The organism is Amycolatopsis sp. NPDC001319, from assembly GCF_042896185.1.
GTDB lineage: Bacteria > Actinomycetota > Actinomycetes > Mycobacteriales > Pseudonocardiaceae > Amycolatopsis.
In genome coordinates, this window is sequence record NZ_JBIAWY010000002.1 from 956983 (window position 1) to 1069574 (window position 112592).

109 protein-coding genes and 1 pseudogene (2 of these 110 only partly in view) are annotated in these 112592 nt (G+C 72.1%); 44 read left to right on the plus strand and 66 right to left on the minus strand.

Annotated elements, in window-relative coordinates; genetic code table 11:
- Positions 1-409: the final stretch of a glycoside hydrolase family 3 protein gene (locus ACFY1H_RS09675; protein WP_386945761.1), read on the plus strand. Its footprint begins 1028 nt before the window's first position; the window shows 409 of its 1437 coding nt (coding positions 1029-1437); its start codon lies off the left edge, out of view; it ends in the stop codon at positions 407-409.
- Between the two features lie 48 nt (positions 410-457).
- On the opposite strand, the gene ACFY1H_RS09680 is transcribed toward ACFY1H_RS09675, so the two are convergent.
- The 11 genes from ACFY1H_RS09680 to glyA all read right to left on the minus strand — a co-directional run bounded on the left by ACFY1H_RS09680 (position 458) and on the right by glyA (position 12686).
- Positions 458-1462, minus strand: coding sequence for a zinc-binding dehydrogenase (locus tag ACFY1H_RS09680; RefSeq protein WP_386945763.1), 1005 nt, complete (start codon positions 1460-1462; stop codon positions 458-460).
- An 80-nt stretch (positions 1463-1542) separates the two neighbouring features.
- Positions 1543-1704, minus strand: coding sequence for a hypothetical protein (locus tag ACFY1H_RS09685; RefSeq protein WP_386945765.1), 162 nt, complete (start codon positions 1702-1704; stop codon positions 1543-1545).
- Positions 1705-1930: 226 nt separating this feature from the next.
- On the minus strand, positions 1931-2767 hold the full coding sequence (locus ACFY1H_RS09690) for an oxidoreductase (RefSeq protein WP_386945767.1): 837 nt from the start codon (positions 2765-2767) through the stop codon (positions 1931-1933).
- A gap of 58 nt (positions 2768-2825) precedes the next feature.
- On the minus strand, positions 2826-3305 hold the full coding sequence (locus tag ACFY1H_RS09695; RefSeq protein WP_386945768.1) for a hypothetical protein: 480 nt from the start codon (positions 3303-3305) through the stop codon (positions 2826-2828).
- Between the two features lie 27 nt (positions 3306-3332).
- Positions 3333-5777: an FAD-dependent oxidoreductase gene (locus ACFY1H_RS09700; RefSeq protein WP_386945769.1), complete on the minus strand. Its 2445-nt coding sequence runs from the start codon at positions 5775-5777 to the stop codon at positions 3333-3335.
- 11 nt (positions 5778-5788) lie between these two features.
- Positions 5789-6631 (minus strand): formyltetrahydrofolate deformylase, encoded by an 843-nt coding sequence (gene purU, locus ACFY1H_RS09705; RefSeq protein WP_386945771.1) that lies wholly within the window; start codon positions 6629-6631, stop codon positions 5789-5791.
- Positions 6616-7227: a sarcosine oxidase subunit gamma gene (locus tag ACFY1H_RS09710; protein ID WP_386945961.1), complete on the minus strand. Its 612-nt coding sequence runs from the start codon at positions 7225-7227 to the stop codon at positions 6616-6618. The genes purU and ACFY1H_RS09710 overlap by 16 nt, the downstream gene beginning before the upstream one ends.
- A 4-nt stretch (positions 7228-7231) precedes the next feature.
- Complete coding sequence (locus ACFY1H_RS09715) at positions 7232-9865, minus strand: 2Fe-2S iron-sulfur cluster-binding protein (protein ID WP_386945773.1); 2634 nt, start codon at positions 9863-9865, stop codon at positions 7232-7234.
- On the minus strand, positions 9862-10140 hold the full coding sequence (locus ACFY1H_RS09720; RefSeq protein WP_386945775.1) for a sarcosine oxidase subunit delta: 279 nt from the start codon (positions 10138-10140) through the stop codon (positions 9862-9864). Before ACFY1H_RS09720 ends, ACFY1H_RS09715 begins: the two co-directional genes overlap by 4 nt.
- Positions 10141-10149: 9 nt before the next feature.
- Positions 10150-11382 carry a sarcosine oxidase subunit beta family protein gene (locus ACFY1H_RS09725; protein WP_366581952.1) on the minus strand — a complete coding sequence of 411 codons (1233 nt, stop codon included), beginning with the start codon at positions 11380-11382 and terminating at the stop codon, positions 10150-10152.
- Positions 11379-12686: a serine hydroxymethyltransferase gene (glyA, locus tag ACFY1H_RS09730; RefSeq protein WP_386945777.1), complete on the minus strand. Its 1308-nt coding sequence runs from the start codon at positions 12684-12686 to the stop codon at positions 11379-11381. Before glyA ends, ACFY1H_RS09725 begins: the two co-directional genes overlap by 4 nt.
- Positions 12687-12766: 80 nt before the next feature.
- Between glyA and ACFY1H_RS09735 the strand changes: the two genes are divergently transcribed.
- A complete protein-coding gene (locus ACFY1H_RS09735; RefSeq protein WP_386945779.1) occupies positions 12767-13429 on the plus strand; it encodes a GntR family transcriptional regulator in 663 nt (220 codons plus the stop codon).
- Positions 13430-13450: 21 nt separating this feature from the next.
- On the opposite strand, the gene ACFY1H_RS09740 is transcribed toward ACFY1H_RS09735, so the two are convergent.
- The 4 genes from ACFY1H_RS09740 to ACFY1H_RS09755 form a co-directional block, all read right to left on the minus strand.
- Positions 13451-15076, minus strand: coding sequence for a flavin-containing monooxygenase (locus ACFY1H_RS09740; RefSeq protein WP_386945781.1), 1626 nt, complete (start codon positions 15074-15076; stop codon positions 13451-13453).
- Positions 15077-15149: 73 nt separating this feature from the next.
- Entirely contained in the window at positions 15150-15908 is a 759-nt protein-coding gene (locus ACFY1H_RS09745; protein ID WP_386945783.1) for an IclR family transcriptional regulator, read from the minus strand.
- A 31-nt stretch (positions 15909-15939) separates the two neighbouring features.
- The gene (locus tag ACFY1H_RS09750; protein ID WP_386945785.1) at positions 15940-17061 is read right to left on the minus strand and encodes an aromatic ring-hydroxylating dioxygenase subunit alpha; all 1122 of its coding nucleotides are present in this window, start codon (positions 17059-17061) and stop codon (positions 15940-15942) included.
- 253 nt (positions 17062-17314) lie between these two features.
- Positions 17315-17896, minus strand: coding sequence for a TetR family transcriptional regulator (locus ACFY1H_RS09755; RefSeq protein ID WP_366581946.1), 582 nt, complete (start codon positions 17894-17896; stop codon positions 17315-17317).
- A 197-nt stretch (positions 17897-18093) separates the two neighbouring features.
- Between ACFY1H_RS09755 and ACFY1H_RS09760 the strand changes: the two genes are divergently transcribed.
- From ACFY1H_RS09760 to ACFY1H_RS09800, 9 genes are all read left to right on the plus strand, one after another.
- Positions 18094-19560, plus strand: a complete 1467-nt coding sequence (locus tag ACFY1H_RS09760; protein ID WP_386945787.1) for an aldehyde dehydrogenase family protein — start codon at positions 18094-18096, stop codon at positions 19558-19560.
- A gap of 35 nt (positions 19561-19595) precedes the next feature.
- Positions 19596-21173, plus strand: coding sequence for an amino acid permease (locus tag ACFY1H_RS09765; RefSeq protein WP_366581944.1), 1578 nt, complete (start codon positions 19596-19598; stop codon positions 21171-21173).
- Between the two features lie 14 nt (positions 21174-21187).
- Positions 21188-22846, plus strand: coding sequence for a choline dehydrogenase (gene betA / locus ACFY1H_RS09770; protein WP_386945790.1), 1659 nt, complete (start codon positions 21188-21190; stop codon positions 22844-22846).
- Positions 22847-23051: 205 nt separating this feature from the next.
- Positions 23052-23369, plus strand: a complete 318-nt coding sequence (locus ACFY1H_RS09775) for a bifunctional 3-phenylpropionate/cinnamic acid dioxygenase ferredoxin subunit (RefSeq protein ID WP_386945792.1) — start codon at positions 23052-23054, stop codon at positions 23367-23369.
- Positions 23366-24538 (plus strand): FAD-dependent oxidoreductase, encoded by a 1173-nt coding sequence (locus ACFY1H_RS09780; protein WP_366581941.1) that lies wholly within the window; start codon positions 23366-23368, stop codon positions 24536-24538. Before ACFY1H_RS09775 ends, ACFY1H_RS09780 begins: the two co-directional genes overlap by 4 nt.
- A gap of 9 nt (positions 24539-24547) precedes the next feature.
- Entirely contained in the window at positions 24548-25414 is an 867-nt protein-coding gene (locus tag ACFY1H_RS09785) for a LysR family transcriptional regulator (protein WP_366581940.1), read from the plus strand.
- Positions 25415-25526: 112 nt separating this feature from the next.
- Positions 25527-27884, plus strand: coding sequence for an arylsulfatase (locus ACFY1H_RS09790; protein WP_386945794.1), 2358 nt, complete (start codon positions 25527-25529; stop codon positions 27882-27884).
- Positions 27885-27970: 86 nt separating this feature from the next.
- Positions 27971-28375 carry a GntR family transcriptional regulator gene (locus ACFY1H_RS09795; protein WP_386945796.1) on the plus strand — a complete coding sequence of 135 codons (405 nt, stop codon included), beginning with the start codon at positions 27971-27973 and terminating at the stop codon, positions 28373-28375.
- The gene (locus ACFY1H_RS09800) at positions 28372-29238 is read left to right on the plus strand and encodes an ABC transporter ATP-binding protein (RefSeq protein WP_386945798.1); all 867 of its coding nucleotides are present in this window, start codon (positions 28372-28374) and stop codon (positions 29236-29238) included. Before ACFY1H_RS09795 ends, ACFY1H_RS09800 begins: the two co-directional genes overlap by 4 nt.
- A gap of 786 nt (positions 29239-30024) precedes the next feature.
- On the opposite strand, the gene ACFY1H_RS09805 is transcribed toward ACFY1H_RS09800, so the two are convergent.
- From ACFY1H_RS09805 to ACFY1H_RS09890, 18 genes are all read right to left on the minus strand, one after another.
- Positions 30025-30672, minus strand: a complete 648-nt coding sequence (locus ACFY1H_RS09805) for an AAA family ATPase (RefSeq protein WP_366581937.1) — start codon at positions 30670-30672, stop codon at positions 30025-30027.
- A 16-nt stretch (positions 30673-30688) separates the two neighbouring features.
- Positions 30689-33460, minus strand: coding sequence for a cation-translocating P-type ATPase (locus tag ACFY1H_RS09810; RefSeq protein WP_386945801.1), 2772 nt, complete (start codon positions 33458-33460; stop codon positions 30689-30691).
- A 38-nt stretch (positions 33461-33498) separates the two neighbouring features.
- Positions 33499-34476, minus strand: a complete 978-nt coding sequence (locus tag ACFY1H_RS09815) for a polyphosphate kinase 2 family protein (RefSeq protein WP_366581935.1) — start codon at positions 34474-34476, stop codon at positions 33499-33501.
- A gap of 281 nt (positions 34477-34757) precedes the next feature.
- Positions 34758-35654, minus strand: coding sequence for a 3,4-dihydroxy-2-butanone-4-phosphate synthase (locus tag ACFY1H_RS09820; protein WP_386945803.1), 897 nt, complete (start codon positions 35652-35654; stop codon positions 34758-34760).
- Positions 35651-36241: an NADPH-dependent FMN reductase gene (locus ACFY1H_RS09825; RefSeq protein ID WP_386945805.1), complete on the minus strand. Its 591-nt coding sequence runs from the start codon at positions 36239-36241 to the stop codon at positions 35651-35653. The genes ACFY1H_RS09820 and ACFY1H_RS09825 overlap by 4 nt, the downstream gene beginning before the upstream one ends.
- A gap of 11 nt (positions 36242-36252) precedes the next feature.
- Entirely contained in the window at positions 36253-37581 is a 1329-nt protein-coding gene (locus ACFY1H_RS09830; protein ID WP_386945807.1) for an LLM class flavin-dependent oxidoreductase, read from the minus strand.
- A gap of 116 nt (positions 37582-37697) precedes the next feature.
- Positions 37698-38186 (minus strand): tRNA (N6-threonylcarbamoyladenosine(37)-N6)-methyltransferase TrmO, encoded by a 489-nt coding sequence (gene tsaA / locus ACFY1H_RS09835; protein WP_366581931.1) that lies wholly within the window; start codon positions 38184-38186, stop codon positions 37698-37700.
- 12 nt (positions 38187-38198) lie between these two features.
- A complete protein-coding gene (locus ACFY1H_RS09840; protein ID WP_366581930.1) occupies positions 38199-38924 on the minus strand; it encodes an alpha/beta hydrolase in 726 nt (241 codons plus the stop codon).
- 10 nt (positions 38925-38934) lie between these two features.
- A complete protein-coding gene (locus tag ACFY1H_RS09845) occupies positions 38935-39759 on the minus strand; it encodes an MFS transporter (protein WP_366582099.1) in 825 nt (274 codons plus the stop codon).
- A 435-nt stretch (positions 39760-40194) separates the two neighbouring features.
- Positions 40195-40629, minus strand: coding sequence for a L,D-transpeptidase (locus ACFY1H_RS09850; protein ID WP_366586917.1), 435 nt, complete (start codon positions 40627-40629; stop codon positions 40195-40197).
- Positions 40630-40693: 64 nt separating this feature from the next.
- Positions 40694-41254, minus strand: a complete 561-nt coding sequence (locus ACFY1H_RS09855) for an HD family hydrolase (protein WP_386945810.1) — start codon at positions 41252-41254, stop codon at positions 40694-40696.
- 15 nt (positions 41255-41269) lie between these two features.
- Positions 41270-41998 carry a FadR/GntR family transcriptional regulator gene (locus ACFY1H_RS09860; RefSeq protein WP_366586923.1) on the minus strand — a complete coding sequence of 243 codons (729 nt, stop codon included), beginning with the start codon at positions 41996-41998 and terminating at the stop codon, positions 41270-41272.
- Between the two features lie 340 nt (positions 41999-42338).
- Positions 42339-42767, minus strand: a complete 429-nt coding sequence (locus ACFY1H_RS09865) for a hypothetical protein (RefSeq protein ID WP_386945813.1) — start codon at positions 42765-42767, stop codon at positions 42339-42341.
- Positions 42764-44422 (minus strand): L-lactate permease, encoded by a 1659-nt coding sequence (locus tag ACFY1H_RS09870; protein ID WP_386945815.1) that lies wholly within the window; start codon positions 44420-44422, stop codon positions 42764-42766. The genes ACFY1H_RS09865 and ACFY1H_RS09870 overlap by 4 nt, the downstream gene beginning before the upstream one ends.
- Before the next feature lie 65 nt (positions 44423-44487).
- Complete coding sequence (locus ACFY1H_RS09875; protein WP_366586931.1) at positions 44488-46203, minus strand: methylmalonyl-CoA mutase family protein; 1716 nt, start codon at positions 46201-46203, stop codon at positions 44488-44490.
- A complete protein-coding gene (meaB, locus tag ACFY1H_RS09880; protein ID WP_366586934.1) occupies positions 46200-47168 on the minus strand; it encodes a methylmalonyl Co-A mutase-associated GTPase MeaB in 969 nt (322 codons plus the stop codon). Before meaB ends, ACFY1H_RS09875 begins: the two co-directional genes overlap by 4 nt.
- The gene (locus tag ACFY1H_RS09885; RefSeq protein ID WP_386945818.1) at positions 47165-48601 is read right to left on the minus strand and encodes a phenylacetate--CoA ligase family protein; all 1437 of its coding nucleotides are present in this window, start codon (positions 48599-48601) and stop codon (positions 47165-47167) included. The genes meaB and ACFY1H_RS09885 overlap by 4 nt, the downstream gene beginning before the upstream one ends.
- Positions 48601-49023: a cobalamin B12-binding domain-containing protein gene (locus ACFY1H_RS09890; RefSeq protein WP_366586938.1), complete on the minus strand. Its 423-nt coding sequence runs from the start codon at positions 49021-49023 to the stop codon at positions 48601-48603. Before ACFY1H_RS09890 ends, ACFY1H_RS09885 begins: the two co-directional genes overlap by 1 nt.
- A gap of 129 nt (positions 49024-49152) precedes the next feature.
- On the opposite strand from ACFY1H_RS09890, the gene ACFY1H_RS09895 reads away from it, so the two are divergent.
- From ACFY1H_RS09895 to ACFY1H_RS09910, 4 genes are all read left to right on the plus strand, one after another.
- A complete protein-coding gene (locus ACFY1H_RS09895) occupies positions 49153-50220 on the plus strand; it encodes a 3-hydroxyisobutyryl-CoA hydrolase (RefSeq protein ID WP_386945820.1) in 1068 nt (355 codons plus the stop codon).
- Between the two features lie 111 nt (positions 50221-50331).
- The gene (locus tag ACFY1H_RS09900) at positions 50332-51039 is read left to right on the plus strand and encodes an FCD domain-containing protein (RefSeq protein ID WP_366586942.1); all 708 of its coding nucleotides are present in this window, start codon (positions 50332-50334) and stop codon (positions 51037-51039) included.
- Between the two features lie 85 nt (positions 51040-51124).
- Positions 51125-51904, plus strand: coding sequence for a cyclase family protein (locus ACFY1H_RS09905; RefSeq protein WP_366586944.1), 780 nt, complete (start codon positions 51125-51127; stop codon positions 51902-51904).
- On the plus strand, positions 51901-53535 hold the full coding sequence (locus tag ACFY1H_RS09910) for a thiamine pyrophosphate-binding protein (RefSeq protein ID WP_386945823.1): 1635 nt from the start codon (positions 51901-51903) through the stop codon (positions 53533-53535). The genes ACFY1H_RS09905 and ACFY1H_RS09910 overlap by 4 nt, the downstream gene beginning before the upstream one ends.
- A gap of 46 nt (positions 53536-53581) precedes the next feature.
- Here the strand turns inward: ACFY1H_RS09910 and ACFY1H_RS09915 are convergent, their stop codons facing one another.
- Complete coding sequence (locus tag ACFY1H_RS09915; RefSeq protein ID WP_386945825.1) at positions 53582-54334, minus strand: SDR family NAD(P)-dependent oxidoreductase; 753 nt, start codon at positions 54332-54334, stop codon at positions 53582-53584.
- A 23-nt stretch (positions 54335-54357) separates the two neighbouring features.
- Positions 54358-55536, minus strand: coding sequence for a cytochrome P450 (locus ACFY1H_RS09920; RefSeq protein WP_386945827.1), 1179 nt, complete (start codon positions 55534-55536; stop codon positions 54358-54360).
- Between the two features lie 145 nt (positions 55537-55681).
- Between ACFY1H_RS09920 and lepB the strand changes: the two genes are divergently transcribed.
- Both lepB and ACFY1H_RS09930 read left to right on the plus strand, forming a co-directional pair.
- Entirely contained in the window at positions 55682-56599 is a 918-nt protein-coding gene (lepB, locus tag ACFY1H_RS09925; RefSeq protein ID WP_366586953.1) for a signal peptidase I, read from the plus strand.
- Between the two features lie 49 nt (positions 56600-56648).
- Entirely contained in the window at positions 56649-57827 is a 1179-nt protein-coding gene (locus ACFY1H_RS09930) for a hypothetical protein (RefSeq protein ID WP_386945829.1), read from the plus strand.
- Here the strand turns inward: ACFY1H_RS09930 and ACFY1H_RS09935 are convergent.
- Complete coding sequence (locus ACFY1H_RS09935; RefSeq protein WP_366586958.1) at positions 57797-58375, minus strand: helix-turn-helix domain-containing protein; 579 nt, start codon at positions 58373-58375, stop codon at positions 57797-57799. The two genes, ACFY1H_RS09930 and ACFY1H_RS09935, sit on opposite strands and share 31 nt — an antisense overlap.
- On the minus strand, positions 58372-58797 hold the full coding sequence (locus ACFY1H_RS09940; RefSeq protein WP_366586961.1) for a nuclear transport factor 2 family protein: 426 nt from the start codon (positions 58795-58797) through the stop codon (positions 58372-58374). The genes ACFY1H_RS09935 and ACFY1H_RS09940 overlap by 4 nt, the downstream gene beginning before the upstream one ends.
- A gap of 205 nt (positions 58798-59002) precedes the next feature.
- Between ACFY1H_RS09940 and ACFY1H_RS09945 the strand changes: the two genes are divergently transcribed.
- Complete coding sequence (locus ACFY1H_RS09945) at positions 59003-59500, plus strand: cupin domain-containing protein (protein ID WP_366586963.1); 498 nt, start codon at positions 59003-59005, stop codon at positions 59498-59500.
- 4 nt (positions 59501-59504) lie between these two features.
- Here the strand turns inward: ACFY1H_RS09945 and ACFY1H_RS09950 are convergent, their stop codons facing one another.
- Positions 59505-60176, minus strand: a complete 672-nt coding sequence (locus ACFY1H_RS09950; RefSeq protein WP_386945831.1) for a hypothetical protein — start codon at positions 60174-60176, stop codon at positions 59505-59507.
- The gene (locus tag ACFY1H_RS09955) at positions 60173-60682 is read right to left on the minus strand and encodes a SigE family RNA polymerase sigma factor (RefSeq protein WP_366586968.1); all 510 of its coding nucleotides are present in this window, start codon (positions 60680-60682) and stop codon (positions 60173-60175) included. The genes ACFY1H_RS09950 and ACFY1H_RS09955 overlap by 4 nt, the downstream gene beginning before the upstream one ends.
- A gap of 118 nt (positions 60683-60800) precedes the next feature.
- Here ACFY1H_RS09955 and ACFY1H_RS09960 point away from each other — a divergent pair, with 118 nt between their 5' ends.
- Together ACFY1H_RS09960 and ACFY1H_RS09965 are read left to right on the plus strand one after the other, a co-directional pair.
- Positions 60801-62177: a M20 family metallopeptidase gene (locus ACFY1H_RS09960; protein ID WP_386945833.1), complete on the plus strand. Its 1377-nt coding sequence runs from the start codon at positions 60801-60803 to the stop codon at positions 62175-62177.
- A 252-nt stretch (positions 62178-62429) separates the two neighbouring features.
- Positions 62430-62927: an ATP-binding protein gene (locus ACFY1H_RS09965; RefSeq protein ID WP_366586972.1), complete on the plus strand. Its 498-nt coding sequence runs from the start codon at positions 62430-62432 to the stop codon at positions 62925-62927.
- Between the two features lie 43 nt (positions 62928-62970).
- Here ACFY1H_RS09965 and ACFY1H_RS09970 read toward each other — a convergent pair whose 3' ends face one another.
- Positions 62971-63597, minus strand: coding sequence for a DsbA family oxidoreductase (locus ACFY1H_RS09970; RefSeq protein WP_366586975.1), 627 nt, complete (start codon positions 63595-63597; stop codon positions 62971-62973).
- A gap of 203 nt (positions 63598-63800) precedes the next feature.
- Between ACFY1H_RS09970 and ACFY1H_RS09975 the strand changes: the two genes are divergently transcribed.
- From ACFY1H_RS09975 to ACFY1H_RS09985, 3 genes are all read left to right on the plus strand, one after another.
- Positions 63801-64469 carry a DUF3159 domain-containing protein gene (locus ACFY1H_RS09975; RefSeq protein WP_366586977.1) on the plus strand — a complete coding sequence of 223 codons (669 nt, stop codon included), beginning with the start codon at positions 63801-63803 and terminating at the stop codon, positions 64467-64469.
- A 120-nt stretch (positions 64470-64589) separates the two neighbouring features.
- Complete coding sequence (locus ACFY1H_RS09980) at positions 64590-64943, plus strand: YciI family protein (protein ID WP_366586980.1); 354 nt, start codon at positions 64590-64592, stop codon at positions 64941-64943.
- A 7-nt stretch (positions 64944-64950) separates the two neighbouring features.
- Entirely contained in the window at positions 64951-66141 is a 1191-nt protein-coding gene (locus ACFY1H_RS09985) for an RNA polymerase sigma factor (RefSeq protein ID WP_386945835.1), read from the plus strand.
- Here the strand turns inward: ACFY1H_RS09985 and ACFY1H_RS09990 are convergent.
- Positions 66138-66992 carry a DMT family transporter gene (locus ACFY1H_RS09990; protein WP_386945837.1) on the minus strand — a complete coding sequence of 285 codons (855 nt, stop codon included), beginning with the start codon at positions 66990-66992 and terminating at the stop codon, positions 66138-66140. The two genes, ACFY1H_RS09985 and ACFY1H_RS09990, sit on opposite strands and share 4 nt — an antisense overlap.
- Before the next feature lie 83 nt (positions 66993-67075).
- Here ACFY1H_RS09990 and ACFY1H_RS09995 point away from each other — a divergent pair, with 83 nt between their 5' ends.
- Complete coding sequence (locus tag ACFY1H_RS09995) at positions 67076-67972, plus strand: LysR family transcriptional regulator (RefSeq protein WP_386945839.1); 897 nt, start codon at positions 67076-67078, stop codon at positions 67970-67972.
- Positions 67973-67985: 13 nt separating this feature from the next.
- Here the strand turns inward: ACFY1H_RS09995 and ACFY1H_RS10000 are convergent, their stop codons facing one another.
- The 3 genes from ACFY1H_RS10000 to ACFY1H_RS10010 form a co-directional block, all read right to left on the minus strand.
- Entirely contained in the window at positions 67986-69200 is a 1215-nt protein-coding gene (locus tag ACFY1H_RS10000) for an MFS transporter (protein WP_386945840.1), read from the minus strand.
- 42 nt (positions 69201-69242) lie between these two features.
- Positions 69243-70022, minus strand: coding sequence for a class I SAM-dependent methyltransferase (locus ACFY1H_RS10005; RefSeq protein WP_386945842.1), 780 nt, complete (start codon positions 70020-70022; stop codon positions 69243-69245).
- Positions 70023-70179: 157 nt separating this feature from the next.
- On the minus strand, positions 70180-71772 hold the full coding sequence (locus tag ACFY1H_RS10010; protein ID WP_366586994.1) for an APC family permease: 1593 nt from the start codon (positions 71770-71772) through the stop codon (positions 70180-70182).
- Positions 71773-72113: 341 nt separating this feature from the next.
- Here ACFY1H_RS10010 and ACFY1H_RS10015 point away from each other — a divergent pair, with 341 nt between their 5' ends.
- The 3 genes from ACFY1H_RS10015 to ACFY1H_RS10025 all read left to right on the plus strand — a co-directional run bounded on the left by ACFY1H_RS10015 (position 72114) and on the right by ACFY1H_RS10025 (position 74636).
- Positions 72114-73145, plus strand: coding sequence for an LLM class flavin-dependent oxidoreductase (locus ACFY1H_RS10015; RefSeq protein ID WP_386945844.1), 1032 nt, complete (start codon positions 72114-72116; stop codon positions 73143-73145).
- 244 nt (positions 73146-73389) lie between these two features.
- Complete coding sequence (locus ACFY1H_RS10020) at positions 73390-74322, plus strand: hypothetical protein (protein ID WP_386945845.1); 933 nt, start codon at positions 73390-73392, stop codon at positions 74320-74322.
- A complete protein-coding gene (locus ACFY1H_RS10025) occupies positions 74319-74636 on the plus strand; it encodes a hypothetical protein (RefSeq protein ID WP_386945846.1) in 318 nt (105 codons plus the stop codon). The genes ACFY1H_RS10020 and ACFY1H_RS10025 overlap by 4 nt, the downstream gene beginning before the upstream one ends.
- On the opposite strand, the gene ACFY1H_RS10030 is transcribed toward ACFY1H_RS10025, so the two are convergent.
- The 3 genes from ACFY1H_RS10030 to ACFY1H_RS10040 are packed head-to-tail and all read right to left on the minus strand — an operon-like array spanning position 74570 to position 78763.
- Complete coding sequence (locus ACFY1H_RS10030; protein ID WP_386945848.1) at positions 74570-76228, minus strand: alpha-glucosidase; 1659 nt, start codon at positions 76226-76228, stop codon at positions 74570-74572. The genes ACFY1H_RS10025 and ACFY1H_RS10030 overlap by 67 nt on opposite strands.
- A gap of 20 nt (positions 76229-76248) precedes the next feature.
- Positions 76249-77439 carry an enolase C-terminal domain-like protein gene (locus ACFY1H_RS10035; protein WP_386945850.1) on the minus strand — a complete coding sequence of 397 codons (1191 nt, stop codon included), beginning with the start codon at positions 77437-77439 and terminating at the stop codon, positions 76249-76251.
- A 1-nt stretch (position 77440) separates the two neighbouring features.
- Positions 77441-78763 (minus strand): MFS transporter, encoded by a 1323-nt coding sequence (locus ACFY1H_RS10040; RefSeq protein WP_366587007.1) that lies wholly within the window; start codon positions 78761-78763, stop codon positions 77441-77443.
- Between the two features lie 131 nt (positions 78764-78894).
- Between ACFY1H_RS10040 and ACFY1H_RS10045 the strand changes: the two genes are divergently transcribed.
- Positions 78895-79929: a LacI family DNA-binding transcriptional regulator gene (locus tag ACFY1H_RS10045; RefSeq protein ID WP_386945852.1), complete on the plus strand. Its 1035-nt coding sequence runs from the start codon at positions 78895-78897 to the stop codon at positions 79927-79929.
- A gap of 35 nt (positions 79930-79964) precedes the next feature.
- Here ACFY1H_RS10045 and ACFY1H_RS10050 read toward each other — a convergent pair whose 3' ends face one another.
- From ACFY1H_RS10050 to ACFY1H_RS10065, 4 genes are read right to left on the minus strand one after another with little or no spacing between them, the layout of a single operon-like run.
- A complete protein-coding gene (locus ACFY1H_RS10050; RefSeq protein ID WP_386945853.1) occupies positions 79965-80852 on the minus strand; it encodes an amidohydrolase family protein in 888 nt (295 codons plus the stop codon).
- Positions 80849-81865 carry an amidohydrolase family protein gene (locus tag ACFY1H_RS10055; RefSeq protein WP_386945855.1) on the minus strand — a complete coding sequence of 339 codons (1017 nt, stop codon included), beginning with the start codon at positions 81863-81865 and terminating at the stop codon, positions 80849-80851. The genes ACFY1H_RS10050 and ACFY1H_RS10055 overlap by 4 nt, the downstream gene beginning before the upstream one ends.
- Positions 81862-82755 carry a DUF1932 domain-containing protein gene (locus ACFY1H_RS10060; protein ID WP_386945857.1) on the minus strand — a complete coding sequence of 298 codons (894 nt, stop codon included), beginning with the start codon at positions 82753-82755 and terminating at the stop codon, positions 81862-81864. Before ACFY1H_RS10060 ends, ACFY1H_RS10055 begins: the two co-directional genes overlap by 4 nt.
- On the minus strand, positions 82752-84113 hold the full coding sequence (locus tag ACFY1H_RS10065) for an MFS transporter (RefSeq protein WP_366587020.1): 1362 nt from the start codon (positions 84111-84113) through the stop codon (positions 82752-82754). The genes ACFY1H_RS10060 and ACFY1H_RS10065 overlap by 4 nt, the downstream gene beginning before the upstream one ends.
- A gap of 158 nt (positions 84114-84271) precedes the next feature.
- On the opposite strand from ACFY1H_RS10065, the gene ACFY1H_RS10070 reads away from it, so the two are divergent.
- The 3 genes from ACFY1H_RS10070 to ACFY1H_RS10080 are packed head-to-tail and all read left to right on the plus strand — an operon-like array spanning position 84272 to position 86696.
- Positions 84272-84925 carry a GntR family transcriptional regulator gene (locus ACFY1H_RS10070; protein ID WP_386945859.1) on the plus strand — a complete coding sequence of 218 codons (654 nt, stop codon included), beginning with the start codon at positions 84272-84274 and terminating at the stop codon, positions 84923-84925.
- Between the two features lie 17 nt (positions 84926-84942).
- Positions 84943-85647 carry a 4-carboxy-4-hydroxy-2-oxoadipate aldolase/oxaloacetate decarboxylase gene (locus ACFY1H_RS10075; RefSeq protein ID WP_366587025.1) on the plus strand — a complete coding sequence of 235 codons (705 nt, stop codon included), beginning with the start codon at positions 84943-84945 and terminating at the stop codon, positions 85645-85647.
- Positions 85644-86696, plus strand: a complete 1053-nt coding sequence (locus tag ACFY1H_RS10080) for a 4-oxalomesaconate tautomerase (protein ID WP_386945861.1) — start codon at positions 85644-85646, stop codon at positions 86694-86696. The genes ACFY1H_RS10075 and ACFY1H_RS10080 overlap by 4 nt, the downstream gene beginning before the upstream one ends.
- A 23-nt stretch (positions 86697-86719) precedes the next feature.
- On the opposite strand, the gene ACFY1H_RS10085 is transcribed toward ACFY1H_RS10080, so the two are convergent.
- Positions 86720-87916 (minus strand): MFS transporter, encoded by a 1197-nt coding sequence (locus ACFY1H_RS10085; RefSeq protein WP_366587029.1) that lies wholly within the window; start codon positions 87914-87916, stop codon positions 86720-86722.
- A gap of 171 nt (positions 87917-88087) precedes the next feature.
- On the opposite strand from ACFY1H_RS10085, the gene ACFY1H_RS10090 reads away from it, so the two are divergent.
- The gene (locus ACFY1H_RS10090) at positions 88088-89002 is read left to right on the plus strand and encodes a helix-turn-helix domain-containing protein (protein WP_386945863.1); all 915 of its coding nucleotides are present in this window, start codon (positions 88088-88090) and stop codon (positions 89000-89002) included.
- Between the two features lie 21 nt (positions 89003-89023).
- Here the strand turns inward: ACFY1H_RS10090 and ACFY1H_RS10095 are convergent, their stop codons facing one another.
- On the minus strand, positions 89024-89371 hold the full coding sequence (locus ACFY1H_RS10095) for a hypothetical protein (protein WP_386945865.1): 348 nt from the start codon (positions 89369-89371) through the stop codon (positions 89024-89026).
- A gap of 86 nt (positions 89372-89457) precedes the next feature.
- Between ACFY1H_RS10095 and ACFY1H_RS10100 the strand changes: the two genes are divergently transcribed.
- Positions 89458-89784, plus strand: coding sequence for a nitroreductase/quinone reductase family protein (locus ACFY1H_RS10100; RefSeq protein WP_386945867.1), 327 nt, complete (start codon positions 89458-89460; stop codon positions 89782-89784).
- Between the two features lie 3 nt (positions 89785-89787).
- Here ACFY1H_RS10100 and ACFY1H_RS10105 read toward each other — a convergent pair whose 3' ends face one another.
- Positions 89788-90810, minus strand: coding sequence for an alpha/beta hydrolase-fold protein (locus ACFY1H_RS10105; protein WP_366587036.1), 1023 nt, complete (start codon positions 90808-90810; stop codon positions 89788-89790).
- Positions 90811-90957: 147 nt separating this feature from the next.
- Here ACFY1H_RS10105 and ACFY1H_RS10110 point away from each other — a divergent pair, with 147 nt between their 5' ends.
- A complete protein-coding gene (locus tag ACFY1H_RS10110; RefSeq protein ID WP_386945869.1) occupies positions 90958-93207 on the plus strand; it encodes an FUSC family protein in 2250 nt (749 codons plus the stop codon).
- Positions 93208-93585: 378 nt separating this feature from the next.
- Here the strand turns inward: ACFY1H_RS10110 and ACFY1H_RS10115 are convergent, their stop codons facing one another.
- A complete protein-coding gene (locus tag ACFY1H_RS10115; RefSeq protein WP_366587041.1) occupies positions 93586-93984 on the minus strand; it encodes a DUF302 domain-containing protein in 399 nt (132 codons plus the stop codon).
- Positions 93985-94148: 164 nt separating this feature from the next.
- Between ACFY1H_RS10115 and ACFY1H_RS10120 the strand changes: the two genes are divergently transcribed.
- From ACFY1H_RS10120 to ACFY1H_RS10130, 3 genes are read left to right on the plus strand one after another with little or no spacing between them, the layout of a single operon-like run.
- Positions 94149-95270 carry an LLM class flavin-dependent oxidoreductase gene (locus ACFY1H_RS10120; RefSeq protein WP_386945871.1) on the plus strand — a complete coding sequence of 374 codons (1122 nt, stop codon included), beginning with the start codon at positions 94149-94151 and terminating at the stop codon, positions 95268-95270.
- An 11-nt stretch (positions 95271-95281) separates the two neighbouring features.
- Positions 95282-96622, plus strand: coding sequence for an NtaA/DmoA family FMN-dependent monooxygenase (locus ACFY1H_RS10125; protein ID WP_366587046.1), 1341 nt, complete (start codon positions 95282-95284; stop codon positions 96620-96622).
- 41 nt (positions 96623-96663) lie between these two features.
- A complete protein-coding gene (locus tag ACFY1H_RS10130; RefSeq protein WP_386945874.1) occupies positions 96664-97287 on the plus strand; it encodes a UdgX family uracil-DNA binding protein in 624 nt (207 codons plus the stop codon).
- A 35-nt stretch (positions 97288-97322) separates the two neighbouring features.
- Here the strand turns inward: ACFY1H_RS10130 and ACFY1H_RS10135 are convergent, their stop codons facing one another.
- Entirely contained in the window at positions 97323-97715 is a 393-nt protein-coding gene (locus ACFY1H_RS10135) for an STAS domain-containing protein (RefSeq protein ID WP_386945876.1), read from the minus strand.
- Between the two features lie 169 nt (positions 97716-97884).
- Between ACFY1H_RS10135 and ACFY1H_RS10140 the strand changes: the two genes are divergently transcribed.
- The 3 genes from ACFY1H_RS10140 to ACFY1H_RS10150 all read left to right on the plus strand — a co-directional run bounded on the left by ACFY1H_RS10140 (position 97885) and on the right by ACFY1H_RS10150 (position 98824).
- On the plus strand, positions 97885-98151 hold the full coding sequence (locus ACFY1H_RS10140; protein ID WP_366587052.1) for a DUF4235 domain-containing protein: 267 nt from the start codon (positions 97885-97887) through the stop codon (positions 98149-98151).
- A gap of 14 nt (positions 98152-98165) precedes the next feature.
- Positions 98166-98396 (plus strand): hypothetical protein, encoded by a 231-nt coding sequence (locus tag ACFY1H_RS10145; protein ID WP_366587054.1) that lies wholly within the window; start codon positions 98166-98168, stop codon positions 98394-98396.
- 263 nt (positions 98397-98659) lie between these two features.
- Positions 98660-98824, plus strand: coding sequence for a hypothetical protein (locus ACFY1H_RS10150; protein ID WP_366587056.1), 165 nt, complete (start codon positions 98660-98662; stop codon positions 98822-98824).
- Between the two features lie 372 nt (positions 98825-99196).
- Here ACFY1H_RS10150 and ACFY1H_RS10155 read toward each other — a convergent pair whose 3' ends face one another.
- The 8 genes and pseudogenes from ACFY1H_RS10155 to ACFY1H_RS10190 form a co-directional block, all read right to left on the minus strand.
- On the minus strand, positions 99197-99934 hold the full coding sequence (locus ACFY1H_RS10155; protein ID WP_386945878.1) for an SDR family oxidoreductase: 738 nt from the start codon (positions 99932-99934) through the stop codon (positions 99197-99199).
- Positions 99935-99960: 26 nt separating this feature from the next.
- Complete coding sequence (locus ACFY1H_RS10160; RefSeq protein WP_386945880.1) at positions 99961-100566, minus strand: VOC family protein; 606 nt, start codon at positions 100564-100566, stop codon at positions 99961-99963.
- Between the two features lie 96 nt (positions 100567-100662).
- Positions 100663-101121 (minus strand): DUF6328 family protein, encoded by a 459-nt coding sequence (locus ACFY1H_RS10165; RefSeq protein ID WP_366587063.1) that lies wholly within the window; start codon positions 101119-101121, stop codon positions 100663-100665.
- Positions 101122-101409: 288 nt separating this feature from the next.
- The gene (locus tag ACFY1H_RS10170) at positions 101410-101940 is read right to left on the minus strand and encodes a hydantoinase B/oxoprolinase family protein (protein WP_386945964.1); all 531 of its coding nucleotides are present in this window, start codon (positions 101938-101940) and stop codon (positions 101410-101412) included.
- Between the two features lie 25 nt (positions 101941-101965).
- Positions 101966-102994: pseudogene (locus tag ACFY1H_RS10175) on the minus strand (hydantoinase B/oxoprolinase family protein); the annotation flags it as partial.
- Positions 102991-105123 carry a hydantoinase/oxoprolinase family protein gene (locus ACFY1H_RS10180; protein WP_386945882.1) on the minus strand — a complete coding sequence of 711 codons (2133 nt, stop codon included), beginning with the start codon at positions 105121-105123 and terminating at the stop codon, positions 102991-102993. The gene ACFY1H_RS10180 and the pseudogene ACFY1H_RS10175, both read right to left, overlap by 4 nt.
- Before the next feature lie 3 nt (positions 105124-105126).
- Positions 105127-106407 (minus strand): MFS transporter, encoded by a 1281-nt coding sequence (locus ACFY1H_RS10185; RefSeq protein WP_386945884.1) that lies wholly within the window; start codon positions 106405-106407, stop codon positions 105127-105129.
- Positions 106408-106460: 53 nt separating this feature from the next.
- Complete coding sequence (locus ACFY1H_RS10190) at positions 106461-107735, minus strand: lyase family protein (protein ID WP_386945886.1); 1275 nt, start codon at positions 107733-107735, stop codon at positions 106461-106463.
- A gap of 126 nt (positions 107736-107861) precedes the next feature.
- Here ACFY1H_RS10190 and ACFY1H_RS10195 point away from each other — a divergent pair, with 126 nt between their 5' ends.
- Together ACFY1H_RS10195 and ACFY1H_RS10200 are read left to right on the plus strand one after the other, a co-directional pair.
- Positions 107862-108629: an IclR family transcriptional regulator gene (locus ACFY1H_RS10195; protein WP_386945888.1), complete on the plus strand. Its 768-nt coding sequence runs from the start codon at positions 107862-107864 to the stop codon at positions 108627-108629.
- Between the two features lie 97 nt (positions 108630-108726).
- Positions 108727-109767, plus strand: a complete 1041-nt coding sequence (locus tag ACFY1H_RS10200; protein WP_386945890.1) for a dipeptidase — start codon at positions 108727-108729, stop codon at positions 109765-109767.
- Between the two features lie 28 nt (positions 109768-109795).
- Here ACFY1H_RS10200 and ACFY1H_RS10205 read toward each other — a convergent pair whose 3' ends face one another.
- Complete coding sequence (locus ACFY1H_RS10205) at positions 109796-110713, minus strand: SDR family NAD(P)-dependent oxidoreductase (protein ID WP_386945892.1); 918 nt, start codon at positions 110711-110713, stop codon at positions 109796-109798.
- 43 nt (positions 110714-110756) lie between these two features.
- Positions 110757-111587 carry an SDR family oxidoreductase gene (locus tag ACFY1H_RS10210; RefSeq protein ID WP_386945894.1) on the minus strand — a complete coding sequence of 277 codons (831 nt, stop codon included), beginning with the start codon at positions 111585-111587 and terminating at the stop codon, positions 110757-110759.
- A gap of 130 nt (positions 111588-111717) precedes the next feature.
- Here ACFY1H_RS10210 and ACFY1H_RS10215 point away from each other — a divergent pair, with 130 nt between their 5' ends.
- Positions 111718-112296, plus strand: coding sequence for a TetR family transcriptional regulator (locus ACFY1H_RS10215; protein WP_366587069.1), 579 nt, complete (start codon positions 111718-111720; stop codon positions 112294-112296).
- Between the two features lie 31 nt (positions 112297-112327).
- A protein-coding gene (locus ACFY1H_RS10220) for an enoyl-CoA hydratase/isomerase family protein (protein WP_364048028.1) crosses the window boundary here: on the plus strand, positions 112328-112592 show its 5' end (the start). 554 nt of this gene lie beyond the right edge of the window; only the first 265 of its 819 coding nucleotides appear in the window; it begins with the start codon at positions 112328-112330; its stop codon lies off the right edge, out of view.

Genomic DNA, 112592 nt, shown 5'->3' on the forward strand with positions numbered 1-112592 from the left:
CGGTCTCTCGGCGGCTCGCGCGGCGCTGCGGATCCAGGGCTCGCCCCGGCTGGCGGGTGCGCCGCTGGTCGTCGACGTCAGCACCGACCCGACGATCGCGGCCGGCCCGATGCCGTGGGGCCTCGGCCCGCACCTGACCTCGCTGGTACCGGGAACAGTCGCGCTGACCGTGTCGCCCGCCGACGCCGAGGTGGTGCGGGCCCGGGCTCGGGAGTTCGCGAGCGTGGTCGTGGTGACGCGCGAGGCGCACCGGCATCCGGCGGTGCTCGCGTTCCTCGCGGAACTGTCCGATGTGGACTACATCCGCGTCGAGACCGGGGTGCCCGGGCCGGCGGGCTCGGGGCCGCGGATCGACACGTTCAGCGGCTCGTACGTGAGCCTGCGCGCGGCCGCGGAGTACCTCGCCTGACCCCGGTCCGTGGGCGCGGTGCCCCGACCCGGGCCCACGGACCGGCCTTCACATCCGGTTCGGGTCGACCAGGATCTTCGGCCCCGCGCCCGGCGAGCGGCGCCCGGCGAAGACGCCGGCGACCTCGTGCAGCCCCACCGTCGCCGCGACGATGGGCCGTGGGTCGACGTCCCCGTCGGCGTAGCGGTCGATGGCCGCCTCGAGCCCGGGCGACGCGCTGAGGATCCCGACGGCCGTCACGTCCTTCAGTGCCAGCTGCCGCGTGTCGATCCCGCTCGGTTCCCCGGCGAGTCCGATGTAGACGATCCGGCCCGACGGCTCCACCAGCTCCAGCGCGGCCGCCGGGACGGCCGGGTCGCTGGTGGCGTCCACGACCGCGTCCACCGGCGGCGCGGGCGGCTCGGCGGCCGCGGAGAACCCCAGCCCGCGGGCGAAGGCGATGGAGTCGGCCGTGGCGCCGACGAGGTGGACCTCGGCGCCGGCCGCGCGCAGGAACATCGCGGTGAGCAGCCCGATCGTGCCGGGCCCGTAGACCGCGACCCGCATCCCGTCCTTCTCGCCCAACGCGGCCTGCGCCGCCCGCAGCGCGTTCCCGCCGGGCTCCACCAGCGCGCCGGCCGTCGCGTCGAGGTGCGGGGGCAGCTCGTGCAGCGACGTCACCGGCACCGCGATCTTCTCCGCCAGCGCCCCGGCCCGCCCGCCGCGGATCCCGACCTCCTGCCGGTTCGCGCACACGTGCTGGTGACCGCCGCGGCACCGCCGGCACTGCCCGCACCCGAGCATCGTGTCGCCGACGACCCGCCGCCCCACCCACGCGGGGTGCACGCCCTCCCCCGTCTCGACCACCGTGCCGCACCACTCGTGCCCGATCCGCATCGGGTAGCGCGCCTGGCCGTCGGCGAGGTAGTGCATCTCGCCGGTGAAAAACTCGAAGTCGGTGCCACACACCCCGGCGCGCTCCACGGCCACCACGACCTCGCCCATCACCGCGACCGGCTCGGGCACCTCGGCCACCCCGGCCTCACCGGGCCCGGTGACGACGAAGGCCCTCACTGCCGGAACCCAGCGCATCCACTCATGCGCCCGATGCTAGTGCCCCGCGCCGGCCCCGCGACTCCTTCGAGGGGCCGACGTCACTCCCCCGGCGGGAAGTCCGCCGAGCGGCTCACGTCGGCCCACTTCTCCGCCTCCGCCGCGCGTTCGGCGGACGAGAGCGCGGCCAGCTCCACCGCGCCGGCGCCCAGCAGGAGGCGGCGGGGCGGGTCGGCACGCGCGCCCGGTACTCGGCTGCGCACGCCAGCATCGGGCAGGATTCCAGGTCGGACGCGGCTGGCGTCGTGCGCGACGCGAGTCGGCGCGGCGGATCGAACACGCTGGCCTCACTCGCCCGGCAGGAGTCGATCGAACATCGCAGGTTCGCCTACTTTTCAGCCTGCCGGAGGCTTGGTGGCCAATGGGGCGCGGCCAGGTCGACCGCCGCACCCCGAGCAAACACCGGAACGGAGCGCCGGGTCAGCACAGTCACTCGCCCGGCGGGAAGTCCGCCGAGCGGCTCACGTCGGCCCACTTCTCCGCCTCCGCCGCGCGTTCGGCGGACGAGCGCGCGGCCAAGTCCACCGCGCCGGCGCCCAGCAGGAGGCGGCGGGGCGGGTCGGTGTGGTCGACGACGTCGATGATGATGCGCGCGGCGCGGGCGGGGTCGCCGGGCCAGGTGGCGGAGCCGGTGCGGCGGCGGTTCATGGCGCCGACCGTCTCGTCGTACTCGGGGCGCACCGGGTCGACGCGCATGGACGAGCCGGCCCAGTCGGTGCGGAAGGCGCCGGGCTCGATGATGGTCACCTTGACGCCGAAGGGGGCGACCTCGTTGGCCAGCACCTCCGAGAAGCCCTCGACGGCGAACTTCGCGGCCTGGTAGGCGCCCATGCCGGGTGAGCCGCCGACGCGGCCGCCGACGGAGGAGAACTGCACGATGTGCCCCGAGCGCTGGGCGCGCAGGATCGGCAGGGCGGCCTTGGTGACGTTGACGACGCCGTAGAAGTTCGCGTCCACCTGGGCGCGGAAGTCGTCATCGGGCATGTCTTCGATGGGTGCGGAGTTGGCGTAGCCGGCGTTGTTCACCACGACGTCGAGCGAGCCGAACGCGTCGACCGCCGCCTGCACGGCCGCGCGGGCGGCGGCCGGGTCGGTGACGTCGAGGGCGAGGGCGCGCACGCGGTCGCCGTGGCGAGCCACGAGGTCGTCGAGCTGTTCGGGCCGGCGAGCGGTCGCGACGAGCCGGTCGCCGTGGTCGAGGACCGCGTTCGCCAGCTCCCGCCCGAAGCCGCGGGAACTGCCGGTGATGAGCCAGGTCTTGGACATGAGTGCCTTCCGGGAGTTCGTGCCTACCTCTCCATCAGACACCGATCCGAGCAACCCGTCAACCAACCAGTTGGTTAGTTAGACCACTCCGCACCGCCTCCGTGATCCGCTCCGCCCGCGCGACGAGCTCCTCCACCCCGAGCTCCTCCACCCCGAGCGCCGGCACCGGATCCGTCCGGCTCTCGATCGCCACCCGCGCGATCACCACGGCCGAGCGCGCCGCCTCGGCCGCGGCCGCCACGTCGAGCAGCGCCGCGCCGCTCACCTCGGACAGCCGGCGCTCGGCCGCGGCCAGCACCGAGGCCGCCGCGGTGATCACGTCCGCCGAGGGCCGCCAGGCCTCGAGATCCGCCGTCCGCACGGCGAACGCGTCCTGCTCGGCCAGCCGCAGCCCGTGCATCCAGCCGCCGCCCGCACCGTCGCCGGTACGCGCCAGCAGGGCCGCGGCCTGGGCCAGCGCGAGCGCCGCGACGGTCCCGCCCGCCGGCACCGCGGGCCCGACCGGCGGCGTCGCCAGGGACTTCAGGAACTCGCTCATGATCTGATCCCGCATGAAAAGGCCCTCTCAGCGTCGAATGCGTTCCATGCCCGGGTCGACCAGCGGTTCCGCGGCCACCGTCGCCGCGACCCGACGGCCGAAGTACTCGATCTCCACCGCGTCCCCGATGCCGACGGTCCCCGGCAGCCAGGCGTACGCGATCGGCCGCCCGATGGTGTAGCCGTACGCCGCGCTCGTCACGTATCCCGCGGCCGCACCGTCTACGAACACCGGCTCCTTGCCCAGCACCACCGTCCGCCCGTCGTCGACGGTCAGGCACCGCAGCCGCCGCGCGGCCGTCTCCTCCGAACGGCCCTCGATCGCCGCCCGCCCCGCGAACGGACCTTTCGCCGGGCGAACGGCGAACCCGACCCCGGCCTCGTACGGATCGTGCTCGGTGGTCATGTCCGTGCCCCACAGCCGGTAGCCCTTCTCCAGCCGCAGGCTGTTGAACGCCGCCCGCCCCGCCGCGATCACGCCGAGGGACTGCCCCGCCGCCCACAGCGCGTCCCACAACCGCAGGCCGTTGTCCGCCGAGGTGTAGATCTCCCAGCCGAGCTCGCCCACATAGGACAGTCGCATCGCCGTCACCGGCACCCCGGCGATCCGCGCCGAGCGCGCCCGGAAGTACTTCAGCCCCGCGTGCGAGAAGTCCTCCGCCGACAGCGGCTGCACCAGGTCCCGCGCGAGCGGTCCCCACACGCCGACACAGCACGTGCCCCCGGTGATGTCCCGGACGCGGACCCCGTCGGGCGCCAGCGAGTTCAGGTACGCGACATCAATGTTCCCGTTGATCCCCACCTGGAACACCGCAGGCTCCAGCCGTGCCACCGTGACATCACTGCGCACCCCACCGGCGTCGTCGAGCATCAGCGTGTAGGTCACCGACCCGACGGACTTGTCGAGCTGGTTCGTCGTCAGCCCCTGCAGGAACTCCAGCGCGCCGGGCCCGCTCACCTCCACGCGCTTGAGCGGTGTCATGTCGTACAGCGCCACCCCGTTGCGCGTGTGCCACGCCTCCGCCGCCACGATCGGCGAGTGGAACTGCCCCGCCCACGCGTCACGCGCCGGCGGCAGGTACTCGTGCGGCAGCTTCTTCAGCAGCGGTGCGTTGGCCTCGAACCAGTGCGGCCGCTCCCAGCCGCCCGCCTCCAGGAACACCGCGCCGAGCTCGCGCTGCCGGACGTGGAACGGGCTCACCCGCAGGTCGCGCGGCGAAAGCTTGGGCTGCAACGGGTGCAGCACGTCGTAGATCTCCACGAAGTTCTGCTGCGACGTCTCGCGGACGTACTCCGGCGCGAGCTGCACCTCCTCGAACCGGTGCACGTCCACCTCGTGCAGGTCCGTCTCGGCACGGCCGTGCACGAGCAGCTCCGCCACGGCCTTGGCGATGCCGGCCGAATGCGTCACCCACACCGCCTCGGCGATCCAGAACCCGCGCACGTGCTCCGACTCCCCCACCAGCGACCCACCGTCGGGGGTGAAGGAGAAGATGCCGTTGAAGCCCTCCTCGACCTTCGTCCGGCCGAGCGCAGGCAGCAGCAGCTTGCTCTCCTCCCACGACGGCGCGAAATCCTCGTCGGTGAACGGCAGCATCGAGGGCATCGACGTCTCCGTCACCTCGCCGGCCACACCGGTGGGTTCGACGGGCATCGGCCGGTGCGCGTACGAGCCGATGCCGAGCCGGTCCACGTGCTCGCGGAAGTACAGGTCCTGGTCCTGGTGGCGGAGGATCGGCAGGCTCGCCTCGCTCGCCTCCGTGTTGCGTCCCACCAGTTCCGCGACCTGGCCGGTCTTCGCGTACTGGTGCGCGAGCGGCAGCAGCGGCACCGACATCCCCGCCAGCGCGCCCAACTCGACGCCCCAGAACCCGGCGCACGACACCACGATGTCCGCGGAGAACTCGCCCTGGTCCGTCTCGACGCCGGTCACCTGGCCACCGGCCTGCTTGAGGCCGGTCACCTTCGTCGACCCCACGAACCGCGCGCCCCGCGACTCGGCGCGGCGGGCCAGCGCGACGACCGCGCGCGACGCTTTCGCCAGCCCGTCGGTCGGCACGTACAGCGCGCCGTGGATCCGCGAACCGTCGAGCAGTGGCCAGCGCCGCAGGCACTCGTCAACGTCGATCAGGTGCGCCTCGACCCCCCACGACGTGGCCCAGCCGTGCTTGCGGTGCAGGTCCTGCCACCGCGCCGGCGTGCTCGCCACCTCCATCCCGCCGACCTGGTTGAAGCACGGCAGCCCGTCGACCTCCAGGCCGCTGAGCTTCTCGACGGTGTAGCGCGCGAACTCGGTCATCGTCTTGGACGGGTTGGTCTGGAACACGAGACCGGGCGCGTGCGAGGTGGAGCCGCCGGTGAGCGGCAGCGGCCCCTGGTCCAGCACGGTGACGTCGGTCCAGCCGCGCGCGGTGAGCTCGTCGGCGAGGTTGGCGCCCACGATGCCGGCGCCGATGATCACGACTCGGGTCATGGCGGAACTCCTTACCGGAAGACGACGGTGCTGTTGCCGTTGAGCAGGACGCGGCGTTCGCTGTGCCAGCGGACCGCTCGCGACAGGGCGAGCGCCTCCGCGTCACGTCCGACGGTGACCAGCTCCCGGGGCGAGTACGTGTGGTCCACCCGCTGCACCTCCTGCTCGATGATCGGGCCCTCGTCGAGGTCGGGCGTCACGTAGTGCGCGGTCGCGCCCACGTACTTCACGCCCCGGTCGTAGGCCTGGTGATACGGCTTCGCGCCCTTGAACCCCGGCAGGAACGAGTGGTGGATGTTGATCGCGCGGCCCGCGAGCTTGCCGCACAGCTCGTCCGAGAGCACCTGCATGTACCGGGCGAGCACGACGAGGTCGATCTCGTGTTCCCACAGCAGGTCCAGCAGCCGCTGCTCGGCCCCGGCCTTCGTCGCCGGCGTCACCGGCACGTGCTCGAACCGCACCCCGGCGGCCTCGACCATCGGACGCAGGTCTTCGTGGTTCGACACCACCAGCGCGATCTCCGCGCCCAGGCTGCCGGCGCGCCACCGGAACAGCAGGTCGTTGAGGCAGTGCCCGAACTTCGACACCATCACCAGCACCCGCGGCGGCGTGCCGTCGGCGAACTCGAACTCCATGCCGAAGTCACCGGCCACCGGCACGAACGCGCGCCGGAGATCGTCCACAGTGGCCGGTACGGAACACGTGAAGGAGGTGCGCAGGAACAGGGAGCCGCGCACGTCGTCGTCGAACTGCTGGTGCTCGACGATGTCGCAGCCGCGTTCCAGCAGGAACGTGGTGACGGCGTGGACGATGCCCGCGCGTTCCGGGCACTTGAGCGTCAGCGTGAAGGCCACAGTGCCTCCTCGGTGTACACGGCCTCCTCGGTGTACACGGGTTCCTGGGTGTACTCGGTGGCGGCGTCGGCCAGCCAGGCGGCGAAATAGGGCGCGAAGGACTGGCGCACGAGCACGGTGAACTCGCCGGCTTCGCGGACCAGCAGCACGATTCCCGTGCGGGCCAGCAACGTCTGCACGCAGGTCCCGGGCGGCGACACGGTCGGGTCCAGGTCGATCGCGCAGCCGTGCGCGAGCACGTCGCGCACCGCCGGGCCGGCCAGCCGGACGGTGGTGCGCTGCGCCGACGTGTCGGTCACCGCGCCCACTCCGATCGCCGGCCGCAGATCCGCTTCGGTCACCGCGCCGGGCTCGGCGAGGACCAGATATTCGTCCGGGCCCAGCCACGCCACGTCGACGGTGCCGAAGGGACCGGCACCCGAGGCGAAGGTGCACGGCTCGGCCGGCAACGGCACCCCCAGCACCTCCCCCACGGCATCGTGGCCTTCGCGCACCCGCACGGTCAGCTGCGTCCGGAACGGCCGTTCCTCCGCGACCACGGCGGGCGCGAGAGTCGCCAGCGCCGCCGCGTGGTCCGCGAGCGGGGCGCGGCGCATCAGGTCAACCGTCACGACGGGTCCCCTCCTTGTCGAACAGCACGGACTCGGTCACGGTCACCGGCACCACGGCGTCGCCCACCGGCACGTACAGCGTCTGGCCGACGCGTTCCCGGCCGGACCGCAGCAGTGCGAGGGCGAACGTGCGGCCCAGCGCGGCGCTGCGGTAGCTGGACGTGACGTGGCCGAGCATGCGCACGGGCGGCTCGGGCACGTGGTCGGTCTCGATCAGCTGCGAGCCCTCCGGCAGCAGCACGGCCGGGTCCTGCGGCAGCAGGCCGACGAGCTGCTTGCGGTCGGGCCGCAGGTTCTCCGCGCGGGTGAAGGACCGCTTGCCGAGGAAGTCGGGCTTCTTCTTCGACACGGCCCAGCTCATGCCGAGATCCTGCGGCGTCACCGTGGCGTCGGTCTCCTGGCCGATGATCGGGTAGCCCTTCTCGGCGCGCAGCACGTGCATGGTTTCCGTGCCGTACGGCGTGATCCCGTCTTCGGCGCCGGCCGCCAGCAGCGCTTCCCACAGCGTGATCCCGTGCCAGGAGGGCACGTTGATCTCGTACGCCAGCTCACCCGAGAAGCTGATCCGGCAGACGCGCGCGTCGATCCCGGCGACCACCGCGTCCTGCCAGGTCATGAAGCCGAAGGCGTCGTTCGACACGTCGAGGCCGGGCGCGACCTTCGCCAGCACCGCGCGGGACCGCGGGCCGACGAGCGGGATCGTGGCCCAGTGCTCGGTCACCGACGTGGCGAACACGAGCAGGTGCGGCCACTCCGTCTGCAGCCACTCCTCCATCCACTCCAGCACCATCGCGGCGTTGCCGGTGGTCGTGGTGACGAGGAACCGGTCCTCGGCCACGCGAATCACGGTGCCGTCGTCGATCACCATGCCGTCGACGCCGCACATCACGCCGTAGCGGATGCGGCCGACCTGGAGCGAGCTCATCAGGTTCGTGTAGAGCAGGTCGAGGAATGCCGCGGCGTCCGGGCCCTGCACGTCGATCTTGCCGAGCGTGGAGCCGTCCATCAGCGCGACGCCGGTGCGGGCCGCGCGGCATTCCCGCAGCACCGCCGTTTCGAGGTCCTCACCGGGCCGCGGATAGTACCACGGCCGCTTCCACTGGCCGACGCTCTCGAACTCCGCGCCGTGCTCGACGTGCCACGGGTGAAGCGCCGTCACCCGCACCGGGTCGTGCAGTTCGCCGCGGTTGCGCCCGGCCAGTGCGGCGAACGACACCGAGGTGTACGGCGGGCGGAACGTCGTCGGCCGCTGCCCGGCCAGGTCGCGCCCGAGCGCCTCGGCGGTGATGCCCGCCGCGAGCAGCCCGGACGTCTTGCCCTGGTCGTGTGCGGTGCCGATGGTCGTGTAGCGCTTCACGTGCTCCAGCGACCGCAGGCCGGCGCCGGTCGCGCGCAGGACGTCGGACACGGTGGCGTCGCGCTGCAGGTCGACGAACCGGGTGTCCACTTCGGACTCCTCCGCCGGGACCTGCCACAGCACCTTCGCCTCCGGCAGGCCTTCCCCCGCGGCACTGCCGACCACGCGCACGGCCGGCAGGTCACCGTCGGGCACGTAGGCGCCGAGCTCGGGGGCGTAGCGCAGCGTACCGCGGGCCTGGCTGAACAGGTGCACGGCCGGGTTCCAGCCGCCGGACACGAGCAGCAGGTCGCAGGCGAAGCGATCCCCTTGCGTGGCCCCGAGGGCCGCGACGACCGCCGACGTGATGCGGTCACCGCCGGCGGTGCCGACGACCCCGTGCCCGGTCCGGATCTCGATGCCCCGGGCCGCAGCGTCCTCCCTCAGCCGGGCGGACACGGTGTCCCGCGCATCGGCGATCACCGCGATCTCCGCTCCGGCGTCGGCCAGGTCGAAAGCGGCGTCGTACGCGCTGTCGTTCGTGGTGAACACGACCGCGCGCTGCCCGGCGAGCACGCCGTAGCGGTTCAGGTACGTCCGCGCGGCGCCGGCGAGCATGATGCCGGGCCGGTCGTTGTCGGGGAACACCACGGGACGCTCGTGCGCGCCGGTCGCGAGCACAATCCGTTTCGCGCGGATCCGCCACACCCGCTGGCGTGAGATCCGCTCGGGTGCCGCGTTCTCGCCGCGGCGTTCCAGCGCCAGCACGAACCCGTCGTCGTACACGCCGAACGCCGTCGTGCGGGAGAGGAACCGGACGCCGTCGGGGATCTCCCCGCTCGGCTCGGGCTGGTCGTCGACCAGGAGCACGCGGCCGGAGCCCTCGGCCGCGGCGGCCAGCCCGGCCGGCCCGGCGCCGACGACCAGGACTTCGCAGTGGATGTGCTTGGCGTCGTAACGCGCCGGGTCGGGCCCGGCGGCGAGCCGGCCCTGCCCGGGCAGGCCGCGGGCGACCAGGCCGTCGTACAGCTCGACGGTGGTCGCGCTGAGCATCGGCTCCGGGAACGGCGCTTCGATCTGCACGAGCGCGGTCGCGTCCTCGACGCCCGCCGCGAGGATGCCACGCGGGCGCCCGTACTTGATGCTCGTGGCCACCTGGTGCACGCCGTTGGCGAGCAGGGCCGAAGCGAGGGTGTCGCCGCGGAAGCCGGTCAGCTCGCGGCCGTCGAAGGTGAACTTCAGCGGGGCAGCGCGGTCGACGGCGCCGCGGCCGGGCAGCCGGGTCACGGGATCACCGGCCTGGTCTCGTCGAGGCGGTAGACCGCCAGGAGGTCGTGGGTGCGGGTGTCGCGCACGGCGTTGAACCAGCGGCGGCAGCCCGCGCTGTGGGTCCACCGCTCGGGCAGCGGACCGCACGGGTTGGCGCGGAAGAAGACGAACTTCGCCCAGTCCTCATCGGACAGTGCGGCCGGATCCTGCGGGTAGGCGACGTGCGCCTGGCCGCCGTAGTGGAACTCGGTCTCCTCGCGGGGACCGCACCACGGGCACGGGATGAGTTGCACAGGGAGCTCCTAATGGGCGACGGCGGCGGCGCCGTGCTCGTCGACGAGGGCGCCGGTGGTGAACCGGTCGAGGGTGAACGGCTCGGTGTACGGGTGCGGCTTGCCCTTCGCCACGGTGTGGGCGAAGCAGTCGCCGACGCCGGGCGTGGCCTTGAACCCGCCGGTGCCCCAGCCGCAGTTGACGTAGAGGTTCTCCACGGGCGTGAGGCCGACGATCGGCGACGCGTCGGGCGTGACGTCCACGATCCCGGCCCACGTGCGCAGTAGGTGCGCCCGCGCGAACACCGGGAACAGCTCCAGCGCGGCGGCCATCTGGTCCTCGATGATGTGGAACGCGCCGCGCTGGCCGTAGCCGGCGTAGGAGTCGATGCCGGCGCCCATCACGAGCTCGCCCTTGTGCGCCTGGGACACGTAGACGTGCACCGCGTTCGACATCACCACGGTCGGGTGCACCGGTTCGAGCAGCTCCGACACCAAGGCCTGCAACGGGTGCGACACCAGCGGCAGGTCGAACCCCGCCAGCTTCGCGACCACGGACGAGTGCCCGGCGGCGCACAGCGCGACCTTGCCCGCCGCGATCCGGCCGCGAGTCGTGTCCACGGCGGTGACCCGGCCGGCCGCCGTCTCGATGCCGGTGACCTCGCAGTCCTGGATGAGATCCACCCCCAGCGCGGCCGCGGCGCGCGCGAAGCCCCACGCCACGTAGTCGTGCTTCGCGATCCCCGCGCGCGGCTGGTAGGTGGCGCCCAGCACCGGGTAGCGCACGTCGGGCGAGGTGTTGACGATCGGGCAGATCTCCTTGACCCCGGCCGCGTCGACCCACTCGGCGTCGATGCCGTTGAGCTTGTTGGCCTCCACGCGGCGGACGCTGTCGCGCACGTCCTGCAGGCTGTGCGCGAGGTTGAGCACGCCGCGCTGGCTGAACAGGATCGGGTAGCCGAGGTCCTCTTCGAGGCCTTCCCACAGCTTCAGCGAGTGCTCGTAGATGCCGGAGCTCTCGTCCCACAGGTAGTTGGAGCGGATGATGGTGGTGTTGCGCGCCATGTTGCCGCCCGCGAGCCAGCCCTTCTCCAGTACGGCGACGTTGGTGATGCCGTGGACCTTCGCGAGGTAGTAGGCGGTGGCGAGGCCGTGGCCACCGCCGCCGACCACGACGACGTCGTAGGAGCTCTTCGGTTCCGGGTTGTCCCAGAGGAAGTCGGGGTGCTCGGGCAGGTCGGCACCGGGAGCCGTCGGGGTCACTGCGGGGCCTCCAAGTCCGGGTAGAGCGGGAACTTCTCGGTGAGGGCAGCGACTCGGGCCCGCAGCTTCCCGGCGACGATTTCGTCGAAGCTCGGCAGCAGCGCCGTGGCGACGATGTCCGCGACCTCGCGGAACTCGTCGGCACCGAAGCCGCGGGTGGCCAGGGCCGGGGTGCCGATCCGGATGCCGGAGGTGACCATCGGCGGGCGCGGGTCGAACGGCACGGCGTTGCGGTTGACGGTGATCCCCACCGAGTGCAGGCGGTCCTCGGCCTGCTTACCGTCCAAAACGGAATCGCGAAGGTCCACGAGCACCAGGTGCACGTCGGTGCCGCCGGTCAGTACGGAGATCCCGGCGGCCGCGGTGTCCTCGGCCAGCAGGCGTTCGGCGAGCAGCTTCGCGCCGCGCAGTGTCCGCCGCTGGCGCTCGGCGAACTCCGGTTCGGCGGCCATCTTGAACGCCACCGCCTTCGCCGCGATCACGTGCTCCAGCGGGCCGCCCTGCTGGCCCGGGAACACCGCGGAGTTCACCTTCTTCGACAGCTCGGGGTCGTTCGTCAGCACGACGCCGCCCCGCGGGCCGCCGAGGGTCTTGTGCGTGGTCGTGGTCGTGACGTGCGCGTGGGGCACCGGCGACGGGTGCAGCCCGGCGGCCACGAGGCCGGCGAAGTGGGCCATGTCGACCATCAGGTACGCGCCGGCCTCGTCGGCGATCTCGCGGAACCGCGCGAAGTCCAGCTGCCGCGGGTAGGCCGACCAGCCGGCGATGATCAGCTTCGGCCGGTGCTCCCGCGCGAGCCGCGCGACCTCGTCCGGGTCCACCCGGAAGTCCGTTTCGGACACCTCGTAGGCCGAGACTTCGTAGAGCAGGCCGGAGAAGTTGATCCGCATGCCGTGGGTGAGGTGCCCGCCGTGGGCGAGCGAGAGGCCGAGGATGCGGTCGCCGGGCTTGAGCAGCGCGGCCATGGCCGCGGCGTTGGCCTGCGCGCCCGAATGCGGCTGGACGTTGGCGAAACGGGCGCCGAAGAGCTCCTTCACGCGCTCGCGGGCCAGGTTCTCCAGCACGTCCACGTGCTCGCACCCGCCGTAGTAGCGCCGGCCGGGGTAGCCCTCGGCGTACTTGTTGGTGAGCACCGAGCCCTGGGCCTGCAGCACCGACCTCGGCGCGAAGTTCTCGCTGGCGATCATCTCCAGCGTCGCCTGCTGGCGGCGCAGCTCCGCACCGATCGCGGCGGCCACGTCCCGGTCGAAGTCCCGCAGGGAACGGCCGAGCACGGCGGCCGCTTTCCCGATCGTCGAGGTCATTCCTGCCTGCTTCCGTTCGCTGAACTCAGAACTGGCTGGTCGACTTCTGATATATCAATCTTCGATGTAGGGTAGGCGGGGTGCGCACCCAGGTCAACAGCCCGATCCCGGTCAGCGGCCCGTCACTCGCGGAACAGGCCTACCTGTTCATCCGCGACCGCCTCGTCATGCTCGACATCAAACCGGGCGACCCGATCAACGAAGACTGGCTCGGCAGCACGCTCGGCATGGGCCGCACGCCGGTGCGCGAGGCGCTCAAACGCCTCGAGACCGAGCACCTCGTGGTCGCCTACCCGCGCCGCGGCACCTTCGCCACCGACGTGAACATCTCCGACCTCGCACACATCTCGGAGGTGCGCCGCACGCTGGAGCCGATGGCGACGGCGGCCGCGGCCGAGCGCGCGTCGGAGGCGGACCGAGCGGGCCTCACGGTGCTGCGCGAGCAGCTCGACGCGGCGAACCCCGCCGGCAACACCGAACTGCTGCGCACCGACCTCGAACTGCACCGCGCGATCTACGGCTGCGTGCACAACCCGTTCCTCGAGGACACGCTGATCCACTACGACAACCTCGCGACCCGCATCTGGTGCGTGTTCCTGCCGCGCCTGCGCGGCATGGCCGGCCACGTGAACGAGCACGTGCCGCTGCTCACGGCGATCATCGAGGGCGACGCGAAGAAGGCCGCCGATCTCACGCTCGACCACGTGACCGGGTTCGAGGCGGCGATCCGCGCGCTGATCTGAGGCGGGCCCGCCGGATTCCGGTCAGGACAGCAGGAATCCGCGGTACCCGTCGGCCGCGATCTCGTCGGCCCGCCGGCGGTAGGCGCCGACCCCGCCGACGTAGGGCATGAACACCCGGGGTTTGCCGGGCGTGTTCGCGCCGAAGAACCACGTCTCGGTCGAGCGGGCGTAGAGGGTCGCCTCCGCCGCGTCCCGGACGTGGTCGACCCAGGCGTCCTCGGCCTCGACGGTGGCCTCGGCCCGGCGCACCCGGTGCTCGCGGGCGTGGTCGAGGAAACCGGCCACCCACTCGACGTGCTGCTCGGCCGAGTTGACCATGTTGCTGAACACCGAGGGGCTGCCGGGGCCGGTGAGCAGGAACAGGTTGGGGAAGCCCGCCACGGAGAGGCCGAGGTAGGTGCGCGGGCCGGCGGCCCACTTTTCGGTGAGCGGCCGGCCACCGGCACCGCGGATGTCCATCCGCGACAGCGACCCGGTCATCGCGTCGAATCCCGTGGCGAACACGAGGACGTCGAGGTCGTAGTCCGCGGCGGCGGTGCGCAACCCCGTCGGGGTGATGGCCTCGATCGGCGCGGAGCGCACGTCGACCAGGGACACGTTGTCCCGGTTGAACGTCTCGTAGTACCCGGTTCCCGAGCAGAGCCGCTTGGTCCCGAAGGGGAAGCCCTTCGGGACGAGGAGTTCCGCCACCCGGGGGTCCTCGACGGTGGCCCGGATCTTGCCCCGCACGAACTCGGCGGTGGCCTCGTTCGCCTCGGGGTCGGTGAGCACGTCCTGGAACGCCCGCATCATGTAGAGCCCGCCGGACTGCCACCGGGACTCGAGCTCGTCAAGCCGTTGCGCGGCGGTGAGATCGCGGTACCGGTTCGGGTTCTGCGGCTGGCTGTGCCCGAATCCCGACACCCGCGCCCGCGCGCGCCGCTCGGGATATTCCGCCTTCCACAGCGCCTCTTCCCGGGTGCCGAGCGGCCGGTTGCGCGCCGGCATGCAGTAGTTGGCCGTGCGCTGGAACACATGCAGGTGCTCGGCCTGCTCGGCGACGATCGGGATGAGCTGGGTGCCGGACGAGCCGGTGCCGATCACGCCGACGCGCCGCCCCGAGAAGTCGACGGGCCCCCTCGGCCAGTCACCGGTGTGGAACCACTGTCCGGCGAAGCTCTCGAGCCCCGGGAACTCCGGCACCTGGGCCACGGTCAGGCAGCCGGTCGCCATCAGGCACCAGCGCGCCACGACGGATTCGCCGGTCTGCGTGGTGACGGTCCATTCCGCCGTGGCGTCGTCGAAATGCGCGCTGGTGACTCGGGCGTCGAGGGTGATGTGCGGGCGCAGCTCGTAGCGGTCGGCGACGTGGTCGAGGTAGCGCAGCAGTTCCGGCTGCCCGGCGTAGCGCTCGTGCCAGCTCCACTGCTGCTGGAGGTCGTCGTCGAACGAATACGAGTAGTCCATGCTCTCGATGTCGCAGCGGGCGCCGGGGTAGCGGTTGTGGAACCAGGTGCCGCCGACGCCCGAACCCCCTTCGAACAGGCGGACCGAGAACCCGAGGCGCAGCAGGCGGTCGAGCAGGTACAGGCCGGTGAAGCCGGCGCCCACCACCACGGCGTCGAGCCGTCCGGTCGAGGTCGCCGCGGGTGTCCGGGTGGTCGTCATGGTCCGCCTTCCTGCTCGCCGTGCCCCGCCACGATCGGCGGTCGGGGCGGGCGAGGACCACACCGTTTCCCGTTCAGCGAGAAAGTGCGCGGCTGATGCCGCGAGCGGTGGCCAGCACGGCCGGCGTGGCGGCCGAAACGTCCGAAGGGGAATTCGGCACGATCACCGACACCGCCGCCACGACGACGTTCGCGTGGTCGCGGATCGGCGCGGCGATCCCCGCGGCCGCCGGGTGCACCGAGCCGCGCTGGACCGCGCCGCCGGTCCGCCGGGTGTGGGCGAGGGCGCGGCGCAGGTCCTTCGGATCGGTGATCGTCGCGGAGGTGTAGGCGGACAGGCGTGGTTGCGCGAGCACGTCCTCCTGGAGGTCCTTCGGGCCGAACGCGAGCAGCACGAGCCCGGACGAGCACGTGTGCACCGGCAGCCGGCCCGCGACGCGGGTGATGTTCACCGTCGTGCGGCCACGGGCGCTGAGCCGTTCGAGGTAGAGCACGTCGAAGCCGTCCAGCACGGCGAGCTGGGTGTGCTGGCGCACCACCGCGTGGAGGTCTTCGAGGTAGGGCAGGGCGACGTTGCGCAGCCCGAGCGCCGCCGTCGAACGCCAGCCCAGCTCCCACAGCCGCACGCCCACGCGCAGCAGCTTGTCCGGCCCCTTCTCGAGCAACCCGAGTTCGACCATCTGCGCGACGAGACGGTGGGTGGAAGCCATGGGGATCCCGGTGCGGCGGGCGATCTCGGAGGCGGACAGCCGCGGCGTCGCGGGTCCGAACACCTCGAGGACCCGGGTGGCCCGGCTCAGCGTCGTCTCGCCACCCTGCTCCACACCGGTCACGCGGTCACGCTACCGCCGCGCGGCGGCGGACCTAGCCTTCGGTCCGCGCGCGGACCCAGTCGTGGAACGCGCCGATGTGGTGCTCGCTCGGCACGAGGACCCCGCCGCGCGCGTAGGAGCGCGAGTCCATCGCGAGCTGGCAGCGTTCGCACGCCTCGAAGTCCTGCAGGTTCACGCGGTGGAACAGCTCCACGGAGCGGTCGAGGTCCACTCCGGACTCCACGACCTCCGGCAGGTAGAGCCAGTCGCACACCACGAGGGTGCGGTCGGGGGCCAGCGGGAACATCCGGTGCAGGATCACGTGGTCCGGCACGAGGTTCACGAACACCTGCGGCCGGATGGTGATCGCGTAGTACCGGCGGTCCTGGTGCTCCCCCACGCCCGGCAGCCGCGTGACGCCGGCGCTGCCGTCCACGGTGAACCCGGCGATCTGCTCGCCGAACTCCGCGCCGTGGCCCACGTAGTACTGCGCGGCGTAGCCGTCGGCGAACTCCGGCAGCACCTCGGTGAGCTCCGGGTGGATCGTCGCGCAGTGGTAGCACTCCATGAAGTTCTCGATGATCTGCTTCCAGTTGGCCTTCACGTCGTACTCGATGCGCCGGCCGAGTGCGAGCCCCTCGAGCCCGTACGCCTCGATCTCCCCCGGGCCGCCGAGCCGCTCCGAGACGTCGGCCATCACCGTGGCCTCGAACGACGGCGGTTCCTCGGCCAGGCACACCCACGCGTACCCGAGCCACTCGCGCACGGCGAGCTTCGTGAGCCCGTACTCGGTGCGGTCGACGTCGGGCATGCCGGTGAGGTTCGGCGCGGCGATGAGCTTGCCGTCGAGTCCGTAGGTCCACGCGTGGTACATGCACTGGAACGCGCGCTTCACCTGCCCGCTCCGGTCGGTGCACAGGCGCGCGCCGCGGTGGCGGCACACGTTGAGGAACGCGTTCACCTTGCCGTCGCGGCCGCGGGCGACGAGCACGCTCTCGCGGCCGATCTGCACCGTCTCGAAGGTCCCCGCGGTCGGCAGGTCCGCGGTGCGCACGGCGCAGAACCAGTCCGTTTCGAAGATCCGCTCCTGCTCGCGGGCGAAGATCTCCGGGTCGGTGTAGTGGCGGCCGGTCAGCGTCGGCAGGAGGCTCTGCGGGAGGTCGGTGGTGGTCACCGGCGGTGCTCCTCTCGGGGCGGGACGGTCGGTGCGGGAGTGCGGGAAGCGCCGGGTGCGTGACCGGCAGAAGTCATGGGGAGAGCCACCGGCGTTGATGTTGCGCAGAGCGCGCCGCGTTGCTCTCTCCGGAACACAATGCGGGCGCTCGAGGGCGCTGTCAAGGACGGGATTTTCGCGTCACCCGATTACCGGACGCGGCCGGGAAACCGGTGCGCGGAACCGGTTTCGGTTCAACCCCAACGAAAACCCGTCAGGCCGAGGGACCTTCGATGGCCCGCCGGAAGAGGGCTTCGATCTCCGGCCGGGCCGGCTGCGGGTCGGCCAGCGCCGCCTGCATGAGCAGGCCGCAGAACAATCCGGCGAGCAGCCGCCCGGTGAGCGGGTCGGTGCGGGTGGAGAAGAGCTTGATCAGCGCGTCGTCCCACGCCGCGCTCGCCGGACGCAGCCGCGGCCGGTGCAGGGCGGCGACGTAGAGGTCGTACTCGACGACCGTGTGCGGGTAGAGCTCGTGGATGTAGCCCATCACCAGATCGGCCAGCGCCGCGGCGAAGTCGGCTTCCGGGTCGAGCGCCTGCTCCCACTCCTGAAGCTCGCGCACGTTGTTCGCGGCGGCCTCGTGCAGCGCCACCTCGAGCAGGTCGTCCAGCGTCGCGAAGTGGTAGGTCGTGGAGCCGAGCGGCACCCCGGCCGCGGCCGCGACGGCGCGGTGGGTCAGCCCGTCGATGCCGCGTTCGGCCACGACTTCGATGGCCGCCTTCGCGATCCGGGCCCGCCGCTCGGGGTCGTTGGGGCCGCGCAGCTTCCTGCGCCCGGCGGTGTCACGCGTCGTCATCGCCGCCAAGCTCCTTCACTCACCGGTCTCGTCGGGCACCGCTGATCGTCGCACGGCCTCGCGCGAACGCCCGGTGTCGGCTCCGAGAACTCGTTGTGGACATGTGTACACGCTTAGCGTACAAATGTACGCACTCGAAGTGCCGCGCGTCACACCCCGCGTGGCAAAAGGCTCCGCGAGCTGCTTGGGAAGGCCTGATGAAGGACCTCCACATCGACGGAATCTGGACCGAAGCCGCCGGCGAGGCGCGCTCGGAAGTGCTCAACCCGGCCAACGGCGAGGTGCTGGCCACCGTGGCCGTGGCGGGTCCCGCCGAGGTCGGCGCCGCCGTGACCGCGGCCCGCCGCGCGTTCGACGGCGGGCCCTGGCGAAGAGCGACCGCGGCCGACCGCGCGGACCTGCTCACCCGCATCGCCGCGCTGCTGCAGCGCGACCGCGAGGACCTGGCCCGCACCGAAACGCTCGACACCGGCAAGACCCTCGCCGAGGGCCGCATCGACATCGACGACGTCACCGCGGTCTTCCGCTACTACGCCGCCCTCGCCGCGCACGACGCCGGCCGGGTGGTGGACACCGGCGACCCGCGCGCGATCAGCCGGATCACCCACGAGCCGGTGGGCGTCTGCGCGCTCATCGCGCCGTGGAACTACCCACTGCTGCAGATGTCGTGGAAGCTCGCCCCGGCGCTGGCCGCGGGCAACACCACCGTGCTCAAGCCGAGTGAGGTCACCCCGCTGTCCACGATCCGGCTCGTCGCGCTCGCCGAAGAAGCGGGCGTGCCGGCCGGGGTGGTGAACCTGCTGCTCGGCCCGGGCGCGGTCGGCGCGGCAATGGTGGAGCACGCCGGCGTCGACCTCGTGTCGTTCACCGGCGGGCTCGCCACGGGCGAGAAGATCATGGCCGCGGCCGCGCGCGGAGTCCGGCGTGTGGCGCTCGAACTGGGCGGCAAGAACCCCAACGTGGTGTTCGACGACGCCGATTTCGAGACCGCGCTCGACTACGCGCTGGCCGCCGCGTTCGTCCACTCCGGACAGGTCTGCTCGGCCGGCGCGCGGCTGATCGTGCAGGACGGCGTGCACGACCGCTTCGTCGCCGAGCTCGCCGCGCGGGCCGACCGGATCCGCGTCGGCGACGGGCTCGACCCCGCCAGCGAAGCGGGCCCGCTCGTGTCCGAAAAGCACCGGGCGAAGGTCGAGGGCTACATCGCCGGTGCGGTCGAAGCGGGCGCGACGCTGCGCGCGGGCGGCGGCCGGCCCGACGATCCCGCGTTGCAGCGGGGGTTCTTCCTGCGCCCCACCGTGTTCTCCGGCTGCACCCGCGACATGGCCGTGGTGAGGGAGGAGGTCTTCGGGCCGGTGGTGACCGTCGAGCGGTTCACCGACGAGGCCGAGGCGATCACACTCGCCAACGACACCGACTACGGGCTCGCCGGTGCCGTGTGGACGTCGGACGCCGGGCGGGCGCAGCGCGTGGCCGGGGCACTTCGCCACGGCACCGTGTGGATCAACGACTACCACCCCTACCTGCCGCAGGCGGAGTGGGGCGGGTTCGGCCGGTCGGGCATCGGCCGTGAGCTCGGCCCTTCGGGGCTGGCGGAGTACCGCGAGACCAAGCACGTCTACCACAACATCGATCCCGTACCGCAGCGCTGGTTCAAAGGCTGATTCCCCTCCCCCACCACCTTCGAGGACGACGAACCATGACCACACGATCCAAGCCGGCGGGCGGGGGGTCCGCCGGGGACCACTCCGACAGCTCCGAGCTCGCCAAGTTCGGCTACCGCCAGGAGCTCGAGCGTTCCCTCGGCTCCTTCTCCAGCTTCGCCGCCGGGTTCAGCTACATCTCGATCATGACCGGCGTGTTCCAGCTGTTCTTCTTCGGCTTCGGCTCGGGCGGCCCGGCCTTCATCTGGACCTGGCCGCTCGTGTTCATCGGCCAGCTGGCCGTGGCGCTGTGCTTCGCCGAGCTGGCCGGGCAGTTCCCGCTCGCCGGTTCGGTGTACCAGTGGGCCAAGCAGATCGCGAAACCCGCGACGTCGTGGCTCGCGGGCTGGATCATGATCATCGGCGCGATCGTGACCGCCGCGGCCGTCGCGGTCGCGTACCAGATCATCCTGCCGCAGGTCTCCACCGCGTTCCAGATCGTCGGCAGCGACTCCGACGCCGGCCTCACCTCCACGCCCGGCGGCGCGCAGAACGCGATCATCCTCGCGCTCGTGCTCGTGGTGTTCGCGACGATCGTGAACATCATCGGCGTGAAGCTGATGGCGAAGATCAACAACTTCGGCGTGGCGGTGGAGCTCGGCGCGAGCGTCCTGCTGATCATCGCGCTCGCCGTGCACATCAAGCGCGGCCCCGGCCTGGTGTTCGACACCCACGGCACCGGCGACGGCCAGTCGCTCGGGTACCTCGGCGCGTTCCTGGTCGCGTCGCTGATGAGCGCGTATGTGTTCTACGGCTTCGACACCGCGGGCTCGCTCGCCGAGGAGACCACGCAGCCGCGCAAGCACGCGCCCCGGGCCATCATCCGCGCGATCACGGCCGCCTTCATCGTGGGCGGGCTGATGATGCTCGTCGGCATGATGGCCGTCGGCGACCTCAACGCCGAGGAGCTCTCCACGTCCGGCATGCCGTACCTGCTCAAGAGCACGCTCGGCACCGGCCTCGGCGACGCGTTCCTGATCTGCTCGGCCATCGCGATCACCGTGTGCTGCCTGGCCGTGCAGACCGCCGCGATCCGCATGACGTTCGCGATGGCGCGCGACGGGCGGCTGCCGTTCAGCAAGGCGCTGGCGAAGGTGTCGCCGCGCTCGAAGACGCCGATCCTCCCGGCGCTGATCACCGGCGGGCTCACCGTGGTGGTGCTGCTGATCAATCTCGGCAACCAGCGCGCGTTCTTCGTGCTCACCTCGACGGCGATCATCCTGTTCTACATCCCCTACCTGATGGTCACCGGCCCGATGCTGGTGCGCCGCCTGCGCGGGCAGTGGCCGCGGCCGGGCCACGGCCCGTACTTCAAGCTCGGCCGCTGGGGCACGCTCGTGAACTTCGTCGCGGTCCTCTACGGCGCGGGCATGACGATCAACCTGATCTGGCCGCGGGCCGAGGTCTACGGCGACGACCACTGGTACTTCCAGTGGGGCGCGGTGCTCATCACGGGGCTGATCGTGCTCGTGGGCGGGGTCCTGCTGTGGGTGCGCCGCAGGCACTGGGCGGCCGCGCACACGAGCCCCGAACACCAGCCGGACACCCCGGCGCCCGGTTCCGTGACCGGCTGAGAGAAGGAGGAGACATGAGTACCGAGACCTACGACTTCGTCATCGTCGGCGGCGGGTCCGCGGGCTGCGCGCTCGCCAACCGCCTCTCCGCCGACCCCGCGACGAAGGTGCTGGTTCTCGAAGCCGGCCGCGAAGACGCGAAGTGGGACGTGTTCATCCACATGCCCGCCGCGCTGACGTTCCCCATCGGCAGCAAGTACTACGACTGGGGCTACCGCAGCGAACCCGAGCCGCACATGAACCGGCGGCGGATCTACCACGCGCGCGGCAAGGTGCTCGGCGGGTCCAGCAGCATCAACGGGATGATCTTCCAGCGCGGCAACCCGCTCGACTACGAGCGCTGGGCGGGTGACCCGGGGATGTCCAAATGGGACTACGCCCACTGCCTGCCGTACTTCCGCCGCATGGAGAACTGCCTCGCCGACGCGCCGGACGGGCCGTGGCGTGGCCACGACGGCCCGCTCGAGCTGGAACGCGGCCCGGCCACGAACCCGTTGTTCGAGGCCTTCTTCGACGCCGCGGTGCAGGCGGGCTACCCGCGCACCGACGACGTGAACGGCTTCCGGCAGGAGGGTTTCGCCGCCTTCGACCGCAACGTCCGCAAAGGACGGCGCCTCTCGGCCGCCCGCGCGTACCTGCACCCGGTGCTGCACCGCAAGAACCTCACGGTGAAGACCCGTGCGTTCGTGTCGCAGATCCTCTTCGACGGCACCCGCGCGATCGGCGTCGAGTACGCCCAGGGCCGCGGCGCGCCGGGTGAGGTGTACGGCAAGGAGATCATCCTGTGCGGCGGCGCGATCAACACGCCGCAGCTGCTGCAGCTCTCCGGTGTCGGCAGCGCAGCCGAGCTGGAGAAGCTGGGCGTCGACGTGGTGCGCGACGTGCCGGGCGTCGGCGAGAACCTGCAGGACCACCTCGAGGTCTACATCCAGTACGCGTGCAAGCAGCCCGTGTCGATGCAGCCTTCGCTCGCGAAGTGGAAGCGGCCGTGGATCGGCGCGCAGTGGCTGTTCCTGCGCTCGGGACCGGCCGCCACCAACCACTTCGAAGGCGGCGGGTTCGTCCGCAGCAACGACGAGGTGGCCTACCCCAACCTGATGTTCCACTTCCTGCCCATCGCCATCCGCTACGACGGCTCGGTGCCGGCGGGCGGGCACGGCTACCAGGTGCACGTCGGGCCGATGTACGCCGACACCCGAGGATCGGTGAAGATCACCTCCACCGATCCGCGCGAGCACCCGGCGCTGCGGTTCAACTACTTGTCCACGGAGAACGACCGCCGCGAGTGGGTGGAGGCCGTGCGGGTGGCCCGCAAGATCCTCAACCAGAGCGCGCTCGACCCGTTCAACGGCGGCGAGATCTCGCCCGGACCCGCGGTGGAGACCGACGAGGAGATCCTCGACTGGGTCGCCAAGGACGCCGAGACCGCGCTGCACCCCTCGTGCACCGCGAAGATGGGCGTGGACGAGCTGTCCGTGGTGGACCCGGGCAGCATGCGCGTGCACGGCACCGAGGGCCTGCGGGTGGTCGACGCGTCGGTGCTGCCCTACATCCCCAACGGCAACATCTACGCGCCGGTGATGATGACCGCCGAGAAGTCCGCGGACCTGATCCTCGGCAACACCCCGCTCGCGCCGATCAAGCAGCCCTTCTACCGCCACAGTCCCGCGTAACCGCCGGCCGGCCGGACCCGTGCGCTTCCGCGGCGCACGGGTCTCTGGCGTGTCTGCGGACAGGCCACAAAATCCGTCCCGATCGGACCCCGGGCACCCCTTGACGACGCCCCGCCCGCGCACTCAGACTTGTTGCGTATCGCGTTCCGCGTTCCCTCATACGCAACAGTCAAACCACCCACCCCAGCTCCTCCCGGAGGCCCAGATGCTGCGCGCGTGCACAGTGGACGAACTGCCCCCCGGCGAATCCGTGCGGATCGCGGGGCCCGAGCCGATCGCGGTGTTCAACGCCGACGGCGAGCTCTACGCGATCGGCGACACGTGCAGCCACCAGGACGCGTCTCTCGCCGACGGCTGGCTCGAAGGCTGCTTCGTCGAATGCCCGCTGCACGCGGCGCTGTTCGACCTGCGGACGGGGATGCCGTCGTGCCTGCCCGCGAAGCAGCCGGTGCGCACCTACGAGGTGCTCGTCGACAGTGGCGTGATCTACGTACAGGCGGAGCGCGCCGAGGACGCCGCGTGAAGAGCGTCGCGATCGTCGGCGCTTCGCTCGCCGGGGCGCGAGCCGCGCAGGAGCTGCGCGCGCAGGGGTTCGACGGCCGTGTCGTGCTCGTCGGGGCCGAACCGCACCTGCCCTACGACCGGCCGCCGCTGTCGAAGGCCTTCCTCGCCGGCACCGCCGAGCGCGAGTCGCTGGAGCTCCTCGACGCCGACGACACCGGGTCGCTGGAGCTGCGGCTGGGCACCCGGGCTGAACGGCTCGACGCCGCCGGCGGCCGGCTCGTGCTCTCCGACGGCGCCGACCTGGCCGTGGACGGCGTCGTGCTCGCCACCGGTGGCCGCGCGCGGGCGCTGCCCGGCACGGAAGGCGTCGCCTGCGTCCACGTGCTGCGGACACTGGACGACGCACTCGCCCTGCGCGCGGAACTGGTGCCGGGCGCGCGGGTGGTGATCGTGGGCGCCGGGTTCATCGGGGCGGAGGTCGCGTCGACCTGCCGCTCGCTCGGTCTCGACGTCACCGTGCTCGAAGCGCTGGCCACACCGCTCGAACGCGCGCTGGGGCCGCGGCTGGCCGAGGTGTGCTCGCGCCTGCACGACCGTCACGGCACGGTCCTGCGCTGCGGCGCCGCCGTCGACGAGCTGGTCACCGCGGGCGGGCGCGTGACCGGTGTCCGGCTCGTGGGCGGGGAGGAGCTGCCGGCCGACGTGGTCGTCGTCGGGATCGGCATGGTGCCCGCGACCGAGTGGCTGGCCGGTTCGGGCCTGGAGGTGGGCAACGGCGTGCACGTCTCGAGCGGGCTGGTCACCGCGTTGCCCAACGTGGTGGCGATCGGCGACGTCGCGGCGTACACCTCCGCCGAGAGCGGGCGGCGGCACCGCCACGAGCACTGGACCAACGCGAGCGAGCAGGCGGGCGTCGCCGTCGCGAACCTGCTCGCCGGCGCCACCACGCGGCACTACGCGCCGAGCGGCTACGTCTGGTCGGACCAGTACGAGGGCACCCTGCAGCTCGCCGGGCACCCCGAGCCCGGCGACGAGGTCGTGTTCACCGAGGGCGGCCCCGACGACCCCGCGTTCGTGGCGACCTACCAGCGCAACGGCGTGACGGTCGGGGTCTTCGCCCTCAACAGTGCCAAGCAGTTCACGCGGTTGCGGCGCCAGGCCTTGCGGCGGCCCGCCCCCGTGGCCTGAACTGCGGGGATGGAACGCCGCCAGCTTCAGTACTTCCTCGCCGTCGTCGACCACGGCGGCTTCACCAACGCGGCCCGGCGGCTGCACCTCGCGCAGCCGTCGCTCTCGCACGCCGTGCGCACGCTGGAAAAGGAGCTCGGCGGGCTGCTGTTCCACCGCCTGCCCCACGGCGCCACGCTGACCCCGGCCGGCGCGGCGCTCGTCGCCCCGGCGCGGCAGATCCTGCGCGACCTGCGCACGGCCGACGCGTCCGTGCGCGAGGTCCTCGGGCTCGGCGGCGGGACGCTGGACCTCGCGTCGCAGACCACGCTCGCCGTCGACCCGCTCGCGAAGCTGCTCGGCCGGTTCCGCGCGGCACACCCCAAGGTCCTCGTGCGCGTGCGGGCGCCGGAGACGGGCTCGGACGTGGTCAACCGGGTCCGAAATGGACAGAGCGAGGTCGGACTCGTCGAGTCCGGAGCCGAAACGCCCGGGCTCGCCGGGCTCGACCTCGCCGAGCAGGAGGTGCTCGCCGTGCTGCCCGCCGACTCGCCGGTGCGCGACGTGCTGCCGGTGACCGAGCTGGCCGCGCTGGACCTGGTGACCACCCCACCCGGCACGGCCACGCGGTGGATCGTGGAGGAAGCGCTGCGCGGCACGGCCGAGCCCCGGGTCGTCGTGGAGACCGAGCACCGCGCCATGATCGTGCCCCTCGTGCTGGCCGGGGCCGGCGCGGCGCTGCTCCCCCGCGCGATGGCCGACGACGCCCGCCGCCAGGGCGCGGTCACCGTGCCGCTGGACCCGCCGTTGCTGCGGCGCGGCCGGATGGTCTGGCGCGCCGGGCCGCTCTCCCCCGCCGCGGAACGGTTTCTGGCCCTGGCCGGCCCGACCCCATAAAGATCGCCTCTCGGCCTGATCGGATTCCGGTCTGGGCCACCCCCGTCCGGAGCCTGGCCGCCGGGGTGCGGCGCTGTGAAGCTCGGTGGCGTCCACTTCGGAAGGAGCCTTCATGTCCGCGTTCCCCGCCGGGCGTCACGTTCTGCCGCGCCCGGACGTCCCCGTGACCGCGTCCACGGCACTCGACGTGCGCGAGCAACGCGGGCAGGGAACACCGATCGGGCCGGTGCCCCCACCGGCGGGCGCGCCGAACGTCGTGCTCGTGCTGGCCGACGACCTGGGCTTCGGCACGTCGAGCGCGTTCGGCGGTCCGTGCACCATGCCGACGGCCGACCGGCTCGCGGCCGGCGGGCTGCGCTACACCCGCTTCCACGTCACCGCGCTGTGTTCACCGACCCGCCAGGCGCTGCTGACCGGGCGCAACCACCACTCCGTCGGCATGGGCGGCACCACGGAGATGGCGACTTCCGCGCCGGGCTACCACGGCTTTCGCCCGCGCAGTGCCGCGACGCTGGCGCAGATCCTGCAGGGCAACGGGTACAGCACCGCCGCGTTCGGCAAGTGGCACCAGACGCCGCCGCGCGAGATCAGCGCGGTCGGCCCCTTCGACCGCTGGCCGACCGGCGAGGGGTTCGACACCTTCTACGGCTTCCTGGGCGCGGAGATGAACCACTGGTACCCGTTGCTGTATCAGGGAACCACGCCGGTCGAGCCGGACCGGCGACCGGAGGACGGCTACCACCTCACCGAGGACCTCGTCGACCACGCCGTCGACTGGGTGCGCACGCAGCGCACGCTCACGCCCGACCGCCCGTTCTTCACCTACCTCGCCCTCGGCGCCGCCCACGCGCCGCTGCACGTCGGCCGCGAATGGCGCGAACGCCGGCGCGGCCGGTTCGACCACGGCTGGGACCGGCAACGGGAGCTCACGCTGGCGCGGCAGAAAGAGCTCGGCGTGGTGCCCGAGGGCGCCGAACTCGCGCCCTGGGCCGAAGGCGTGCCACGGTGGGCCGAGCTCGACGACACCCGCCGGCGGCTGGCCGCGCGGTTCATGGAGACGTTCGCCGGGTTCGTCGAGCACGCCGACACGCAGGTGGGCCGGTTCGTCGCCGCGCTCGAAGAGCTCGGCGAACTCGACAACACGCTGTTCCTCTACCTGCTCGGCGACAACGGCGCGTCGGGCGAAGGCGGCATCGAGGGCACGCTCGTGGAACACCGGCTGGGCCACGGCCTCGTGGACGACCCGGAGGAGATGATCCGCCACCTCGACGAGATCGGGGACCCGAGCACCTACCCGATCGCGCCGGCCGGCTGGGCGCTGGCGCTGAACACGCCGTACCAGTGGACGAAACAGGTCGCCTCGCACCTCGGCGGCACCCGCGACGGGCTGATCGTGCACTGGCCCGCGGGCGGCGCCGAGGCCGGCGGGCTGCGCCACCAGTACGGCCACGTGATCGACGTGCTGCCCACGATCCTCGACTGCGCGGGCATCCCCGCGCCCCACAGCGTGGACGGCGTGCAGCAGCAACCGATCGAGGGCGTCAGCCTGCGCGAGACGATCACCGACGCCGCCGTGCCCGAACGCCACCACACGCAGTACTACGAGATGTGCGGCAACCGCGGGATCTACCACGAAGGCTGGACCGCGGTGACGCGCCACGGCGTCCCGTGGGAGATGGTGGCGACGAACCGGCGGCCGTTCTCCGACGACGTCTGGGAGCTCTACGACCTCACTCGCGATCCGAGCCAGGCCCACGATCTCGCCGCCGACCACCCTGCGAAACTGCGGGAACTGCAGGACCTTTTCCTCGTGGAAGCGGCGAAACACCAGGTCTTCCCGCTCGACGACCGCGTCACCGAACGCGAGAACCCCGTGCCGGCCGGCCGGCTCGACCTGCTCGGCGCGCGGACGTCGGTGACCTACCGCGGCGGGATGCGGCGTTTCACCGAGGAGACCACCCCGAACGTCAAGAACCGCTCCCACGTCGTCACCGCCGACGTGGAACTCGCCGGCGCGCCCGCGTCCGGCGTCGTGATCGCGCAGGGCGGCCGCTTCGGCGGCTGGGCGCTGTACTTCACCGACGGGCGCCCGGTCTACGTCTACAACTACTTCGGCCTCCAGCACTTCACCGCCGCCGCGACCGACCCGCTCGCCCCGGGCCGGCACGAACTGCGCCTCGAATTCACCTACGACGGCGGCGGACCCGGCCTCGGCGGGGAAGCCGTGCTCACCGCCGACGGCGAGAAGCTCGCCGCGGCCCGCGTGGAGCGCACGATCGCGTACTACTTCTCCTTCGACGAGACGCTCGACGTGGGTGTCGACCTCGGCACGCCGGTGTCCGAGGCCTACGCCGCCGGGACCACCGCGTTCACCGGGCTCGTGCACACGGTCCGGATCGACCTCGGTCCGGCCGCCGAAGGCGCGGAATCCGACGGTGGCCTGCAGCGACGGATCCTGGGCGCCCAGTGACCACCCCCGGATGATCAGGGCTCTGACCGGCCGTTAACCTAGTTCCCTAGTCAATTGGGGTAACGGAGACAGAGGGAACGGACGCGGTGTTCGAGTTCCGGTTCGAGAGTGGTTCGGGGGTGCCCCCGTACCTGCAGCTGGTGCGACAGGTCGAGCACGCCGTGCGGCTCGGTGAGCTCAAGCGGGGCGACCGGCTGCCGACGGTCAAGGAGGTCGCGCGGCAGCTCGTGATCAACCCGAACACCGTGCAGAAGGCGTACCGCGAGCTCGACCACCGCGGCATCGTGCGCGGCCGGCCCGGGATGGGCACGTTCGTCGCGCGCGACGACCCGGCGGGCGTGTCGCCCGAACGGCAGGCGCAGCTGCGCGCCGGGTTCGAGCGGTGGATCAACGAAGCCCGCGCGTCGGGCCTGACCGTCGCCGACGTCGAGGCCCTCGTCTCGTCCGTGCTCCTGCGCATCGGAAAACGTTCCGGGAAGGGGAACGAGTGAGCACAGCGGCGATCGCGACCCACGGCCTGGGCCGGCGCTACGGTCGCACCTGGGGGCTTCGGGACTGCACACTCGAAATCGGCGAGGGTCGCGTGGTCGGCCTCGTCGGGCCCAACGGTGCGGGGAAGTCGACCCTGCTGAACCTCCTGGCCGGGCTCCTGCGGCCCTCGGCCGGGGACCTCGAGCTGTTCGGCCGCCCGGTGAAGCCGGGCGAGCCGTCCGACGGCGTCGCGTACCTCGACCAGCGGCATTCGCTCTACGAGTCGTTCCGCGTGCGCGAGATGCTCGAAGCCGCCCGCCGCCTCAACCGGCGCTGGGACCACCGCGCCGCGCTCGACCGGGTGCGCGAGCTGGGCATTCCGCTGCGGCGCCGGGTCGGCGAGCTCTCCGGGGGCCAGCGGGCGCAGGTGGCGCTGAGCGTCGCCCTCGCGCGGCGCCCGGAGCTGCTGGTGCTCGACGAACCCGTCGCGAGCCTCGACCCGCTCGCCCGCCGCGACCTCATGGGCAGCCTCATGGCGGCGAAGGCCGACCACGACTGCACGGTGGTGCTGTCCTCGCACGTGGTGTCCGAGCTGGAGCGGCTGTGCGACCACCTCGTGGTGCTCGACCACGGCCGGGTGGTGCTGTCCGGTGACGTCGACGACCTCATGGCCGAGCACGCGCGGCTCACCGGCCCGGCGTCCACTGTGGACGAGATCCGCGGTCTCGCATTGTCCGTCGAACGCCGGGGCGAGGCGGCCACGCTGCTCTTCCGCGGGCCGCGGCCGGAGCTTCCCCCCGGCTGGCGCGCCGAGCCGGTGTCACTGGAAGACCTCGTGCTGCACCACCTCGCGGCCGGGCAGCCGAAGGAGGCCGTGGCGTGATCTGGGTTTCGTGGCGGCAGGACCGCGCCCGCCTGCTGGGCCTCGCCGTCCTGTTCGTCGTCCTGGCCGCGGGTTACGTGGCGATGGGCGCCGGCATGCGGGGCTCGCTGTCCACAGTGGACCTGCCCGGCTGCTTCTCCGGCGCGCCGGACCCGCGGTGCGGCGACTGGCCGGCGCTGATCGCCTTCGTGCACAACTACGCGCAGCTGCTGCTCACGCTCCTGCCCGCCGCGCTCGGCATGTTCCTCGGCGCGCCCGTCGTGGCCACGGAGCTGGAGCACCACACGTTCCGGTTCACCTGGACGCAGTCGGTGACCCGCGGCCGGTGGCTGGGCTCGAAGCTGCTGCTGGGCGGCGCGTTCTCCGTGGCCTACGGGCTCGTCTTCGCCGCCGCGTACGCGTGGTGGCACGCGCCGGCCACGCGGTTCGACGGCTGGTTCCCGACCTTCGACTTCGGGCTCGTCTCGTTTCCGGCGACCTGCCTGTTCGGGTACGCGCTCGGCGTGGCGGGCGGTGCGGTGTTCCGGCGGACGCTCGCCGGCGCGGCCGTCGCACTGGTCGGTTTCCTGCCGGTGATCGTGGTCGTGAAGAACCTCGTGCGCCCGCGGCTGCTCTCCCCCGTGCTCACCGAACAGATCCACTTCGGCGACCTCGCCGTCGGCACGCAGGTGTTCCGCGACACCGCCGGCAAGATCCACGGGTACGACGAAACCCTCGCCCTGGCCGGGATCCCGCGGCCCCCGATCCCGGGGATGGAGCCGGTCGGCCGGCTGGCCGCGGCCGGGTTCACCCGGCTGTACCCCGTGCAGCCGGCCGGACGGTTCTGGACGTTGCAGCTGTGCGAGGCGGGTCTGTTCGTGCTGCTGGCCGCGCTGTGCGTGGCGGTGGCGTTCTGGTGGGTCCGCCGGCGCCTGGCCTGAGCACGGCGTGCGACGCGGCGGAGCGGGTGAGCACCTGGGCACTGCCGAAGCCCGGGGGCACCCGCCCCGCACGCAGCTCCTCCCGCACGACGCGGGCCCTCGCGACGTGCCGGGCGAACGAGCGGCCGCGCACGATCCGGGCCCGGCTGTGCTGCCCGGCCAGCGCCTCCTCGGCGGTCGCGTCGAGCCACAGCAGCCGCGCCGGACGGCGGGTGCCCCGGGCCACCAGCCCGAGCCACCGCCGCGTCGAGGCGCGGGTGGCAGGCTCGTGCACGACCAGCGGCCCGCGCCGCAGCGCCGCGAACAGCACGATCCGCGCGCGGTGGCACACGTGCACCACCGGCCGGTAGAGCCGGTACGGCACGGCGGCGGGCAGCACGGCGCCGAGGCGGCCGCGGACCTGGTCCGAATCGAGCACGCGCAGGGAGCCGGCGGCGTGCCGCAGCAGGGTCGTCTTGCCCGCGCCGGGCAGTCCCGCCACCACGAGCAGGTCGCGGCTCCCGAGCTCGATCACCGTGCGCTCCATGCCCTCACAACGCGCGACGAAAGGTAATGGTTCCTTTACTCTCGCCTCGCGTGCGGGTGACCCGGTGCGCGCCGCTCCCCTTCAGCCACCGCGCCACGGCCTTGCCGGCCTCCCACAGGATGAGCAGCGAGGCCGCCGGGACCAGGGCCCAGAAGAACTGCGTCAGCGTCAGGTCCGTGGTGCCCAGCAGCTTGTTGAAGACGTCCATCTTGATGACCAGTACCGCGAGCACGAACTCGCCCAGCATCGCCCAGTTCATCTGCTTGCTGTCGAACGTGGCGACGGTCAGCGCCGTCCCGGTCTCGCTGCGGCACTCGACCGCGGCCACGATCAGGCACAGGGCGAAGGCTGTCAACGCGATCGTCGTGGCGACCTCGGCGCTGCCGTAGTACGCCTGGCCCAGCGAAAGCAGCAGGAGCAGTCCGACGCTCACGGCCAGCCCCGAGAGCCCGACGGTGATGAACACCGGGCGCGTGAGCACGGATTCACCGCGCGGCCGCGGTTTCAGCCCCATGAGCCCCGGCGTCTCGCGGTCGAACCCGAGCGCGAACCCGAAGGGCGCGTTGACCACGAAGTGGATCCACAGGACCTGCGCCGGGGTGAACGGCTCCCCCGCGGCGATGTTGAACAGGCTGGCGCCCAGGAACGTCAGCACGAACACGACCAGCAGCACCAGGACGAAGCGGATGTACTTCGTGAGGTTGTCGTAGATCTTGCGGCCCTGTTCGACGGCGAACACGATCGTCGCGAAGTTGTCGTCCGACAGGATCATCCGGCTCGCGTTCTTCGCGACGTCGGTGCCGCTGCCCATCGCGATCCCGAGGTCCGCCGCCTTGATGGCCGGCGCGTCGTTCACGCCGTCGCCGGTCATCGCGACGACATCGCCCTTCTTCTTGAGTGTGTCGGCCAGGATCACCTTGTGCTCCGGGGAAACTCGCCCCACGACGCCGATGTCCTCGATCCGGGACAGCCGCTCGGTCTCGGGCAGGTCCGCGAAGTCCGAACCCAGGACCGCGTCACCCGGGATGCCGAGCTGCTTCGCGATCGCCGCGCCCGTGGTGACGTCGTCGCCGGTCACCATGCGCACCCGGATGTGCGCCGCCTGCGCGCTGGCCACCGCGGCCTTGGACTGCTCCCGCGGCGGGTCGACCATCGCGACCAGGCTCATCACCTGCAGGCCGGTCACGAAGGACAGCAGGTCGCCGTTCGCGTCGAACGCGGCCGGGTCGAGGTCGCACTGGGCGGCGGCCATCACGCGCCGGCCCTGCGCTTCCATGCTCTTCATGCGTTCGCGGGCCCGCCGGTTCACAGCTTCGTCCCAGGGCACGGATTCGCTGCCCGACAAGGCGGTGGCGGCCCGGTCCAGCACCGCGGGCGCGGCACCTTTCACGAAGCAGCGCACCACTGCCCGGCCCAAGTAGTCGGTCGTCGGGTGGAAGGTGGCCATCAGCTTGTACGACGGGTCGAAGGGCAACGTCGCCATGCGCGGCAGCTTCTCCCGTGTCGCGTCCACGTCGAGGCCGGCCTTGGCGCCGAGCACGAGCAGCGCACCCTCCGTGGGGTCGCCGACGACCTTGCCTTCGACGATCTTCGCGTCGCTGGCGAGCAGGTAGGGCAGGATCGCGCTCTCGATGCCGCCCGCCGAACCGGCGGCGTGGTGCACCTTGCCCTCGGTGCTGTACCCGATGCCGCTCACGGTGTAGCGGTCCGTCTGGGTCACCACCTCGACGGCGGTCATCTGGTTCATCGTCAGCGTGCCGGTCTTGTCCGAGTTGATCGCGGAGGTGAACCCCAGCGTCTCGACCGACGGAAGGTCTTTGACGATCGCGTTGCGCTTGGCCAGATCCACGCTGCCGAGCGAGAGGATCACCTGGCTCACCGTCGGCAGCGCCTCGGGGATGGCCGCGATCGCCAGGGAGATCGCGCTCACGAACAGGACGTCCCAGGACAGGTCCCGGCTGCGGCCCAGCACGAACATCACGACCATCGTGATCCCGGCCGCCGCGGCGATCCACAACGTCAGCGTATTGAGCTGCTTGGTCAGCGGCGACTGCTCCCGCGCCGTGGCCGAGAGCATCCCGGAGATCTTGCCCAGCTCCGTGTCCTGGCCCGTGCCGGTCACGATGACGGTCGCGCTGCCGTGCGTGACCGGGCAGTTCATGAAGGCCATGTTCGACTGGTCGCCCGGGCCGAGCTTGCCGGCGGGCAACGCGGTCGCGTCCTTGGCCGCCGGCGTGCTCTCGCCCGTCAGCGCCGACTCGTCGATCTGCAACGCGTTGGCCGCGACGATGCGGCAGTCGGCCGGGATCTGGTCGCCCGCCGTGATCAGCACGACGTCGCCGACCACGAGCTCCTCGGCCGGGATCGCCTCTTCGACCCCGTCGCGGCGGACCCGCGCGCTCGCCTTCATCATCGACTTCAGCGCGTTCATCGCGCTCTCGGCCTTGCCCTCCTGGCGCAGGCCCGCGACGGCGTTGCCCACGGTCAGCACCAGCAGCAGCAGGGCCGTGCCCCACTGCTTGATCACCAGCGACACCACGGCGGCGGCGACCAGGATGAGCTGCATGTAGCTGGTGTACTGGTCGAGGAACCGCCGCCAGGCCGCTTTCGGTTTCTCCTCGGGCAGCGCGTTGGGGCCGTTCACGCTGAGCCGTTCGGCCGCCGTCGCCGACGAGAGCCCGAACTCCAGGTCGACGCCGAACGCCGACGCCACGTCACCCGGCGTGCGCGAGTACCAGTTGTGCTCCTTCGCCGGCACGTGCTCCTGTGCGACCATTTCCGCCCTCCGATCGCCGTGAGCCGAAACAGCGGCCTTCAGTGCTTCTTTTTCTTCTTCTTGCCCCGCTTCTTCTCGGCGGCCGCCGCGTACGGGTCGGCGGGCGCGCCTTCGGGTGCTTCGGCTTCCAGCTCCGCCCGCGCGACGAGGAGGTCGTCGCGCCGCTCGTCGCTCACCGTGGGGTACTGCGGGTCGATGTCGATCAGGGTGTGCGCCAGGACGGCGGCCGCGCACGTGCGGGCGAACCACTTGCGGTCGGCCGGGATCACGTACCACGGGGCCCATTCCGTGCTGGTCGCCGAGAGCACCTTTGAGAACGCGTGCTGGTAGTCGTCCCAGAACCGGCGTTCGCGGGCGTCGGCCGCGGAGAACTTCCAGTTGCGGTCGGGCCGGTCGATCCGCCGGAGGAACCGCGCGCGCTGTTCTTCCTTCGAGAGGTTGAGGAACATCTTCACGATCTTGAATCCGTTGCCGGTCAGGTAGCGTTCCCAGTCGTTGATCTCGCGGAACCGGCGCGCCCACACCTTTCCTTGGCGCGCGGACGCGGGCAGCTGCTGGTGGTCCAGGTGCTCCGGGTGCACTCGCACCACGAGTACCTCCTCGTAGTGCGACCGGTTGAAGATCCCGATGTCGCCGCGCGCGGGGAGCCGGCGCGCGTAGCGCCACAGGTAGTCGTGGTCCAGCTCCTCGGACGAGGGCACCTTGAACCCGCTCACGCGCACGCCCTGCGGGTTCACGCCGCTCATCACGTGCCGGATCGTGCCGTCCTTGCCGCCGGCGTCCAGCGCCTGAAGGCACACCAGCACGCCGTAGGTGTTCTGAGCGGCCAGGCGGCGCTGGTAGTCCGCCAGCAGGGTGACTCCCGCCGCGAGCAGCTCGCGGCCGTCTTTCTTGCGCAGCACGTCACCTCGGTAGGCCGGGTCGAAGTCCCGGGAAAGCAGTACTTTCGACCCCGGCTCGACGCGCAACGGCCTGATGAACTCCGCGATCCGCTCGGCCCGCTTCTCGCCCGCCATGGTTCAGTCCTCTTCGCACCGACCAGGGTCCCTTCCCCCGGTGACGCCTGAACCTTTCAGCGTCGGCGGGTTTCCCCCTCATCTGCTGAGGGCGAGATATCCCGCCGGCCCGCGCACCGCCCTCCGCACCGGCGGTGCGGGCGCGGGCGCCGGCGGACCGGTTCGGTCAACGGTCCGCTGCCGGCACCGTTCGACGCGCGTCGCCTCACCCGTTTCGGGTGAGGCGAGCGGCGGGAGCCCGCCTTCGCGGCCGGAAGTCCACAGTGGAAACCCGGATGCGGTCAGTCCCTCACCCCGAGGTCGCGCAGGATCTGGTCCGCGACCTGGTCCGTGCGCCCGTCCGGCACCGCGTGCGCGGTGAGCGTGGACCACAGCGAGCGGCGGCCGCGGACGTAGACCAGCACGCCCGACCCGGCGCGCGTGATCTCGGCGAGTGAATCGCGCACGGCCTGCGCGCACCCGCAGTGCCGGGCGCCGAACGCGTCGCCGGCCGGGCACTCCACGTGGACGCGCACCACCGCGCCGCGCTCCGGTTCGCCGTGGACGAGGGCGACCTGCTCGCCGCCGTCGACGAGGTCGCGGTAGCCGAGCGCCCGGAAACCGCCGTGCGCCAAGGGAAGCCGGGCGTTCGCGGCCCGTTCGACGAGCCGTTCGCGCGCTCGCCGGTACGCGGCCACTTCGCTGACGGTCACCCACGCCAGGCCCTCGGCCGTGGCGTCGAGCTCCACGAAGGCCGCGACGGGTTCGCAGCCCGCGATCCGGGTCAGGTCCACGGCCGCCTCGGCGAGACCGGAGCGGCCGAGCACGCCGAGCTCACGCGTGCGGGTGGGGAACACCGGCCCGGGCACGCGCAAGTCCTCACGCCGCGTCGCGGGATCCGCCAGTGCGCGCTGAGTGCGGGCCGGGGACCCCTGCCCCACCCCGACGTGGACGTCGGAGCCGGGCACCATCGCGGGGATCCGCAGCCGATCGAGCCACGCACCGGGGAGCGCGCAGCCGACCGGCCCGCCGTGGGCGGCCAGGAACCGGGCCGTCTCGTCGGTGACGAGCTCGGCGGCGGCGACCAGTGCCGCCCCCGCCTCGCCCGCGACCAGCACGACCTCACCCCGGGCCAGCGCCGCGGCGGCGTCCGTGACACCAGCCGCCGCGACCGTCTCCCGGGCCGGTGACAGCGTCACGCGGCACTCCACAGCCGCGCGAACCCGCACACCTGCCGGCCCACCGTGGCCAGCTGGTCGCCGACCTTCGCGTCGGTGAGCCCGCCCGCCGCGTCGAACGGCTTGGTCGCCGAGTTCACCACGACCCCCAGGGGCGTCGGCCAGCCGCGCAGGGCGTGGACCGTCGAACGCAGCGACGTCAGCGTGGTGACCCCGGCCTGCCAGCCGCCCGTGGCAACGACGCAGCCCACGGCCTTGCCATCGAGGTAGGGCGCCGGGTCGTCGGCGAGCTCCTGCAGGTGGTCGAGCGCGTTCTTGAGCAGCCCGGAGATCCCGCCGTGATAGCCGGGCACGGACAGCACGAGGGCGTCGGAGCGCCGGACGGCTTCGAGCAGCCGCACGGCCTCGTCGGTCAGCGGGGCCACGCCCGGGTCGTACATCGGCAGCGTCAGCTCGGCGGCGGTGATCAGCTCGGTCTCGGCGCCCTCGGCCTCGGCCGCCGCCAGCGCGTGCCGCAGCGCGCGCTCCGACGTCGAACCCGGCCGCAGCGTGCCGCCGATTCCCAGCACGCGCACGGGGTCTCCCCCGGTGATCGGCACAACGGTCATGATCGACTCCTTCAGCCGGCCGGGACGAGCGACGGGGCGGGCAGGCCCAGGCTCTCGCGCAGGGTGTCGTGCTCGTAGTCGGTGTGGAACAGGCCGCGCCGCTGCAGCTCCGGCACCAGCATGTCGACGGCGTCGTGCACACCCGAGGGCAGCATGTCCACCATGAGCGTGAAGCCGTCGGCGGCACCGGCCAGCAGGCGTTCCTGCATCTGGTCGGCGACCTGCTCCGCGGTGCCCACGACCTGGTGGTGGCCGCCGCCGTAGCTGCCGATGAGCTCGCGGACGGTCAGGTCCTCCTTCACCGCGAGGCTCACGATGCTGCGGCGGAACCCGATCGAGCCGGTGAACTCCTCGTCGGGGCCGAGCAGGTGGGCGGGGAACTTCTCGTCGAGCTTGAGCACCTCGACCGGCAGGCCGACGCGCTTGGAGAGCTTCTTGATGTTCGCGGTGACACCGAAGACCTCGTCCATCAGCTGCTTGCGGTCCTGCGCGTCCTTCTCGGTGGCGCCGAGGACCACGGACATGCCGGGCAGGATCTTGATGCTGTCGGGGTGGCGCCCGTAGTCGGCGGCGCGGCGGCGCATGTCGTCGCGGAAGGCGACGGCGTCTTCGAGCACGTGCTGGGCGGTGAAGACCACGTCGGCGTACTTGGCCGCCTGGTCGCGGCCGCGGTCGGACGAGCCGGCCTGGAAGATCACCGGGCGGCCCTGCGGCGAGCGCGCGAACGGCATCGGGCCCTTCACCGAGAAGTACTCGCCGACGTGGTTGATCTCGTGCACCCGGTCGGGGTCGGCGAACACGCCGGCTTCCTTGTCGCCGACGAGCGCGCCCTCCTCCCAGCTGTCCCACAGCTTGAGCACCACGTCGATGAACTCGTCGGCGCGCGCGTAGCGTTCCGCGTGGTCGGGGTGGCTGCCGCCGCCGAACATCTCGATCACGGTGGGGTTCTGCGTGGCGATGGAGTTCCAGCCGACGCGGCCCTGGCTGAGGTGGTCCAGCGACGCGAACCGCCGCGCCAGGTCGTAGGGCTGGTTGTAGGTGGTCGAGGCGGTGCCGACCAGGCCGATCTTGTCGGTGATCCCGGCCATCAGCGACAGCACGGTCACGGTGTCGAGCGCGCCGCACGGGCGCTCGGTGCCGACCTCCTGGTTGGTCATCTGCTCGGCGAGGAAGATCGCGTGCAGCTTCCCGGCTTCGGCGGTGCGGGCGATGTCCTTGTACAGCGCGGGGGTCAGGTGGTCACCGGCATCGCCTTCGCGCGCCATCCACGCGCCGGTGTGCATGCCGAGGCCGTGCATCAGCGCGGCCGTCAGGATCATGGAGGGGGTGCCGGCGTCCACTGGGGGTCTCCTTGGCGTCGTCGGGGATCAGGGCCACGATCGACGCTAGGTTCGCGCCGCGGCGGCGACCAGCGGCGTTCTGTGAGGGGATCCCTTAGCGCGGCTAACACCTCCGCTCACCCCGGTGGCGCGAGGTCCTCCGGGGTGGTGCCCTCGGCGACCGTGACGTCGTCGAACCAGCCGCTGCTCGGCTCGCCCGGCGGCCGGTCGAACGTGCTGACGTACGGCTTGAGGTCGAGGATCGGCGTGCCGTCGAGCAGGTCGACCCCGGCGAAGCGCACCGTGTTCCCGCCGACCTCCACGATCCGCACGAGGCTCAGCCCGATCGGGTTCGGCCGCCGCGGCCCGCGCATCGCGAAGATGCCCATGCGCCGTTGCTCGCGCCGGAGCAGGTACGGGACCTGGGTGAGGCTGATCAGGGGCCGGTCCGGGCGGTCGAGCCAGCTCAGCAGCCAGGCGTAGTCGAAGCCGGCCAGCCCGTCGAGACCTTCGACGTACTCCTCGGCGAGTTCGAGCACGCCCTCCTCACCGCGGTTGGCACCGGCCTGCACGGGCGTGCGCTCGAGTTCCGTCCGGGCCGTGCGGACGAATCCGATGACGGGCAAGGGACATTTCATTCAGGACCGCTCCACTGTGGACAGTTTGGCGAGGGTGTCGACCAGCACGGGCCACGCCGGTCCGTCCGCCACCACGACGTCCAGGTGCCCGGCGCCGGGAACCAGCACCAGCTCCGCGCCGATCGCGGTCGCGTAGTCGCGGGACAGCTGCGGCGGCAGCGCGGTGTCGAGCTCTCCGTGGAAGAGGACGACGGGCCCCGGTGGCGTGCCGAGCGCGGCGGGGTCGGCCTCGGCGTAGCGCTCCGGCACGTCCTCCGGTCCGCCGCCCATCAGCCGGTCGACGGGACCTTCGGGATCACGGCGGTGGGCGTCGGCCAGGGCGGTCACCGGAGCGAGCGCGACGACCCCGGGCGCACCGGGGCGGTGGGCGGCCCACAGCGCGAGCGTGCCGCCGGCCGAGTGCCCCAGCACCACCACCCGCGCCGGGTCGATGCGGCCCGGCGCCGCGCGCTCGATGAGGCCCGGCAGCGTGTCCACGGCGAGCCCGGTGTCGGCGAAGGTCTCGGGCCAGCCACCACCGCCGCCGGGCCGGCGGTACTCCACGTTGGCCACGGCGAACCCGTGGCGCGGCAACGCCCGAGCCAGTGGTTCGACGTACCCGCGGTCGACGTCGAGCCGCCAGGATCCGCCGTGCAGCACGAGAACGAGGGGCGCGGGAGCGATGCCGGGGAAGAACACGTCGGCGAGCTGGTCGGTTTCCGGCCCGTACCGCACGGTGAGGTCCATGCCGGCCAGCCTAGCGAGCGTCCTGCTCCAGGTTGCCCAGCTTCGGGACCAGCACGAGCGAACCGAGCACCAGGCACCCACCCACCAGGATCGGGACCCGGACGCCCGCCGCCGTGCCGAGGACGCCGCCGAGCGCCGCGCCGAGCGGGATGCCGCCCCAGCCGATGAGGCGGTAGGCGCTGCTCACGCGGCCGCGCAGCTCACGCGGGACCAGGCGCTGGCGCACCGAGACGGCCTGCACGTTCCAGACGACGATGCCGAAACTGCCCAGTGCGTACATTCCGCCCACGAGCACCACGGAGGTCGCGAACGACGTCACCACCAGGGCGGCACCGATGGCCGTGATCGCGAGGCCGATCCGCGCGCCGAGCGGCAACCGCCGCTTCAGCGGCCCCGCCACGAACGACCCCAGCACGCCACCGGCGGCACCCGACGCGAGGACCAGACCGTAGGCGAACTCCGGCGCCCGCAGCGTCTGGACAACCAGCAGCACCAGCACCGAAGTCGCGAGCTGCACCGCCAGCGCGGCGAGCCCGAGTTCGAACGCGAGCAGCCGCAGCCCGTGATGACCCCAGAGCCAACGAACGCCTTCGGCGATCTCCGCGCGCATCGACCGACCCGAGCGCGCCGGCACGGCGGGCCGCGCCCGGACGAACCACATCAGCACGGCGGCCAGCGCGAACGACGCCGCGTCCACGACCAGCGGCGCCCCGGCCGAAGCCGCGAACAACGCCGCCCCCAGCGGCGGCCCGACGAACTGCAACCCGATCACCTGGCTGCCCTGCAACCGGCCGTTCGCCGCGTCAAGCCGTGCCGGCGCAACAGTATCGGGCAGCCGTTTCGCCTACGGTGGTCGCCGTGAGCGCGGTCGCCACGGCCGGATCGCTTCCGCAGCTGGTGTTCGTCTTAATCGGCGGCGCCCGCCCAACTCGTTATGCCGAGGCGACCATGGCGCGAGATCGCGCCGGCTTCCGGATGGGGCGGTGCGATCGGCCCCCGGCCGATCCGACCGCCCCATCCGGAAGCCGGCTAAAAGCGATCTCGCACGCCTCGGCGGAGCCGAGGCCAACAATGGAGCCACGGCGAGCAACGGCAGCACTGCGACTCGCACGCCGTCGCCCACCACGGACACCGACGCGGCCGCCCAGACGCGCGCGAAGTCCGGGCCCAGCCGTTCCCCCTGCCCCACCGTCACCCGGCCATCCTGCCAGTGCGGGGGTCCAGACCACCACGGCAACGCGGGGTGGGCGCCTCCCACCCCGCGACCGTCCTACTTCACCACCTGCACCACGTCACCCGGGTGGAGTGCGTTGTAGAAGGCCACCGCGTCGGCGTGGGAGAGGTGGACGCAGCCGTGCGACTGCACCTTCAGGCTGCCCTGGTGGAACGCCACCCCGGTCGTCGTGAAGAAGACCGAGTACGGCATGGGCCCGTTGAACTGCTTGCTGTAGTGGTCGATGTCCTTGTACTGCACGCGGAACGTGCCGGCCGGCGTCGGGTACGCGGGTTTGCCCACCGTGATGGGCACTCCGCCGCGCACGACGTTTCCGTTGTCCATCAGCCAGGCCGTGCCGGTATGCAGCTGCACGCAGGCTTTCGCCCGGGCGCCGCACGGCGCGGTGGCCGCGTTCGCGTTGCCGGCGAAGCCGATCGTGGCCGCGACCGCCGCCGCGCCCGCCAAGGCTGCCGTGATCCTCCACTTCATCGTGCTGCCTCCCGTTCAGTCACCGGGAGAATTCCCCGGCCGGCAAGATTCCAACCAACCGTGATCAGAGCGCGCGCCAGGACAGCGGCGACAACGTCAGCGCGGCCGTGGCGAGACGGCGGGCCGTCTCCGTGAACAACCCGGCACACGCGGAGTCGACCCACTCGTCCACTGTGGACACACCCGATGAGCGGTACTCCAGCGCCTGCAGAAGCATTTCCAGCTTGTCGGCGTCCTTCGCGCACCGCGCCTCAGCAGACTCCCGCGCCTCGTACTCGTCGACGGCCTCGCGCACCACGCCACGCGAACGCGACGGCAACGCGGCCGTCTGGTCCGCTGTGATCGCCCGCGGATCCGGTTTCACCAGGTACGGCCCGGCCGAATGCGGAAGATCACCCGTCCGGGTCTCCTGCGTGTCGTGCCAGAGCGCCAGGAACGCCGCGCGCTCGGGCGACGCGCCTTCCTCCGCGGCCAGCAGCGCCGCGAGCTGGGCCGCCCGCAGGCTGTGCTCGGCCACCGACTCCGGGTCGCGCACGCCGGCCTGCCACCAGCCGCTGCGGCGGACGCGTTTGAGCACCCCGAGCTCGTACCCGAAAGCCGCCAGCGCACCGGCCTCATCAGTCATGGCCGACAGCGTAGATCAGGGGTTGAGCACGCGATCGGTGTAGAAGCGCGTGATGTGGTCGGCCACGAGCTCGGCCGCGCGATCCCCGTCGCCGGCTTCGATGGCGCGCAGGATCTGCTCGTGCTCGGTCACCAAGTCGGCCGCGACGGCCCGCCAGTCGGGCAGGCGCGCGAACGCCGCCGCCATCTCCGACTCGACGGCGCCCCGCAGCGCCTGCATGAGGTCGGTGGCCAGCGCGTTGCCCGAGATCCGCGCGATGGTCACGTGGAACTCGGTGTCCAGCGCGTTGAACTGCTGGTACTCCTGGTCCGCCGCGCGCATGCCCTCGACCAGCTCGGCGAGCCGGGCCACGTCCTCGGGTGTGCGGGCCGCGGCCGCGCCGCGAGCGGCGTTGCGTTCGAGCTGCACGCGCGTCTCGACCAGATCGGCCAGGCTGATCCGCGCGAGCGCGAGGTGCAGCCGCAGCAGGTTGGTCAGTGCCGGGGTCGACCGCGCCGTGACGACCGAACCCGCGTCGGCGCCCGAACCGGTGCGCGCCTCGATGATCCCCATGGCTTCGAGTGCGCGGAGGGCTTCGCGGACGCTGGTCCGGCTCACACCCAGCGCGCTCACGAGCTCGCGTTCGCTCGGGAGCTTCTCCCCCGCGCGCAGGCTGCCGTCGAGGATCTTCTCCTCGATCTGCGCCAGGACCTGTTCGTGCATCCGCACGCGGCGCACCGGCTCCCAGGCCGCCTCGGTCGTCATGACCGGTTCCCCGGTGTTGTTTCCGGCGTCGTTTCCGGCATCACGGTGGTCACGCTCCTCCTCGGGTTCGTGCGACCCGGTCAAGGATGGACGCGGCGAGAGGGTCTGCCTGCGAACCCCGCCGGGCGGGGTCCGATCACAGTGGCGCGACCGGCCCGGAATCTCACCGGAGTTCCTCTGCACCGCGTAGTGCTCACTCAAGGTAATCGGAGCTCGCAGCCAGTGTCAATATGACCTCTTTGTTGGTATGACCACACTTACTAATCCGGCCGAAAGTAGGCCGACCTCACCCCTGACGTAACCGTTGCCACGAAGCCATTCGGCCGTGACTGTGGCCGGATCAGCAACCGTCGGCACAGTCGGCACACGATCCGACGTACCCCAGTGACCGTTCGCGCTCCTCCGCGCGGAACGCGAGGGCGAGCAGGACGTCACCCAATCGGTCGAGCACCGGCACCGCGTCGGCCGGCGCTTCTCGCGCGGCCCGCCGCGACACCGCCCGCGCGAGCTTCAACAGCCCGGCCGCCGCGCTCAGCCCACCGAGCACCTCGAACCCGCGCGGCACCGCGACGGGCCCGAGGTCCCGGGCCGCCCGCCACAAGCGGGGCAGCTCGGGTACCGGAGTCCCGGCGGCGAGCGCGTCGGCCAGTTCGAGCAGCTCGTACTGGACGTCGAGCAGCACCGCCTCGTCGTCGGCCGGCAACGTGCACGTGGACACCGCCGCACCGATCGCCGCGTTGGCCTCTTCGACGGCGTCGCGCGCGCTCACGGCACCATCCACGACAGCACCGGCGTCGACTGCAGGTACACCAGCACGCACATCAGCGGCACGAACACCGCCGACGCCGCGAGCACCCGCCGGAACAGCAGGCCCTCCTTGCCCGCGAGGCCCACGGCGCTCGCGCCGATCGCGAGGTTCTGCGGGCTGATCATCTTCCCCAGCACGCCGCCGCTGCTGTTCGCCGCCGCCATCAGCACCGGTTGCAGCTGGGCCCCGTGCGCGGCCGCCACCTGCAGCGCCCCGAACAGCGAGTTCGACGACGTGTCCGAACCCGTCACCGCCGTGCCGAACCAGCCCAGCAGCGGCGAGAGCAGCGCGAACAGCCCGCCGGCCCCGGCGAGGAACAGCCCGAGCGTGGCCGTCTGGCCCGACATGTTCATCACGTACGCCAGTGCCAGCACCGCCATCACCGTGAGCCCGGCGGTCCGCAGCTGCACGATCGTCTGCCCGTAGGCGCGGACCGCCTCCCGCAGCGGCACTTTGAGCAGGAACGCGGACACGACCCCGGCGATGAACAGCACCGTGCCGCTGTCGGCGAGCCAGTCGAACTTGAACGACACCAGGCTCAGCGGTTTGCCCTCCGAGGTCGCGATGTGCAGGCCGGGCCAGCTGAACGTCTTCGTCGTCGTGGCCAGCGCCGCGGCCACCACCGGGATGGCGGCGATCGAGAACAGCACGATGATCGTCGCGTACGGCGCGAACGACCGGAGCTGCTCCACCCGCGAGTCGACCACCGTCCGCTCGCGCACGGCCACCCCGCCACCGCCGGAAACCGGCTGCGCGCCACCACCGGGCACACGGTCGGGCGCCCGGTCCGGCGCGTGGGCCGGCTTCGGCCGCCAGAACCGCAGCAGCACCAGCACGGCAGCGGCGGACACGAGCGAAGCCGCGATGTCCGTGAGCTGCACCGGGCCGAAGTTCGCCATCAGGTACTGGACCACGGCGAAGCTCACGCCGCACACGAGCGCGGCCGGCCACGCCTGCCGCAGCCCGCGGCGTCCGTCGAGCACGATCATGAGCACCAGCGGCACGATCAGCGCGAGGATCGGCACCTGCCGCCCGGTCATCGCGGCGAGGTCGTCGAGCGGCAGCCCGGTCACTTTCGCGAGCGTGATCACGGGCAGCGCGACGGCGCCGTACGCGACGGGCGCGGTGTTGGCGATCAGCGCGACCGTCGCCGCCTTCAGCGGTTTCAGCCCGACAGCCACCAGCATCACCGAGCAGATCGCGACCGGCGCGCCGAAACCGGCGAGCGCCTCCAGCAGGGCGCCGAACGAGAACGCGATGATCACGCCCTGCACCCGCTGGTCGTCGCTGATCTTCGCGAAGGTGCGCCGCAGCACGTCGAAGTGCCCGGACACCTTCGTCATCTGGTAGATCCACAGCGAGTTCAGCACGATCCACAACGCGGGGAACAGGCCGAACGCCGCGCCTTCGAGCGCGGAGTCGAAGGCCGGGCCGGCGGGCATGCCGTAGACCGCGATGGCGACCACGATCGACAGCACGAGCGCGATGACCGAGGCCAGCCAGGCGCGGACGCGGAACACGCCCAGCAGCACGAACAACACCAGCAGGGGCAGGGCGGACACGAGGGCGGACCAGCCGAGGCTGCCGCCCAGTGGCGCGGGAACCTGTGTGTACACAGGTCACCTCCGGGACTCTCGTCGTTGAGAGGGGGTGAGAAGGGTGGGGACTGGGGCTGGGCTCGTCAGAACACCGGTGTCTCGGTGTAGGAGCCGAAGACATCACGCAACGCGCCGGTGATCTCTCCCATGGACAGGTGTGCCTTCACGGCCTCGATCGTGGCGGGCATGAGGTTCGCCGCCGGATCGGCCGCCACGGCGAGCAGGTGCTCCATCGCCGCCTTCGCCCGGTCTTGGTCCCGGTCGGCCCGCACCTGCTTGAGGCGCGAGAGCTGCCGGGCTTCGGACTCCGGGTCGAGCTTGTGGGTCTCGATCTTCTCGCCTTCGCCTTCGTCGACGTACTTGTTGACGCCGATCACGGGCCGGTCGCCGCTGGCCTTGCGGCGCGCGTAGTCGTAGGCGGTGTCGGAGATCTCGCGCTGGAAGAAGCCCTGCTCGATCGCGGCGACCACACCGCCGAGCTCCTCGATCTTCGTGAAGTAGTCGTGGATGCCCTGTTCGAGGCGATCGGTGAGGTTCTCCACGTAGTACGAGCCGCCGAGCGGGTCGATCACGCTGGTGACGCCGGTTTCGTCGGCGATGATCTGCTGTGTGCGCAGCGCGACCTTCATCGCCTGCTCGCTCGGGATCGTGTAGGCCTCGTCGAGACCGTTGGTGTGCAACGACTGCGCACCGCCGAGCACGGCCGAGAGCGCCTGCAGCGCGGTGCGGATGATGTTGTTGAGCGGCTGGGGTTTCGTCAGCGTGGCCGCCGCCGTCTGCGCGTGAAAGCGCAGCCGCATCGACTGCGGGTTCTGGGCGCCGAAGGTCTCCTTCATCATCTTCGCGTAGAACCGCCGCACCGCGCGGAACTTCGCGACCTCCTCGAACAGGTCGGCCTGGCTCACGAAGAAGAACGACAGCCGCGAGGCGAACTGGTCCACGTCGACCCCGGTGGCGACGACGTCCTCCACGTAGGCCTTCGTGATCGCCATCGTGAACGCGATCTCCTGCAGCGCGTTCGCTCCGGCCTCGCTGATGTGGTAGCCGGAGATGTTGACGGGGTTGTAGCGCGCCATGTGCTCGCTGGCGTAGACCACCGTGTCACGCACGATCCGCATGCTCGGCCGGACCGGGAACACCCACTCCTTCTGCGCCACGTACTCCTTGAGGATGTCGTTCTGGATCGTCCCCGAGAGCTTGTTGAGGTCGTAGCCGCGCTGCTCGGCCACGGCCACGTACATCGCGAGCAGGATCCACGCCGACGGGTTGATCGTCATCGACACGCTGATCTTCTCGAGGTCGATCCCGTCGAACAACGCCTCCATGTCCGGCAGCGTGTCGATCGCGACGCCCTCGCGGCCGACCTCGCCGAGGCTCATCGGGTCGTCGCTGTCCAGGCCCATCAGCGTCGGCATGTCGAAGTCGACGGACAGGCCGGTCTGGCCCTGCGCGATGAGGTACTGGAACCGCTTGTTCGTCTCCTCGGCCTGGCCGAAGCCCGCGATCTGGCGCATGGTCCAGGTGCGGCCGCGGTACATCGTCGGGTACGGCCCGCGCGTGTACGGGTAGCGGCCGGGCAGGCCGATGTCCTGCCAGTCGTCGGGCAGGTCGGCGGGGGTGTAGACGCGCTGCACCTCCATGCCGCTGCCCGAGCGGTAGACCTCGCGCGATTCGGGCTGGCGGTTGACGAACGCCGCGAGCTCGTCGCCCTCCCAGCCGGCGAGTTCGCGCGTGACCGCCTCGACGAGCGCCTCGGTCGTCAGTGCCCGTTCCGCCGGGGCCGGGTCGTGCTCGTTCACCACAGTTCCTCCTCGTCAGTCGTCACACCCGGCCGCCCGACCAGGCGGCGCGCGGCGGAAAGCGGGTCCTCGCGCCGCGCGGTCACGTCGTCCACCGCCCGGTCGAACGCGGGGACGCCGGGGCGCAGCCCGTCGAGCACGAGCTGTTCGGCGACCCACCGGATGCGGGTCGCGCTGTTGCGCCGGGCGCGGCGCTCGCGTTCGCCGTGCTCGGTCATCCACGCCAGGTGCGCGGCGAACCGCTCGGCGAGCTCGGGCACCCCGTCGCCGGTGGCGGCGACGGTCTGCTGGATCGGCACGTTCCACTGGTGCGGCTTGCGGTGCGAGAGCCGGAGCATGTCGCGCAGCTCGGCCACGGTCTTGGCCGCGCCTTCGCGGTCGGCCTTGTTCACCACGTGCACGTCGGCGATCTCCAGCAGGCCGGCCTTGATCGCCTGCACGTCGTCGCCCATGCCCGGCACGCTCACCACGGCCACGGTCTGGGCCGCGCTGATCACGTCGACTTCGGCCTGCCCGACGCCGACGGTCTCGAGCACCACCACGTCCTTCCCGGCGGCGTCGAGCACGGTGATCGCGTCGAGCGTGGCGCGCGAGAGGCCGCCGAGGGCGCCCCGGGTGGCGACGGAGCGGATGAACACGCCCTCGTCCCCCGCGAGGCCGGTCATCCGGATGCGGTCGCCCAGGATCGCGCCGCCGCTGAACACGCTGGACGGGTCCACCGCCAGCACGCCGACCGTCTTGCCCTGCTTGCGGTAGTGCTCGGTCAGCGCCTTGACCAGCGTGCTCTTGCCGCTGCCCGGCGGCCCGGTGAGGCCGAGCACGTGGGCGTCGCCCGCCTTGCCGTGCAGCTCGGCGAGCGCCTCGTCGACACCGGCGGTGCGCCGCTCCACGAAGGTGAGCATCCGCGCGATGGCCGGGTGCTCCCCCGCGAGCACCCGGCCCACCACGTCGGCCGGGGTCTTCACGAGCCACTTCCGAGGCGGCGCAGCAGGTCGCGGTCGTCGATCACCCGCCGCGCCTTGAACTCGGTGCGGTCGAACGTCTTGTACTCCACCGGCACCACGTGCGCGCCGACGCCGAGCGCGCGCCGCAGCTTGTCCTCGATCGCGCGGGCCCAGCCGTCCAGAGTGGACTCCGCGACGCCGCGGTGCTCCACCTGCACGGCGAGGGTGTCCATCGTGGACTTGCGGCTGATCACGATGCGGTGCTCTCCGCCGTAGCCCTCGGCGGCCATCACCACGTCGTCGATCGCGCTCGGGTACACGTTCTCGCCGCGCACGGTGAACATGTCGTCGATGCGCCCGTAGATGCCCTGCGGCAGGAACGGGTAGGTGCGGCCGCGGTCGGCCGAGGGCGCTTCCCAGCGCGTGAGGTCGTTGGACAGCAGCCGGATCATCGGCTGGCTGGTGCGCTCCAGCGTGGTGTACACGGGGGTGCCCTCGCGGCCGTAGTCCACCCGGTGGTGGTCGACCGGGTCGCACACCTCGGTGTAGACGAGGTCCTGCCAGGCGAACACACCCGGCTCGTGGTTCGCGGCACCCAGGTGCATCCACGGGCTGACCTCGGCCATGCTGCCCGAGTCGTACACCTCCGCGTCGAACGCCGCTTCGATCCGGCCGCGGATCGTCGGCACGCTGGCACCGGGTTCGCCGGAGAAGAACAGCTTGCGCAGCCCCAGATCCGCCGGGTCCACGCCCTCGTCGGCGGCGACCTCGGCCAGGTGCAGGGCGTACGACGGCGTCCCGTAGAACACGGTCACGCCCATCTGCTTCATCCACATGACCGTGCGGGCGGTCTGCCCGGGCGTGCCGGCGCCGAACGGGAACACCCGCGCGCCGAGGCGTTCCGCGCCGATGTAGGCGCCCCAGGAACCCCAGTACAGGCTCAACGGCGAGGCCACGAGGACGGTGTCGGTTTCGCGGATGCCCATCCCCCACATCACGCGGGCGTGGGCGTTGGCGACGCTGCGCCAGTCACGCTCGTCGATGCCGAACGCGGTCGGGCGGCCGGTGGTGCCCGACGTGCCGTTCACGTGCTTGACCTCGCCCGGATCCACGGCGAGGTAGCTGCCGAACGGCTCGTGGGCCGCCTGGTCGGCGCGCAGCTCTTCCTTGCGCACCACGGGAACCTTCTCGAAGTCCGACAGGTCGCGGATGGCCGACGGGTGGATCCCCGCCTCCTCCCACTTGCGCCGGTAGAACGGCGCGTGGTCCCACGCGTAGGCCATCACCTCGCGGATGCGGGCCAGGATCGCCTCGTCGCGGTCGGCCGCGGGCATCGTCTCCCGCCGCGGGAACCAGTGCTGCTGCCCGGACGGCGGGCGGTAGGTCTCGTCGTAGCGCGGCGGCCAGCTCCACTGCTCCATCGAGGTTCCGTGGCCGGAGTCCATCGGGTCCATCACGCCTCCTCTGCGACGCCGGCCAGCGCGCGGATGCGCTCGACGATCGTCTCCGGGGTGGTGTCCTGGCCGAGCACCTCGGCGACGCCCATCTTCTTGAGCGTCTCCTCGTCCTCGTCCGGCATCACGCCGCCGGCGACGATCGCGAAACCGGGCCGGTCGGGCATCGCGTCGATCAGCTCGAAGATGCGGGTGAAGATCGGCAGGTGGGCGCCGGAGAGCAGGCTGACGCCGAGCACGTCGACGTCCTCCTGCACGGCCGCTTCCAGCACCTGCTCGGGGCTGCGGTGCAGGCCGGTGTAGATCACCTCCATGCCCGCGTCGCGCAGGGTCCGCGCGACGACCTTCACACCCCGGTCGTGGCCGTCCAGCCCGATCTTGGCCAGCATCACCCGGATCGGTTCGCCACCGCTCTCACCCACCGTGTCCACACCTCGTTCCACGACCTGAACTACAACTGGTCTTGCCTTGCATGTGGTCTGACCATAGAAGTGGGCGTACGGAATGTGCAACCCTGGAAGCCAGCACCACCCGGCCGCAGGAAGGCGGTAGTGACCGACGTGAGCACCGTTTCGGCCCGCAGACAGGGGGCGGTCGGCCGGCTGACCGTGAACCGTCCGGAGGCACTGAACGCGCTGGACCTGCCCATGATCCGGGCGATGCTGACCGCCCTCGACGAGTGGGAGTCCGACCCGGCCGTGACCGCCGTCGTGCTCGACGGCGCGGGCGACCGGGCGTTCTGCGCGGGCGGCGACATCGGCGTGGTCCACTCATCGGCCGTCGGCGATCCGGCGGTCGCGCTGACGCTGTGGCGCGAGGAGTACCGGCTCGACGCCCGCCTCGCGCGCTACCCGAAACCCGTCGTCGCGCTCATGGACGGCATCACCATGGGCGGCGGGATCGGGATCGGCGCGCACGCGGCGGTCCGGGTCGTCACCGAACGCTCGGTGCTCGCGATGCCGGAGGTCGCCATCGGCCTCGCGCCCGACGTCGGCGGCGCGCTCCTGCTCGCCCGCGCACCCGGGGAGCTCGGCCCGCACCTCGCCCTGACGGCGGGCCGGGTGGGCCCCGGCGACGCGGTCCACTGTGGACTCGCCGACCACCGCGTACCCGCCGGTCGGCTGGCCGCGCTCGTCGACGATCTCGCCGCCGGTGCGGCACCCGAACCGGCCGTGGCGAAGTACGCCGAGGATCCCGGGCCGGCGCCGCTCGCGGCCGCGCGGTGCTGGATCGACCACGCGTACGGCGGCGCGAGGACCGTCGAAGACGTGCTGTACCGCCTCGACGCCATCGACGAGCCGGGGCCGCGCGAGGCCGTCGCCGCGATCACCGCGGCCGCCCCGACGGCGCTCAAGGTGACGCTGCGGGCGGTGCGCCAGGCCCGCGCCATGAGCACGATCGAGGAATGCCTGCGCCAGGACTTCCGCCTCTGCAGCCGGTTCCTCGCGCATCCCGACCTGGCCGAGGGCATCCGGGCGGCGATCCTCGACAAGGACCGCGCACCGCGCTGGCGCCCGGGCACCCTCGCCGAGGTGGACGACGATTCCGTCGAGGCGTTCTTCGCGCCGCTGGCCGACGAGCTGGACCTGCCCGAGCCCGATCACCTGCTCCATCCGTAGCAGTCCACATTGTGGTCCGACCACCGCTGTCTTAGGCTGCGGTGGATCGGGAGCAGTGCGGGAAGCACGTGCCGACAGTCCGACAACGCGGTCGAGGAGGCGGTCCGATCGATGGGCCAACCGGACAACGTGCGGTACCTCGGGTCACCCGGCCAGGCGCTGGCGGGGATCCAGGACTGGATCGTCACCGCGCGGCTGGGCGCGGGCGACCCGCTGCCCGCCGAACGCGACCTGGCACGGGCGCTCGGCGTCGGGCCCTCGCACGTGCGCGAAGGAGTCCGCGCTCTCGAGGCGGCGGGCGTGCTCGAACCGGCCGACACGGGCAGCGCGGCCGCGGTCGTGGCCGGCGAACCGAGCGGCGCGCTGCACAAGCTGCTGCGGCTGCACCTGTCGCTGTCGCGGTTCGCCACCGGCGACCTCATGTCCATCCGCCTCGAACTGGAACGCTCGTCCGCGGCCCGGGCGGCCCGGGGCGCGGCGCAGGAGGACCTCGACCAGCTGCGGGAGGTCACCGGCGAGATGGGCCGGCCCGGCGTGACCCGGGCACGGTTCCGCGAGCTCGACTCCGGTTTCCACCTCGGCCTCGCCCGCGCCGCGCACAACGACCTCGCCGCCGTGCTGCTCGCCTCGCTCGGCGACGCCGTCGGCGACGAGATGACCGCCGGCTACGCGCGGACGGCCGACTGGCCCGCCACGGCGCGCCGGCTCGCGACCGAGCACACGTGGATCCTCGACGCGATCGAAACCGGCGACCCGGACCGCGCGTCGGCCGAGGTGACACGGCACATCGCCGGCTTCTACGGCCTGCGGGCCGGCTGAGCGGTTCCCCGGAACCCCTTGCGGGGCATAGGGTCTCCCCCAGGTTTCACGGATGGGCAGTTCACCGTCGAGCACTGGAGGACGCATGTCGTTGCTGGCCGAGCTGAGCGCGGCGATCACCGGGGGTGGCATCGAGGTCGTGGACCTCACCGCTCCCCTGACCTCGAGCACCCCGATCCTGCAGCTGCCCGAGCCGTTCGCGAACACGATCCCGTTCCGGCTCGAGGAGATCAGCCGCTACGACGAGCGCGGCCCGCGCTGGTACTGGAACGACATCCACACCGGCGAGCACACCGGCACCCACTTCGACGCGCCGGTGCACTGGCTGTCCGGAAAGGACGGTCTCGACGTCTCGCAGGCGCCGCTGAGCACGCTCGTCGCGCCCGCGGTGGTGCTCGACGCGTCGGCGAAGGCCGAGGGCAACCCGGACTTCCTGCTGTCGGTCGACGACGTGCGGGAATGGGAGTCCGAGCACGGCGCGCTGCCGGCCGGCGCGTGGCTGCTCTACCGCAGCGGCTGGGACGTGCACTCAAGCGACCAGGACGAGTTCCTCAACGCCGACGAGTCCGGCTCGCACACCCCCGGTATCTCGCCGGAGTGCGCCAAGTGGCTCGCCGAGGAGACGCCGATCGCCGGGCTGGGCGTGGAGACCGTCGGCACCGACGCCGGCCAGGCACCCGGGCTCGACCCGGCCTTCCCGTGCCACGAGCTGCTGCTCGGCGCGGGCAAGTTCGGCCTGACGCAGCTGCGCAACCTGGCGAACCTGCCCGCCACCGGCGCGATGCTGGTCATCAGCCCGCTGCCGATCGTCGGCGGTTCGGGCAGCCCGGCCCGCGTGTTCGCGCTCGTCGAGCGTGGCGCGTGAAGGTCGCGGAACTCGTCGGGCGCACGCTCGCCGACCTCGGCGTCGGCATGGCCTTCGGCGTGGTCGGCAGCGGCAACTTCGAGGTGACCAACGCATTGCGGGCGGCGGGCGTGCGCTTCGTCGCCGCGCGGCACGAAGGCGGCGCGGCGAGCATGGCCGACGCGTACGCGCGGATGAGCGGCCAGGTCTCCGCGCTGAGCCTGCACCAGGGGTGCGGGCTGACCAACGCGATCACCGGCATCACCGAAGCGGCTAAGAGCCGCACGCCGATGGTCGTGGTCACCGCCGACGCCGCCGCGGCGGCCGTGCTGTCGAACTTCAAGATCGACCAGGACGCACTCGGCGTCGCGGTCGGCGCGGTGGCCGACCGCGTGCATTCGGCGGAATCCGCCTTCGCCGACACGATCCGCGCGTTCCGCACCGCGCGGCAGGAGAACCGGACCGTCGTGTTCAGCCTGCCGATCGACCTGCAGCAACAGGAAGCACCGGCACCCGGCGAAGTGCCGGAGGTGCCCGGTCCCGCGCCGATCCGGCCGGAGAGCGCGGTGTCCGGCGAGCTCGCGGAGCTGCTGTCCGAGGCACGGCGCCCGGTCTTCATCGCCGGGCGCGGCGCCCGGGGCCAGGCCACCGCGCTGCGGGCGCTGGCCGACGTCACCGGCGCGCTGCTGGCGACCTCGGCCGTGGCCAACGGCCTCTTCCACGACGACCCGTGGTCCCTCGGGATCAGCGGCGGCTTCTCGTCGCCGCTGACCGCGGAGCTGATCGCGGACGCGGACCTGGTCGTGGGCTGGGGCTGCGCGCTGAACATGTGGACCACGCGCCACGGCAAACTGCTCGGGCCGCGGGCGCGGCTCGTGCAGGTGGATCGCGAGCAGTCCGCGCTCGGCGCCCACCGGCCGATCGACCTCGGCGTGGTCGGCGACGTCGCGGCCACGGCCGTCGACGTGCTGGAGCTGCTGGAGTCACGCGGGCACAAGGCCGAGGGCTACCGCGGTGCCGAGGTCGCGGCACGGCTGGCGGCCGAGGTGCGCTGGAACGACGTGGCGCACCTCGACAACTCCGGCGACGGCCGCATCGACGCGCGCACGCTCAGCGCCCGCCTCGACGAGCTGCTGCCCGCCCGGCGCGTGGTGTCGATCGACTCGGGCAACTTCATGGGTTACCCGAGCGCGTACCTGTCCGTGCCGGACGAGAACGGGTTCTGCTTCACGCAGGCCTACCAGTGCGTCGGGCTCGGGCTGGGCACGGCGATCGGCGCCGCGCTCGCGCGCCCGGACCGGCTGCCCGTGCTCGGCGCCGGCGACGGCGGGTTCCACATGGCGATCTCCGAGCTGGAGACGGCCGTGCGGCTGCGGCTGCCGCTGGTGGTGATCGTCTACAACGACGCCGCGTACGGCGCGGAGGTCCACCACTTCGGCGACGCCGACCTCGACCCGGTGCGTTTCCCCGACACGGACCTCGCGGCGATCGCGCGCGGCTTCGGCTGCACCGGCGTCACCGTGCGCACGCCGGGCGACCTGGCCGCGGTGACGAAGTGGCTCGACGGTCCACGCGAAACGCCGCTGGTGATCGACGCGAAGGTCTCCGACGACGGTGGTTCGTGGTGGCTCGCCGAAGCGTTCGGGCACTGAGGATCGGCGGCCGAGGCCCGGGTGCGCTGAGCTTTTCGGCCCGGTGTCAGTGTTTGCTGCCCGCCCGCGCGGCGATCCGCGTCATCAGCGGGCGGGGCAGCAGCTTCCCGAGCGCCGCCGCGGTCTTGTAGCGGAGGTCGGGGATGCTCACCGCCGTGCCTCGGCGGAAGTCGCGGATCGCGGCGGCGACGAGGGTTTCCCCGTCCAGCCACAGCGAGTCCGGGATGCCGCCGGTGTCCATTCCGGACCGTTCGTGGAACTCCGTGCGCACCCAGCCGGGGCACAGCGCCATCACGTGCACACCGCTGCCGCGCACCTGTTCGCGCACGCTGTCGCTGAAGACGACGACCCAGGACTTCGACGCGCTGTAGGTCCCCCGCGAGAAGAACGCCGCCACCGAGGCCACGTTGATCACTCCCCCGCGCCGCCGCGTGAGCATGCCGGGCAAGGCCGCCTTCGTGATCCGCAGAACGGCCTCGCAGTGCACCCGCAGCATGGCCAGCTCGGCGGACACCTCGGTCTCGAGGAACTCACCGTGCTGCCCGAACCCGGCATTGTTCACGACCAGGTCGACCGTCGGCACCCGCTCTTCCACGCGGGTGATCCCGGCGTCCGTGGCCAGATCCGCCACGAGGACCTCGACCGGCACGCCGTGGTCCGCCCGCAGCGAGCTCGCGAACCGTTCGAGCCGGGCCTCGTCCCGGGCGACGAGCACGACGCCGAACCCGTCGGAGGCGAGCCGGCGGGCGAACGCCGCGCCGATTCCGGCGGTCGCACCGGTGACGAGGGCTTCGGGCATGCGCGGCAGTCTAGGCCGCCCGCTCACCAGGTCATCGGCAGCCGGGCGATCGACCCGCCCACCTGGTCGCCGAGTTCGCTGCCCAGCATGGGGATCCCGGTGAACGGGACGGCGAGACGCAAGTCCGGCATCCGCGTCAGCAAAGCGGCATACGCGGCGCGCAGCTCGACGCGCGCGAGCGGCGCGCCGATGCAGTGCGACATGCCGTAGCTGAACGCCGGGTGCGGATTCGGGCGGCGCCCGACGTCGAAGCGCTCGGGATCGGTGAACACGAGGTCGTCGAAGCCGGTCGAGTAGTGGTCGCACAGCACGAGGTCGCCCGCGCGGATCACGACGTCCGCCACGGCGATGTCCTCGGCCGCGTACCGCGGCACACAGGACTCGGCGACGCGGCCGACCCGCAGCACCTCTTCGACGGCCGTGTCGAGCAGGCGCGGGTCGGCCCGCACCCGGTCGCGCTCGCCGGGATGCCCGGCGAGCAGCGCGATGCCCGCGCTGAGGTTGCTCGGCGTCACCAGGAAGGAGAAGCTCGCGAGCGCGAGCAGCCCCGACACGTCGGCGTCGTCCGGGATCACCTCGCACAGCGTGGACGCGAGGTCGTCGCCCGGGGTGTTTCGCTTGCGGCGCGCGAGTTCGCGCAGGTACGCGTACAGCTCGTCCAGTGCCGCGGCCGCGGTGTGTTCGGCGTCGACCTCGCCGGCGCCGAGGAGCAAGGCGAGGAAACCGTCCGGATCGGGCACGCCGACGAGGTCGCACAGGATCCGGAACGACAGCGGCAGCGAGAAGTCGTTGTGCAGGTCGGCCGGCGGCCCGGCGGCGAGCACCACATCGATCTGCTCGTCGACCATCGCCGCGACGCGGTCGGCCAGGCGCTGCATCTTGCGGCCGGTGAAGTGGGGCACGAGGGCGGCGCGGATGTCGGCGTGGCGTTCGCGGGCGGCGGCCGGCTCCGCGTCGGACACCGCCAGGTCGAACATCGGCGTGCGCACGTACCGCGGCCGGCGGGCCGGATCGGGGTACGTCTTGCCCAGCCGCGGGTCGAGCAGCAGCTGCCTGAGCTCCGCGAGCCGGGTGACGAGCCAGGCTTCGTCACCCGCCGGCGTCCGTACGCGGGCGACGGGACCGGTGTCACGCACGGCGCGCAGCACCGGATCCAGCTCGCCCAGTACCAGGTTCCCGCATTTCAGCACGGGTGTGTCCACCGCCGGCTCCCTCCGGTCAAGATCACTTCACGCTAAGCGCGCGCGACTGCGGGAAACCCCAGTGATCCCCCTCAGCGGGACGACACCCCGATCGTGATCGGTGGCGCTGCGGCGGCGGCGCGCGGGAAGTCGGTAGCCTGGCCCCGTGGTCGACCCCATCCCCCGCGGTTCCGCCGAGAGTGACCCCGAACGTCCTGATCAGGACGGTGCGGGCGAGTCGTCCGGTTCGGACGGTCGCGGACGCAAGGCACGCAAGAAACGTCCGTTCTGGCAGGAACTGCCGATCCTGATCGTGATCGCCCTCGTGCTCACGATCCTGATCCAGCAGTTCGTCGCCAAGGTCTTCATGATCCCCTCCGAGTCCATGGAGACCACGCTGCACGGCTGCACGGGCTGCTTCGGCGACCGCGTGGTCGTCGACCGGGTCACCTACGACTTCACCGACCCCTCGCCGGGCGACGTGATCGTGTTCCGGGGGCCGGGTCCGTGGACCGAACACGAGATCGCGCCGCAGGAGCCGAGCAACATCTTCGCGAAGGGCCTGCGCGAGCTCGGCTCGCTCGTCGGCTTCGCGCCGCCGGACGAGCAGGACTTCGTCAAGCGCGTGATCGCCGTCGGCGGGCAGACGGTGCAGTGCTGCGACCCGCAGGGCCGGGTGATCGTGGACGGCAAGGCGCTCGACGAGCCCTACATCCACTGGGCCGACCCGAACAACGCGGCCCAGCAATCGTTCGCCCCGGTCACGGTGCCGCAGGGCAGCCTCTGGGTCATGGGCGACAACCGCAACGACTCGTGCGACTCGCGTTGCCAGGGCGACGGCGGGGTCAACGGCACGGTGCCGGTCGACGACGTGATCGGCAAGGCGCGCTTCATCGTCCTGCCGCCGTCGCGCTGGGGCGGGGTGAGCGACTTCGACGCGCAGGACTCGGCGACGCCGGTGGCGCTCGGCGCGCCGGCGTGGCAGCAGGGGCTGCCGCTCGGCGTGGGCACGGCGCTGTCGGTGCCGACGCTGATCCTCGGCCGGCGCACGCGCGAAGCACTGCGCAAGCGCCGCCGCGGCTGACCACGTTCCGCCAGGAGAGTTCACCCGGGCCCCGTTAAGGTCACCCGACGTGGACAGCGCGCGCGAACCCTACGACCGCGAAGCCGCCGAGCAGTGGTTCCGGCGGCGCGGCCTGCCGTCGGTGGTGCGGGGACGTCCTGCGCACCTGCTGGTGCGGATCGTGCCCGCCGAGGTGTTCGTGGTGCTCGGGCTGCTGTTCACCACGGCGACGTCGGTGCTCGACGGCGGCAGTGACGACGAGTTCGCGCGCCGGATGGACCAGACCTGGTTCGCACTGCTCTACCTCGGCGTGCTCGTCGCGTACGTGGTGGTGCCGTCGGCCGGCGCGTGGCTCGCCGCGCGCTGGGTCCGGCGGCGCGTTCCGGCGCGGCAAGGCACGCCCGTCGCGCTCGCGGTGGCCGCGGTGTTCCTGGTGCTCAACCCGATCGTCGACGCCGCGGCCCCGCCGCACGACTCGCTGCCGGTCGGCGTGCTGGAGCAGCTCGGGCTGCTGGTGGTGCTGCTCGTCGCGGCGTTCTTCGGCGGCGGCTCCATCCTCGGCTGGGCGCTGCGGGCCGCGTTCCGCCAGCTCGCCCGCCTCGGTGACCTCACGTCCCGCGCGTTGCCGCTGCTCCTGCTGTTCACCGTGTTCGGCTTCTTCACCACCGAGATCTGGCAGGTGACCGCCGACCTGACGCGGCACCGGATCTGGCTCGTCGTCGGGCTTTTCTCGGTGGTGGCGGTCCTGTTCCTCGTGTCGACGCTGTCCGACGAAGTCCGGTCGCTGACGAAGGTGGCGAAGCCCGCCGAGCCGGACACGCTGGAGGGGACACCGTTCGCGTCGTGCACCGATCCGGCGCCGGAGCGGGTGCCGCTGACCAAACTGGAGCGGGCGAACATGGTGCTCGTCCTGCTGCTCACGCAGATCCTGCAGACGCTGGTGCTGTCGGTGCTCACGTTCGTGTTCTTCGTGGCGTTCGGCGTGATCACGGTTCGCGCGCCGGTGATCAAGTCGTGGGTCGGGCACGATCCGTCGCCGGGCACGCTGTTCGGCATCCAGGTGCCGATCGCCAACGAGCTGCTGCAGGTGTCGTTGTTCATCGCCGCGTTCTCGGCGTTGTACTTCGCGGCCGGCGCGGTCACGGACGCGACCTACCGCAGCTCGTTCTTCGAGCCGCTCGTGCGGCACCTGGGCACGAGCCTCACGGCCCGCGACCACTACCTCGCGCGCCTGCCCGTGCGCGGCTGAGCCCGCAACCCGTCCAGCACGAGCTGCAGCAGGCGGTCCGGCAGCTTCGGATCGTCCGGCGTTTCGTCGGCCGCCTGGCCGATGGCGCCGGCGAGGCGCAGGAGGTCGGCGATCCTCGCGTCCTTGTGGGCCTCGCCCGCCTTTTGCGCGCGGGCGAGCAGGGTTTTCCCCGCCTGCTCAACGGGAATCCGCGCCGCGGCGAGTGTCGCGTTCGGACGGTCCGGCCCGGTCGCCGCGGCGATGGCCTGCCACGCGCGGTGCCGGTCGACCACGGCCCGCAGCCAGGTGCCCAGCGCGCCGAACGCGTCACCGGCCCGGGCCGCCTCCCGGCCGAGGTCGAGCAGCGCGTCCACCTCACCCCGGAACACCGCGTCGAGCAGGTCTTCGCGGCGCGGGAAGTGGCGGTACAGCGTGCCGATCCCGACGCCGGCCCGGCGCGCGACCTCCTCGAGCGAGGCGTTCGTGCCGTGGGCGAGGAACGCCGCCCTAGCCTCGGCGACGAGCCGCTCGCGGTTGCGGCGGGCGTCGGCGCGTTGCGGGCGGGTCACGCCGCTTTGAGGTGGTGGCTGAGGTCCCCGGCCAGCGCCACGTGCGGCCGCCGTTCGACGAAGCGCCATCCGTAGTCTGCGCGTTCGAAGCGGTCGTCGTAGTGGCCCGACGCGATGGGCTGCAGCGGCAGCCCAGGCACGGCTTGCAGCGCCGTCCAGTAACTGTGGGCCGTGGCGGTTCCGGCGGCCTCGTCGACATGGACGCGCACGTTGCTGGTGACGTGACGGGTGCGCGGGGTGCCGTCGGGGTAGAGCACGAGGGTGTCGTGGAAGTACCGCTCCACGGCTTCGCGCCCCGTCGCCGGGTCACCACCGGCGAAGGTGCCGTGGGCGAACAGCTCGCCGACCGCGGCGAAGTTCCCGGAGTCGACGTGGGCGGCGTAGGTGAAGATCAGGTCCTCGATGGCGTGGCGTGCGGACATGGTCGCTCCCGGTGCGTAAGAGGAGGGGTGCCTCCGCTCTACTATACGGAGGTACCCCTCCTCTTGGCCAGTGCCGTGTGCCGGTCACCCAAAACCGTTGGCGCGCTGGGGAAATTCACGGCGGCGCGGCCGGCGGCGGGCGTGGTACGTTCGCCGCGGATCCGGCGCCGCCGCGATCCCACGACGGACTTCCTGGGGGCTTCACATGTCCATCGTCATTCCCAGCTTCGACGACTCCGTGATCGTGCGGTCGGGCGACGCCGAGGTCATCGGCCGCGCGCCCACGACCGTCAAGCTGCTCGCCGACAGCAGCGCCACGGGCGGCGCGCTGTCGACCATCCAGGTCGAACTCAAGGACGGCGCCAACGGCGCGGCGCCCCACCACCACGCCGGCTCGGCCGAACTGTTCTACGTCCTCGGCGGCACCGTCCAGGTCCTCTCGGGCGACACCGTCGTCACCGCCGACCGCGGCGACCTCGTCGTCGTGCCGCCCAACCTGACCCACGCCTTCGCCGCCGCCCCGGGCGAGGACGCCGACCTGCTCATCGTCATCGCCCCCGGCGTCGAGCGCTTCGAGTACTTCCGCCACCTCGAGCGCATCGCGTACGGCAAGGCGGCCCCCGAAAGCCTCCTGGAGGTCCAGGAAATCTACGACACGTACTTCAGCGCGAGCGCGGCCTGGGAAGCGGCGCGGGCCGTCTGAGCGGTCACTTGGGCAACGAGTCCCCCACCGTGCTGTACGCGTTCATCGGCAACGTCGTGATGCCGCCCAGGACGGTGGTGTCGCGGCGGGGGAACCAGAAGACCGTGACGGCCAAGGCGTCGACGCGCTGGGTGTCGGCGCCGTACATCAGGCCGTTCACGTCCGCGGTGATGCGAGTGGCGGGGCCGGAGTAGTAGCCGTAGAGGGGCACGTCCCGGCCCGGGCGGCCCGCGGTGAGGGCGTGGAAACCGGGTGAGCTCGCGCGGGAGCCGGTGGCGAGCTCGGCGGTGACGCCGCCGGCCGTGCGGTGGCCGAGCACGAGCTGGTACGGCGAGCTGTCGGGCAGCGCCGGGGTGCGCTCGAAGAACAGCACCACCTCGCCTTCCGGGTCCACGATCCTCGTGCCCACCACGTCGCCGATCGGCGCCGCGGCGCGTTGTTCGGGCTGAGCGGCCGTCACGGCCAGCGTGGTCACCGCGGGTGCATCCGGCGTCCGCAGCAGCTGCGCGCCCACGACGACGCCGACCAGCACGACCACCGTCGCCGCGGCGGCCGAAAGGCGGTGCAGGTGGCGGCGCCGGCGTCCCCGGTGCATCACGCCGGCCAGGTCGACCGCCGAGAATTCCACGGCGGGCGGCTCAGTGAGCACCCCGCGCAGCGCTTCGAGATCCGTCACGACACCTGCCCCGCCGCGCACGAGCGCCGGTCGGCGGCCGTGATGCGCATCTTCGCGAGCGCCCGCGAGTTGGTGCTCTTCACGGTGCCCAGCGACACCTTCAGCTCGGCCGCGACGTCGGCCTCCGACAGGTCCCAGAAGTGCCGCAGCACCACGATCGCGCGTTCCCGCGGGCTCAGCGGCGCCAGGGCCCGCATCAGCCACTCCTGGTCGGCGACGCCGGCGGTGAAGTCGCGTTCGACGGCGCGCTCGGGCACGTCCTCGGTGGCCTGCTCGCGGTACGGGCGGCGCCAGCGGTCGATCACGTGGTTGGACAGCACCTTGCGCGCGTAGGCGAACGGGTCCTGCTTGCGGATCCGCGGCCACGACGTGTACGTGCGCACCAGGGCGGTCTGGACGTCGTCCTCAGCCTGGTGCCGGTCGCCGGTCAGCAGGTAGGCGGCGTGCAGCAGCCGCGGCGAGACCGCGCGGACGAAGTCCGCGAACTCGCTGTCACCTCGGGCCATGCCGGTCCTCGCGCGCGTACATGACCGGTCAGACGAGCGGGACCGCGAAAAGGTTGAGTCCATTTTCGTCGGCGCCGGGTGCTACAACGGACCCGGCGTCCCCGACGGAAGGTGCTCGATGCAGCGCGCGGACACGATCGACCAGGCCCTGGAGCGGTTCGACTCCGGCGAGCTCTTCGCCGAGCTCGCGCGCCGCGTGGCGTACCGGACCGAGAGCAACCTCGCCGACGGGCACCCGCGGCTGCGCGCGTACCTCACCGACGAGCTCGCCCCCGCGCTGGAAGCCCTGGGCTGCCGCACCCGCGTCGCCGAGAATCCCGTGGCGCCCGAGTGCCCGCTGCTGGTGGCGACGCGCCACGAGTCCGCCGACCGGCCGACGGTGCTGCTCTACGGCCACGGCGACGTCGTCAACGGCGAAGCACCCCGCTGGCGCGAAGGCCTCGACCCGTGGACGCTGATCGCCGAGGGCGAGCGCTGGTACGGCCGCGGGTCGGCCGACAACAAGGGCCAGCACACGGTCAACCTCTTCGCCCTGCGCGAGGTGCTGCGGGCGCGCGGGCAGCTCGGGTTCAACCTGGTCGTGCTCGTCGAGACCGGTGAGGAACGCGGCTCCCCCGGCCTCGTCGAGGTGTGCGGCGAGCTGCGCGACGAACTGCGCGCGGACGTGCTGATCGCCTCCGACGGGCCACGCGTGCGGGCCGACCGGCCGACGCTGTTCCTCGGCTCCCGCGGCGTCACGCAGTTCACGCTCACCGCGGACCTGCGCCCGCGCGACCACCACTCCGGCAACTGGGGTGGCGTGCTCCGCAACGCGGCCACCACACTGGCCGCCGCGATCGCGTCCCTTGTGGACGGCCGGGGCCGGATCCTGGTGCCGGCACTGCGTCCCCCGACGGTCCCGCCGTCAGTGCGCCAGGCGCTCGCGTCCGTGCCGGTCGGCGGCGGCGCGGACGACCCGGCCGTCGACGAGGACTGGGGCGAACCGGACCTCACGCCGGCGGAACGGCTGTTCGGCTGGAACACCGTCGAGGTGCTGGCGTTCCTCGCCGGCTCGCCCGCGTCACCGGTGAACGCCATCCCCGGCCGCGCCGAGGCGACCCTGCAGCTGCGGTCCGTGGTGGGCACGGACCTCGCCGGGCTCGAGCCCGCGCTGCGGAACCACCTGTCGGAGCACGGTTTCCCGATGGTCGAGGTCGCCGTGACGGAAAGCCGGCCGCCGACGCGCACGGATCCCGGCCACCCCTGGGTGCGCTGGGCGGCCGGCTCCGTCGCCCGCACCACGGGCAGCGCGCCCGTGCTGCTGCCCAACCTCGGCGGCACGATCCCCAACGACGCGTTCGCCGAAGTGCTGGGCCTGCCGACGATCTGGCTCCCCCACTCGTACCCGGCCTGCGCGCAGCACGCACCCGACGAGCACCTGCTCGCTCCCCTGGCCCGCGAGGCCGTCGCGATCATGACCGGGTTGTACTGGGACCTGGGCGAAAAGGACAGCTGAGCGGATCTCGCCGGTTCGCCGGGGCCCGAGACGAGCCGGGACCTTGATCACGGCGAACCCGCGGGCGCCTCGACCATCACGGCGGGTACCGCGAAGCCGTGACCTGGGGCGTTCACCCAGCGAATCCGGATGCGTGACCGTGCGGGTACACACATCGACCTCCCGCCGCGAACCGCCGCGAGGTCGATGGCATGATGCCCCAACCGGTCCCGCTCGCGGAGGGCGGCAGTGAGCCGACGAGGAAGGTGAGGCTTGAGCACGCGCACCACCCAGGTGGACGATCTCCGACTGGTGGCTCAGCCCAGTGCGGTTCCGTGCACCGAGCTGTTCGTCCGCCTGATCCTGTCGGACTGGTCGCTCCTGCCGATGCTGGAACAGGTCACGGCCGTCACGTCACGGCTCGTCGGCGACATCGTGGACCAGAGCAACTCCGCCGCCCCCGCGTTCATCACCGTGCGCCTGCAGCTGCGCGGCGAGGTGCTCGTGGTCGAGATCGAGGACGACCTCGTCGGCCCGAACCCGCCGCGCACCGCGCCCGGCGAGCAGATCGGCGTGGAGCCGCTGCGCAACGGCCGCCTCACGTGGTGCGAGATGCCACTGCCCGGCGGCATGACCGCGGGCCAGGTCCGCCTGCCGCGCCGCCAGGAACGCCGCACCCTCGTGGACGAGCCCGTGTCGGGCGCGCCGGTCGCCGCCGACCCGGAAGTGCTGGAACGGCTGCTCAACCGGCTCAGCGGCTGGTCCGGCTGAGCAGCTCGTCCACAGTGGACCCGGTGGGCTCAGTGGCCGCCGGTCACGCGGCGCGCCCGCTCCACGCGCGCTCGAGCGCCTGCGCGAACACCTCGGTGGCCTGCCCGCCCGCGACGCCGATGCGCCGGTCCAGCACGAAGAACGGCACCCCGGTCGCGCCGAGCTGCGCCGCTTCCCGCTCCTCCGCGCGCACGGCGTCCGCGTAAGCCGCCGGATCGGCCAGCACGCGGCTCGCGTCCTCGCGGTCCAGTCCGGCCTCCACCGCCACGTCGAGCAGCGTGTCCCCGGTGAACAGCGGCCGCGCGTCGGCGAAGTTGGCCTTGAACAACGCGTCCACCATGCGGTGCTCCAGCCCGCGCTCGCGCGCGAGGTGCATCAGGCGGTGGGCGTCGAAGGTGTTGCCGATCTCCCGGTCGGACCGGTACCCGAGCCCGACCTCCGCGACGAGCCCGGCCAGGCGCTCTTCCATCTCGACGGCCTGCGGCCCGTACCTCGCGGTCAGCATCTCCTGCAACGGCTCCACCGTGTCGCGCGACGGGTCCAGCTCGAACGACCGGAACGTCACCTCCACCTCGTCCCGGTGCTCGAACCCCGCCAGCGCCGCCTCGAACCGCGCCTTCCCGAGGTAGCACCACGGGCAGATGACATCGCTCCAGATTTCCACGTGCATGGCCCCAGCCTAAGGAGCACGGGGGTGATCCAGAAGTACGCACTCCCAGGTAACCGACCGCTCCCTGCGCCGCGGGGCGGCCGTCCCGGCGGGTGTGGGCGGACTCACCACGAGCCGGACCCACGCAGGGTGACCGCCGGGACCACCCGACCGTGGGCCCAAGCTAGGAGTTTGCCTAGTTCCCGCCCGTTTCAATCGGAGGTGTGGAGCGACCTGGGACGAAGACCGAAGCCCGGCGGGACGACGCCGGGTCAGCCTCCGAGTCACGGCCGCGCACGGCGTGGGAGCGGACGGGCGGGCTGGTGGGCCTGCTCGTGTCGTCGCTGCCGTCGCTGGTGTTCGTGGTGGTGAACTCCTTCGCGGGGCTCATCCCGGGGATCGTGGCCTCCGTGGCGTCCGGTGTGGTGTTCGTGGTGCTGGCCGTGGTGCTGAAGAAGCCGCTGCAGCCGGCGGTGTCGAGTTTCGTCGGGGTGGCGATCACGTCGCTGATCGCGTTCCTCACCGGCTCGGCCAAGGGCTACTTCCTGTCCGACATCTGGTTCAGCCTCGCGTGTTTCGTGGTGCTCGCGGTGTCGATCATCGTGCGCCGGCCGCTGGTCGGCGTGGTGTGGAGCCTGGTCAACAGCGAGAAGATGACCTGGCTCGCCGACCGGCGCTCGCGGCTGGGCTACGACCTGGCCACCGCCACGGCCACGCTGGTGTTCGCGTCGCGCTTCCTGGTGCAGCAGTACCTCTACGACCAGGACCGCACGGGCTGGCTCGCGTTCGCCAAGATCGCCATGGGCAACCCGCTCACCGGCCTCGCCTTCGGCGCCGCCGCGTGGGCGATCCACTACGCGAGCAAGCGCGAGAAGCTGCTGGCCGACGCGTAGCGGCGAGAACGCGGCAAAGCGAGAAGTTTTTCCCTTCGTGGTGTCGAATGGCGTCGAGCCGGTTCGTGGGCAGGTGAGGGACCGGCGAACGGACCGGTCGCCCGAGCGAAGGAGCCCGCCATGAAGCAGTACCTGCTCGCCGTCCAGCTCGACGAGAGCAAGCCGGAGCCCGAGGAGGACTTCGAGCCGATGCTGGCCCGGACCGGCAAGGTCACCGAGGACATGAAGTCCGCCGGGGTGTGGGTGTTCGTCGGCGGCCTGGAGCCCTCGCACGCGTCCACGGTCGTGCGGCCCGGCGACGGCACGGTCACGATCACCGACGGCCCGTTCGCCGAGACGAAGGAACAGCTCGGCGGGTTCTGGGTGATCCGGTGCGAAGACCTCGACCAGGCGCTGGCGTGGGCCGAGAAGTGCGCGCTGGCCTGCGGCCAGGCGATCGAGGTGCGCCCGTTCGGCGAAGTCCCGCGGCGCTGAGGCGCCGATGGACCTCGACAGCGTCTACCGGGCGGAGTACGGCCCCTGCGTGGCCACGCTGACGCGTCTCCTCGGCGACATCGGGCTCGCCGAGGAAGCCGTGCAGGACGCGTTCGCGGTGGCCGTCACCAAGTGGGCCGACGGGCTGCCGCCCAACCCCGGCGGGTGGATCGTGACCACCGCGCGCAACCGCGCCATCGACCGCCTGCGCCGCGAGTCCACTCGCGAAGCGCGCCACGCGCAGGCGTTGCTGCTGAGCCGGCCCGACGAGCCGCAGGAGGTGGGACCCGTGCGCGACGACCAGCTCCGCCTGATCTTCACCTGCTGCCACCCGGCGCTCTCGCCTCTCGCGCAGACCGCGCTCACCTTGCGGCTGCTCGGCGGGCTGGAGGTGCCGGAGATCGCGCGCGCCTACCTCGTGCCGGAGGCGACCGTCGCCCAGCGGATCGTGCGCGCCAAGAAGAAGATCCGCGACGCCGGCATCCCCTACCGCGTGCCCGCCGAGGCCGACCTGCCCGACCGGCTGCCTCCCGTGCTCACCGTGCTGTACCTGGTGTTCAACGAGGGTTACACGTCGACCTCCGGCGAGCTGCTGCGGACGGACCTGTGTCTCGAGGCCGTGCGCCTGGCCCGGGCGCTCGCCGACCTCATGCCGGACGAGCCGGAGGTGCTCGGGCTGCTGGCGCTGCTCCTGCTCACCGAAGCCCGTCGGCCGGCGCGCGTCGGTCCCTCCGGTGAGCTGGTGGTGCTCGCGGAGCAGGACCGGTCGCGGTGGAACCGCGAACTGATCGCCGAGGGCCACGACCTGGTGCGCCGCTGCCTGCGCCGCGCGCAGCCGGGTCCGTACCAGCTGCAGGCCGCCATCAACGCCGTGCACACGGACGGGCCGGCCACCGACTGGCCGCAGGTCCTGGCGCTCTACGACCAGCTCCTGCGGCACGCCCCGACGCCGGTCGTCGCGCTCAACCGGGCGGTCGCCGTCGCCGAGGTGCACGGTCCGGCGGCGGCGCTGGCCGTCGTGGACGAACTGGACCTGCCGGGGTACCACCTGCTGCCGGCGACCCGCGCCGACCTGCTCACCCGGCTCGGCCGGACCACGGAAGCCGTCGCGGCGTACGACGACGCGATCGGCCTGGCCGGCAACGACACCGAACGCGCCTTCCTGCAGGCGCGACGGGCTCGCCTGACCGAAACCTAAGGCGCCGCAACGGGTTCCCGCGCGCCGGTGCGTTCGGCACCGATGCCCGCGACCACCACGAACAGCACCCCCGCGGCCGCGGCGAGGTCGGGCACCTGGTGGAGCACGAGCAGCCCGATCGTCATCGCGATGGCGGGTTCGAGGCTCATGAGCGTGCCGAACGCCGACGCGTTGAGCCGCCGCAGCGCGAGCATCTCGAAGCTGAACGGCACCACCGGCAGCAGGATCGCCAGCCCCAGCCCGGCGAGCAGGAGCTCCCACGACAGGTGCCCGAACACCGCCGGGCCCTGCACCAGCGTCGCCACGATCGCCGCCACCGGCATGGACACCGCGAGCCCGCGCACGCCCGACACCTCGTCACCGACGCGTTGCGTCAGCAGGATGTAGGTGGCCCAGCAGACCGCCGACGCGAGGGCGTAGCCGACGCCGACCAGGTCCGCCCCGCCTTCCCACGGCTCGGTCAGCAGCAGCACACCGACGGCGGCGAGCACGGGCCACAGGCGTTTGCCGCCGCGCCCGCGCGTGATCGCGACCGTCAGCGGGCCGAGGAACTCCAGCGCGCTCGCCGTGCCCAGCGGCAGCCGCGCGACGGCGGCCATGAACAGCATCGTCATGCCGGCCGTGACGACCCCCAGCACCACACACGCGAGCAGTGTCGAGCGGCTGAACGACGACGGGCGCGGGCGGACCAGCACGAGCAGCAGCACCCCGGCCCAGGCGAGCCGCAGCCACGCCGCTCCCTCGGGCCCGACGCGGTCGAACAGGCCGACGGACAGGGCCAGGCCGAGCTGCACGCAGAGCATCGCGGCGACGGCGAGCGCCGCCCCGGTGCGGGTGGAGGAGGAGAGCACGCGTCCAGGAGAACCGATGCCCACCGTTCGTGTCCACGTGCCGATCGTGAACGTACTGTCCGAGAATCCTGGACAATGAGGGCATGGACACCCGCAGGCTGCAGTTCCTCCTCGAGCTGTCGCGGCTCGGCTCGATGCGCGCCGTCGCGGATGTGCTCGACACCACCACGTCGACGGTGTCGCAGCAGATCGCCGCGCTGGCCAAGGAGACGGGCGCGCCGCTGCTCGAACCGGACGGCCGCCGCGTCCGCCTGACCCCGGCCGGGCGGCGGCTCGCCGAGCACGCCGTCACGATCCTGGCCGCAGTGGAGGCGGCGCGGGCGGACCTCGACCCGTACGCGGAGCCCGCAGGCACCGTGCGGGTCGCGGGTTTCGCCACGGCGATCCGGCGGGCTCTGCTTCCGGCGGCCGACCGGCTGGCGCGGACGCATCCGCGGGTGCGGCTGGTGATCAGCGAGTACGAACCCGCCGAGGCGATGACCCAGCTGCTGACCGACGACGTCGACCTGGCGCTGATCTACGACTACGACCTCGCGCCCGCGACCACGGACCGCTCGCTCGACGTCCGTCCTCTGTGGACGGCCGCGTGGGGCCTGGGGGTGCCGGCGACGGATGCGGGCCGCGTGGCGGGCGAGGGCACGCTGGCCGTGTTCGAGGCGTTCCGCGATCACGACTGGATCGGCAACTCCCGCAACCGCGCCGACGAGGACGTGGTGCGCACGCTGGCGTCGATGGCCGGGTTCACCCCGCGCGTCACGCACCTGGCCGACAGCCTCGACCTCGTGGAGGACCTGATCGTCGCCGGGCCGGGCGTCGGGTTGCTGCCGGTTGCGCGCCCCACGCGGCCGGAGGTGGCGCTGCTGCCGCTGACCGGGCCGGACGTGCGGCTGCGCTCGTTCACGGCCACCCGCCGCGGGCGCGACGCGTGGCCGCCGCTCGCGCTCGTGCTCGGCCTGCTGCTGCACCGCGGCGACCCGTGACCACGGACTCGGGTCAGGTCAGGAGGCCGGGCTGGGCCTGAGTGAGCTCGGCGTCGCGGAAGGCGGCGGGCGAGAGCTGCCACCACACCACCACGGCGCCGGCCAGCTGGATCAGCGCACTCATCACCCACACCGCGCGCAGGCTGACGTGCGCGGCGACGAACCCGCCCGCGAGCGCGCCGAGCGGCGTCAGGCCCCACGCCAGCGCGCGGTGGCTGGTGAGCACGCGGCCCAGCAGCTGCGACGGCGTGAAACGCTGACGTGAGGACTGGGAACGGACGTTCCACACGAGCGTGGTCGCCGTGAGGAACACGAGCACCAGCCCCACGACCGGCGGCCACGGCGGCACCACGGCGATCGCCAGCTGCGCCACCACCCCGCAGCTCTGCGCCCACCGCATCGACCACGAGTACCCCAGCCGCCGCACCACCCGGTCGACCACGAACGACGACGCGACCCAGCCGACGGCCAGGCACGCCATCAGCCCGCCGTAGCCGACGGGGCCGAGGTGCAGCACCTGCGTCGCGAAGAGCACCAGCATCGCGTTGCCGGCGCTCGCCGCGAACGACCCGAGCGCGACGGTGATCGTGATCGACCGCAGCAGCGGCGTGCCCACCAGGTACCGCAGCCCTTCGCCGATGTCCCGCAACGGATGCGCCGGCGACTTGACCGGCGGCGCCGACGGAATCCGCCGCACCAAGGCGAAAGCCACGACCGCGGCCGCCGCGGCGCCCCACGCCGGGATCCCCGCCCCGACCCCGAGCAGCACACCGGTGACCGGCGGGACGACGAACTGCACCAGCCCCCGGTCGATCACCTGCAGCCGCGCGTTCGCCGCCGCCAGCCGGCCGGGCTCCACGACGTCCGGCACGAGCGCGCCGCTGGCCCCGTCGCCGAACACCTGCGCGGTGGTGACCACGAACGCCACCACCGCCACGAGGGGCAGGCTCAGCTCGCGCAGCGACCCGGTCACGGCGAGCGCCACGGCGGCCGCGGTGAGCACGGCGTACGCCCCCGCCAGCACCGCCGTCCGCCGCACCCGGTCGATCACCACGCCCGCGAACAACGACAACACCAGCCACGGCGCCTGCCCGGCCACCGTCACCAGCGAGATCTCCCGCGGGTCGGTCGTGATCGACACGGCCAGCAGCGGGATCGCCGACAGCACCAGGCCTTCCCCCGCCGACCCGAACACAGCGACCAGCTGCAACCGCCCCCACGACCCCATACCGGCGAGTCTGGTGGCTGGGTCAAGTGCTTTTCTTGCCGGTCAAGCCTTTCCGAAGGCGAGCAGGTGCGCGCTGGCGTTGATCAGGTGGGGATCCCGCTCGACCATCCGCGCGCAGCGCAGCGCCGAGTCCAGGTGCTCGTCTCGCAGGTCGGCGGTGGCGATGTCGAGCGCGGCCCACGCGGGGCCTTCCACGCCGAACACGTCGACGTCCCGCACACCGGCGGCCCGCACTTCGGCGCGCAGCTCGGCGGCGGTGTGGAAATGCGCGGGAACGAACCCGACGTGACCGTCGTAGGTTCCGGTGCCGACGACCTCGCCGACCGCGGCGGCCATCCGCGCGTCGAGACGCCCGGTCGTCCCCGTTTCCAGGAGCGACAGATAACGGCCGATCGCCGCGGCGCACACCACCCCGCCGGGGCGGAGTACCCGCAGGGCCTCGGTCAGCGCCGTGGCTCGGTCCCCGGCCTCGACGAGATGGTAGAGCGGCCCGAACAGCAGGACGACGTCCGCACTCGCGTCCGGCCACGGGAGGGCCCGCGCGTCGCCGGGTTCCGCCGTGACGCCGGGGATCGCGGCCGCGGCCTCGACGTGGCGGGGCACCGGATCGACGACGTGCACGAAGTGCCCCTCCGCCGCGAGCCAGCGCGCGTGCACGCCGGTCCCGCCGCCGACGTCGAGAATCCGCAACGCGTTCCCGTCCAGCGCCCGGCGCACCAGCTCCCGCGTCCGCAGGAACTCCAGCCTGCCGTGCGGCGAGCGGGTCAGCCGGGTGTCCTCGTCGGTGCCGCGGCCGTAGAACTCGGTGAGGTTCGTCGTCATGGCACCCGAGGATGATCGCGTACGGCGCCGCGCCGCAAGCGAGAATCGGCCGCGCCGACACCGTTCGCGGCGCCGCCGGTGAGCGTCCGAACGCCCCGCGCCCGTTCCGGCACCGCGGTGACCGGTCTCCCGCAAGGGAAACCGGTCACCCGCGACGTCACTGCACCGCCAGCTCCAGCGCCTCGCGTTCGACCGCCGCCTTCACCTTGGCGCTGTCGACGGCGACGTTCACGGCCCAGTAGAACACCGCCAGGCTGAACGCGATCACCACCAGCAGGTCGATCCACTCCGGCAGGGCGTTGATGTTGCCCGACTCGCCGTAGCGGCCGAGGAAGCCGATGAGCACGTGGCCGGCGAGCCACGGCGCGATCCACTGCGCGGCCTTCCAGTCGATCGGGAGGCGTTCCAGCTTCGGGCTCGTCGCGCGCGCGACGAGGAACAGACCGAAGCCGATCACGACGGCGATCATGATCTTCCACGTGACGTCGAAGCCGCCCCAGTAGATGATCAGGTTCGCGGCCACGAAGCCCGCGGGCGCCAGCACCTTCGGCATCGGCGCGCGGTACGGGCGCGGGCGGTCCGGGTCGCGCCTGCGCAGCGCGATCATCGAGACCGGGGCGAACGCGTACATCAGCGCGGTGGCCGACGTGATCACGCTGACCAGCGACTGCCAGCTCGGGAACGGCAGGAACGCGATCTCGCCGACCACGAACGACACCACGATCGACCACACCGGGACCCCGCGCACGTTGAGCTTGCCCAGCCCCTTCGGCAGCGTGCGCTCGCGGCCCATCGCGTACGACAGGCGCGCCGACGTGCCGAGGTAGAGCATGCCGGTGCCCGCCGGGGAGACGAAGGCGTCGGCGTAGAGGACGTACGACAGCCAGCCGGCGCCGGCGAGGGTCGCCAGCGTGGCGTACGGGCCGAACGAGCCTTGCGCGATCGGGTTGTCCCAGCCCTTGAGCAGCGCGGCCGGGTCGAGCGCGCCGATGAACGCGACCTCCAGCAGCAGGTAGACGATCGTGCCGATCACCATCGCGACGATGATCGCGCGCGACAGGTCCTTCTGCGGGTCGCGGGCTTCGCCGCCGACCTGCACGGCCTGCTCGAAGCCCTGCAATGCGAACACCACACCGACCGGCAGCGCCGCGAAGATGCCGTGGGCGCCGTGCGGGGCGAAGCCACCGCCCGCGGTGAAGTTGCCCGGGTGGAACCGCAGCGAGAGCAGCACGACCACTGTCAGCACCGGTACCGCGGTCTTCCAGATCACCGTGGCCGAATTGCTTTCCGACAGCAGTTTCACGCCGACGAGGTTGATGAGCGTGAAGATCGCCATGAGCAGCGTCGCCCAGCCGAACCCGCTCGCGGTGAGCGTGCCCGAGGGGCTCAGCAGATTCAGGTGTTCTTTGATCCAGGTGATGTTGTCGAGGTATTCGAGACTGGCCTCGACCTCCACCGGCGCCAGCGCCACCGCCTGCAGCCACGCCACCCAGCCGCCGACGAACCCGCCGAGCACTCCGTACGCGAGCGCGGGGTACCGGGCCGTGCCGCCGGCGACCGGGTAGGCGGCGCCGAGTTCCGCGTGGATCAGGGCGAGCGTGGCCATGATGATCGCGGTGAGCACCCACGACACGAGCGACGCGGGGCCAGCCACCTTCGCCGCCTTGAGCGCGCCGAGCAGCCAGCCGGAGCCGATGATCGAGCCGAGCGAAACGAACATCAGGCCGTAGAAACCGACCGATCTGCGCATTCTCGGCGAAGTGCCCGCGGCTGCGGTTTTCTGGGCAGGTTCAACCATGGATGTGCCTCGATCCGAATGTTCGGGAACTTTGTCCGAATGATTCGCGCCAGTACCTGTTTTCAGGATTTATCGCAAGCCTCCGAATGTATTTCTGACGCGATCACAACGCGCGATTCTGGCGTGCCGGCCGATGGAACGGAACCGTCGCTCCGTTACAAGTTAGTTTCAGTCCGGGAAACCGGACATCTCGTGAGGCTTCGACAAAGTGCTCCAGACCACACCGGAACCGGAACAATCCCGGCGCCGCCGAGGTTGATCTGCGGCAGGACCCGGAGCCAGGAGGAACTGCCGTGCCGATCACCTCGGAACCGTTGCGCAAGCTGGGCTTCCTCACGATCGGGCTGTTCGACGAGGCCGATCCCGCCGCCGGTCACGAGTCGACGCTGCAGGTCATCCAGCTCGGCGAGGAGCTCGGCTTCGACAGCGCGTGGGTGCGTCACCGGCACCTGCAGTTCGGGATCTCCTCCCCCGTCGCGGTGCTCGCCGCCGCCACGCAGCGCACGAGCCGCATCGAACTGGGCACCGCCGTGATCCCCCTCGGCTGGGAGAACCCGCTGCGCCTCGCCGAAGACCTCGCCACGGTCGACGTCCTCTCCGGCGGGCGCCTCAACCCGGGCCTGAGCGTCGGCGAGCCGCGCCACTACGACCACCTCGCGCCCGCGCTCTACCCCGACACGGCGTCGGCCGAGGACTTCAGCTACCGGCGCGTGGAGCGCCTCCTGGGCTTCATCCGCGGCGAGAAGGCCACCGACTTCAGCGGCACCGAGGGCATCGAGGAGTACTCGCCCCGCGTCCAGCCGCACTCCCCCGGCCTCACCGACCGCCTCTGGTACGGCGGCGGCAGCACCCGCTCCGCCCGCTGGGCCGGCGAGCACCGCATGAACCTCCTGGCCAGCAGCGTCGTGCGCGTCGAGGACCCCGACGCCACCGACGTCGACTTCGCCGCCATCCAGGCCGCCCAGATCCGCGAGTTCCGCGCCCACCACCCGCTCGGCGCCGACGCGCGCGTGTCCCAGGGCCTGGTCGTCATCCCGACCGACAGCGCAACCCCCGAGCAGCGCGCGAAGTACGAGGCCTACGCCGCCTCCCGCCTCCCTCGCGTCGGCAAGGCCCACGGCCCCGCCCGCATGACCTTCGCGGAAGACCTGGTGGGCACCTCGGCGTCCATCGCCGAGCGGCTGTACGCGGATGCCGGGTTCCGGGAGGTCTCGGAGGTGGCCTTCGCCTTGCCGTTCACCTTCGAGCACGCCGACTACGTGCAAATTCTGACGGACATCGCCACCCGGCTGGGCCCGGAACTGGGCTGGAAGCCGGCCGCCTGACGCCGGCTCCCTCACCGGGGTGAGCCGCGGCCGGCACAACTCCGCGCGAGAAGCTCCGCAACTCACCCTGCGCTATGCTCCGTCGCGCACCGTGCGGGCACTGCTGGTGTCGCCCACCCGGCAACCCGGGCGACCGAACCACCGAACAGCACGAACGACCGATCGCGCCCCCGTGGGTGCCTGAAGAACCATGGCTGGATTCCCTCCTCGCCGAGCCGGGCGGTGACGAAGGAAGGACTCTGCCGTGACCACCTCAGTCGCCGAGCTCGCCTCGGTCCGCCGCCGGTTCACCGGTGAGACGCATCAGGAAGCCCACAAGGCGATCAGCGCCGATCTCCCCGGCGCGACCACACCGCGAGATGCGATGATTCCGGCCGCACATTCCTTGCACCAGCGGGTTCTGGAGACTTCGCTCCTGCTCGCCCTCCGGCATTCCGCCCGCCGATCCACCGGGCCCGGGGTGTTCAGAAAGGTCAGCCCACGCCGCGACATGCTCGTGGTCAGCCTGGCCGAGGACGCGGCGCCCCGGTTCTTCCGTGCGCTGCTGGCTCCGGTCGAACCGAATGAGGGCCGCGACGGCCTTCCCGGGTTGCGCATCACCTTCACCGGGCCGCACCTGGAGCTCCGCCTGCTCGATGTCGACGGCCGAGTCACCCCTTGCCGCGTCGTGGTCCGTGACATCGGAGAACACGACTGGACGCAGATCTGGGGCACCATCAGCCACACGGCTTACGGCGGGAGATGCGTGGACCCGCGCCTGGAGTGCTCGCCCCAGTTGAGCTCAGGTGAGCGGCACGGTTACGACTTCCACTGGCAGCACTGCGGTCCGGTCGCTCTCGGCAGCGCGATGCTGCGCCGGATCGGGCTGGTCGCGCACGCGGGCGCGATCGACGTGTGGAGCGGGTTGGGCGGCACGGTGCTCCACCTCGAAACGGAGCAGGGTCCTTCGGTGTTCTCGCTGGTCGAAGATCTGTGCGACCCCGTGGCGGGGATCCTCGGCGAAGGCGTGGTTCTCGAGGGAACACGAGGACCGGTCAAGCCTTCGGCGACCTTCGCGCGGATCGTCGACCGGAGCCCGACTCCGGACCGGTTCGTCGGCCGCCTGCGCGACCAGGGCGAGCCCCCGGCGCTCGCGCTGCGCACCGTCGGCCGACCGAGCGCGGCGGCGAACCGGTGACCACCGTCCCCCGGGGCACCGACCGCCTCACCTTCCTGCAGTTGCTCGACCGGGTCCTCACCTCCGACGCTCGCACTCGGCGCGCGCGGGCTCTGGTCCGCACCGTCTCGCTTTCCGTGGCCGTGCTGCTCGCACCCTTCGCGCTGCTCGCGGTCGGCCTCGCTTTCACCGGGTTCGTCCGCGTCGCGACCGCCGCGGTTGCGGTGCTCGGTGCGGCGGCCGGGAGCGTCGTTGCCTTCACGCGGCGTCAGCGGCGGAAGACGACGGCTTCCCAAGGCCGCAGCGGACCCCCCACTGACACCGGCCCCGGGTAGTTGCCCAGGAGCAGGGAGGCGCCGGACCAGCCGGCCACGGCGGAGGAGGGCACGTCGAGCGGTGAGCCTGACCAGTTGGCCAGCACCAGCAGCCCGTGGTCACCGGAAGTGCGGGTGAACGCGAACAGCCGAGGGTGATCAGGCTCCAGCAGCGAATACCGGCCCGAGACCACCAACGGCTCTGCATGCCGCAGCGCGATCAGCCGGCGGTAGTGCGAAAACACCGACTCCGGATCGTCCACTTGCGACATTGCGTTGATGGTCACGTGGTTGGGGTTGACCCGGAGCCAAGGCGTACCCGAGGTGAAGCCGGCCTCGGCGGAGGCGTCCCACTGCATCGGGGTGCGGGCGTTGTCGCGGGAGCGGGCGCGAAGGGCCGCCAGGACGACGGAAGGCGGCTGCCCCAACGGGCCCGTCGCCTCGAAGTAGTGGTTGCGGGACTGGATGTCGGCGAAGTCGTCGATGGAGGAGAACGGCACGTTGGTCATGCCGAGCTCCTCGCCCTGGTACACGTACGGAGTGCCGCGGTGGAGGTGGAGGACGGTGGCCAGCGCCTTGGCCGAAACCGCCCGATCAGCACCGTCGTCGCCCCAGCGGGAGACGACGCGGGGCTGGTCGTGGTTGTTCCAGTAGAGGCTGTTCCAGCCGCGGTCGGCCAGGCCGACCTGCCAGCGGGCGAGCGTGCGCTTCAGGGCCACGAGGTCGAACGGCCGCACGTCCCACTTCGAGTGGCCCTGGTCGAGCTCCACGTGGTCGAACTGGAACACCATGTCGAGCTCACGGCGCGCCGGGTCGGTGAGGAGCTCCGCATCGGCAACGGACGTGCCGGGCGTCTCGCCGACGGTCAGGAGGCGATCATCACGGCCGGCGAAGACCTCGCGGTGCATCTCCTGCAGGAACTCGTGAAGACGGGGACCGTTGGCGTACAAGGATTCCGCGTCGCCGTAGAGGTCGCCGGCGACCAGTGGCGCGTCGGGCAGTGAGACGGGCTTGGCGATGAAGTTGATGACGTCCATGCGGAACCCGTCGACACCGCGGTCGAGCCACCAGCGCATCATCCGGTGGATCTCCCGGCGCAGCTCCGGGTTCTCCCAGTTGAGGTCCGGCTGCTTGCGCGAGAACAGGTGCAGGTAGTACTCCCCCGAATCCGGGTCCTGCTCCCACGCCGGGCCCGAGAAGCGTGAGCCCCAGTTGTTGGGCTCGCGGCGCCACCAGTACCAGTCGTGCTTGGGGCTCGCGGGGTCACGCGACTCGACGAACCACGGGTGCTCGTCGGACGTGTGGTTCACGACGAGGTCCATCACCACGCGGATGTCGCGCGCGTGGGCCTGCGCCAGCAGCTCGTCGAAGTCGGCGAGCGTGCCGAACACCGGGTCGATGCCGTAGTAGTCGCTGATGTCGTAGCCGTTGTCGTCCTGCGGCGACGGGTACACCGGCGAAAGCCACACCACGTCGACGCCCAGCGCGCTCAGGTGGTCGAGCTTGCCGATGATGCCGCGCAGGTCGCCGATGCCGTCGCCGTTCGAGTCGGCGAAGCTGCGCGGGTAGATCTGGTACACGGTGGCGGTCTGCCACCAGCGAGGCGTGTTCATTCCCCTGCTTTCCCGATAGCTCAAGCGAAAACGACGTCGTCGGCGTCGGCGCGGCCCAGATCCAGCTCCATGCCCAGCCCCGGCGCGTCCGACGGGGACAGCACGCCGCCGGCCGCGTTCACCGGCGAAGCCAGGAACAGCTGGTGCACCTGGTTCCACTTCACCAGATCCTCCTGGTACGGCGTGTGGGCCGGCGACTGCGTCAGCGAGAAGTGCAGCGTCGCCGTGGCCGAGTGGCCGTGCGGAATCACCTGGAGGTCGTGGGCGGTGCCGTAGGCCGCGATCTTCAACGCCTCGGAAAGCCCGCCGCACCAGTACAGATCCGGCTGCAGCACGTCCAGCGCGCCCGCGTCCACGAACCGCCGGAAACCCCAGCGCGTGTACTCGTGCTCCGCCCCCGCGAGCGGGATCGGCAGCCGCTGCCGCAGCAGGGCGTACCCGTCGATCCGGTCCGGCATCACGGCTTCCTCGAGCCACCGCGGCCGGAACTCGGCGATCCGCGAAGCCAGCTCCGTCACGTAGGTGACATCCATCGACTGCCAGCAGTCGAACATCAGGTCGTAGTCCTCGCCGACGGCCTCGCGCAGCGTCCGCACGAGCGCGACGTTCGCGCGCAGCCCCTCGTACCCGCTCGCCGGGCCGTGGCGGAAGAACCACTTCTGCGCCCGGTACCCGCGGTCGCGGAACTCCACCGCCCGCTCGCGCACGCGGTCCGGATCCTGCACCGAGAAGCCGAGCATCGACGCGTACGCCGGCACCTCGTCGCGCGTCGGCCCGCCGAGCAGGCGGTACACCGGCTGCCCGAGCCACTTGCCGCGCAGGTCCCACAACGCGTTGTCCACCGCGCTGATCGCGAGCATCGGCTGGCCGCCGCGTCCGTGCACCTGCGCGCGGTGCAGCTGGTCCCACAGCTTCTCGCCCGCGATCGGGTCGCGGCCGAGCAGCAGCGGCCGCAGCTCGTGCGCCACCAGCCACGCCACGGTCTCCGGGACGGGGCCGGCGCGCCCGATCAGGCCCTCGTCGGTCTCGATCTCCACGAAGTACGTGGTGATCTCGAACCCGCCGGGCCGCTGCACCCCGCCTTCGTGGTCGTCGCGGGTGCGGTACTCGGGGTAGACGTCGAGCGGACGGACCAGCCGGTCCTCCCACAGGTCCCCGTCGGTCGGCAGCACACCCTTCAGCCGCCGCAGCCGCACTTCGGCGATGCGCACGTCAGACCTCCTGCTTCGGGCCGGACACGGAAACCAGCGCCCGCCGCTCGGGCCGCCAGACGAGCAGGATCACCGTGACCGCCAGGATCGCGACCACCGACATCGCCGCGAGCCACAACAGGCCGCCGTCGAAGCTGCCGGTCTTCGCGTCGATCGCCCCGATCACCGCCGGGTTCACGACGCTGGAGAGGTTGCCGAGCGCATTGATCAGCGCGATGCCACCCGCGGCCGCCGCCCCGGTGAGGATCGCCGTCGGCAGGCCCCAGAACGTCGGCAGCACCCCGAACACGCCGAACGCCGCCACGCACAGCGCCACGAGCTTCACCACCGGCGCGTCGAACAGCGCCGACGCGACCAGCCCGACCAGCGACACGCCGAGCGCGACGTAGAGGCTCGTCGCCCGCAGCCCCGGCCGGTCGGCCAGGCGCCCGAGCACCAGCATGCCGAGGAGCCCGAACACGTACGGGATCGCGGCGACGAACGTGGTCGCGGTGTTCCCCAGCCCGAACGGCTTGAGGATCTGCGGCAGGAACGTGGACACTGCGCCGTTGAGGTTCGTCAGGCCGTAGTACGCCACGGCGAACATCAGCACCTTCGGGCTCAGCAGCGTTTTCAGCACCTTGCGCCGGGTGCTGCCGCTCCCGCCGAGCGCTTCCTTTTCCGCGGCCTCGCGCGCCAGCGTGGCGGTGAGCCACGCGCGTTCCTCCTCGTCGAGGAACTTCGCCTTGTCCGGGCTCTTCGGCAGCAGCCACGGCATCAGGATCCCCATCAGCACGGCGGGCACGCCCTCGATCAGGTACACCCACTGCCAGCCGTGCAGGCCGAGCCAGCCTTCGAGGTTGAGGATCAGGCCCGACAGCGGGGTGCCGATGATCAGCGCCACCGGGATGCCGGCGGTGAACGTCGCCATGATGCGGCCGCGGTGCGCGGCGGGGAACCACAGCGTCAGGTAGAAGATCACGCCCGGGAAGAAGCCGGCCTCGGCCGCGCCGAGCAGCGCGCGTGCGACGTAGAGGCTCGGCACGTCCCACACCAGCGCGTGGGCGGCGGAGATGATCCCCCAGGTCACGAGGATGCGCGCGATCCACCAGCGCGCCCCGAACCGGGCCATCGCGAGGTTCGAGGGCACCTCGAGCAGCACGTACGGCACGAAGAACACGCTCGCGGCGAACCCGAACGCCGCCGCGCCGATCCCCAGGTCGGCGTTCATCGTGAGCGCCGCGACCCCCAGGTTCGCGCGGTCGATGATCGCCAGGAAGTAGCCGATGATCAGCACGGGCAGCAGTCTCAGCGACAGCTTCCGCACCACACGTGACTCGAGCATGGATCCTCCGCCCACGGGCAACCGGACGCCTCGGCGCGTCCACCGGAAACGTTACCGGAAACGTTTCCGGGGCGCCAGTGGGTGATCCACCCGCGATACTGTGAGCGACAACCTGAAGGGATGGGGGACGCATGGGCCGGGTCGGGATCCGGGAGCTGGCGGCCGAGCTCGGCATGTCGATCAGCACCGTGTCGCGCGCGATGAACGCGCGCGGCGAGGTCAGCGACGCCACGCGCGAGCGCGTCCGCTCGGCCGCGGAGCGCCTCGGCTACCAGCCGAACCAGTCCGGCCGCACACTGCGCCGCGGCGCGACCGGCACCGTCGCGCTCGTGATGCAGACCAACACCGCGCGCACCGCGATGGGCGAGACGTTCTACTTCAGCGTCTGCGACGGCCTGCAGCAGGAGCTCGCGAAACGCTCGATGGACCTGGTGCTGCTGCCGGTCGGGCCGGCCAAGGATCCCTACCGGTTCCTGGTCAACGCCGTCGACCGGCACATCGCGGACGCCTACGTCATCTCCAACACCCACCGCGTCGACCGGCGGGTGGAGCTGCTGACCGAGCGCGGCGTGCCGTTCGTGGCCCTCGGCCGCGGCGGGCCCGAGGGCCACGCGTGGCTCGACCTGGACTTCGAGGGTGTCGCGGCGGAGACGGTGGAGCGGCTCGTGGCCGCCGGACACACCCGGATCGCCCTGGCCTACGACGACGGAGAGGTCAACAGCACCTGGGAGTACACCCGCGGCTGCCGGCAGGCGCTGGCCGCGCACGGGCTCGAGCCGGCCGCCGAGATCCGCCTGCCCGACACGCCCGAGGGCGGTGGGCTGCTCGCGGAACGCCTGCTGGCGATGGCGCCGGCACCGACGGCCGTGATGCTGGCGCAGGAGACGCTCGCGCTCGGGCTCTACCGGCGCTTCGCCGAAGCCGGTGTGCGGCCGGGCGCGGACCTGGCCGTGGTGGGGTTCCGCAAGAACCCGGTGTGCGACTACCTCGTGCCGTCGCTGACGACGTTCGCGGTGTCCTTGGAGGCCTACGGGCGGCGGCTCGGCGAGATCGTGCTCGCCCGGGTCGCCTCGGCGAAGGACCCGGTGCAGGAGGTCTGGCCGATGACGATCTCACCCGGCGACAGCGACACCGCTCCCCCGCGTGCCGCCGAACGGCTGGGCTGAGCCGGGCCGCCCACTTCGGACGACCCGGCCCGGTCTCAGCCGGCCCAGTAGAGCCGCATCGGGTTGTCCACCAACAGTTTCTGCCGCGCTTCGGCGCTCGGCGCGATGCGGGGCACGAAGTCGACCAGCGTGCCGTCGTCGGGCATGTGGCTCTTCATGTTGGGGTGCGGCCAGTCCGTGCCCCACAGGACGCGGTCCGGGAATTCCTCCACGAGCGCGCGGCCGAAGGGCACCACGTCGTCGTACGGCGGCCCGGCCACCGTGAGGCGTTCCGGGCCGGTGACCTTCACGTGGAAGTTCGGGTGCTCGCGCAGCAGCGTGCGGAACCGGCCGAACTCCGGGCCGTCGACGGGTTTCGTCACGTCCGGGCGGCCCATGTGGTCCACCAGCACCGTGGTCGGCAGCGAGGTGAACAGATCCCACTTCTCGGCGAGGTCAGCGGCCTCGAAGTAGATCACGATGTGCCAGCCCAGCGGCGCGATCCGTGCGACCAGGTCGTGGTAGTACGCGTCGGGCTTCGGGTCCACGAGCCGGCGCACGAAGTTCAGCCGGATGCCGCGCACGCCGGCCGCGTGCAGCCGGGCGAGCTCCTCGTCGGACTCGGTGCCGCGGATCGTCGCGATGCCCCGCGCACGCTCGCCCGCGGCGTCGAGCGCGTCGACCAGCGCACTGTTGTCGGCGCCGTGGCAGGTCGCCTGCACGATCACCTGGCGCTCGATGCCCAGGAAGTCGCGCAGCGCGAACAGCTGCTCCTTGCCCGCGTCGGTCGGCGTGTACTTGCGTTCCGGGGCGTACGGGAACACCTCGCCCGGGCCGAACACGTGCGTGTGCACGTCGACGGTGCCGGGCGGCAGCACGAAGACCGGCTTCGAGGGGTCCGGGTCGTAGGAGAGCCAGCCGGGGTCGGCCGTGAACGCGCTCACACCCCCCTCGCCTTCAGGGTCTGGTCCAGGCGCGGGTAGACGCGGCGCACGTTGCCCTCGTACACCTTCGTCTTGTCCTCTTCGGACAGTCCGAGCGCGTCGACGTAGCGGCGGGTGTCGTCGAAGTGGTGCCCGGTGCGCGAGTCGATGCCCCGCACGGCGCCGACCATCTCCGAGCCGAACAGCACGTTGTCCACGTTGATCACGTCGAACAGCAGGTTGATGCCCGGCTGGTGGTACACGCAGGTGTCGAAGAAGACGTTGGGCATGACGCCTTCGTCGGGCTCCGGGCGGCCGAGCATGTCGGCGAGCCCGCGGTAGCGGCCCCAGTGGTACGGCACCGCTCCGCCGCCGTGCGGGATCACGAAGCGCAGGCCCGGGAAGTCGGTGAACAGGTCCGACTGCAGGAACTGCATGAACGCCGTGGTGTCGGCGTTGAGGTAATGCGCGCCCGTGGCGTGGAAGCTGGGGTTGTCCGAGGCAGACACGTGCACCATGGCCGGCACGTCGAGCTCCACCATGGCCTCGTAGAACGGGTACCAGCTCTTGTCCGTGAGCGGCGGCGTGGTCCAGTGCCCGCCGCTCGGGTCGGGGTTGAGGTTGCAGCCGACGAACCCGAGCTCCTCCACGCAGCGGCGCAGCTCGGCGACCGAGTGCTCCACCGGCACGCCGGGCGACTGCGGCAGCTGGCAGACGCCGATGAACTTGTCCGGGTACAGCTGCGTGACGCGGTGCACGAGGTCGTTGTTGACTCGCGCCCACTCGGTGCTCACGGCCTCGTCACCGATGTGGTGACCCATCGCCGAAGCGCGCGGCGAGAACACGGTGAGGTCGACGCCGCGGTCGGCCATCAGCGCCAGCTGACCCTGCACGGATTCGCGCAGCTCGTCGTCGCCGATCGCCGGGTAGGCCGGGGCGGCGGTGCCCGCGTCGTACGCGGCGCGCTGCGCGTCCCGCCAGCTCGTGTGGGCCGCGGGCACGGTCGTGTAGTGGCCGTGACAGTCGATGATCACTCGGTGCCGCCTTTCGGGTCTTCTTCGGACATTCGCGTGCGGACCGCGTCGAGCAGCGGCAGCAGCCGCGCCTCCAGCTCGCCGAGGTCCGCGGGCCGGTGGGCCGCCGCCCAGTCCTGGCGGCGCGCGATCGCCTCCGCCATCACGGGCTCGACACCCGTCTCGGCCACGGTCACCGCGGCCTCCCGCAGCTCTTCGGCCCGGCGGACACCGTGCTCCAGGGAGCGGGAGATCATGTACGCGGCGAGGCTTTCCCAGTCGTCGCCGGGCAGCAGGTTCGACAGCGACCCGAGCACGCGCCCCTCCACGCCCCACTCGCGCGCGGCGAGCAGCGACTCGGTGAGCAGGGCCTCGACACCCTTGATCACCACGGAGCGGCACAGTTTGGTGGCCGCGGCCCGGCCGACCACGTCGGCGTAGACCTCCAGCCCGCTGAAGCCGAGCGGACGCGCGAACTCCGCGAACTCGGCCGCGTGCGGGCCGCCGAGCAGCATCGGGGCCGCGAGCCGCTTGGGGTTGATCGGCGACATCACGGCCGCCTCGACGTAGCGGCCGCCGGCCTGCTCGATCACCTCGGCCGAGGCCTGCTTCTGGCCGGGTGCCGCGGAGTTGAGGTCGAGGAACCAGCAGCCCGCGGGCAGCCCGTCGGCGATCGACCTGGCCGCCGTGAGGTCGTTGGCCGCGGTCACGGCGCTGATCACCAGATCGGCGTCGCGTACGGCGTCGTGCGCGTCCGCCGCGGACGCCAGCCCGAACCGTCCGGCGTTGCGCGCGGCCGCGCTCGCCGGGTCCGCCAGCGCCACGTCCCACGCGGTGAGCTCCACCCCCGTGAGGTCTTCCGCCAGCACGGAACCCACCTCGCCGAGGCCCAGCAGGGCGATGGTCGTCATGCGGTCACCGGCTTCACCTGCGGCCGCCCCGCGACCGCGACGCCGAGGTCGACGTCCTTGGTCTCCGGGCCGATCAGCGAGCCGACGAACACGAGCGCGCCACCGAGCACCAGCAGTGCCGCGGCCGTGAAGCCCGACGGCATGATGTGCTCCAGCCAGCCCTGGTAGTAGGCGTAGAACGAGGTCAGGATCAGCGGCATGCTGTAGCCGAGGCCGAACCCGCTGCCGCGCACCGCGGGCGGGAACCGCTCACACAGGTACGACGGCGTGACGGCGAACGTGCTGCCGCCCGAAATCCGGATCACGAACGTGAGCAGCAGCACCGCGCCGAAACCCGAGTACCAGCCGAGGCTGATCGTCGCGAACGCGCCGGCGCACACCACGCCGATGCCGATGCCGGACCACGCGAGGAACTTGCGGCGGCCGATCTTCTCCGACAGCGCCCCCAGGAACGGGAACAGCACGGAGTGGATGGCCTGCACGATCACCAGCGCGGCCGTCACCTGCGTCGCCGACACGTGCGCCTGGTACTGCAGCGCGCTCGGCAACAGGCCGGAGGCCAGGTTGGACGCGAACCAGATGCCGCTCATGATCACGAAGACCTGGAGGAACTGCTTGCGCGAGGAACCCACGAGCACGTCGCGGATCGGCGTGCGCGACTTCTTCGCCGACTTCCACGTCTCGGACTCCTCGACCGTGCGCGAGAAGTACACGCAGAACACCGCGCACAGCGCCGCACCCACGAGGAACGGCACGCGCCAGCCCCACTGCGAGTAGGCCGAGTCGGGGCCGCCCGAGGGCGTGATCCGCAGCATGATGAACGTCACCAGCGAGATCGCGCAGTACGAGATCGGGAAGCCCATGCCCACGAGGCCGCCGTACCAGCCGCGCTTGCCGGTGGGCACCGCCTCCATCGCCAGCGGCGTGGCGCCGGTGTACTCGCCGCCGAGGAACACGCCGTCGATCAGGCGCAGCACCACCATCAGCACGACGCCGAGCAGGCCCACGGCGTGGTAGCCGGGCAGCAGCGCGATCAGCAGCGTGCAGATGCCACAGCCGGTGATCGACCACAGCGTCACGCGGCGGCGCCCCACCTTGTCGGCCAGGCGGCCGAAGATGAGCGAACCGAGCGGCCGGCCGATGAGGGTGGCCACGAAGATCAGCGACGTGATCACGGCCCGGCTGCCCGGGGACACCGCGGGCGGGAGGAAGTAGTTCATCGCAGGCGTGAGCGCCACCACCGGCAGGTAGACGTCGAACATGTCGACGAAAAAGCCGAAGGAAGCGCCGATCACGGCGTTGCGGGTCGAGGTCTTCGCCCCTCGGGCAGCGGGCGGTGACGTGGCCGGTCCGGTCATCGTCGAGATCATCTCCTGTCGTGCCGGGCGCGTCATCGCGGCCGGGGTGGTCCCGGGGAACGTAACTCGCCGACCCGGATCGTCACAAGAGTCGTCTACGAAATTGTTGACAATCTCGTATGGGATGCTTAGCGTCACCATCGAGGAGAGGAGCCGGGATGACCACCACGCCGAAGGAAGGGGAGGCCGGCAAGCACGCGGCGCTCGACGCGCTGCGGGCCGCCCTGCTGGCAGGCGATGTCGTCCCGGGGCAGCGGCTGGTGGAGGCCGAGCTGGCCGAGACCTTCGGCGTCACGCGCGCGAGCATGCGCGCGGCCTTGATCGACCTGACCGCGGAAGGCCTGGTGGAGCGCATCCCGCACCGCGGGGCCCGGGTGCGGGTGGTGTCGATCGAGGAGGCCGTGGCCATCACCGAGTGCCGCATGGTGCTCGAGGGCCTGTGCGCGGCCAAGGCGGCGGAGAAGGTGACCGACGACGAGATCGGCTCGCTGCGCGAGCTGGCGGGGCGGCTCCGGGCCGCCGTCGACGAGGGCGAGTCGATGAAGTACTCGGAGCTCAACCGCGAGCTGCACCGCACAGTGCGCGAGATCGCGGGGCAGTCCGTGGCGGCGGAGCTGCTGGAGCGGCTCCACGGCCAGATCGTCCGCCACCAGTTCCGGCTCGCCATGCGCGCGGGCCGGCCGCACGTGTCGCTGCCCGAGCACCTGGCGATCATCGAGGCGATCGCCCGCCGCGACCCGGACGCCGCCGAACAAGCGGCCCGGGCGCACCTGCGCAGCGTGATCACCGCGCTGCGCGAGACCGACAACTGAGCGATGGAGCAGGCTGAATGAACACAGTGGTCGTGACCGACGTCCCCCGGGCGCCCGGCGAGAAGATCGACGAGCTGGCCGGCTTCGGCGTCGCCACGGTGCACGAAGCACTGGGGCGCACGGGCTACCTGGGCACCGAGCACCGGCCGCTGCACCGCGGCTCGCGCATCGGCGGCTCGGCCGTGACGGCACTGTGCTGGCCCGGCGACAACATGATGATCCACGCGGCCGTGGAGCAGTGCCGGCCGGGCGACATCCTCGTGGTCACCACCACTTCCCCGTCCACGGACGGGATGTTCGGCGAGCTGCTGGCCACCTCGCTCGTGTCGCGCGGCGTGCGTGGGCTCGTGATCGACGCGGGCGTGCGTGATGTCGCGGAGCTGAAGGAGATGGGCTTCCCGGTGTGGTCGCGGGCGATCAGCGCCCAGGGCACCGTGAAGGCGACGGCCGGTTCGGTGAACGTGCCGGTGACCGTCGGCGGGCAGACGATCCGCCCGGGCGACGTGATCCTGGCCGACGACGACGGTGTGCTGTGCGTGCCGCAGCGCGACATCGACCGGGGCATCACCGCCTCGAAGGCCCGGCTGGCCAAGGAGGAAGCGACCCGGGCCGCGCTGGCCGGCGGCGAGCTCGGGCTCGACCGCTACAACCTGCGCGAGAAGCTCGAGTCGCTCGGCGTGCGCTACCTGACTGCCGAGGAGTACGCGAAGGAGCAGGCGTGAGCGGCCTGCCCTGCCTGCTGATGCGTGGCGGCACGTCCAAGGGCGCGTACTTCCGCGCCGAGGACCTGCCCGCCGACGCGGCGGAGCGCGACGACCTGCTGCTGCGCGTCATGGGCAGCCCCGACCCGCGTCAGATCGACGGCATCGGCGGCGCCCACCCGCTCACCAGCAAGGTGGCGGTGGTGTCGCCGAGCACCTCGCCCGACGCGGACGTCGACTACCTGTTCCTGCAGCTCGGCGTGGCCGAGGCGACGGTGAGCGACCGGCAGAACTGCGGGAACCTGCTCGCGGGCGTCGGCCCGTTCGCGGTGGAACGCGGCCTCGTGCCGGCCGGAGACGGTGAGACGACCGTGCGGATCCGCATGGTCAACTCCGACAGCACCGCCGTCGCCCGGTTCCCCACGCCCGGTGGGGTCGTGGAGTACGCCGGTGACACGGCGATCTCCGGCGTGCCCGGCACCGCGGCGCCGGTGGTGCTCGACTTCGCCGACACCGCCGGGTCGACGGGCCACGGCCTGCTCCCGACCGGGCACCTCGTGGACACCGTGGACGGTGTGCCGGTGACCTGTGTGGACAACGGCATGCCCGTGGTCGTCGCGCGGGCCGCCGACTTCGGGCTCACCGGCTACGAATCGGTCGAGCAGCTCAAGGCCGACACCGCGTTGCGGGAGCGGATCCAGTCGCTGCGCCTGCAAGCCGCCGAGCTGATGGGCCTCGGCGACGTGCGCGACAGCTCGGTCCCCAAGACCACGCTCGTCGCGCCGCCCGTGGACGGCGGCACGATCTGCACCCGCACGTTCATCCCGCTCGAACCGCACACGTCGATCGGCGTGCTCGGGGCCGTCAGCGTGGCCACGGCGCTCCTGCTGGACGGCGCCGTCGGCCACGAGCTGGCGAAGCTGCCCGGCACCTCGCGCATCGACGTCGAGCACCCGACCGGCCACCTGCAGGTCGAGGTCGAGGTGGACGAGACCCCGCCGCGGGTTCGCCGCAGCGGGGTCGTGCGCACGGCCCGGAAGTTGTTCGACGGCACGGTTTTCCCGCGCTGACGCCGTTTCTCCGGGGGTGCCGCTCAGGCGCCCCCGGGGAACGCGTGCCTGCGTCCGCCGACCACCGCGACCGCCGAGAAGACCAGCAGCACCAGCGAAGCCCACGTGATCGACGCCGTGCCCAGGCCCGCGATCAGGAGCCCGCCGGCGAGACCGCCGAGCGCGATCGAGCCGGAGAAGAACGAGATCACGATCGACTGCGCGACGTCGGCGGCCTCGGCCGTCGCGGTGATCGCGGCGCCGATGAACAGGCTGGGCGAGCTGCCGAACGCCAGCCCCCACGCCGCCGCGGCGACGTACACGAGCGCGGGCACACCCGAGAGCACCGCCAGGACCAGCACGCTCACCCCGAACAGCAGGGTGCTCGCGACGATCAGCTTGCGCAGGTGGTGGTCGATGTGCGCGCCGACCACGACCACGCTGAGCACCGACGTGACCCCGAAGGCGAACAGCACCCACCCGGCCTGGCTCTCCATGCCCGCGAACCGCAGGAAGTCGGTCACGTAGGTGTAGAGGATGTTGTGCGCCACCATGTACGTGGTGAGCGCGAACAGGATCGTGCGCAGCCCCGGCATCGCGAGGACCTGGCGCAGCGTGAACCGTTCGTGGCCCGCCTGGCCGGGCAGGTTCGCCAGGTTCACGACGAACCACAGCATGTTCAGCACGCTCAGCGCCGCCGAGACCCAGAACGCCGTCTGCCAGCCGCCGAAGGTGCTCAGCCACGTGCCGACCGGGACGCCGAGGGCCAGCGAGATCGGCGTGCCCGCCAGCGCGATCGCGATCGCACGCCCCTGCACGCTCGGCGGCGACAGGCGCGCTGCGTACCCGGCTAGCTGCGTCCAGACCAGCGCGGTGCCGAGACCGGCGACGAACCGGATCACCATCGTGAGGGTGTAATCGGTGGACAACGCCGTGAGCGCGTTGGTGATCGCCACGGTGCCCAGCGCGACCTGCAGCACGGTCTTGCGCGACCACTTCGCGGTCAGGCGCGAGAGCGGGATCGCGGCGAGCGCGGTGGCGGCGGCGTAGACGGTGACGATCTGGCCGGTGGCCGCGACGCTCGTGTGCAGGGTCCGGCTGATCTCGGGCAGCAAGCCGGCCGGCAGGCACTCGGTGAGGATGCCGATGAACCCGGCGAGGAACAGCCCGAACAGGGCCTTCCCCGGGAGCCGGTCCCGGCTGCGCGCGGTGGCGGGCGAAGCTGTGGTGGTTTCGGTCATCTCACTGATCCCTCTTCCCGGTGCCGGGCCACTCGGCGGGCACGGGTTCACTGTGCGCCGGGCGCGAGGGGTTACCCAGGTGCCCGTTTCGCGTACGTCCGGCGTGCCTACTACTGGCAGGGACAGGCTCAGGAGCAGCGGTTTCGTGGCCCGGGCGCGATACTGAGGGACATGGCGACGCACCCGAACACCGAGCCGGCGCCGGATCCGCGCGCGGAGCTGAGCGAATTCCTGCGCTCGCGGCGCGCCCGGCTGAAGCCGGCCGACGTCGGGCTGCCCGAGTACGGCCGGCGCCGGCGCGTGCCGGGGCTGCGGCGCGAGGAGCTCGCCCAGCTGGCCGGGGTTTCCGTCGCGTACTACACGCGGCTGGAGCAGGGCAACGGCCGCAACGTCTCGCTCGAGGTGCTGACCGCGATCTCCACCGCGCTGCACCTGTCGGAGACCGAACACGCGCACCTGCTGGACCTGGCCAAGCCGCAGCGGCGCAACCGGCCGGCGCCGCGGCGCCGGCAGCAGGTGCGGCCGGTGCTGCAGACGATGCTGGACGCGATCGAGAGCGTGCCCGCGTACGTGTGGGGCCGGCGCACCGACGTGCTCGCGTGGAACAAGACGGCGTCGGCGCTGTTCGGCGACTGGGCCGCGCGGGCGCCGGAGGACCGCAACTGGGCCCGCATCGTCTTCCTGGATCCGGCCGCGCGCAGCCTGTACGCGGACTGGCGCACGAAGGCGGCCGACGTCGTCGGGCAGCTGCGGCTCGACGCCGGGCAGCACCCGAACGACCCGCTGCTCACCGAGCTGGTCGGGGAACTGTCGGTGAAGAGCGACGAGTTCCGCACGATGTGGGCCGAACACGACGTGAAGCGCAAAACGCACGCGACGATGCGGCTGCGGCACCCGCTCGTCGGCGAGCTGACGTTGTTCTACGAGACGTTCACCCTGCCCGAGGACCAGGACCAGGCGTTGTCGGTGTACCACACCGAACCCGGTTCGAAGTCGCAGGAAGCGTTGCGGCTGCTGGCCAGCTGGGGCCCGGACGCGGCGGCCTCGGCCGAGCACGCTCACGCGTCGGAGGCTTCGGAGTACTAGCCTGGACCGCGTGACCTCCGCCTACACGTCCACTGTGGACATCGCCCGGCCCGCCGGCGACGAGCGCACCGCGGAGCAGTGGGCGCGCGCCGCCTGGGAGGACGCGCCGGCGCCGCTGCGGGCGTTCCTGCGCGTCGGCTGGCGGTGCCTCGGCCTGCGGACCCGGCCGGGGCCGGGCCGCGTGCTCGGCTGGACGGTCGCGAGCTCCGAGCCCGGCCGGGTGGTGCTCGAAGCGCCGTCGAGCCTGCTGACCGTGCGCAACACCGTCGATGTCGGCTCACGGGTGCGCTGGACCACCACCGTGCGGTTCGACCGGGCGCCGGCCCGGGCGTTGTGGGCGATCGCGGCGCCCGTCCACGCGGTGGTCATCCCGTGGCGGCTGCGCGAGGCGGCCCGGCGCGGAAGTGGCCGGCACTGGCTGGTGACGACGTTCCAGCGTCGCGTCGGGCAATCCGGTGCTGTCGCGGCTGCCCGGCCAGGTGCTGCTGGAGACCACGGGCCGCAGGTCGGGTCTCCCCCGCCGCACGCCCGTCGGTGGGCGGCGCACGGGTGGCGAGTTCTGGCTGGTGTCGGAGTTCGGCACCCGCTCGCAGTACGTCCGCAACCTGCAGGCCGACCCGCGCGTCCGCGTACGGCTGCGCGGGCGCTGGCACCGCGGGACCGCCCACGTCCTCCCCGACGACGACGCCGTGGCCCGGCTGAAGTCGTTGCCGCGCTTGAACAGCCTCGGCGTGCGGGCCTTGGGCAACGACCTGCTGACGGTGCGCGTCGACCTGGACTGAGCGCTAGCGGGCCAGCCGTTCGGCGAGCCACTTCAGGGCCAGCGGGTAGCGGTAGTCGATGCCGCCGTGGCCCGCGTCGAAGAGCTCGAAGTGCAGGCGGTCCTCGGGCAGGCCGGCTTTGAGGAGTTCGTCGCGGAACGCCGTGGCGCCGAGGTCGAGGAACCACTCGTCGCGGGTGCCGGCGTCGATCCAGACCGAGTCCAGGGAACGCAGCGTCTCGGCGTGGGCCGGCGCCATGCGGACCGGGTCCCAGGCGAGCCAGCGGTCCCAGACGTCCGGTCGGAGCACGCCGGTCACCGCGTCGAACGGCAGCTCGGGCGTGCCGTCCTCGCGTGCGGAGAAGCACGCGGCGACGCCGAAGGCCACGAGCAGCGACTCGTCACCCGGCTTGGTGAACGGCGGGCGGGAGCGGAAGTCGTCCCACCAGCGGAAGATGTCGTGGTCGTAGTCGCGCAGCACGCGCACGGCCTTGCCGAACTCGGGCACGTACGACAGTTCGTAGAGGGTGTCGCCGGCGTGCGTGGCGAGCGCGCCGAACAGGTCGGGGCGCAGCATCGGGGTGATCATCGCGCCGAAACCGCCGGACGACTTGCCGGTGATCGCGCGGGACTCGCGCGCGGCGATGGTCCGGTAGTGCGCGTCGACCCACGGCACGATCTCGTCGCACAGGTACGAGTGGTAGCGGCCGGTGCCGGGCGAGTCGACGAACTGCGAGCCGCCGTAGGAGGTCCAGGCGTCGACGTAGACCACGATGCAGGGTGGCGCGCCGTCGGCGAAGACGGCGTCGGCCGTTTCCAGGTAGGGCTGCCGGAAGGCGGTGCGGTTGGCCCACATCGTGACCTGGCCGGTGTAGCCCTGGATCACGTGGATCACCGGGTAGCGCGCGTCGGAATCGTCGTAGCCCGGCGGCACGTACACCCACAGGGGCCGCTCGTGCGGGTCGCCGAGCGGGTTGTCCCGCAGCAGCTCCGAGGTGAACGTGTGGCGGTCGAGCCGGCCGGCGAGCGGGGCGTCCCAGGGCAGCATGGGGACAGTCAACCAGGTCCGCGCGGTGGGTGGCGGCGTTCCACAGTGGATTCGGGCCCGGCCGGGGTTCTTGACACACGCGGTTTTGCCCGACCATGCTCGCGTCCGGGCCTGGTGCCCCCTCGACAGTGGGAGGCACGGCGGGCCATGACGGTTCTCGAGTGGCTGCGAAGCCGGGACAACAACCTCTCGGCGCTGCGCCGCACGGGCCGGGCCGCGATCATCCTGCCGTCGCTGTTCGCGGTCGGGAACCTGGCGCTGGGCAACGCGCTGACGGGCCTGTTCGCGTCGGTGGGATCGGTGGCGCTGCTGCTGTTCGTCGACTTCGGCGGGCCGATCCGCGACCGGGTGTTCGCCCAGGGCGCGCTCGTGCTCGCCGGCGGCTTGCTGATCTCGCTGGGCACGCTGGTGTCGCAGGTCGTGTGGCTCGCGGCGGTGGCCACGGTGGTGGTGGCGTTCGTGGTGCTGTTCGCCGCCGTCGTGAGCTCCGTGATCGCGAGTGCGACGACGTCGTTGCTCGTGTCGTTCATCCTGCCCGCGACGCTGCCCGGCTCGCTGGCCACGCTGCCCGACCGGCTGCTGGGCTGGGGCATGGCGGGGGTCGTGTCGATGGCCGCGATCGCCGTGCTGTGGCCCTCGCCGGTGCGCAACCCGCTGCGGCTCGCGACGGCGCGCGCGTGCGCGTTGCTGGCGCAGCGGCTGCGGATCGAGGTCGAGTGCGTGCGCTGCGGGTTCCTGCCGAACGTGGTGGCGCAGGTCGACGACGTCGTCGCGGAGTCGAGCGCCGCCGTCGCCGCGCTGCGGCACTCGTTCTTCGGCACGCCCTACCGGCCGACGGGGCTGACGACCTCGACGCGCACGCTGGTGCGGCTCATCGACGAGGTCGTGTGGCTCGAGGAGATCCTGGCGCGGATGCCCGTCGCCGAGGGCCACGGCGCCACGACGGCGGCGGTGTCGGAGGTCAAGCTGGCCGCCGCCGTGCTGCTCGACCACGGCGCGGGGCTGCTGAAGGCGGTGGCTTCGGCGCCCGACGACCTGGTGGTCGAGCTCGCGCGGCTGCGGGACGCGCGCGGGGAGATGGAAGCCGTCGCGACGTCCGCGTTGCCGGACCCGGACACGGCGGAGTTCGTGACGTCGCTCGAACCGAGCTTCCGCGCGCAGGAGATGAGCTTTGCGATCTCGGCGATCGCGCAGAACATCGAGCTGACCGTGGCGGCGCGGCGGCGGACCTGGTGGGAGCACCTGATCGGGCGACGGCCGGACGGCGCGGGGTCGGCGTTGTCGTCGGTGCAGGAACGGACGGGCGCGCACGTCGCGTGGAACTCGGTGACGCTGCACAACAGCCTGCGCGGCGGCATCGCGCTCGGGGCGGCCGTGCTCATCGCGGAGCTGACCGGGGTGGAGCACTCGTTCTGGGTCGCGTTCGGCACGATGGCGGTGCTGCGGTCCAACGCGCTGAGCACCGGGCAGAGCGCGGTGCGCGCCTTGCTCGGCACCGTCGCGGGGATCGTCGTCGGCAGTGTGCTGATTCTGCTGCTCGGCCACGACACCGCGGTGTTCTGGGCGCTGCTGCCGATCGCGGTGGTGTTCACGGGGCTGGCGCCCGCCGTGATCTCGTTCGCGGCCGGGCAGGCCGGGTTCACGGTTTTGCTGTTGCTGCTGTTCTCCCTCATCCAGCCGGCCGGGCTGCGGATCGGGCTGGTGCGGGTGGAGGACGTGGCGCTCGGCTGCGCGGTCAGCCTCGTGGTGGGGATCGTGTTCTGGCCCCGCGGCGCCGCGGCCGAGCTGCGGCGCGCCGTCGCCGACGGCCTCGCCGAAAGCGCCCGCTACCTGCGCGGCGCCGTCGAGTACGGCGTGAGCCGCTGCGACGCGCTGGTCGCCCCGACCACCGAGCCCGGCGACGAGAACCGCCGCGCCGCCGCGGCGGCCCGTCGCCTCGACGACGCGTTCCGCGTTTTCCTCACCGAACGCGGGCCCAAGCACGTGCCCCTGGCCGACGTCGCGGCGATGATCACCGCGGTCGCCGTGCTCCGCCTGACCGCCGAGGCCGTGCTGGACCTGTGGCGCCGCGAAACCGGCGGCCCCGTCGGCGACCGCACCGCCGCGCGCACCGAGGTCCTCGCCGCGAGCGACGAACTGGCCCGCTGGTACGAAGCCACCGCCGCCGCCCTCACCGGCTCCGGCGTCCCCCCGCCCCTCAAGTCCCGCGACCCGGCCGCCGACGCCCGCCTCCTCACGGCCGTCCACCGTGACCTCTCCGGCGACGACCACCAGGGCACCGCCACGGCCGTGAAGATGATCTGGACCGCCGACCACCTCGACGCGGCCCGCCGCCTGCAGCCCACGCTGGTCGGCCCGGTGACCGCGGCTGCGCGGCATTCGTCGTTGTTGAGCTGAGGAGCAGCTTCGGGGCGCTGCCGAAGCGCGCCGGCGCTGCCCAGTGTCCCGCGGCCACGAGGGCGGGCAGACCGTCACATCTGCGCCAGGCGTCCTGCTCGCCGTTCAACGGCCTTCGCCCCATGCCCGCCCAGGTCGCTGCGCTCGTCGCTCCTGAGCGCCCGGCCGTTGCCTTTCGCGGCGAGCCCGAGCCGACCGCCGTTCAGCAGCCCCGGGCGCCCGTCGTCGCTGAGCTGCGCCAACTCGCCTCGCGCGGTGAAGCACCGTCGCGGCGAGAAGGGCCCGCCGATGCGGCGGCGGGCAGAGCGCTGCGCCCTGCCCGCCGTTCAACCGCCTTCGCACCAAGCCCACGCAGTTCGTGCGGTAGCCGGGCGACTCCTACTCCGTCGCCTTGCCCACCAGTGTCTCGAGGCCCTTGCCCAGTGCCGCCACCGCGGCGGCGCTGGCGGCGCCCAGGCTGTGGCGTTCGGCGAGCCAGCCGGCGTCGTTGTAGGTGACGTGGGTGGCGCCGTCCTCGTCTTCCCAGGCGAGGGCGCGCAGGGGCAGGTCGAGGCCGCTCGTGGGGCCGTCGGCGAGCAGCGGGGTGCCACCGCGGCCGTGGCCGAACACGAGCAGCTGCATGGGCCGCAGCTCGAGGCCCGCGGCGACCGCGTTGGCCGCGTGGTCGATGCGCGCGAACACGATCAATCCCGCGCCTTCGGCCAGCGAAACGAGACGGTCCACGGTCTCGCCCACTCCTCGGCTGCTCGCGACCGTCACCAGGCCTTCTCCCGCCATCACCACTCCTTCGTCCGCGCCGGGTTCCCGCGTGGACGCTACTCCCCCGCGTTATTCCCGATCGGGCGGGAAAACCCGGGCTTTCCCAATGGCTGGTTCCGGCTGCCGCACCCGTGCGTCCCGGCGCACACTGCGAAGGCAGGCCGAGCGGAAAGGACGCGCACATGGCAGGTGGACCCTTGCTCGCCGTCGCACTGGAGGGGGCCGGCTGGCACCCGGCGGCGTGGCGGGAGCCGGCGGCACGGCCGGCCGAGCTGCTCACGGCCGGGTACTGGACCGACCTGGTGCAGGAGGCCGAAGCGGCGAAGCTGGACTTCGTCACCTTCGAAGACTTCCTGTCCCTGCGCACCGACGCACGCGGCCCGTTCGAGGACCGCGCCGACGTCGTGCAGGGCCGGCTCGACGCGGTGCTCATCGCGTCGCGGGTCGCGCCGCTGACCTCGCGCATCGGGCTGGTGCCGACGGCCGTCGTCACCCACACGGAGCCGTTCCACCTGTCGAAGGCCATCGCGACGCTCGACTTCGTCAGCGGCGGCCGCGCGGGCGTGCGCGTGCAGGTGTCGCGCCACGAGGAGGAGTACCGCAACTTCGGCCGGCGCGAACCGGCCGACGCGGCGGACCTGTTCGACGAGGCCGCCGACTACGTCGAGGTGCTGCGCCGGCTCTGGGACAGCTGGGAGGACGACGCGGAGATCCGCGATGTCGCCACCGGCCGGTTCGTCGACCGCGAGAAACTGCACTACATCGACTTCGAGGGCCGCTGGTTCTCGGTGAAGGGCCCGTCGATCACGCCCCGGCCGCCGCAGGGCCAGCCGCCCGTCGCCGCCCTCGCGCACAACGACCGGGCCTACCGGCTGGCCGGCAAGGCCGCCGACCTCGTGTACGTGACACCGCAGGACCGGTCGGACGTCACGAAGATCCGCGCTGCCGTGGACGAGCGGCTGCGCGTGTTCGCCGACCTCGTGGTGTTCCTCGACGAAAAGCCGGGCGCGGCCGCCGATCGCAAGGCGCGCCTCGACGACGTCGCGGGCGCCGAATACACCTCCGACGCGCGCGTGTTCACCGGCACGCCCGCCGAGCTCGCCGACCTGCTGCTCGACTGGCACGCCGCCGGCCTGACCGGGTTCCGCCTGCGGCCGGGCGCGCTGCCCGACGACCTCACCGCCGTCACGCGCGGCCTCGTGCCCGAGCTGCGCGGGCGCGGCGCGTTCCGCCACGACTACGAAGCCGCCACGCTGCGGGGCCTGCTCGGCCTGCCCCGCCCCGCGAACCGCTACGCCGCCTGAGGAGGGACCCGATGACCGAGCCGAAGCAGATCCACCTCGCGGCGCACTTCCCGGGCGTCAACAACACCACCGTGTGGAGCGACCCGGAGGCGGGCAGCCACATCGAGTTCAGCTCGTTCGTGAAGCTCGCGCAGACGGCCGAGCGCGCCAAGTTCGACTTCTTCTTCCTCGCCGAAGGCCTGCGGCTGCGCGAGCAGAACGGCCTCATCTACGACCTCGACGTCGTCGGGCGCCCGGACACGTTCACGGTGCTCTCGGCGCTCGCCGCGGTCACCGAACGGCTGGGGCTCGCGGGCACGATCAACTCGACGTTCAACGAGCCGTTCGAGGTGGCGCGCCAGTTCGCCTCGCTGGATCACCTTTCGGCCGGGCGCGCGGCGTGGAACGTCGTGACGTCGTGGGACGCCTTCACCGGCGAGAACTTCCGCCGCGGCGGCTTCCTGCCGCAGGACCAGCGGTACTCGCGCGCCGAGACGTTCCTGCGCACGGCGTGGGAGCTGTTCGACTCCTGGCGCGGTGACGAGGTCGTCGCGGACAAGGCGAGCGGCCGCTTCCTGTCCGACGCCCACGCCGGCGCGTTCTCCCACCACGACCAGCATTTCACCATCGACGGCCGCTTCCCCGTGCCGCGCGGGCCGCAGGGCCGCCCGGTCACCATCCAGGCCGGCGACTCCGACGAGGGCCGCGAGTTCGCCGCCGCCACGGCCGACGCCATCTTCAGCCGCTACGGCACGCTCGAGACCGGCCGGCCGTTCTACCGCGACGTGAAGGGCCGCCTCGCGAAGTACGGGCGCACACCCGACCAGCTCGTGATCATGCCCGCGGCGACCTTCGTCCTCGGCGACACCGACGCCGACGCCCACGAGAAGGCCCACGAGGTGCGGCTGCAGCAGGTCAGCGAGCAGACGGCGATCAAGTTCCTCGAACAGCTGTGGAACACCGACCTGTCCGAGCACGACCCGAACGGCCCGCTGCCCGACTTCGACCCCGTCGTCGGCGAGGACCTGATCTCGAAGGGCCGCGCCAGCGTGCGGATGTACCGCGACCCGCTGGCCACGGCCAAGGAATGGCGCCAGCTCGCGGAGGCCAAGAACCTCACCGCGCGGGAGGTCATCATCGAGGTCACCGGGCGCCAGACGTTCATCGGCTCCCCGACGACCGTCGCGACCGCCATCAACGACCTCGTGCAGAACGACGCCGCCGACGGCTTCATCCTCGTGCCCCACGTGACGCCGGGCGGGCTCGACGAGTTCGCCGACACCGTGGTGCCCCTGCTGCAGGACCGCGGGGTGTTCCGGACGGAGTACTCGGGAACGACGCTGCGGGACCACCTGGGGCTTTCGCTGCCCTGACCCCGCGTGTGCCGGCGACTCCGGGCGGGTACCCGGTGGCCATGCCGACGACCCGCCCGGACGGCGCCGCACCGCCGGACACCGCCGACCTCACCCGCCTGCGCCGGGCGGCCGCGGACTGCACGGGATGCGGCCTCCACCGCGCGGCCACACAGACGGTCTTCGGCGAGGGACCGCGGCACGCCGAGATCCTGGTCGCCGGCGAACAGCCCGGCGACCAGGAGGACCGGCAGGGCAAACCGTTCGTCGGCCCCGCGGGCAGGCTCTTCGACGAGGCGCTCACCGAAGCCGGCTTCGAGCGCGAAGCCTTGTACGTCACCAACGTCGTGAAGCACTTCAAGTTCACCGAACGCGGCAAGCGGCGCATCCACGCGAAGCCTTCGCGCCCGGAGGTCGTCGCGTGCCGGCCGTGGCTGCTCGCCGAACTGCGCGCGGTGCGGCCGCGGCTGCTGCTCCTGCTGGGCGCCACGGCCGCCCAGTCGGTGTACGGGCCGTCGTTCCGCATCACCCGGCGGCGCGGTGAACCGCTGGCGCCGCCCGACGAGTACGCCGGCCTCTTCGACGTCGCGTTGGCCACCGTGCATCCGGCAGCGGTGTTGCGCGCGCCGGATCGGGAGGCGGCGCGGGCGGAGTTCGTCGCCGACCTCCGGAGCGCCGCGCGGTGACCTCCGCGCGCGCGGCCCCGAAATGACTTCCGCCGTCAGGAGCGCAGCCGCGAAACGATCCCCAGCCACGCCTTCGCGTCGGCCAGGTCGTGGTGGATCTGCAGCACGCGGTCGAGCCCGAGCATCCGCAGGGGGCGCAGCACGGCGAGCCGGGCGGTGACGATCGCGTAGGGCACCGCCGCGGCGCGGGCGGCCTCGTGGGCGCGGACGAGGGTGCTGATGCCGTCGGAGGAGCAGAAGGTGACCTCGCGCAGGTCGATGAGCAGCACGTGGGGCCCGAGTTCGAGCTCCACGGCCAGCTGCCCGGCGAGCCGGCCGGCGATCGTCGCGTCGACGTCGCCGCGGACGGCCACGGTGGTGTTCTCGGCGGTGGCGACCACGACGACGACCGGCGGGTTCGCGGGGGCGTCCCGAAGGGGTTCCGCCACGGCAGGCCTCCCTCCACGCATCGGGCGGAGACGCAGGCCAGGCCGGTCTCCGGAGTCCTCGGCACGGGCCGGGACGACGGCAGACGGCTTCTGGTTGAACCGCGGTCACCGAAGCTTACGCGGTCGAGGCCGAGGTTGGGTCCCGCTCGGTCCGGGGTACCCGGCCGGGATGAAGAGGACGTTGTACAAACCGTTGAACTTCGCCGTCAGCGCGCTCGGCGGTCTCGTCGCCGGCCAGGTCTTCAAGCTGCTGTGGCAGCGCGTCTCCGGCGAGGACGACGCCCCGAGCGCGACGGACAAGCACCGCAGCTGGCAGGAGATCCTCATCGCCGCGGCCGTGCAGGGCGCGATCTTCGGCGTGGTGGAGGCCGCCGCCGAACGCGCCGGCGCCGTCGGCTACGAAAAGGCCAGCGGCGAATGGCCCGGCGACGACTGACCCCGGGAGCCACCGTGGACGACGAACAACTCACCCCCGGCGCCCACCCCGCCGCCGACGAGGACTCGAGCGGCAACCGCCCGCCGCCGGCACAGCGGAACGACCGCGACACGCCTCTCGAGGACGAGCACGGCCGGTCCCGCCGCGGCCACCCGGGCGGCTCGGAGAACTTCCGCGGCGACCTGGATCCGAGGCGAAGGGTCGCTCGCGGTGAACGCGGTTCACCGAAGCACCGCCCCACCTGATCGTGATTGTCCACATCGGACGTCCACTGAGCTGAGCTCGCCGGAACCCGCTGGCCTTCAGGGGTGCGGGCCGGATGGGGCACTTCAGGATCGGCGAGGGGCGGCGGACATCCGGGCGTCGCCGTCGGTCTGCCGCCCCCGGGGCGATCGGGTGCCGGCCGGATGCGCAACCCCTCACCTTCCGGGTGAAGCGGAGTCGCGTTTGCTTGCCGCGGGGGCGGGTATCCGGAATCGTTGTGGGGCACTAGAGAACGGAGGCGCCAATGACCATGGCCGAACAGGAGATCCGACAACAGCCGGACGCGGACGCCGAACCCACGTCACGCACTGCCGAGCTGCCGGGGCAGAACCGCTGGGAAGCGGGTAACGAGATCCGGATCGCCGCGCAGCGCGCTGGACGCGAGTGGCAGCAGCCGGAAACCGACTGACCTGCCGTTTTCGGCCACTCCCCCGTCCCCGAGCATCACTTCGGTGTGGCCCGATCACCCCTCGGCAGACTGACCTCGACCCGTGCGCGACACGGCGCGGAGCCGGCGCGGCCTGGCCGAACGGGCACGTCCGGCTCGGCACGACCAGGGCCGCAACGACGTACGGTGGCGGCCGCCCACGAAGCGGCCGCACCGGCTCCGGCGCCGAGCCTCACGAACTGCCTTCCGGCCGGTTGATCGGCACCGATCCCGAGCTCGTCGCGCCAGACGGCGTCGAACTCCTGGGCCTCGCCACCACGGCTCGACAGTCCTCAATGGACTCGCAGCCGAATCCGCGTCCGGGGGAACTGAGCCTTGCCCACCGCGCCCGGCTCAGAACGCGAACTGCTGCCCACCATCGATGTCATACGTGGCACCCGTCAGCGCCGTGTTGATCATCAGGTGCACCGCCAGCGCCCCGACGTCCACCGGGGTCACGACCCGGCCGATCGGCAACGTGGCCCGCAGTTCGGCGCGCCGATCGTCCAGCCCCTCTCCCAGCAGGGACGCGGACAGTGGCGTGTCCACGAACCCCGCGGCGATCAGGTTCACGCGCACCGGCGCGATCTCCAGGGCGAGCGTCGCCGCGAACGGAGGCAGGGCGGCGGTGGCCGAGGACACGATGCCGAGCGCGCGGTTCACCCGCCGGCCGCCGGTGCCGCCCATCAGGACGAGTGAGCCGCCCGGAGGCATCTTCGGGGCGGCGTTGCGGGCGGCTTCGAGGCCGACCACCAGGTGGTCGCTCAGCGCGTCGCGGATCTCGGCCGCGGTCATCTCCAGCAGCGGCCCGTAGTGCGGCGCGCCCGCCGTGATCATGACGTGGTCGACCGCGGCCAGGCCCCGGAAGAACGCGGCCATCGCCGCCGGGTCGGTCGCGTCGAAGGCCGCGGTGTCCTGCGCGCCGACGTCGGCCGCGGCCTTGCCGAGCTTCTCCGGGCTGCGCCCGGTCAGCACGACCTGTGCGCCCTCGGCCCGCGCGAGCCGCGCGGTCTCCAGGCCGATCCCCGCGCTGCCCCCGATGACGACGACCGTCTGGCCCGCCAGACCCCGCCCGCGCTCGACGTCCGCCATCCGTCCTCCGTGGTCGTGACAAGCCCTCAGAGCGGCAGTTCCGTGCCCGCCTGCTCCGCCACCATGTACCGGCTGTACCAGTCCGGCCAGTTCGCGTCGGCCTCGCCGGTGCGTTTCTCGTGCTCGCCGTGCGCCACCGACGCGCGGCGCATCGCGTCGGCCAGGTCGCTCACCGACGCGAACGAAGTCTCCGCCGCGTCGACCCGCCCGGGCAGCCGGGTGGTGATCTCCTGCAGCTGCCACTGGTTCCCGTCGGGATCGGCGAACGTGGCCTGCGACCGGTAGCTGGTGCGATCCGGGTCCAGCCCGGGCTCCGGTCCCTCCGGGCCGAAGTGGAAGATCTCGCTCACGGTCACGCCGGCGGCGACCAGCGCGGCGCGCGTCGCCTCGATGTCGGAGACGACCGCGTACCCCTTCGCCGACCCGGGTTTCGCGTCCGTGAGGTTCGAACCGAACTGGACCGAGCACGGCGACCCGTGCGGGGTCAGCTGCACGACCCACGGCGGCGTCTCGTCGAGCCGCCAGCCGATTCCCGTGTAGAACGCCTTGGCCCGCTCGACATCCGCGACGGGGATCACGAGCACCTCGACCTTCATGTCGACGTTCTCGAGCCCGCTCTCCGAAGTGGTCATCCCGCCTCCTGTGGCAACGCAGGCGCCCCAGCGTAGCCGGTGCGTCCCGGAGCGGGCCCGGCATTGAAAATGTCCCCACCGATCGGGTTCGGCCGCTCACCCGCGTTTGAGCGAACGCGGCATGACACCCCAGAAGACGACGAACAGCAAGAAGGCGAAGCCGGCCACGCCGAACATCGCCGCCGCGCCGTAGACGACCTTCGCGATGAGCGCGACCGTCACCGTGATGGCCAGCGCCAGGCACGCCAGCCCGGCGACCACCACGCGGTTGCCCACGGCCACGATGTGCTCGCGGCTGCCCGTCCGGAACAGCAGCCGGTGCCAGGCCGCGGGCGCGGTCAGCAACGCCGTCGCCGCCACCGCGAGCACGACGGCCGCCATGTGCAGGCCCTTCTCGAACCCGCTCGCCTCGCGGAACAGGGACGTGAACACCACCGAAAGCAGGAACCCGAAGAGGATCTGCACCCCGGCCTGGGCCACGCGCAGCTCCTGGAGGAGCTCGTTCACGTTCCGCCCGAGCTTCTCGTCGCGGGTCTCGCCGGAGTGCTCCGTCACCTGTCCGAGTGTAAGCAGGACCGGCGAAGACGGCAGCGCACGCCAAAGTTTCACCGGCGGCGGAAGGGGTAGTCGAATTTCAGGCGCGGCTCGCGGTCCCAGCCAAGCCGCGCCGACCGGGCGTCGCCGGTCCACGAGGTCGGCGACGCCCTTCCACCTGCCCGGAGAACGCGGGATTCCCGCACCGTCCACATCGGCCGGTGCGGGAATTCCCGTTACTCCGTCAGGGAATCTCGCTCCCGCACGGGCTCGTGCGCCGGGTCGCGGTCAGCGCTTCCAGGTCCACCGTCACGCCGTACACGTCGAGTGCCTCCTCCACGGAGAGCAGCTCGTCCCGCACGTCGCGCAGCACCGCCTCGACCGGACGGTCCACAGGGGACCCGTGCCCACCGCCGCCGGCTGTGCGGAGGGTGACCGTGGGTGCACCGGCGGCTGGGCCGCGAGGCCGCCCGCGAGGCCGAACGGCGGGTGGCTCTGCTGGTGACACCCGGCCGCGAGGGTGAGCCCGCTGCCCGCCCGCGGCGGCCGCAGCGTGACCACCTGCCCGTGCTCGCCCCGGAACCGGCCCGCGCCGGCCGTCCCCGGTGCCAGTTCCTTCCGCCCGATCCGCGCCCCGGTGGTGGTTTCGTAGATCTCGACCGGGATGCTCGACGAGCTCGTCGGGTAGCAGATCGCGTCGACCCCGTCGCCGCCGTGGCCCGCGCCCAAGCCGCCGCCGGTGAAGGCGAGCGAGCTGACGGCGACGTCGTGCGCACCGGTGCCGATGAGCCGCAGGCTGCTCTTGAACCCGCCCGCCGCCGGGATCCGCTCGGGCAGCACGCCCGCGAGCGCCGCCCTGCACCAGCGGGATGACGTGCCAGCCGACCTTGGTCCGGTCGTTCACCGACGCCGGGTGCACGGGGTTGAGCACCGAGCCGGACGGCGCCTGCACCCGCACCGGGCGGAACAGGCCCTGGTTGCTCGGGATCTGCGGGGTCAGCAGGCAGTTCAGCGCGTACGTGGTGCGCGCGGTCGTGAACGTCAGCGTCGAGTTGATCCCGCCGTGGGGGTGCTGCGGCGGCACGCGCACGTAGTCGACCAGCAGGTCACTCCCGGACACGGCCAGCTCGACCCCGAGCGTCAGCTCGCCGTCCAGCTCGTCGAACGTCAGCTCGAACGGGTAGGTGCCGTCCGGAATGGACTCGATGGTCGCGCGCATCGCCTTCTCCGCGCGGGACTGCACGGCGTCGGACAGCTGCTGCAGGTCGTCGAGGCCGTACTCGTCGAGCAGGTCGACGGTGTGGGCTGCGGCCACGGAGTTCGCGGTCACGATCGCGTTGATGTCGCCGATCACCAGCTCCGGCGTGCGCACACTCCCCCGCAGCGTGGAGAACACCGCTTCGTTGCGCACACCCGCGTCGTACAGCTTCAGCGGCGGGAAGTACACGCCCTCCTCGTAGACGCTGCGGGCCTCGGACTGGTTGAGCAGGCCGCCGATGTCGCTCACGTGCGCGATGGACCCCGCGAACCCGACCACACGGCCGCGCTTGAAGAACGGCGTCACGACGGCCACGTCCGGCAGGTGCCCGGCGCCGATCCACGGGTCGTTGGTGAACAGCACGTCGCCCTCGCGCAGCGTTTCGGCGGGGAACGTCTCCAGCAGCGCCGCGGTGAGGTGCGGCAGGGTGAGGTTGAACGTCGGGTTGCTGGTCACGGCGTGGGCGACGGACCAGGCGCGGGCGTCCATGATCTCGCAGCCGAGGTCGTTGCCGGTGGACACGACGGTGCTGAACGCGGTGCGCCGCAGCACCGTCTGCATCTCGTCGGCCAGCGTCACGAGCCGGCCCCACACCACTTCGAGCGTGATCGGGTCGTCGAAGACGGATCGGTTCACGGCTGCGCCTCCGTTCGGGTGACCACCAGGTTGCGGTACTCGTCGACCACGGCCGTGCTGCCGGGCGCGACGAGCACCGTGGACTCGCGTTCCTCGACCAGCGCCGGACCCGCCACGGTCATCCCCGGCACCAGCGTGTACCGGTCGTACACGGGGGTGTCCACAAAGGAACCGAGCTCGATCCAGTACGCCGGGCGAGTGTGCTTCGGCACCGGGTCCTCGCCGGCACCGGCGCTGCGCCGTTCGACTGCGACCTCGGCGAGCCGGCCGCTCGCCACCACGCGCCACGTCATGACCTCCACGGGGATGTCGTCGTGCGCGTGGCCGTAGAGATCGGTGTAGGCCTTGAGGAACCGCGTACGGACCTCGTCGCGGCACGACGCGTCGAGCTCACCGGCCGGCAGCGGCACGGAGATCTCGTTGATCTGCCCGGCGAACCGCGCCGACACCTGGCGTTCGAGCGTCACGTCCGCGCGGGCCACCCCGGCCTCGGCGACCACGTCGCGGCCCTGCTCCTCCAGCTCGGTGACGAGCCGGCCGACGGCGTCCCAGTCGGTGGTGTCGAGCAGCTGCGGCTGCGAGCGCGAGAACTCGAACGACACCGGCGCCACGAGGAACCCGATCGCCGAGAGCACCCCGGCGGCCAGCGGGTAGAGGATCCGCTCGTTGCCGAGCAGCCGGGCCACCGACGCGGCGTGGATCGGGCCCGCTCCCCCGGACGCGAGCAGCGCGTAGGACCGCGGGTCGCCCCCGCGTTCGACGATATGCAGCTTCGCCGCGGCGGCCATGTTCTCCACCACGAGCTGGTGGATGCCCCACGCCGCCTCCGTGCGGGAGACGCCGAGCGGCGCGGCGACGTGCTCGTCGATCGCGCGTTCGGCGGCCGCCCGGTCGAGGGTCATCTCGCCGCCGAGGAAGCTCGCGGGGTCGAGGTAGTCGAGCACGAGGGCGGCGTCGGTGACCGTCGGCAGAGTGCCGCCGAGGCCGTAGCAGGCGGGGCCGGGCGCGGCGCCCGCCGACTGGGGACCGACCTTGAGCAGGCCGAGCTCGTCGATCCACGCGATGCTGCCACCGCCGGCGCCGATCTCCAGCATCTCCACGGACGGGAACTGGATCGGCAGACCGGAGCCCTTCTTGAAGCGGTGCACCCGCGCGACTTCCAGCTGGTGCGAGATCGCGGGCCGGCCGTCCTCGATGAGGCAGATCTTCGCGGTGGTGCCGCCCATGTCGAACGCGATGAGGTCGCGCTCGCCGCACAGGCCGCCGTAGTGCGCCGCGCCGATCGCGCCGCCCGCCGGCCCGGACTCGATGAGCCGCACGGGCAGCTCGGACACGGTCTCCACCGTCGCGATCCCGCCCGAGGACAGCATCAGGTAGAGCCGGCCGCGGTAGCCGGTCTCGGCGAACGCCGTGGCCAGCGCGCGCAGGTATTCGCGGGTCAGCGGGCGCACGTAGGCGTTGGCCACGGTCGTGCTGGTGCGTTCGTACTCGCGGATCTCGGGCGCGACCTCGCTGGAGACGGAGATGTCGGCCTCGGGCCAGAGCTTGCGCACCAGGTCCGCCGCCGCGCGCTCGTTCTCGGGGTTGCGGTAGGAGTGCAGGAACGAGATGGCGACGCTCGAGAGCTCCGGCGCGCCCGGATCGCCGCGGCGGTCTTTCGCGTCCTCCTCCCGGATCCGCGCCAGCGCCGCGGCCACGTCGGCTTCGCGGACTTCGGCGACGATCTCACCGGTGTGCTCGGTCCGTTCGCCGATCTCGCGCCGCAGGTAGCGCGGCACGAGCGGTTCGGGAAAGCGCAGGGCCAGGTCGTAGATGTCGTAGCGCTGCTCGGTGCGCAGCGCCAGTGTGTCGCGGAAGCCCTCGGTGGTCAGCAGCGCGACCTTGGCGCCCTTGCGTTCGATCAGCGCGTTGGTCACCAGGGTGGTCCCGTGGATGACGTTGGTCAGCGCCTCGGCGCCGACGCCCGCGCGTTCCAGCAAGGTCCGGGAGCCGTGCAGCGAGGCGCGGGACGGGTCGTCCGGGGTGGTGAGGCACTTGAAGATCTCGAGTGCGCCCGTCTCGGTGTCGAGCAGGGCGAAGTCGGTGAACGTGCCGCCGATGTCGAAGGCCAGCCGGTAGGTGGGTGCCACGGGTCAGGATTCCTTTCGCTGGCCGGTCAGGGGCCGGGCGCCGGTTTCGATGGCGAAGCCGCGGCTTTCGGGGATGCCCTTGACGAGGAACGGGAGCGCGATCACGGCGATCAGCACGCCGTAGAGGGCGGGCAGGAGCTTGCCGCCGGCGTCGAGCAGCACGGCGTCGAGCAGCGGCGCGGTACCGGCGAACACGGCGTAGGAGAAGGTGTAGGCGATCGAGCCGGCGGAGTAGCGGACCTCCGGCGGGAAGACCTCGGCGTTGGTCACGTTGCCCGCGGCCTGCACGCCGGCGACCGGGATGACCAGCAGCGCCTGCGCCACGCAGACCAGCGGCAGGTTCCCGCCCGCGATCAGCAGGTAGGCCGGCACGGTGAGGACGGGGATCGCGACGGCCGCGGTGATCATCACCGGCTTGCGGCCCACCCGGTCGGTGAGGGCGCCGAACCCGACGCAGGACACGGCGAACGTGACGAACGCGAAGAGGCTGATCCACAGGGCCGTGGTCGAGGACAGGCCCGCGACCTTGGTCATGTACGTGGGCATGTAGCCGAGCAGGGTGTGGAAGCCGATGCCGACGAGTGCGTAGAAGACGATCAGCACGCCGATCGTGCGGCCGTGGCGGCGCAGCGTCTCCCGGAACGAGACGGCCGCCTTCTCCCGCGTCCGCAGGTGCACGCCGGTTTCGGCCAGGCGCAGCCGCAGGTAGATCCCGCCGCACGCGAGCACCCCGCCCGCGACGAACGGCCAGCGCCAGCCGCCGGAGGCGTAGAAGTCCTCGTTCAGGCGGAACAGCAGCACCACCAGGGTCGCGATGGCCGTGCCGACGCTGCCGAAGCACAGCACGATGTTCACGTACAGGCCGCGTTTCCCGGCCGGTGCGGACTCGGCGGCGTAGGTCGCGGCGCCGGTCAGCTCGCTCGCCGCCGCGAAGCCCTGCACGAGACGGCAGAGCGTGAGCAGCAGCGGCGCGGCGAAGCCGATCGTCGCGTACGGCGGGATCACGCCGATGAGCGCGGTGGACAGTCCCATCAGGACCAGGGAGACGGCGAGCGCGGTGCGGCGGCCGTGGCGGTCGCCGATGCGGCCCATCACCACGCCGCCGACCGGGCGGGCGAAGAAGGACACGCCGTAGATCGCCAGCGTGCCGAGCAGCGCCGCGGTCGGGTTGGTGCCCGGGAAGAACTGGGTGGCGATGATCGCGGTCGAGAACCCGTAGAGCGCGAAGTCGAACCACTCCACGAAGGTGCCGACCGACAACGCGAAGGTGGTCTTCGCGCTCATTCTCGCCACTGGAGCCGGCTCGGTGGCGCCGGATTCGGTGCGTGCCATCGGTTTCATGAGGACTCTCCTGCGGAGGCGGAGGTGGCCGCGCCGACGGCGGTGCGATAGCCCGCCGTGGTCGCGAGGGTCACGTACTCGTCGAGTGCGCCGGCGGCGTTGCGCGCCACGGCTTCCTCGTCCCACTGCAGCCGGGCCACGCACTTCTCGCGGAAGATCGTGGCCGCGGCGGCGAGGTCCTCGAACGCGCCGACGAGCGCGTCGAGGACCACCGGTTCCATCACGTTCAGCTCGAGCTCGCCGGCGTCGGCGGCCGCGTCGACGGTCGCGGCGGCCCCGCGGACGCGGAAACCGAGCTGCAGCACCAGTTCCGGCACGACGGGGTTGACCTTGCCCGGCATGATCGACGAGCCCGCCTGCAGCTCCGGCAGCCGCACCTCGCCGAAGCCGCCGACCGGGCCGGACGAGAGCAGCCGCAGATCGCGGGCGATCTTGCCGAGCACGCCGGACGCGCGGACGAGCGCGGCGGCGACGGTGGCGTAGGCGTCGAGGTGGGCCAGGGCGTCGAAGTAGTCCTCGGCCGGTTTCAGGGAGCGTCCGGACAGGTCGGCGAGGTGGCGCACGGCCAGCTCCGCGTAGCCGGCGGGGCTGCCGATACCGGTGCCGACGGCCGTGGCGCCGAGGGGGACTTCCGCCAGGGCAGCCACTGCTTGGGCCACGGCGTCACGCGTGCGGCGGATCGCGTGGGCGTGGCCGCGGTGGGTCTGGGCGACGGTGAGCACGACCGCGTCCTGCAGGCAGGTGCGGCCCAAGCGCACCAGCGCGCCCTGGTCGGCGGCCAGCGCGTCGAACGCATCGGCGAGCCGGCCGAGTGCCGTCGTGACGGGTTCGGCCAGCTCGGTCAGGGCGAGCGCCATCGCGGTGGGGTAGGTGTCGTTCGTGGACTGCGAGCGGTTGACGTGGTCGTTGGGGTGCACCGAAAGCGGCTCCCCCGACTCGCGCAGCAGCTGCTCGGCGCGGGCGGCGAGGACCTCGTTCACGTTCATGTTGGTCGACGTCCCGCCGCCGCCCTGTACGAGCGTGAGCGGAAACTGGTCGCGGTGGTGCCCCACGCCGACCTCGTCCGCGGCGTGTGCGATGGCGTCGGCGCGCGCGGCGTCGAGCACCCCCAGCTCCGCGTTGGCGCGCGCGGCGGCGGCCTTGACCTGGGCGTACGCGGTGAGGAACGCCGGCACGTCGGCCAGGTGCCGGCCGTGGGCCGGGAGGTGGGCGAGCGCCTTGCGGGTCTGCTCGCCGAACAGTGCGGCCCCGGACGGGGCGGTGATGGACATGGCCGGGGAGTCTGCGATCCGCGGCCCGTCCGAGGCCATCGGTGTTGCCGCGAGAGCACTCTGAATCGTCTCAGTGTGCTCTGTTGGCTACTTGTGTAGTGCTCACAGCACCACTACCGTCGGGGCATGGCCGAAAACTCCGACACCTCGACCGTCGGCCGCGTGGCCGCCGTGCTCCGCACCCTCGGCGAGGACGAGCGTCACCCCGAGCTGTCCGGGGCCGAGATCGCCCGCCGCGTGGGCCGGGAGCGCAGCCAGATCTCGCGGATGCTCAAGGCGCTGGCCGCCCACGGGCTCGTGGAGCAGAACCCCGAGACGCGGGGTTACCGGCTCGGCTGGCAGCTGCACGTGCTCGCGGCGCGCGCCGGCGACCAGCGCCTGCTCGGCAGCGGCACGGCCGTGCTGCGCGCGGTGGTGGCCGAGACGGGCGAAAGCGCGCTGCTGTCGATCCTGCAGGGCGACCAGTCGTTCACGATCCTGCGCGAGCGGTCGCCGCACACCGTGCAGGCCGGCGGCTGGGTCGGGCGCACCTCTCCGCTGCACGTGACCGCGTCGGGCCGCGCGCTGATCCTCGACCACGAGGACGACGACATCCGCGCGCTGCTCGCGCGCACGCCGCCGGGCGAGTTCGGCCCGCGCGCGCTGCGCAGCGTCTCCGAGGTGCTCGAACGGCTGCACCACGAGCGCCAGGAGAGCTGCACCGTGGCGATCGACGAGCTGGAGGGCGGGCTGCTGTCGGTCGGCGCGCCGGTGCGGGACGCGACCGGGCGGATCATCGCGTCGCTCAACGTGTCCGCCCCGACGAGCCGCGCGCTGGACCGCCTCGCCGAGCTCAGCGCGACGACCAAGGTCGCCGCACGCCGGCTCAGCGCCATCATGAGCCGCGCGTCGTGATGGCCGTGCTGTCAGAGCAGCACCACGTGACGGCACAGCCACCGCCCGCCTAGACTCGCCGGCGATTCCACTGTGGACCGTCGAGGGAGTGCCTGTCATGACCGAAGCAGCCGCCCTGCACCACGACGCCGTCGTCGCGGACGCGCACAACGACCTGCTGATGCTCTGCTCGCGCCACCCCGCCGGGCGGCAGGCCGAGTACTTCCGTCGCGTCTGGCTGCCGCAGCTGCGCGCCGGCGGCGTCGACCTCCAGGTGCTGCCGGTGTTCCTCGAACCCGAGTTCCGCCCCGAAGGCGCGCTGCGCCAGACGCTGCGGATGATCGAGACCGCGTGGCGCGCCGAAGCCGGCAACCGCGACGCCGTGCGGATGTGCCTCACCGGCGACGACATCCGCGAAACCCTCGCCGGCGGCCGGATCGCGCTGGTCCTGGCACTGGAAGGCTGCGAAGCCGTCGGCCTCGACGTCGGCCTGTTCGAGACGTTGCACCGGCTCGGCGTGCGGATGGTGTCGTTCACGCACTTCGGGCGCACGATGCTCGCCGACGGCTCGGCGGAGGACGACACAGGCGGCCGCCTCACGGGCGCGGGCGTGGACGCCGTGGCGGTGTGCGAGGAGCTGGGCATCATGCTCGACGTCTCCCACCTCGGCGCCACGTCCACCGACCACCTGCTGGAGCTCGCCACCCGGCCGCTCGTCGCGTCGCACTCCTCGGCCTTCGCGGTGCGCGCCCACCACCGCAACCTCACCGACGCCCGCCTGCGCGCGATCGCCGGCGCCGGTGGCGTCGTCGGGATCAACGTGCTGGCCCAGTTCGTCGACGAGCGCGAGCACACCGTCGCCCGCGTCGCCGACCACATCGAGCACGCCGCGGACGTCGTCGGCGTCGCCCACGTCGGCCTCGGCCCCGACTTCATCAAGGAGGTCTCCGACAGCCTCCGCCGCGCCGACGAGCGCTCCTGGGACGACCGCACGGCCCGCGAGTTCGTGCCCGGGCTCGAAGGCCCCGCCGGACTCCCCCGCATCACCGCCGAGCTGCAGCGCCGCGGCTGGGCCGAGCCCGACGTGCGCCAGGTGCTCGGGCTCAGCTTCCACGACCTGTTCCTGAAGGAGCTCGGCGTCCGGGGAGCCGCTCGCTAGCCCGCACAGTCCACTGTGGTCAGTTCGGTCAGCCGAGCATTCGCACCGTTTCGTCCCACAAGCGCGCCGCCAGGGCCGGGTCGATCGCGTACGGCGCGACGCCGCTGGCGCCCGGCACCGGGTTCGGCTGCACCGGCGCGACGGCGTTGTCCTCGAAGTACCGGCCGGTGATCCCGGCGACGAGCGGCGAACCCGCGAGCAGCACCGACGTCGACGCACCCTGCTCGGGGGTCTTCCAGCCCGGCGGGACGGCGAGGACGTGGCCCTGGTCGTCGGTGGCGCCGACGAAGCCGAGCTGGGCTTCGTCGAGGTGGCGCTGCAGGTTGGTCATGATTCCGCCCGGGTGCAGCGCGTTGACGGTGATGCCGTCGGCTGCCCAGCGTTCGGCGAGCGCGACGGTGAACAGGATCATCGCCGTCTTCGAGCGGGCGTAAGCGGTCCACGCTTCGTAGGGCGTGCGCTCGAAGTGCGGGTCGGCGAAGTCCACCGGGGACATGAGGTGGGCCGAGGACGCGACGTTGACCACGCGGGCACCGCCGGCCCGGGCGAGAGCGTCGTGCAGGCCGAGGGTCAGCGCGGCCGGGCCGAGGTGGTTCACGGTGAACTGGCGCTCCCACCCGTTGGCGGTGCGGGTGAGCTCGGGCAGCGCCATGACCCCGGCGTTGTTGACGAGGATGTGCAGCGGCCCGTCCCACGCGGCGGTGAACGCGGCGATGCTCGCGCGGTCGGCCAGGTCGAGCCGTACGGCGGGCAGGTCTTCGACAGCCTGGGGGTCGCGGACGGCGACGGTCACGTCGGCACCGGCCGCCGCCAGGGCTCGCGCCGTGACGAGCCCGATGCCGGACGCGCCCCCGGTGACTACGGCGCGGCGGCCGGTGAGGTCGACGCCGTCGAGCACCTCGGCGGCCGTGGACGAAGCGGTGAACGGCAGTGCGGTGTCAGTCATTTTCGGCTCTCTTCGCTCTTCCCGGCACCCTCGTGCCGGGCTCTCAACGGGGGAAATCGGTGCTGCGGGCCACTTTCTCGCCCGCTTCCAGCTCGGCGAGGCGCGTGGTCAGCGCGGCGCGGATCGCTTCGAAGGCGTCGCTGCCGAGGGCGAGGCGACGCGGGGCCGGGGTGACGTCGGCGGAGTCGATCACGGCCTTCGCGACCCGGGCCGGGTCGCCCGGGGCGTCGCCGGTGAGGTTGCCGGCGCCTTCGAGGTACCGGCGGATCTGCCCGACGGGCGTGCTCGCGTAGCCGTCGAGCGGTTCGGCGACGGTCATCGCCGCGCCGAAGCCGGTGCGGACGGTGCCGGGCTCCACCATCGTGATGCCGACGCCGAACGGCGCCACCTCGCCGATCACGGACTCCAGGAAGCCCTCCACCCCCCACTTCGACGCGTGGTACAGGCTGCCGCCGGGACTGGAGAGGTGGGCGCCCATCGTGGACGTCTGGACGAACCGCCCGCCACCCTGCGCGCGCAGATGCGGCAGCACGGCGCGGAACAGCTGGATCGGTGCGAGGGTGTTGAGCGCGAGCTGCCGCTCGATCACCTCGTCCGACAGCTCCTCGGCCGCGCCGAACGCCGCGGCGCCGGCGTTGGAGAAGACCACGTCGATGCGCCCGAGCTCCGCGAACGCCTGCTCGACCACGGCCCGCAGCCGCACCGTGTCGGTCACGTCCAGCCGCGCGGTCCACAGCAGATCCGCGGGCCCCAGGCCGGCCAGCGTCTCCGGCCGGCGCGCCGTGGCGGCCACGCGGTGTCCCCGTGCCAGCAGCTGCTCGGTGACCGCCCGGCCGATGCCGCTCGACGCGCCCGTGACGAACCAGGTGACCATGGCGTACCCCTCGATAGTTCCAACTGGTTGGTTTAATCTGCGTTCAAGACTAAACCAACTGGATGGTTTAAAACCTAGCCACGGTCGCGGCCGATTGTCAACCAGCCAGTTGGTTTATTACGCTGGCCCCATGACGTACGACTCGGACGCCACCCGCGCCCGCCTGCTGGAGGCGGCCCACGACGAGTTCGTCAAGCGCGGCCTCGCCGGTGCCCGGGTCGACCGCATCGCAGCCGCCGCCTCGGCCAACAAGCAGGCCATCTACGCGTACTACGGCTCCAAGAACGCCCTCTTCGACGCCGTTCTCGACGCCCGGCTGGGCGTGCTCGCCGACCTGGTCCCCTTCACGCCCGACGACCTGCCCGGCTACGTCGGCGCCTTGTTCGACTACCTCGTCGCCGAGCCGGCGGTGATGCGGCTCATGCAGTGGAAGGCGCTGGAGCGCCCCGACGCGTCGGCCGCGGAGGTGCGTGCCCACGTCGACAAGGCCGCGGAGATCTCCGCCGAGCACGGCGTCGACGAGGAGGAGGGTATCGACGTCCTCATGCTCACCCTCGCGCTCGCGCAGTCCTGGAACCTCACCCCGCCGGAGATCCGCTCCCCCGGCGGCCATGCGTCGGCCGCCCGGCTCAAGCGCCACCGGAAGGCGGTGTTGCGCGCGACCGCGGCCGTCGTGGCCGAGCTCCTGGGCGCCGACGGTGCAGACTGAGCCCTGATCACCCACGAGCGGAGGGAGCGGCATGAGCCGGTACGCGCGTTTCGAGCACCTGAGGGTCGACGGGCCGGACGAGGACGGCGTGGTCGAGCTGGTGCTGGACGGGCCGAACCTCAACGCCGTGAGCGAAGCCGCACACGGCGACCTGGCCGAGATCTGGCGCGAGTTCGACCGCGATCCCGCGGTGAACGCGGTGCTGCTGCGCGGCGAGGGCAAGGGGTTCTCGGCCGGCGGCTCGTTCGACCTGGTCGAGAAACTGACCACCGACTTCGAGGCCCGCTCGCGCACGA

Excerpts from the sequence above, each read along its gene's own strand:
- ACFY1H_RS09690 (WP_386945767.1), bottom strand. The coding sequence starts at position 2,767 with ATGTCCAAGACCTGGCTCATCACCGGCAGTTCCCGCGGCTTCGGGCGG.
- ACFY1H_RS09695 (WP_386945768.1), bottom strand. The coding sequence starts at position 3,305 with ATGAGCGAGTTCCTGAAGTCCCTGGCGACGCCGCCGGTCGGGCCCGCG.
- ACFY1H_RS09700 (WP_386945769.1), bottom strand. The coding sequence starts at position 5,777 with ATGACCCGAGTCGTGATCATCGGCGCCGGCATCGTGGGCGCCAACCTC.
- ACFY1H_RS09710 (WP_386945961.1), bottom strand. The coding sequence starts at position 7,227 with ATGCGCCGCGCCCCGCTCGCGGACCACGCGGCGGCGCTGGCGACTCTC.
- glyA (WP_386945777.1), bottom strand. The coding sequence starts at position 12,686 with ATGACCTCGACGATCGGGAAAGCGGCCGCCGTGCTCGGCCGTTCCCTG.
- ACFY1H_RS09740 (WP_386945781.1), bottom strand. The coding sequence starts at position 15,076 with ATGACGACCACCCGGACACCCGCGGCGACCTCGACCGGACGGCTCGAC.
- ACFY1H_RS09755 (WP_366581946.1), bottom strand. The coding sequence starts at position 17,896 with ATGACGACGCGTGACACCGCCGGGCGCAGGAAGCTGCGCGGCCCCAAC.
- ACFY1H_RS09760 (WP_386945787.1), top strand. The coding sequence starts at position 18,094 with ATGAAGGACCTCCACATCGACGGAATCTGGACCGAAGCCGCCGGCGAG.
- ACFY1H_RS09765 (WP_366581944.1), top strand. The coding sequence starts at position 19,596 with ATGACCACACGATCCAAGCCGGCGGGCGGGGGGTCCGCCGGGGACCAC.
- betA (WP_386945790.1), top strand. The coding sequence starts at position 21,188 with ATGAGTACCGAGACCTACGACTTCGTCATCGTCGGCGGCGGGTCCGCG.
- ACFY1H_RS09775 (WP_386945792.1), top strand. The coding sequence starts at position 23,052 with ATGCTGCGCGCGTGCACAGTGGACGAACTGCCCCCCGGCGAATCCGTG.
- ACFY1H_RS09785 (WP_366581940.1), top strand. The coding sequence starts at position 24,548 with ATGGAACGCCGCCAGCTTCAGTACTTCCTCGCCGTCGTCGACCACGGC.
- ACFY1H_RS09790 (WP_386945794.1), top strand. The coding sequence starts at position 25,527 with ATGTCCGCGTTCCCCGCCGGGCGTCACGTTCTGCCGCGCCCGGACGTC.
- ACFY1H_RS09810 (WP_386945801.1), bottom strand. The coding sequence starts at position 33,460 with ATGGTCGCACAGGAGCACGTGCCGGCGAAGGAGCACAACTGGTACTCG.
- ACFY1H_RS09815 (WP_366581935.1), bottom strand. The coding sequence starts at position 34,476 with ATGGCGGGCGAGAAGCGGGCCGAGCGGATCGCGGAGTTCATCAGGCCG.
- ACFY1H_RS09825 (WP_386945805.1), bottom strand. The coding sequence starts at position 36,241 with ATGACCGTTGTGCCGATCACCGGGGGAGACCCCGTGCGCGTGCTGGGA.
- ACFY1H_RS09840 (WP_366581930.1), bottom strand. The coding sequence starts at position 38,924 with ATGGACCTCACCGTGCGGTACGGGCCGGAAACCGACCAGCTCGCCGAC.
- ACFY1H_RS09850 (WP_366586917.1), bottom strand. The coding sequence starts at position 40,629 with ATGAAGTGGAGGATCACGGCAGCCTTGGCGGGCGCGGCGGCGGTCGCG.
- ACFY1H_RS09855 (WP_386945810.1), bottom strand. The coding sequence starts at position 41,254 with ATGACTGATGAGGCCGGTGCGCTGGCGGCTTTCGGGTACGAGCTCGGG.
- ACFY1H_RS09860 (WP_366586923.1), bottom strand. The coding sequence starts at position 41,998 with ATGACGACCGAGGCGGCCTGGGAGCCGGTGCGCCGCGTGCGGATGCAC.
- ACFY1H_RS09885 (WP_386945818.1), bottom strand. The coding sequence starts at position 48,601 with ATGGACCCGATGGACTCCGGCCACGGAACCTCGATGGAGCAGTGGAGC.
- ACFY1H_RS09900 (WP_366586942.1), top strand. The coding sequence starts at position 50,332 with ATGGGCCAACCGGACAACGTGCGGTACCTCGGGTCACCCGGCCAGGCG.
- ACFY1H_RS09905 (WP_366586944.1), top strand. The coding sequence starts at position 51,125 with ATGTCGTTGCTGGCCGAGCTGAGCGCGGCGATCACCGGGGGTGGCATC.
- ACFY1H_RS09915 (WP_386945825.1), bottom strand. The coding sequence starts at position 54,334 with ATGCCCGAAGCCCTCGTCACCGGTGCGACCGCCGGAATCGGCGCGGCG.
- ACFY1H_RS09940 (WP_366586961.1), bottom strand. The coding sequence starts at position 58,797 with ATGTCCGCACGCCACGCCATCGAGGACCTGATCTTCACCTACGCCGCC.
- ACFY1H_RS09945 (WP_366586963.1), top strand. The coding sequence starts at position 59,003 with ATGTCCATCGTCATTCCCAGCTTCGACGACTCCGTGATCGTGCGGTCG.
- ACFY1H_RS09955 (WP_366586968.1), bottom strand. The coding sequence starts at position 60,682 with ATGGCCCGAGGTGACAGCGAGTTCGCGGACTTCGTCCGCGCGGTCTCG.
- ACFY1H_RS09960 (WP_386945833.1), top strand. The coding sequence starts at position 60,801 with ATGCAGCGCGCGGACACGATCGACCAGGCCCTGGAGCGGTTCGACTCC.
- ACFY1H_RS09970 (WP_366586975.1), bottom strand. The coding sequence starts at position 63,597 with ATGCACGTGGAAATCTGGAGCGATGTCATCTGCCCGTGGTGCTACCTC.
- ACFY1H_RS09980 (WP_366586980.1), top strand. The coding sequence starts at position 64,590 with ATGAAGCAGTACCTGCTCGCCGTCCAGCTCGACGAGAGCAAGCCGGAG.
- ACFY1H_RS09985 (WP_386945835.1), top strand. The coding sequence starts at position 64,951 with ATGGACCTCGACAGCGTCTACCGGGCGGAGTACGGCCCCTGCGTGGCC.
- ACFY1H_RS09995 (WP_386945839.1), top strand. The coding sequence starts at position 67,076 with ATGGACACCCGCAGGCTGCAGTTCCTCCTCGAGCTGTCGCGGCTCGGC.
- ACFY1H_RS10000 (WP_386945840.1), bottom strand. The coding sequence starts at position 69,200 with ATGGGGTCGTGGGGGCGGTTGCAGCTGGTCGCTGTGTTCGGGTCGGCG.
- ACFY1H_RS10005 (WP_386945842.1), bottom strand. The coding sequence starts at position 70,022 with ATGACGACGAACCTCACCGAGTTCTACGGCCGCGGCACCGACGAGGAC.
- ACFY1H_RS10010 (WP_366586994.1), bottom strand. The coding sequence starts at position 71,772 with ATGCGCAGATCGGTCGGTTTCTACGGCCTGATGTTCGTTTCGCTCGGC.
- ACFY1H_RS10030 (WP_386945848.1), bottom strand. The coding sequence starts at position 76,228 with ATGAACACGCCTCGCTGGTGGCAGACCGCCACCGTGTACCAGATCTAC.
- ACFY1H_RS10040 (WP_366587007.1), bottom strand. The coding sequence starts at position 78,763 with ATGCTCGAGTCACGTGTGGTGCGGAAGCTGTCGCTGAGACTGCTGCCC.
- ACFY1H_RS10045 (WP_386945852.1), top strand. The coding sequence starts at position 78,895 with ATGGGCCGGGTCGGGATCCGGGAGCTGGCGGCCGAGCTCGGCATGTCG.
- ACFY1H_RS10060 (WP_386945857.1), bottom strand. The coding sequence starts at position 82,755 with ATGACGACCATCGCCCTGCTGGGCCTCGGCGAGGTGGGTTCCGTGCTG.
- ACFY1H_RS10065 (WP_366587020.1), bottom strand. The coding sequence starts at position 84,113 with ATGACCGGACCGGCCACGTCACCGCCCGCTGCCCGAGGGGCGAAGACC.
- ACFY1H_RS10070 (WP_386945859.1), top strand. The coding sequence starts at position 84,272 with ATGACCACCACGCCGAAGGAAGGGGAGGCCGGCAAGCACGCGGCGCTC.
- ACFY1H_RS10075 (WP_366587025.1), top strand. The coding sequence starts at position 84,943 with ATGAACACAGTGGTCGTGACCGACGTCCCCCGGGCGCCCGGCGAGAAG.
- ACFY1H_RS10085 (WP_366587029.1), bottom strand. The coding sequence starts at position 87,916 with ATGACCGAAACCACCACAGCTTCGCCCGCCACCGCGCGCAGCCGGGAC.
- ACFY1H_RS10090 (WP_386945863.1), top strand. The coding sequence starts at position 88,088 with ATGGCGACGCACCCGAACACCGAGCCGGCGCCGGATCCGCGCGCGGAG.
- ACFY1H_RS10095 (WP_386945865.1), bottom strand. The coding sequence starts at position 89,371 with ATGACCACCGCGTGGACGGGCGCCGCGATCGCCCACAACGCCCGGGCC.
- ACFY1H_RS10105 (WP_366587036.1), bottom strand. The coding sequence starts at position 90,810 with ATGCTGCCCTGGGACGCCCCGCTCGCCGGCCGGCTCGACCGCCACACG.
- ACFY1H_RS10110 (WP_386945869.1), top strand. The coding sequence starts at position 90,958 with ATGACGGTTCTCGAGTGGCTGCGAAGCCGGGACAACAACCTCTCGGCG.
- ACFY1H_RS10115 (WP_366587041.1), bottom strand. The coding sequence starts at position 93,984 with ATGGCGGGAGAAGGCCTGGTGACGGTCGCGAGCAGCCGAGGAGTGGGC.
- ACFY1H_RS10120 (WP_386945871.1), top strand. The coding sequence starts at position 94,149 with ATGGCAGGTGGACCCTTGCTCGCCGTCGCACTGGAGGGGGCCGGCTGG.
- ACFY1H_RS10125 (WP_366587046.1), top strand. The coding sequence starts at position 95,282 with ATGACCGAGCCGAAGCAGATCCACCTCGCGGCGCACTTCCCGGGCGTC.
- ACFY1H_RS10130 (WP_386945874.1), top strand. The coding sequence starts at position 96,664 with ATGCCGACGACCCGCCCGGACGGCGCCGCACCGCCGGACACCGCCGAC.
- ACFY1H_RS10140 (WP_366587052.1), top strand. The coding sequence starts at position 97,885 with ATGAAGAGGACGTTGTACAAACCGTTGAACTTCGCCGTCAGCGCGCTC.
- ACFY1H_RS10150 (WP_366587056.1), top strand. The coding sequence starts at position 98,660 with ATGACCATGGCCGAACAGGAGATCCGACAACAGCCGGACGCGGACGCC.
- ACFY1H_RS10155 (WP_386945878.1), bottom strand. The coding sequence starts at position 99,934 with ATGGCGGACGTCGAGCGCGGGCGGGGTCTGGCGGGCCAGACGGTCGTC.
- ACFY1H_RS10160 (WP_386945880.1), bottom strand. The coding sequence starts at position 100,566 with ATGACCACTTCGGAGAGCGGGCTCGAGAACGTCGACATGAAGGTCGAG.
- ACFY1H_RS10185 (WP_386945884.1), bottom strand. The coding sequence starts at position 106,407 with ATGAGCGCGAAGACCACCTTCGCGTTGTCGGTCGGCACCTTCGTGGAG.
- ACFY1H_RS10190 (WP_386945886.1), bottom strand. The coding sequence starts at position 107,735 with ATGTCCATCACCGCCCCGTCCGGGGCCGCACTGTTCGGCGAGCAGACC.
- ACFY1H_RS10195 (WP_386945888.1), top strand. The coding sequence starts at position 107,862 with ATGGCCGAAAACTCCGACACCTCGACCGTCGGCCGCGTGGCCGCCGTG.
- ACFY1H_RS10200 (WP_386945890.1), top strand. The coding sequence starts at position 108,727 with ATGACCGAAGCAGCCGCCCTGCACCACGACGCCGTCGTCGCGGACGCG.
- ACFY1H_RS10205 (WP_386945892.1), bottom strand. The coding sequence starts at position 110,713 with ATGACTGACACCGCACTGCCGTTCACCGCTTCGTCCACGGCCGCCGAG.
- ACFY1H_RS10210 (WP_386945894.1), bottom strand. The coding sequence starts at position 111,587 with ATGGTCACCTGGTTCGTCACGGGCGCGTCGAGCGGCATCGGCCGGGCG.
- ACFY1H_RS10215 (WP_366587069.1), top strand. The coding sequence starts at position 111,718 with ATGACGTACGACTCGGACGCCACCCGCGCCCGCCTGCTGGAGGCGGCC.